The following is a 115,343-nucleotide window of genomic DNA, read 5'->3' as shown; positions in this document are numbered from 1 at the left end:
CAGCAGGGCCTGATAATCCGCCTGTTTTATTGGCAAGAATCGGTTTCCCCGTTTTTAAATCTAAACGCATACCGATTAACGTGTTAATCATCGTGAGTCCATCCGCTCCAGCAGATTCAATCGCTTGAGCAATCTCTACAATATTGGCTACGTTAGGAGACAGTTTGACATAGACAGGAACGGAGGAGACGTCCTTCACCGCTTTTGTCAATGCTGCTGCCATTTGAGGATCTGTACCAAAGCCAATTCCGCCTGTTTTGACATTCGGACATGAAATATTCAGTTCAAGGGCATGGACATTTTTTGCTTGGCTGATTTGCTTGGCTACTTCGACATAATCATCGACCTGTGAGCCAGCGACGTTTGCAATGATCGGCGTATCAAACTGCTCAAGCCAAGGCAATTCATTTTCCAGCACGCCTTTTAGGCCTGGATTTTGAAGACCGATGGCATTGAGCATACCGGCACCTGTCTCCGCTACCCTTGGTGTCGGGTTGCCAAATCTCGGTTCAAGGGTTGTGGCCTTGATCATGATACCGCCCAGCACTGATAAGTCATATAATGAAGCAAATTCCCTTCCGAATCCAAAGCAGCCTGATGCAGGGATAATCGGATTCTTTAAAGATAAGCCGGGTAACTCAACGTTTAGCATGACAATGCCACCTCCTCTGCTTTAAATACAGGTCCATCCAGACAGACTTTGACGTAAGGTTTTTCGTGCTGGTCGGTATGACAGACACATGCAAAGCAAGCACCAATCCCGCAGCCCATTCGTTCTTCCATTGAAATGTAGACAGGCTTATCGGGATAAAAGTCTTTTAGTGCTTTTAACATAGGTGTCGGTCCGCAGGAAAGCATGACATCAAAGCTCAAATCATTCTCTTCAATGACACCTGTCACGAAGCCCTTTGAACCATATGTCCCATCAACTGTCGCGATAAACGTATCTCCGAGTGCTTGGAATTTCTCCTCGTAAAATACATCCTTTTTCGATTGAAAGCCAAGGACATGCTTGACGATGACACCTTTTTTCGTTAAACGCTTGGACAGTTCATATAAAGGCGGTACACCAATTCCACCGCCGACTAGTAAGGCTGTCTGACCTGGCTGAACAACTGAAGGATCGTACCCGTTGCCAAGCGGTCCTAATACATCGATGGATTCCCCATCCCGCTTTTGGGAAAGGAGCTTTGTGCCCTCTCCCTCTGCGCGGTAGATGATGGTTGCTTCTTGTTTCTCGGCATGAATATTGGCAATACTGATCGGTCTTCTCAGCAGCGGTGTCATGGACTCGCTGACCTTGATATGAAGAAATTGTCCAGCCGTTTGAAAGGAGTCCACAAGGTCACCTTTTAATGTCATTTCGTAAATATGATCAGCGATCTCTCGGTTTGAGACGACCGTCAAGTATGCTTTTTTCATATCGTTACTGTCACCTCAGCATTCGTTTTCACTTCTGGCATTTCGTCCGCTCTAAATGTCATGCTTTCCAGCACTCTTAAAATGGCTTCTGCTGTATCTAGCGACGTTAAGCAAGCTACGCCATTTTCAACAGCTTCACGTCTGATTCTAAAGCCGTCTCTTGCCGGCTGTTTTCCTTTTGTCAGAGTGTTGATGACAAATTGGGCTTCCCCGTTTCGAATGACATCGAGAAGGTTTTTGCCTTCTTCTCCTATTTTGCCGACAACACTTGATGGGATGGAGGCTTGTTTTAAGTAATTCGCCGTTCCTTCTGTCGCTAAAATATGATAGCCGATCGAATGGAATCTTCTTGCAATCTCAAGTCCTTCTTCTTTATCCTTATCAGCAACTGTTAGAAGAACTGTTCCGTCTTTAGGAATTTGAATGCCTGATGCAATTAATCCTTTGTAGAGGGCTTTTTCAATTGTGACATCTTTCCCCATGACCTCACCTGTAGATTTCATTTCAGGCCCGAGTGTAATATCCACTCTTCTTAGTTTTGCAAAAGAGAAGACTGGAACTTTGACGTACACCCCTTCTTGCTCTGTGTGAAGTCCTTCTTCGTAGCCATAGTTTTTAAGCTTGTCACCTAAAATGACTTTTGTCGCTAGATTTGCCATCGGGATGCCCGTGATTTTACTTAAGAAAGGAACTGTCCGGCTTGAACGAGGATTCACTTCAAGTACGTACACTTCACCTTTCGAGAGAACAAATTGAATGTTTAGCAGCCCAATAATGTTGAGGCCTTTTGCAAGCTTGATCGTGTATTCTGCGATCTTCGCTTTGATCTCATCAGACAATGTTTGCGGCGGGTAAACCGCAATCGAGTCACCGGAGTGGACCCCGGCTCTTTCAATATGTTCCATAATGCCTGGGATCACGACAGTTTCCCCATCAGATACGGCATCTACTTCAATTTCTTTTCCCGTCAAATATTTGTCAATTAACACTGGGTGCTGCGGATTGACTCTCACCGCATTCTCCATGTAGTGAAGAAGCTCTTCTTCTTGATAAACGATTTCCATCGCACGACCGCCTAATACATAGGAAGGACGGACAAGGACTGGGTAGCCGATCTGATTTGCAATCGCTACAGCTTCAGGCACAGACGTAGCTGTTTTCCCTTTAGGCTGCGGCACGCCGAGTGCTTCTAATGTTTGTTCAAACTTGTCTCGGTTTTCGGCGCGGTCTAGGTCTTCAAGAGAAGTGCCGAGAATCTTCACCCCTCTATTTGATAATTCATCTGCTAGGTTGATCGCCGTTTGTCCGCCGAACTGGACGACGACTCCTTCAGGCTGCTCAAGATCAATGATGTGCATCACATCTTCTACAGTGAGTGGTTCAAAGTAGAGCTTATCTGAAATACTAAAGTCTGTTGAGACCGTTTCAGGGTTGTTGTTAATAATGATTGCTTCATAGCCTGCTTGTTTAATTGCCCACACAGAATGAACCGTCGCATAATCAAATTCAACTCCTTGACCGATTCTGATAGGACCTGAGCCTAATACGATGACGCTTTTCTTGTCTGTGCGTTCTGATTCATTTTCATCTTCATACGTGCTATAGAAATATGGCGTCTCGGATTCAAATTCAGCCGCACAAGTATCTACCATTTTGTAGACAGGTACGATGCCTGCTTCTTGTCTTAGCTTGTAGACATCCGCTTCATTCATATTCCACTCGCGGCTAATATAGATGTCTGAGAAGCCTTTATCTTTCGCTTCTTTTAATACGTCTGTATTGCCTTTGTTTTCTTTTAATGTCTTTTCAAATGCGATGATGCCTTCCAGCTTATGAAGGAAGAAGTAATCAATTTTTGAGAATTCATGTATTTGTTCAACCGTATAGCCTCTTCTAAGCGCCTCGGCGATATAGAATAATCGTTCGTCTCCCGCCTTGATAATCCGCTTTTCAAGTACTTCGTTTGTGATATCTGCTTCATCTTTTAATTCAATGTGATGCACATCAGCTTCAAGTGAACGGACAGCCTTTAGAAGAGACTCTTCTAATGTACGGCCGATCGCCATCACTTCACCAGTTGCTTTCATTTGCGTCCCAAGACGTCTGTTGGCAGATTCGAATTTATCAAACGGCCAGCGCGGGATTTTAGACACAATATAATCAAGTGCCGGCTCGAAGGCGGCATAGGTTTTACCTGTAACTGGGTTCATCATTTCATCAAGCGTTAAGCCGACAGCAATTTTCGCTGCAAGTTTGGCAATTGGATAACCAGTTGCTTTCGACGCAAGTGCAGAAGAACGACTCACGCGCGGGTTTACTTCGATGATATAGTATTGAAAGCTGTCTGGGTCAATCGCCAGCTGTACGTTACAGCCGCCTTCAATGCCAAGTGCCCGGATCAGCTTGAGCGACACATTGCGAAGCAGCTGATATTCACGGTCACTTAATGTTTGGCTTGGCGCCACAACGATACTGTCACCTGTGTGGATACCGACAGGATCAAAGTTTTCCATGTTACAAACAACGATCGCATGATCACCGCTATCACGCATGACTTCATATTCAATTTCTTTAAAACCTGCAATGCTTTTTTCAAGTAAGCATTGTGTGACTGGGCTTAACTTCAGTCCGTTTTCGACGATTTCCTTCAGCTCTTGCTCGTTTGTACAAATTCCGCCGCCTGTTCCGCCTAATGTATAAGCTGGTCTCACAATGACAGGGAAACCGATTTGATTCGTAAACGCCATCGCTTCTTCAAGGTTATGGATGATTTCACTTTCTGGTACAGGCTCATTTAGTTCATTCATCAGATTACGGAATAAATCTCTGTCCTCTGCTTTTTGAATAGCTGACAGCTTTGTTCCTAATACTTCAACACCGCATTCAGCTAATACGCCAAGGTCTGATAATTCAACAGCAAGGTTAAGTCCAGTTTGTCCGCCAAGTGTTGGCAAGATCGCATCAGGACGTTCTTTTCGAATGATTCGTGTTAAGAATTCTGGTGTCAGTGGTTCGATGTATACCTTATCGGCCATTTCTGTATCTGTCATGATGGTCGCTGGATTGGAATTCACAAGAACGACTTCATAGCCCTCTTCTTTCAGTGCTAAGCAAGCCTGTGTGCCTGCATAGTCAAACTCCGCTGCCTGTCCGATGATGATTGGACCTGAACCGATGACTAAAATCTTTTTGATGTCTACGCGTTTTGGCATACTTCTTCCCCTTCTTTCTCAGTTGTATGAATCATGTCCATGAACTGGTCGAATAAGTAGTTCGCATCTTCTGGACCTGGTGACGCTTCTGGGTGATACTGGACAGTGAATGCTTGTGCTTCTTTATGTTTTAACCCTTCAATCGTATTGTCGTTTAGGGCGATATGTGTGACTTCGAGCACGTCCTCGTTAATTGCACTAACTGTGTAGCCGTGATTTTGAGATGTCAGTGTCACCTTGCCGGTGGCTAGTTCTTTGACTGGGTGATTCGAGCCTCTGTGACCGAATTTCATTTTTTCAGTACTTGCGCCGCACGCAAGAGCGAATAATTGATGTCCAAGACAAATGCCAAAGAGCGGAACCTTTCCAATCAATTGCTGAATCATCTCGACTGCTTCTGGTACATCAACAGGGTCTCCAGGGCCGTTTGAAAGCATGATCCCATCAGGCTTTAACTGCAGCACTTCATCTGCCGTGATATTGTACGGCACCACGATGACATCACAGTCACGTTTATTGAGCTCGCGCAAAATGCCATGCTTCATGCCGAAATCGACAAGGACAATTCTTTTTCCTCTTCCCGGGCTTGGATACGCATTTTTCACAGATACTTGACTCACTTGATCAGTCGGCAGCTGCATTGTTTGAAGGCGGCGAACTACGTCTTCCACTTGTTCATCCGGTCCTGCAAACGCCCCTCTTAAAGTCCCTGCACTTCGAATCATTCTCGTCAGCTTCCGTGTATCGATTCCGCTAAGACCTGGAATGTTTTTCATTTTTAAGTATTCATCTAGTGAGTATGAAGAGCGCCAGTTTGAGGGCTTTTCACAAAGTTCCTTCACAATCAGCCCTTTTACAAACGGTGTGATCGATTCAAAATCATCACGGTTAATGCCATAGTTGCCGATGAGCGGATAAGTGAGTGTGACAATTTGTCCGCAGTATGATGGATCAGACAAAATTTCTTGATAGCCCGTCATCCCTGTATTAAAGACGACTTCTCCGACTGACGATTCTAAGCTGCCAAAGCCTGTTCCTTCGAATACTGTTCCGTTTTCTAGCACTAAGCGTCTCTTCATTTTACTAGTCTCCCCTCTTCATACACGACTTTCCCAGATGCAAGCGTCATGACCGGCCATCCTGATACAGTCAATTTGTCAAACGGTGTATTTTGCCCTTTTGATAAGAAGCTTTTTTTATCGATTGCCATTTCTTTGTTTAAATCAATGAGTGTGATATCAGCTGTTTGTCCTTCTTCCAGCTTTCCATATGGAAGAGAGAAGGCTTCTGCTGGCTTGATTGTCATATAATCAACGAGTTCTTTTAATGTCCATTCGCCAGTTTTGACAAATCGTGTATACAGAAGCGGGAACGCTGTTTCAAGCCCGACAATTCCAAAAGGTGCACGCTGCATCGTTTCGTTCTTTTCTTCTTCAGTATGCGGCGCATGGTCTGTTGCGATGAAATCAATCGTTCCATCTAAAAGTCCCTCGATCAGTGCCTCGCGATCCTCTTTTCCTCTGAGCGGCGGGTTCATTTTATAGTTTGTATCAAGACCAGGGATGTCCGCATCACATAACAGCAGGTGATGCGGTGACACCTCAGCTGTCACACGGATGCCTGCTTTTTTTGCATCGCGAACGACTCGCACAGATTCTTTCGTACTGATATGACATACATGATAATGGCAGTTCGCTGCTTCTGCTAAAAGAACATCTCTTGCAATATGCACCGATTCACAAATGGACGGTATACCGTTTAATTCATTTGCTTTTGAAAATTCTCCTTCATGAACGCATCCGCCGTAAATGAGCGAGTTATCTTCACAGTGTGCCACAATCGCTTGATCAAGACTTGCTGCCTTTTTCATGGCTTCGTACATCATGCCTGCTGTTTGGATGCCGACTCCGTCATCTGTAAAAGCGAAGGCGCCTGCTTCTTTTAGTGCTGCAAAGTCCGTCATTTCTTCCCCAATCTGTCTAGTTGTAATGGAGGCGTATGGCAGTACTCTGACAGAAGAGGTCTCTTCGATTCGATCCATGAGCCATTCCATTTGCTTTTTTGTATCCGGAACTGGACGTGTATTCGGCATAGCTGCAATCGTCGTATATCCGCCTCTTGCGGCTGCTTTAGAGCCTGTTTCAATCGTTTCCTTTTTCTCTCCACCTGGCTCTCTTAAATGTACATGCAGATCAATCAAGCCTGGTGAAACAAATAGCCCTTTAGCATCAATGACCTCTTCTCCGTCTTCTCTTTCTAAGTGACCAATCGCTTGAATCACTTCTCCTTCTACCCTAATATCCTGCTGCACTTTTTCGCCTGTGCTTGTTAAGATAAAACCGTTTTTAATGAGATATGACATAGACAGAATCTCTCCCTTTTTGATGTAGTCTGCTATTTTGAAAAGCTCTTTTTAATACGGCCATTCGGATATAGACTCCATTTTCCATTTGCTTAAAAATCCTTGACTGCTTTGACTCTACTAATGAATCATCTATTTCAACACCTCTGTTCACTGGTGCTGGATGCATAATAATGGCTCGTTCTTTCATGTTGTTTGCCCTGTTTACTGTTAATCCATAAGTCGATAAGTAATCTTCATTGCCCATTTTTTCAGCGTGCCGTTCATGCTGAATTCTGAGCAGCATCACCACATCAGATTGTGTGATGGCTTCATCTACTTGGACATACGTTCCGTGAGGGTTTTGCTCATCTTGGAAGGAAGCAGGCCCTGAAAAAAGGACTGTTGCTCCCAGCCTTGAAAGAACCTCAGCATTTGACCTTGCCACCCTGCTGTGTTTGATGTCTCCATGAATCGAAATCGTTAAGCCCTCAAAGCCGTCAAACTCTTCATAGATGGTCATTAGGTCAAGCAGTGATTGGGTCGGATGCTGCCCGCAGCCATCTCCAGCATTGATGATGGGAATCCCAACCTTCCCGATTAGCTCGTTGTAATATTCATCAGTGCTGTCTCTGATCACACAAGCTTTCACACCGATGGATTCAAGCGTTTTTACCGTATCGTATAGGGTTTCGCCTTTTTGAACGGAGGTGCTTGCCGCATCTAAGCTCAGTACATTCATCCCCAGTTTCTTTTCGGCGACTTCGAAGCTAAATCGTGTTCTTGTGCTTGGTTCAAAGAAGAGGTTTGCTACAAATTCTCCCGCTAAGCCAAGCTCTTGTTTCCCCTTTTTGAGAGCCGTTGCTTCTTCAATCAGCTGTAAAATCTCTTCTGTAGACAAGCTGCTCATTGTCGATAGATCATTCATTTTTTCTTCCCCCTCTAGTTTTTCATCACTTTCAGGTTCAAAAAAACCCTAAGCCTCGGCAGCTTAGGGTTCTCCAAAAGAAGCAGCGGCACTTTCGTGCATTCTGCTCATTTTAGAACCCTTGTCAGCCTCACTGGACTTCTTTTAAAAGGTTTTCTGTATTCGATTCATTTGACTCGTCATCCTCCGCTTTTTGCTGCGGCAGGATCAGGTTTAACAGGACACCCGTGATGGCAGCAAGTGCCATTCCAGATAGTGTGAGGTTGATTTGTTTCACCTCAATGAATGCCCCGCCAATTCCAATGACTAAGATGACTGATGCGATAATGAGATTACGCTTTTCTTCAAAATTTACTTTATGATCAATCAGGATTCTCAGACCGCTTGAGGCAATGATCCCAAAGAGCAGGAACGAAACGCCTCCCATGACCGCGGACGGCACTGTACTGATTAATGCTGAAATTTTTCCGACAAAGCCGAAGCAGATCGCAAAGACTGCTGCTCCGCCGATGACGAAGATACTGAACACTCTTGTGATGGCAAGGACCCCAATGTTCTCTCCATACGTTGTTGTTGGCGGTCCGCCAATGAGTGAAGCGAAGATCGTCGCTGCACTGTCTCCTAAAATGGAGCGGTGAAGACCAGGTTTTTTAATAAAATCTTGCCCTACAACTTTACTTAACACCACTTGGTGGCCGATGTGCTCAGACATTGTCACAAAGGCAACCGGCACCATCACTGTGAGAATGCTTAAAGTCACAGCAGGTGTGTAGTCGGCAAATGGTACGACGAAGTCTGGTACAGCAAACCAATTCGCGTCAATGACCGGCTGGAAGTTCACAATGCCTTGTGTTAAAGCAAAGAGATAGCCGCTAATAATTCCGATTAATACTGGGATCAAGCTTAGGAATCCTCTTAGGAAGATCATGCTGATAATCGTGACAGCCAGAGTAAAGCCGGCGACCATTAGGTGCTTAAGGCTGTAAACAAGCTCGGTTGCATTCGGATCAACATACATCGCCATGTTGACAGCTGTTCCAGCGAGTCCGAGTCCGATGACCATAATGACTGGCCCTACGACGACCGGCGGCAGAAGTTTCATCAGCCAGCCTGTGCCGAGCCATTTAATAAATAGTGCAATGAGTGCATAAGCGACACCCGCCATGAAGGCACCAACCATTGCGGCTCCAGGGCCGCCTGTTGCTTTGACATTCAGTATGGGGGCGATAAAGGCAAAGGACGATCCAAGATATGCCGGAATTTGTCCTCTTGTAATGATTAAGTAAACAATGGTTCCAACACCACTTGAGATGAGCGCGACGGCCGGACTCATATCAATGATTTTTGGTACAAGAATGGTCGCACCAAACATGGCAAACAAATGCTGAAGGCTAAGTGACAGCCATGTGAACGGTTTTGGGATATCTCGAATGCCTAAATTGGCTTTTTGCTGACTCATGATTTTCCTCCTAGATGTGTCCTTTTTCATTAAAAAAGCCTCTTTGCGAGTATGCGCAAAGAGGCCTAGAAAAACCGTACACGTCACTTAAGCCGTGTGCTCGGTGTCTCTGTTATTGCCCTCTTTGCAAACTCTCTGGAATGCATTTAAAAAGGTTATTTTTCATATATAGCGACAAGGTCGTTTTGATCTACTTCATTCAGTTGAACCATGACGGTCTCTGCTTTTGATGTCGGAATGTTCTTCCCGATATAATCCGCTCGAATCGGAAGCTCTCGGTGTCCCCGGTCGACGAGAACAGCAAGCTGAATGGAAGATGGTCTTCCTACATCCACAAGGGCATCCATGGCCGCTCTGACGGTTCTGCCTGTAAACAGGACATCGTCAACGACGATCAGTGTTTTGTCATTAATGTCAGCTGGGATGTCTGCACCCTTTACAAGCGGGTCTTGGTTGTCTGTCTTTTTTGTCAGGTCATCACGGTATAGCGTAATATCAAGTTCACCCACTGTGACTGGATTTCCTTCAATTTGCTCGATGCGCTCTGCAAGGCGCTTTGCAAGATGAATGCCTCTTGTCTTGATCCCCGCAAGGATGACATCTTTCATCCCTTTATTGCGCTCAATCATTTCATGTGCAATTCGGGTAAGCGCTCGTCTGATCGCTTGTTCATCAAGAATGACTGCTTTTTGTTCCATCTTTTACACCTCTTTTTGACAAATAAAAAGCCCCTTCTGCAAAGGGCAGAGAGGGGCGTTCATTTGTGCATACACGTGCACAAATTGATCCGTTATCCTTCTCAGCCTCTCTGGACTGTTTTAAAGAATCTTCATTTCTTCGTTTATTATTTCAAAAAAAGAACTGCCTGTCAATCGTTATTTCTTAATGAATCGATAAAAGCTTGCATATCAGCAGGAATCGGTGCTGTGAACTCGATATATTCTCCTGTTCTAGGATGATCAAATCCTAGAACACCTGCATGAAGCAGCTGTCCATTAAAATCGACTGTCTTTCTCGGTCCATATTTCGGATCTCCTGCAAGCGGATAGCCGATATATTTCATATGAACACGAATTTGGTGTGTTCTTCCTGTTTCAAGACGGCACTCCACAACCGTGAAGTCCTGAAAGCGTTCAATCACATCAAAGTGAGTGACTGCTTGTTTTGCACTTTCTTTTGTAACCGTCATGCTTTGGCGGTCTTTTTTGTCTCTGCCAATTGGGGCATCAATTGTGCCTGTATCATGCTGGATAATGCCATGGACAACGGCTGTATATTTTCTTGTGACGGTCTTAGCCACGAGCTGATTGACGAGTGATTCATGCGCCATATCGTTTTTCGCGACCATTAACAGTCCAGACGTGTCTTTATCAATTCGGTGGACAATTCCAGGACGCATCACACCATTAATGCCTGATAAGTCCGTGCAATGTGCCATCAGGCCATTTACAAGTGTTCCAGAGACGTGACCTGGCGCTGGATGAACAACCATTCCTCGTGGTTTATTCACCACTAGCACATCTGCATCCTCATAATAAATATCAAGATCCATTGGTTCTGCTTCTACATCTAGTACTTTTGGGTCTGGAATCTCGACTTTAATCTGATCTCCAGCTTGTACTTTGTAATTGGCTTTCACTTGTTTCCCGTTTACTTCGATCAGCCCATCCTTTACCCACTGCTGGACTTGGGTTCTTGACCATTCTGGTTCTGTCGTGCTTAGAAATTTATCAAGCCGTTCACTCGTTTGTTCTTCTGAAACGGCAATATTTACTTGATTCATGTAGTTGACTCCTTAGTTTTCTTTCCATCTAACAGCATTTGAATGAAGAGCAGAATAACCCCTACACATAGAGAAGAATCTGCAATATTAAAGATTGGGTAGTGATAATTCCCAAAGACGAAATGAGCAAAATCTACCACTTCCTGACGGAAAACGCGGTCGATAAAGTTTCCAATTGCTCCGCCAAGCATTAAGGCCAGTGCTACTCCAAGCAGCTTGTCCTTTTGCCCATGCTTTTGCAAATAATAAACAATTCCCGCAATAACAACGAGTGTGATCACATAGAAAAACCACATTTGTCCTTGGAGAATTCCCCATGCGGCTCCTGAATTTCGGTGAGACGTGATATAAAAGAAGCCATCAATCACTGGATAAGAATCTCCGAGCATCATATTTTTGACAATGAGCCATTTTGTTAATTGATCTAAACAAATCATCACGAATGCGATTATGTAATAGAACACACACGTTCCTCCATCTTCATACTTTGGTCTTTAAGCATTTTATCAAGAAAACAGGAAGGAGTAAAGAAACTTTAGTTGACAGACAAAAACCTCCCTACATGTGGAAGGCTTCAAAATGAGAATCATCTGATTCATGAGGATAAGGAGTGAATGCTTTTTTCTCGTATTGCTTATGATATAGAAAGTCGTCAGCCGTGCGGGCGGTAGGAAGAATACTCATTTGTTCAAGCGGAATGGCATCACCTGTCGCCTCACATATACCATAGGTTCCCTGCTCAATTTTTGCAATAGCGAGAGACACATCTTGCAGCTCTTCTTTGATGTGATAAAGAAGCGTGGTCGTTTGGACCTCGTTCATTGAGACATGCTCAGCGGGTGAACGAAATGATGCGTATTCAAACAGTTTAGATTGCAGCTCTTCTTTCATTTGAAGGAGTTCCGTGTAAATCGTCTCTAGATCGCCATTCATGTCGCTATTTCAACTCCTGCCCTGTCGTGATAATCATATTGTTGCCCCGGCTGCTCACTTTAAAGCCATAAGATTTTTCCTTTCGTTCTAAACGCTGTCATTTTCGCAAAAAAGAAAACGCCCCGCATATGGCGGGGCGCTAGTTGGTCATATCACCCTGTTAATTCTGGTAATATTTTTCCACGATTTCAGCATTTTTTAGTGACAATGTTGGGTATTTCGGATTTGCACCAACATCTTTTGAAATAATGCGGGAACGTTCGCACAGTTCTCCTTCTGCTTTTTGAACCAGAATCCGTCCTGATGTGTATCCAGGTGCTGATACGTCAGCATTTTGCTCATCTTCTACCGTTAATTCAGAGATGATAAAGAGCTGCTTCACATCTTCTTTAATGGATGCAAGAAGATTTTTCACTTCTTCTGTCGCATAAAGAGTCACATTTGCTTCAAGTGAACGTCCGATGACTTTCTCATTACGCGCAATTTCGAGCGCTTTTAGAACATCGTCACGCACTTCCATAAAGCGGTCAAACTTCACTTCTGTCGCTTCCGCTTGAGGAACAGTCACACCTTCTGGCATATCTGTTAACTGAACACTTGGCTCTTCAACAAAGCTTAAGTGGCTCCATAATTCATCTGCTGTATGCGGAAGAATTGGTGCAGTCAGCTTCACTAATGCCATTAATGTTTCGTAGAAGACCGTTTGCATGCTGCGGCGGTCTGGATGATCTGCATGCTCAATGTACACGACATCCTTTGCAAAATCGAGATAGAAAGAGCTTAGCTCAATCGTACAGAAATTGTGAATCGCATGATATACGATTGCAAATTCGTAATCATCATAGGCCTTTTTCACTTTATCAATCAATTTGTTTAATTTGATCAAGATATATTGATCCACTTCGCGAAGCTCTTCTACCGGCACCGCATTGACTGCTGGGTTAAAGTCAAATAGGTTTCCATGCAGGAATCGGAACGTGTTACGGATTTTACGATAGACCTCTGCTACTTGTTTCAAGATATCATCAGACACTGGGTGATCGGCTTGATAGTTGACAGAAGATACCCAAAGTCTAAGAATCTCCGCCCCAAGCTGCTTCGCTACCTTTGTTGGGTCAATCGTATTGCCTAATGATTTACTCATCTTGCGTCCTTCTTTATCAAGCGTAAAGCCGTGACTTAGAACACCTTTATACGGTGCTTTTCCAGTGACAGCAACTGCTGTTGATAAGGAAGAGTTAAACCAGCCGCGATATTGGTCAGAGCCTTCAAGGTAAAGGTCTGCCGGACGGACAAGGTCATCTCTTTCTTCTAAAACGGCCTGGTGAGAAGAACCTGAATCAAACCATACATCCATGATGTCCTGCTCTTTTGTGAATTCACCGTTCGGGCTTCCTGGATGTGTAAAGCCTTCTGGCAATAGTTCTTTCGCTTCTTTTTCAAACCAAATATTAGAGCCATGTTCTCTAAATAATTGAGAGACATGCTGAATCGTTTCATCTGTGATGATCGGCTCGCCATTTTCCGCATAAAAGACCGGAATTGGAACGCCCCATACACGCTGTCTTGAAATGCACCAGTCGCCTCTGTCTCGCACCATGTTGAATAGGCGTGTTTCGCCCCATGCTGGAACCCATTTCGTTTCTTTAATATTGTCTAATAGCGCTTCTCTGAAATCCTTAATCGATGCAAACCACTGAGCTGTCGCACGATAAATGGTTGGTTTTTTCGTTCTCCAGTCATGCGGGTAAGAGTGCGTGATAAAGTCGAGCTTTTTCAGTGCGCCTTTTGCTTCAAGCTGTTCTGTGATCGCTTTATTGGCATCCTCGTAGAATAATCCTTCAAAACCAGGCGCTTCTTCTGTCATCACACCTTTTTCGTCTACTGGACATAGCACATCAAGACCGTATTTCATACTGACAATAAAGTCATCTTCCCCGTGACCTGGAGCTGTGTGAACACAGCCTGTTCCTGCATCCGTTGTCACGTGGTCGCCAAGCATGACAAGAGAATCTCTGCCGTAGATCGGATGCTCTGCAACGATGGTATCTAATTCTTTTCCTTTTAATGTTTTCACGACTTCATACTCTTCAAAGCCAAGTGTTTTTGCCACTTGTTCAACTAGCTCAGATGCGACAACATATCGCTCAGCACCCACTTGAAGAACGCTGTACTCTAGGTTTGGATGAACACAAATCCCAAGGTTTGCAGGAAGTGTCCAAGGGGTTGTTGTCCAGATGATGAATTGTTCGCCGTTTTCAAGTACGCCTTTGCCATCTTTCACTTTAAATGAAACGTAAATGGATGGTGAACGTTTGTCTTTATATTCAATTTCCGCTTCAGCAAGTGCTGACTCACTTGAAGGAGACCAGTTAACAGGCTTTAGTCCTTTGTAAATATAGCCTCTCTTCGCCATTTCTCCAAAGACAAGAATTTGCTGCGCTTCGTACTCAGGCTTTAACGTGACATATGGATTATCCCAGTCTGCTCTTACGCCTAATCGCTTAAATTGATTGCGCTGACCCTCGATTTGCTTCCAAGCATACTCTTCACATAATTTACGGAATTCAGCTGTCGACATTTCTTTACGTTTGACTTTTTTATTTTTAGTGAGTGCTGTTTCAATTGGCAAGCCGTGTGTATCCCAGCCCGGTACGTACGGTGCGTGGAACCCATTCATTGATTTAAAACGGACAATAAAATCTTTTAGGATTTTATTGAGTGCGTGCCCCATATGAATGTCACCATTCGCATATGGAGGTCCATCATGCAAAATAAAGGTTGGGCGTCCTTTTGTACGCTCTAAAACCATTTGATAGATGTCTTTTTCTGCCCACTCCTCTTGGATTTCAGGCTCTTTGTTCGGCAAGTTCCCTCTCATTGGGAATTCTGTTTTCGGCATTAATAAGGTGTCTTTGTAGTTCATACCCATTCCTCCATATGCAAATTCTGATTAAAAAACAATAAAAAAAGCCCTCTCATCCCATAAGGGACGAGAAGGCTTGTCTCGCGGTACCACCCTTTTAGACAAGCGATATGAAACAGCCGCTTATCCACTCTAAAATCGTAACGTGATCAGACGCCTTTTCTTACTCATTCATTTCAGAAAAGGAACTAAAGGGGTGATCTCATTGCAGCGTCTCGTAATGTCAGGCTTCCACCATCCCTGATTCGCTTTATTACGCATATGACAACTGCGAGTGTCCCTTTCAAACGTTTATCTCTTGTTAATTTATGATGGTATTATATGCAACATGTGCACGCCATGTCAAGATGATGCGCTTATTCTTTTTCGTCAAAGACAGCGTCAACTTCATATTCCAGTAAATGATCCCAATCGTCATTTTTTAGAAGATCAAGCTGAGCTTCGATGAGCATTTGGAAGCGAGTTCTAAAGACCTTCGACTGTTTCTTCAGCTCTTCGATTTCCATCGCAATCTTTCTTGATTTTGATAGCGCTTCGTTGATAATACGATCTGCATTTTTCTCCGCTTCACGAATAATCAATTTCGCTTCTTTATCAGAATGACGTTTGACGTCTTCTGCTGCTTCCTGCGCCACAAGAATTGATTTGTTTAATGTCTCTTCAATTGTCGCAAAATGACCTAGTCTTTCGTCAAGCTCGTTTACTTTTTCTTCAAGTTCGTTCTTTTTGCGAAGCACGATTTCGTAATCTTTACGTACTTGGCTTAAAAACTCGTTTACTTCATCTTCATCATAGCCGCGAAAGCTTTTTGTGAACGTTTTATTATGAATATCATTAGGTGTTAATGGCAACCTCGCCACCTCCAGATTCAAGTTCGTTATGTCAGAAGCTCAAATGTTACTTTAAATTTATCTTTTTTGGTCTTCCCATCAATCGTTTTCAAGCTAAATCGGCCAAATCCCCGTACAGAGAGCTGATCGCCTTCGCCGATTGTAAAGGAAGGGTCCTCAGTGACTTTCCAGTTAACTTTGACAAGCCCATTTTTGACCAAAAGCTGTGCCTTTTGCCGAGACTGACGGCTGATTGCAGCACATACCGCATCAAGCCGCAGTGAAGAAATAGTATCTTCTTTGATGTCAGTCTTGCTCATAACCGGTTTTAAATCTGTCTGCGTGATTTCCTCTAATGAAACGGAGGCTCTGCCAACATGCGTCAGCTGCGCCCGCACAAAATCAGCGACATCACTTGTACAAATAAACTGCACATCTTCCTCTGAAAATAACAGATCTCCGAATTTTTGACGCTTCAAGCCTGTCCCAATCAGTGAGCCGAGAAGCTTCGGGTGTTCTAAGGAAATAAACTTTTTCGCATAATTCACCTGAAAATAAGACAGCTCAGCATCCTGAGTAGCCGGTTCTAAATATTCAGGATAAATGAGAGCTCTTTTGCGCTCCGCTCCTTCATACCCGCCAAAAAAAATGATCCCAAGCTCATCAGCATGCTGGATGACGGACTCGGTAATAAACTGCTCACGCGGATCAAGAAAGTCTGTTAATTTCATTCGATACTGGTCGAGTGCGATTTTTTTCCAGCCTAACACTTGGTCGACAAATGGCTGTTCGTCTTTTCTAAAATGTTGATAAATATCGCTCATTTTGTTCCCCTCTTATGTAAAAGAGCCTAGCAGTGCCAAGCCCGGCAGCCTGTCTACATGAAGCGTACAATCATATTGTAAAGACCAGTTAGTCCATATGATGATGCAAAACGAATCACAAGCAATGCCACAATTGGCGAGATGTCAATCATGCCAATTGGCGGAATAATTTTACGAAATGGTTCTAAATACGGTTCGCAAATATTTGTCAGAAAACGGCCAATCGATGTTTCTCTTGCAGATGGCACCCATGACATAAAGATGTAAATAATAATCGCGAATGAGTAAATCGTTAATACCGTTCCTAAAATATTAAAAATGAAATTTAGAATCACTATGATTTACCACCTCTGAGGTTCTTCCTCTGTCAAAAGTTCTGATATTGTGCCAGATACATCCACATTATCAGGTGTGCAGAGGAATATATTCGAGCCAATGCGCTGGATGTCTCCACCGATTGCATAAACAGTTCCGCTTAAGAAGTCAATGATTCGCTTTGCTTGATCGTGCTGAATGCGCTGCAAATTCACGACGACTGCACGTCTGTTTTTAATATGGTCTGCAATCTCTTGCGCTTCTGCATAAACACGCGGCTCACTTAACACCACTTTAGAGGATTTTTGCAAGCTTTGCAAGCTGACAACATTTTGTTTTCCAGTCTGCGGACGCTCTTGAAATGCCGCTTTGTCCTTCGTTCCTTTTTCTTCTTGGACTGGTTCTCTTTCTTCATCAATATATTCGTACTCATACTCTTCATCGTCGAGAGTGAAAAAGCTTTTAAACTTATTTTTTATGCTCATGTCACGCACCTCCTGTTTCATTTCCAACAAGTGAAGAGCCAATCCGAACGAATGTCGCACCTTCTTCAATTGCGATTTCAAAATCATTTGACATGCCCATCGATAAATGCTGACAAGGTGCATTTACTTGGTTAAGATGTTTTACTTCTTCTTGAAGATTTTTTAATGTTTGAAAGCAGTTTCGTATCACAGTGTGATCATCTGTAAATGGAGCCATCGTCATCAGTCCAGCAATTTCAATCTTTTTGAAATCAGCGAGCTGCTTCACAAATGGAATCACGTCTTCACTTTGTAAGCCGTGTTTTGACTCCTCCAGCGATGTGTTTACCTGTACAAAACAGCGAACCGTGTGATCCGCTCTTTTTTCAATTTCATTCGCAAGAGACATCCTGTCGAGCGAATGTAAGTAGTCAATTGTTTGAATGACAGATTTTACTTTTCGTGTTTGTAAACTGCCGATGAAGTGCCAGCTAATGCTTTCATCGGTTATGGCCGCTTGTTTTTCAAGTAACCCTTGGTCACGATTTTCTCCAAAGTGCAAAATTCCTGCTTCCTTGGCTTCTTGTGCTCGCTCAATCGAGACATACTTTGTGACAGCGACGACTGATACATCGTCTGGGTTCCGACCGGCTCTTTTACATGCTTCGTTTATTTGTTCATTTATTTGTCTGAGATTCTCTCGTACATTCAATTGCACTTATGCCTCCTTAAACCCGACAAAAGACATCATACGTCCTGTTTTCCCTTGATCACGCCGGTGCGAGAAGAAAAGCTGATCACAGCAGCTTGTGCACATCGAACTGACATGTATGTTTTCTTCTTTCATCCCTGCATGAAGCAATACGTTTTTGTTTAATGTTTTTAAGTCTAATTTATATTGTCCTTGTGAAATCTCGGAATACACATCCTCTGTTGAAAAGGGAAGCTGTTTCACTTGATCCATGACCACGTCATCGACTATGTAGCAGCAGCTGCCAATGGATGGTCCAATGACGACTTGTATTTGATCGATCTTGGCACCTTCTTGGTTGACCCATAGATCTACCATCTTTGCACCAATTTGCTTGACGGTTCCTTTCCATCCGGCATGGGCTGTTCCGATGAGTCCATTTTGCGGAGCTAGAAAATAAAGCGGAACGCAATCGGCGAAACAAAGAGCGAGCATCATGTTCGGTTCAGACGTATATAAGCCGTCTGTTCCAGGCAGTGCCTCATGATAATGAAGACTTCCTCTTCCTCTTTGCTCCTTGGTGACTTTCTTGATGCGGTCATCGTGTGTTTGGTCTGCAAACACCCAATCAGAGAGCGGCACAGCAGTAGCATCTGCTATGACTTGACGATTCATTTGGACACTAGAAGCATCATCTCCTACATGGAGTCCAGTGTTCAATGATTGATATGGAGAAAGGCTGAAGCCGCCATTTTTTGTCGTAAATCCGGCCAATACCTCTTTACCAGAACATGTCATGTTCGTCCAATCATGAATGGTCATTGCATAAGGTGATTTCTGCTGAAAGGGGTCATATTTGTGTGTCAAAGCTGCCCTCCCACCTTTCATTCATCTCTCTTTATTTCGCTCCTATTTTACCACAAGACATGCGTAGACAGTTAGTGGGATTCATTAAATATTACACTCAAATGTGCCCTTTCTACAGGTTTTTTTTCAAATTGATATGAAAACGTAATCTTTTTACCCGAAAAAGACATTGTTTGCTAAGAATGGAGAGCTTATTTTAAGGATCATTGAATGATTCATTGAGGAGTTATACGAATTTTAAGAAGACAATCGGACAAGAATCACATCTTCGCCAATTTTTACTATATTTCGCCACGGCACAATCATTTCCTCTTCTTTTCCGAAAAATCCCATCATTTTACCTGTACCGCCGATAATGATCGCTTGTATTTTACCGCTCGTGACATTAATATCAATGTCCCCAATGGTGCCTAGTTTTTTTCCGCTCGACACATCGACGACATCCTTGATTTGGAATTCAGAAATACTGATCATCCGTCCTTCCCCGCCTTTCGTTTTCTACTATAATATGTATGATGGAAAAGCAGGGATACAGACCAATAGTTTCTTTCATCTACAATTTACTTAAGTGAGGACGGCCATTTCTCCACATCACATCTACCGGACATTCAAAGAAGGAAGAAAGCAAATCGCTTGTCATCATCTCTTTTGTTTCTCCTTGATCAAAAACAGTCCCATCTTTTAATAACAAGGTGTGCTGAAAAACAGGCAAAATCTCTTCTGCATGATGGGTCGTATAAAGTAAAGTAGGCGCATCAGGCTTTGAAGCAATGAATGAGATGGTCTCCAGCACCTGTTCTCTTGCTAAAAAATCAAGACCCGTCACAGGCTCATCTAAAATCAGAAGCTTGGGATCATTCATTAAAGCCCTCGCAATCAGGACTTTTTGCTTTTCTCCTTGTGAGAGTGTTTCATATGTCCGGTTCGCATATTTGAATGAACCAAATGCTTTTAATAGATCAATGGCTTTCTCTCTTATCTCATCTGTCGGGGTTTCATAAAGCCCGATAGATGCAAATGCCCCGCTGAGAACAATTTCAAATGCATTGTCGTCTCTGTGCAGTTTCTTTTCAAGTCCCGCAGAAATGAGGCCAATTTTCTTCCTGAGCTTTTCGCCAAGCGCCTCCTTGCCAAAGACATGTCCCAGCACGGTCATCTCACCTGACGTGGGGAAGTAATATGAGCAGAGCATATTTAATAAAGCGGTTTTTCCCGCACCATTTAAACCGTAAAGCACCCAGTGCTCCTCTTTGTTCACCTGCCAGTCAACAGATTGCAGCAGCCATTTCCCATTTCGTTTTAAAGAAACATCCTTCAATTCAAGTGACACCATCATTTCCCCCTGAGTAAAAATTCTGAATAAACAAATAATGAATGTTTACAGCATATCGCAATTGCTCTTTCTGGTAAACCTCACATAAAAAAAGCTGCTCCTTTTACGGAACAGCTTTTCTTTATCGTTACGAAATTTCAATTCGTACGCCTTCTTTTATATCAGGAAACGTGTGCGGGGATGCAAAGACAGCTCCCGGTAATACATCATCAAACGGCTCTTGGAAGTAGATCGAAATATGGCCGAGTTCTTTAAAGTTGTCATTTGCTTTATTGCCGAGGGCTGTGATCGTGTACGTTTGATCGCCCACTTGAATGGTACCGCCCAGTTTCAACGGCTCTTCTTCTAAATGTTCGAACTCATGAATGACGGACATATCTCTTAATTCTTGCGGCGCTGCGGGTCCAAATAAAACAATCAGCTTATCTTCTTTAAATTGCGGGACTAAGATCCCAATTTCTTTTACGACAGATTGTGTTACCATGTATCTCGATTCCTCCTTTAATACGTTTAATACATACCGAAGCTGGCAACGTATGCGATCACAACAGATAGAACCCCTGTAATGAGACGGCTATACAAAACAGCTGGTACCCCATATTGTACCGTTTCCGGCTTCGCTTCACCAAGTGACAGCCCAACTGGAATGAAATCACACCCTACTTGACCGTTGATGGCAAATAGTGCAGGGAGTGCAAATTGAGGCGGGATATTCCCTAGTGCAATTTGACTACCAATCAGAACACCGATAACTTGTGCAATGACTGCTCCAGGTCCTAAGACAGGCGATAGGAACGGCAATGTACAGACCACGACGAGCAGTAAGAGCCCCCATATAGATCCTGCCAGTGGCGATAGAAAATGAGCAATCAAGTCACCAATTTTTGTATAATTGATAATTCCAATTAACATACTGACAAATGCCATGAATGGAATAATGTTTTTCAAAAGCATATCAACGGAATCACGGCCGGCCTGGTAGAACGTACCGGTGACTTTTCCGATTCCTCTTGAGAACCTCATCAGGAAATTACCTTTTTCCTGACGCTCGAGATTTTCCTCTTTCAGTTTTGAATAGGTTTCTTTGAAATTCTCCTTGTCAATCGGCTCACTGTTTTCTTGACCTTCTACTTTCGCCTCACCATCAGATGCTTCCGCAAAGGAAATATCCTTTTCTGTTACGCCTGATACGAAGATATCCTCTGTAATATGTTTTGCAAGCGGTCCAGAAGGAGAGGAAGCCAAAACGTCTACAGTTGGAATGCGCTTCATTGGATAAAGTCCGATTCGCGCGGTTCCACCGCAGTCAATGACAACACACATCATTTCATCTTCTGGTATCGAGTTTTTAAAGCCGTCACATGCTTCTGTCCCTGTCATTTCTGCAATTTTACGAGCAACTGGGTGAATACCTCCCCCTGTAATGGAAACAACCTTTCTTCTTTTACCAGTCGGTTCAAGCTCTAAGCCTTTTCCCCATCCGCCAGCACCTTTTGCAACAAATACTTTGTGGTTTGTCATGTCTAACCCTCCCCTATTGTGAATTCGCTTTCATTTTTCCTGCTAAGTATTTTGTAATCCATTCAGTAATAATACCGCGAAGTAAAATGACGACGATCCCGACTAAGAAGTAACGAACAGCAAGTTCTGACATTGAATATCCTGCTTCTTTAATCCCGTTTGCAATCCCTAAGTAGACAAACAGTTCTCCTGCGTTGGCATACGGGAACAGTGATGTCACCGGATGAACAAATGAAACAGCTGAATCATAGAATGCTGGTTTTTGTTTTTCAGGTAAGAAGCGGCCAAACGTATAAGCCATTGGGTTTGTCAAAATAAGAACAGATAAGATCGGCATTAACGTGTAGCGCAAAATCGTATATTTCGCTGCAAACTGGATCGCTCTATTCACTCGCTCTTCTCCAATAAACTTCATGACAGCATAAGTGAAAGTAAGTAACACAACAAGCGTTGGAACGATGCCTGTAACAAGACCCATGAACTGCTTTCCGCCGGCTTCAAACATTCCGATAAAGTGCTCTCCAAACCATTGAATCCATTCCATGTTTCATCTCCCCTTTCTTTAGTTCACATTTGTTATATTTTTTTTCGAAATCGAGACAAGTGCTTGTTCAGCCGCCATGGAAAGTGCGTGCATGACAGCTGGCCCCTTTTTGCGTTTTTTCAATGTCTGCTTCATCATATGGTGCTCGTCTAGCACTGCACCAACATGCTTTCCTTCATATGAAGGAACTTCTTTAAATTTAGATAAGATCGACACACCGCCAAGCACATGGCATTTTTGAATGATATAAGATTCATCCACAATGATGAGCGCAATGGCTCCAGGGCCAACTTTGCGCCGTTCCATTCCCGAAAACAAGTGATAGCCTTGCTTCCCTTTGTAGTCATCAATAAGTGAATCCATGCTCTTGCGGTAGTACTTGATTTGAATAAAAGATAACCCATACTGCACAATGAGAATGATACAAAGTACGATTGCTAATTTTTCCATAGCTTCACGCCCTTATGATTGAAATAAATGATCTTGTAATGAACGCAGCTTCCAGACCGTTGTGTTTGAATCAAGTTCTACATCATCATGAGTCAGGAATTGTCCTAATTTGATGTCTTTTTTCGCTACGACTTTTCCGCTGATTAAGCCAATTGGAATGTGGCCGTTCGTTTTCATGTCTTGATGTGTTTCAAGTACACCTCTTACGGAGTACCCGCCAATTCCGTCAAGTGATTCCCCTGCTTTAATCTCTCTTTTCGCAACAGCTACTGTTTCTGACACTGGTACACCAATTGGGTGGATGGATGAATCATGCTGTAAGACCGCTTTTGCGATGGTGACAGGTGTTTCAAGACTCGCTAAGTGGAAAGGACGGTAAAGTGTATAGTGCGGACCTTTTCCAACTTTTAAGTAGCGCAGTTCTTCATCCACTGGCTCAAGATCACTCTTGACGATGACAAATACGCCTGGTGCAAGTCCATTTACATATTCAACGACTCCGAAGTTATTCAGCACGCCGCCTTGCTGTTTTTGATTCAATTTATCTGCTACATTCTCTAAATTCGCTTCGACTCCGTGCATACCGACTTTATCAGGCAGAAGCCCTGTCGCATTACTTAATAAGTTCATTTCGGCCATTGTTTTTGTGCCGTCCTGGAATGCAGCCAGCATATGTGCACTCATATGTTTACTATCTGCTTCGGCTTTACACGTATCTGGATTTGCTTCTGGGAAGAATGGGTTGTTCTTTCCTTTCCCAGCAACGAGCACCTCAAGACCCATTGTTTTCGCAAATTCATATAATTCTAGTGTTGCTGCTGGTTCATCTCCAGCTGATCCTGAGTAAACAAGCCCTGCATTTGTGAATAACTTATGCATGACCAAACCGATAGTAATATCCACTTCTACATTTAAAAGAACGAGATGTTTTTTCGAATTAAGCGCTTCCAAAGAAATGTTTGCTCCGACCTCTGGGACACCTGTTGCATCTACTACAACTTCCACGAAATCTGATTGAATCACTTCTCTGTAATCATTTGTGACAACCATTTGATGCGGCTTCGCATGCTGCTTGTAGAAATTTGCTGCCTTCTCTGCTGCACTAAGGTGAATATCACAAACACCAGCGACAATCATGCCTGGAATATTAGAAATTTGTGAAATGAGTCCAAAGCCCATTTGGCCTGCTCCAATAATCCCTACTTTGATCGGATCTCCACTGCGTTCTCGAGCTAACAACTGTTGATAGATTGACATCTAAATCATCCTTTCAGGTTTTCTTGCTTCTCAATAGATTGCTAGAAATATAATCTGAAACTTTTAACAAATGTTATAAAAATTAACAAAAATCTTTTTCTTGTAACATTTGTTATTTTATTTATCATTTGTTATGAACTTAGTTTATATGATGTGTCAACTTTGTGTCAAGCTAAAATCGATAAAATTTTCAATCTTTTTGAGTCTTTAGACTCAAAAAAAAAAAAACTACCTAATGATATTAGGTAGTTACAGATTGTTGACAAAGGGCTAAAATGATCTTCATTTTAGCCTTTTGTCTTCTTTTCAGCGTGATAGAAAACCTTTGCAGTCTAGGAAGGACGAGTACCGGAGCGGAGCGAATTTGACATTCATGAGCACCGGCACGCAGGACTGACAACGAATGCGAGGGTTTGTCTACACGCTGAAACTACCTAATGATATTAGGTAGTTACTTTAATAAGGCATCTCCAGTTCGTTCATCGGTAATTAATACATGAATTAATCCACCTGCTAATGCCGCCCGGATCGCTTCAATTTTTTCTTCGCCTCCGGCGACACCTATGACCAGCGGAATTTCTTTCAGTTTTTGCGGGCTTATGCCCATCACCCGGTCGTTCCATGGGTGGGGATATACTTCCCCTTGATGATCAATAAAGTTATAGCAAATGTCACCTGCTACACCCTTCGCTTGAAGGATGTCCTCTTCGCCGCTTGTCATATAAGATTTCACCATCGTTGAATGCTGCGGAACACCGCCAATTCCGACAACCGCAATATTTGATGATTCTCCTAGTTCAATCACTTTTTTGATCGACGGCTGTCTAATCAGTACTTCCTTCGCTTCTTTCGTATCAAGCATGACGGGTACATGTAAAAACTCACATTTAGATTTGAGTGCCTCTGTGCATCTCGCAATAATATAGTTGGCATGGATATCGACGTCTTCATTTCCCACACCTCCGACAAGCGGAACAAATGTCACGGATGGATAGTACTGAACAGACGTAAGCGCTTTCGCCATTTCATGCAGCGTTGTCCCTGAGGAAAAGCCGATGACTTGACCATCTTTCATCACTTTTAATAAAAAGCTTGCTGCCGCGGCACCGATTCGGCTTTTGGTTGTGTCTTTGCTGAGTGTTTCCACACAGACGACTTCTCGCAGCCCATATTTACGCTCTATCTTTCTTTCTAACGATCCATACTGTTGATTGACTTCATCATGAATAATGATTTCCACGATTCCTGCTTCACGTGCTTTTGCCAAATATTTCGATATGAGCGAACGGCTAACCCCGACAGCTTCTGCAATGTTAGATTGAGTGGCGCCTTCTTCATAATACATATGCGCAACCTTAATGAGCAGCCTTCTTTCATCATGGAATGTCATAATAACCCTTCTTTCCGCTTAAGTGTTCCCTAACAAATGATATCTAAAATAACATTTGTTAAAAACAGATTAAATGAAAAAAATAACCGAGTCAATACTAGGGACATGTTCTCTCACAAGAATGAAAAAAGCCGCACATGAAGCGGCGGCTTTAAAAGATGTTTTTATTCATTTGTTTGATGGCTGCTTTTTCAAGCCTTGAGACTTGTGCTTGAGAAATCCCGATCTCTTCAGCGACTTCCATTTGCGTTTTGCCCTGGAAGAAGCGTTTGCGAAGAATCATTTTTTCCCTGTCGTTCAATCTGCGCATGCCCTCTTTTAAGGCCAATTCTTCCACCCATTGTGTGTCTTTGTTCCGTTCATCACTAATTTGATCCATCACATAAATCGGATCTCCTCCGTCATTATAGATCGGTTCAAACAAAGATACAGGATCTTGAATCGCATCTAGGGCAAAGACAATTTCCTCATGAGGCACTTCGAGCACTTTGGCAATGTCTTCTGCTGTTGGCTCCTTGCTTGTCTCACTAATCAGCCTCTCACGGACCTGAAGTGCCTTATAGGCAATATCTCTTAGTGAACGAGACACCCGAATCGGGTTGTTATCACGCAAGTATCGACGGATTTCTCCTATGATCATAGGAACCGCATAAGTTGAAAATCTGACATTGTGGCTTAAATCAAAATTATCAATTGATTTCATTAATCCGATACAGCCTACTTGGAAGAGATCATCGACATACTCGCCTCTGTTGTTAAAACGCTGAATCACACTTAAAACCAACCGTAAATTGCCATTGACTAGCTTTTCTCTTGCTGTATCGTCACCCTCATCTTGCAGCTGTCTGAACAATTTTCTCATCTCGTCGTTTTTCAGAACAGGCAGTTTGGAGGTGTCGACTCCGCAGATTTCCACTTTATTTCTGGACACTTTTTTCCCTCCCTACAGGAGCTGTTGTACAAAGTTCAGTATCTCCTTGGGATGGAAAAATATGCACGAGCGATGACGAGAATCATGTGAAAAAATGGTTATCCCTTTGGCAGTACAGGGATCGAGCTTTCAAAAAATTTTTTTAGACCATTTTATTAAATTCTTTTTGTAATCGTTTAATGATTCTTTTTTCAAGCCTCGAAATATACGACTGGGAAATCCCAAGCATGTCAGCGACATCTTTTTGGGTTTTTTCCTCACCGCCGACCAAGCCAAATCTCAGTTCCATGATCTGCTTTTCGCGGTCATTTAATTGCTCCAGCGCTTTTTTCAGCAGTTTTTTATCTACATTTGCTTCAATATCCCGCGTGATAATATCATCATCTGTTCCAAGTACGTCTGATAAAAGCAGTTCATTTCCGTCCCAATCAATGTTGAGCGGTTCATCAAACGAGACTTCTGAACGGATTTTATTATTTCGCCTCAAGTACATCAGAATCTCATTTTCAATACATCTCGAAGCATATGTTGCCAGCTTGATCTTTTTTTCAGGGTTAAATGTATTGACTGCTTTGATCAGGCCAATGGTTCCGATACTAATTAAATCCTCGATATTAATACCTGTGTTTTCAAATTTCCTTGCGATGTAAACGACTAAACGCAAATTTCTTTCGATCAGAATCGCCCTTGCGGTTTGATCACCTTTTGGTAATTTGACAAGCAGTTCCTGCTCTTCATCCTTTGATAATGGAGGCGGCAGCGCTTCACTTCCTCCAATATAATAAATTTCATCACTCTTTAGACCTAGCTTCATGAGGAGTTTATACCAGTAGTAAGTGAGTTTAAATTTTAATTTTTTCATCTTCTTCTCCCTTCTAAATGTCAAGTTGACCTCGTAAGATAAAAGACATCACCAAAAAACTACGACACCCCCTGGATGATTTTCCCGTCTAACATATCTGGATGAATGATGGATTGAAATTCCTGATCTGCTGATAAACCGCTCAGACTCAACCCTACAAAACACTTGGCCGGCTGAATCATATGCGTCTTTGAATAAATGACAACAGTATCTGGTTTTAGGCATAGTAGAAAACCGTGATCATGACCGACTGCTCGATATGGAACAAGTCTTAATCGATCAAGAAGGGGAAATTGATCATCGATCTTTTGCATCACTTCAACAGGATGAGACTGTTTCATGAGCTCTATAAATGGCTCTCCGCAAATGGCCGTTAGCTGATCGGCCTGGACGATCATGACAGGTGTTTTTGTCATAGGATCATACAGCTGATTGCCAGAATCGACGAGTCCATTTAAGCGGATGGTCTCCCCGTGAATGTGTATCTCTACAAGCACTTGTTCATCATACTGTCTTTTTTTCGCACCAACCTCTCCTAATCTTTTCTTTGAAAACAGCCATATTGCAGGAAAGCCGGTTAAAACAAAAAGCCAGCTAATGGGATCACCAAAGCCATCATTTTGTGAAATGAGCAGGCCATCTTGGATCACTGTGTTGGTTTGCAAAAACGAATGAACCCCGATCATGCCTCCTCCCATCAAAAATGTTACAAAGTAAAAAGCAAACAGATTTTGAAAAAAGGAACGAAATCTTTGAAAACCAAAGGTTGCAAGAACGATGAAGACAGAAAAAAATAGTTTGCCTAAAGGGTGTGACACAACCATTGCAAATGGTGTAAAGAGCAAGAGAACAATGCTCGATCCAATGAGAGCTCCTAACATATATCGCCTTTTTTTTACTTGTCGTTTGAGAATAAATGCAGTGAGTAAGAGAAGCAATAGATCAAAACAAAAGTTTAACAGCCAGATCACATCTAAATAAATGACCACCTTCTGCTCCTTTCATCTGAAACAAAGAATCAAAAGCAGTACTTGCACTTGTTTGTACCAGTATAAAACAGTCAAGAGATGGAAGTCTGTCAATTCTTGTTGGGGATGATAGAGAACTTTTGGTGGATTGTTATTGTTTTTGTCGAGGAATGAGAGCGCCAAGCAAGAGAGTGTTCTTCTGGACAAGCTTTCAAACAATTGCTCGAAAAAAAAGACACGCTCCTGGAAATCGTGTCTTTTGTTTAAGTTACTTTTCATTGATGTTTAATGTGCCTGAAGCCTTTTGTCTTGTGACATTTCCATAATCATCTCGCACAATTACTTCAATGACCGCACCTTTTGCTTTGGCGGTAGAAGTAGCTGTCCAGTAGCCTTCATATGTTCCGCTAGATACTTCGCGAAGCGGCAGCTCTGTTGTATTTTGAAGCTTTGATCTCGCGTTTGTCAGCGGCATGTGAATAACAAACGTTGCGTCTAGCTTTTCCCTGCTGTTAAATGAAATTTTAACAGACTCTCCTGATGATAGATGGACATTCTCTGCTGGAGTCAGCTTAGAAATTTCAGGTGCCTCGTATTGGACATCGATATCGACTTTTTTAGTCGTTTTGTTTCCTGCTGCATCTTTCGCTGTTACTTTTATTGTATTTTTCCCGTTCTCAAGCAGTATTCTTGCGGAATATTTTCCATCTTTTACGGTTGCCTTTTTTCCATTTACAGTGACTTGATCAAGATGATCATCTGTGACCTTTCCTTCTACAGTGAGTGATTCTTTATTAGACTTCCCCCCTTTTTTAGGTGTATCTATGGTGAGTGCTGGAGCTGTTTGATCAATGATGACCTTTACTGGTTTTGATCGTTTCGTTGCGCCTTTATCCGTAACAGTCGCAGCCGTGAATACATGCTCTCCACTTGAAACTGTGACCTTTTCTTTGAAAGCGCCTGACTGACCTGCTTTCACTTTGGTAATCTCTTCATCGTTTTGATAAATCGCTACATCAAGCCCAGGGGAGGCTTTACCTTCAATCTCCAGTTCACCTTTGTTCGAAATGGTTCCGGCCTTCGGAGATATAATCTCTGGCACATCTGCTTCATAGTCAACAAGCGCCCGAATCATATAATTCCCTTCTTCTTTTGGAGAAGGAGAAAAAGCACCGCTTGTCAGCTGCCAGCTTCTTTCAGCATTTGGACCATCTTCGTCCGTTGCAAGTCCTGGAGACTCCGTATTCTTTTTCGTTTGAATATAGACAAGATAGAAATCTCCATCCACCGTAATGGCTTGATCTTCTAAATCTACTTTTGTCCATTCACCATTACGCAGCGCATTCGCTTTTAGAGGTCCTGCAATTTTCTCCCCTGGAGCTCCATTCTTCCCAGAAGCATCATACACTTCAACCGCAAATTCATTCCCGCCAGGAGCTGGCCACTCTGATGACCAGAAACGGAAAAGCCCTCCTGTGAGTTGCGCTTGTTTCTTCCCCTTTTCTAACGAAAACTTCACAGCCCAGCCATTGCCAGGATCATAGAAGGCTCGCGCATTTTCAGCTGTTCCGTCATCGTAGCCAATTTCACCAGCAAAACCGATGAATGGCTCTAGCTGAATGGCTTTTTCAACCGGCTTTTCTGTCACATCTGCTGTAAAAGAATATCCTTTAAACCCTTTCACAAATACTTTGACGGTATAGACACCGCTCAATGCCTCTAGAGAAAATTCGCCATCTTCATCTGTTTTCACCGGCTTAATTTTCGCATCCTCTACAAGATAAACCGTGGCATCCTTTACTTTTTCACCCGTTGCTTCATTGACAATTGTACCGGATATCGTTCGTTTCTTTAGTGGCTGTAAGGCGAAATTTGCCTCAGCCGTTTCATTTGAAGAAATATTGACTGTTTGTTTGCGTGATTCAAACCCGTAAGCTTCCGCTTTCACCGTGAATTCCCCTGCACTGTGAGTAAGCTGATATCTCCCTGTCGCTTCATCTGTGTAAGTTGATTTTCCGCTTTCAAGAACACTGATTTCCGCTTTCATAGGAAGAGCTTTGATGGACGGAGCATCAAGATTTTTTTCCTTTTTCAATTCTTTTGTTTTTGCAGGCTTCTTATGTGGATGTACAGCCTTTTCTTTTTGAGTCAGGGCTTGATCTGTTATTTTCATATCACCTAAATTAACATCTTCGTTTGTCACCTGTCCTTCAATCGTGCCAATTCCATCTGTTAATGCCGTAATTGCCTCTTTTGCATCAACTAAACCTGCCCCATAGCCATTGTTAGGGGATTCCGGGAATTGCTGATCAGTCAACGGCTTTGCTGTATCAATGAGAATTTGTTCAATCTCTTCAACAGAAAGATCTGACTGTACTTGGCGAAGAAGAGCCACAACAGCTGAAACATGCGGACCAGCCATCGACGTCCCATTCCAGCCGTCCTCATACCCTTTCCCAGGAATAGATGAACGAATGTTTACCCCTGGGGCCGCAATATCTGGTTTCATGACGCCATATGGAGACGGACCTTGCAGCGAGAAAGACCCCAATTTGTTGTCTTGATCCGTTGCACCCGTTGCAAAGGCCTCCTGATAGTTCGCAGGATTTGCAATTGATCCCTCACCACCAGGGTTAAATAAATCGGTATTGCCAGCTGAAAACTCTGGGAAGATGTCCGCCGCTCTCCAAGCATTGACCACATCTTTATACCAATCATCAAGACCAGGCCCACCGCCCCAAGAATTATTGACGACATCTGGTGCCTTTTCTGGATGTGGGTTTCCGTCCTCATCTTTTGGTGCTAAAATCCACTCTCCTGCGTCAAGCAGATCAGCATCTGTACCACCATCTTCTGAGAAAGCTTTCACCGCAACCCATTTTGCGCCTGGTGCGACTCCGATTTGATTCTTTCCATCTGGCTCAGAGCCAACCATCGTTCCCGTCACATGTGTACCATGCTCTAAATCGTCGTATGGCGCTTCAGATCCTGTTGTAGCATCGTACCAATTGAATTCATGAGATGGATCATTCGGGTGTGCTGGATCAAATCCGCGGTATTTTTCCTTTAAAGCAGGATGATCCCATTCCACTCCTGTATCAATACTTGCCACAACAGTACCAGTACCGTCATAGCCTAAAGCCCACGCTTCTGGAGCATGAACCTGAGAAATGTTCCACTCGACTCCATCTACTGCTTTCATTTGTTTTTTCTGCTTAGACGTCTTCAAATCAACGGGGCGATGAATTTGACGGGTTTCATTCGGCAGCACTTGATCTACTTCTGGGAAGGAAGCCACCTTTTCCATGACTTCTTTCGTTCCCGTCACCGCTAGACCATTCACAATATAGTACGAATGAATCTCCTTCACTTGCTTTTTCTTTTGTTCCTTTTGTAAATACGTAAGCAGCGCTTGCTGCGTCTCCTCAGACGTTGCTCTTAATTCTGATACGACAGCTGATCTTTTTGTGTACTGCGTTTTAGCCGCTGTTAATTTCTGTTTTTTGGCTCTGGACACAGCTTCCTTCGCCACTTTTTGCGTATTTGTTTGCTCCTTCATTTTGATTAAAAAGGTCACCTTGTCATCCTGCTGAAACTGCTTCATTAATCTTGATGAGATCTTTGCTTTTGTTGTCTTAGAGGAAACAGCTTCCTCCTGATATGAGGTAGAAGTCGATTTTGCTTGAACCATCCCAAAGCTTGTCATCGTTAAAGTACCAATCACCATAAGACTCATCAAACGATAGCCGGCGGTCTTGCGAAACTTCAATTTCAATCAAATCCCTCCTCCTCAAATGGCCAAACAGAGTATATGTCTCACTCCTTTCCTTCTTTTGTTCATGACAAGATTCATGGTGTTCTTTTTAATGTAGTCAAATAAAGTTCATCATCTTGTCGTTTTTTGTAAGAGGGGTTAAAAATGATTCTTTTTTCTTAATCACCTTAAGTCAAATTACATATGAAAGATGAAGTGGCTCTCACACATTTAAGACTTTTTGATTAGAGTCCCCTTATACGTTGAGACATGAAAAAACCCCTTCCAATGGAAGGGGTTAAGCTATACTCGATTAGCGTTTATTGCGGTTGCGTAAGAACGTTGGAATGTCCAGCGTGTCATCACTTGATTGTGTATTTTGTCTCGGCTGAGATGATGGCTGCTGATGTTCCTCACGTTTTACTTCACGTTTTTGAGGAATGGATTGATTTTGCTTTAATCCTTGTCCTAGTGGATTTCTTTGTGGTTTTGTCACTTCTGGCTCTTGCTCAATAAATCCAGTTGCGATCACAGTCACCACAATTTCATCCTTCAAGTTATCATTGATGACAGACCCGAAAATCATGTTTACATCTTCATCAGATGCAGAAGCCACAATATCCGCTGCTTCTTGCACTTCATAAAGACTTAGGTTCGTGCCACCCGTAATGTTCATGATGACGCCTTGAGCACCATCGATCGCTGTTTCTAGAAGTGGTGAAGAAATGGCTTTCTTCGCTGCTTCAGCAGCACGGTTTTCACCTGTTGCAACACCAATACCCATAAGAGCCGAACCTTTATTGGACATGATTGTTTTCACGTCAGCAAAGTCAAGGTTAATCAGACCTGGTGTTGCAATTAAATCGGAAATCCCTTGAACACCTTGTCTAAGCACGTTATCTGCCGCGCGGAATGCTTCCAGCATTGGCGTGTTTTTATCAACAATTTCAAGCAAGCGATCGTTTGGAATCACGATTAATGTGTCAACTGCTTCTTTCATAGAAGCAATTCCTTCAACTGCTTGAAGCTGACGCTTTCTTCCTTCAAATGTGAAAGGACGAGTCACGACTCCAACTGTCAATGCACCAGAATCTTTAGCGATTTTTGCAATGACAGGTGCAGCACCCGTACCAGTTCCACCGCCCATACCAGCTGTAACGAAGACCATGTCTGCGCCTTTTAGTACTTCTTCAATCTGCTCTTTGCTTTCCTCAGCAGCCTTCTTACCGACCTCAGGATTCGCACCTGCTCCAAGCCCTCTTGTCAGCTTAGCACCGATTTGCATTTTAGTTTCTGCTTTTGATAGATTTAACGCCTGTGCATCTGTATTGACTGCAATAAAATCGACACCTTGTACGTCATTTTCGATCATTCGGTTGACAGCGTTATTCCCGCCGCCACCTACTCCGATTACTTTAATTGATGCTAGGCCGTCTATATTTGTTTCAAACTCCAACATGCTGAATCCTCCTAATCCGTCGAAAATCTAATTCTATTCCCAGAACATATTAAATAGTTTTTTCATTTTGCCCGGTTTTTTATTTGTCTCTTGTTGTGCTTTTTGTTTTACTTTCGGTCTTGGCTGCGCTTCTTTCACTTGTGGTGCAGAAGAAACCGGCTCCATGGATGCGCCTACTTCATGAAACGCCTCATCTGGCATTTGGAATCCAACCTGTCTGCCCTGAATCTTTGCATTGCGATAAGCAAAGTGGATCAGACCCACTCCTGTCATATATTGAGGCTCTCTCACCCCGATATAATTCGGACTTGCAATCCTGACATTGTTTTGCAAGACCGTTTGTGCAAGAGAAAGGATACCTGGTATGGCTGCCTGTCCACCTGTTAGAACGAATCCACCAGGCAAATCATGGACACCCATATTTCTTAATTCCTCTGCCACAAAGAGCAGGATTTCCTCCAGCCGCGCTTCAATAATGTTAGCCGCATCAAGTTGTGTATACGTTTGTTTTTGATCGGTACCGATCACAGAAACTTCAAATGTCTCCTCAGTCGATGCCTCATCATAAAACGCATGCCCAAATTGTTTTTTGATTCGTTCAGCTTCTTCAGTGGAAGTTCTAAGTCCTATAGACAAATCTTTTGTAATGTTCTCTCCGCCCAAAGGGATACTGTGAGTAGAATAGAGATGCCCGTTTTCAAATACGGAAATCGTTGTAGATCCGCCGCCAATATCGACAAGAGCTACCCCGAGATTTTTTTCATCTTTCGATAATGCTGCTGAGCCCGATGCGATTGGCTGCAAGCAAATATCCATAATTTCAATTCCAGCTCTTTCTACACATCGGAGCCAGTTATGTAGAATCGTTTTAGAACCTGTAATTAACGATCCTTCCACCTCTAGCCGAACACCAAGCATTTTTTTCGGATCTGTGATCTCATCTCTTCCGTCGACGATAAATTGTCTCGGAATCACGTCTACGACGAGATGTTCTTGAGGAATAGATACTACTTGTGCTGCATCTAAGACACGTCTCACATCTTCAGCATGTATTTCTTTGTTTTCACTAGATACTGCGACCACGCCGCTCGTATTCTGAATATGAATGTGGTTTCCGTTAATTCCGACAATAGCCTTTTGTAAAGGAAATCCTACCATTCTCTCAGCCTGTTCAAATGCTTGTCTAATAGAATGAACTGTCTCATCTATATCAACAATCGATCCTTTTTTTAACCCCTCTGAAGGGACATTTCCAACACCTATAATGTTAAGCGAATCATCCGCCATTTCTCCGACGATGACTTTTATATTGGATGTACCGATGTCAAGGCTGACGTAAATTTCATTGTTGTTCATTCTATGGCACCTCCTCACATATCAATACTTTCTATTCTATTATTTGCTGAACAACAATACAATGAATGTGTTTTTACAAGTGTGTAACAAAACTTAAAAAATCAACATTTTTTATTAGGATTACTGAAAATATTCGTTACATCATATGTATATCCTTTTTTATGACTCACTTTTTTTCTTTTTTTCTCTTGAAATTGTCCATTTTGTTAGTAGAATTCTTCTGATAACTGCTATATTTTGAAACAATCTAACGCCGAATGCAAACATTCCGACTAAGTACAAGTCTACACCAAGATGGACGCCCAGAAAAGCTAAACTTATTGCGAGTATAATATTAAAGAAGAAGCCTGATACAAACACTAGTTCATCGTATGCCCCTTGCAGATGTGCCCGGATTCCACCAATCAATGTATCAAGCGCAGCAAGTACAGCGAGGGAAAGATAATTAGAATACTCATTCGGTATCGTAAAATTTGTTAAGAAACCGATCGCAACTCCTATGATTAAGCCAAGTACAGGAAGCCACATTAAGATTTTCCCTCCTTTACATCTTCAAGAGGCTTCAATTCGTTTACTTGAATTGCACCGTCATATGCTTTTAAATGGATTTTTTTCTTCGGCTGGCTCATACTCAAGCTGAAGTTTTCCTGAGCAAACAAATCACCAATATCTGATACATTTAAACGGCTGTATAATTTGTCGGCCTGCTCACTAATCATTTTAATGGTGACTTCATCACTATCTAAGCTGTAACCATCTATTTTTGTCGTGCCATTAATATCTCGAATCACACTTGTATTAATTACACGGCGATCATTGATGGAAATATGTTTTGCCCCAAACATATTGGCTTCATTAATTAACTTTTTCAGAAGATCAGGCGGGATATTTTTCACTTCTTCTCCGGTAAGGTCCTTTGAAAAAAGCTGAGAAATTTCAATTTCAATCCCCTCCCCTTCCACTTCTGTAAAACCAGCCTTTTCTTTTAAATCTTTTAACGTTTTTGTTAATTGTGCTTCTTTTGATTGATCTCCTTGATGACCATATTTTTTTAGCATCTCGTCGTATTTATCAATTTCTTTGAGCAAATCCAATTCCTTACTTTTAGATGCAGATAAATCCTCTCTCAGTTCCCAAACATCACGAGTATCACGAACTTTGGGCTTTTGTAAAGAATTAAACTGGATGGAGACCATGATGCCAAATATGATCATTAAAGCTGTTAAACTAAGTAAAGGCTTCTTTTTCCTCAACACCACTCACCTTTTCACTTTTAATCTTTGTTTCTTAAAAGAGGGTTCATACGAATATCCGTTTTCTCAATCGTCATTGAAATGTGATCACTTGTCAGCTGATCGACCACTCCTCCTGCAATATTTAAAGCAGGTATTAACACAGCCGGATCTCCAATACCAGAAATGACAAATGGTGCTGGATGCTGAACACCATCAACTGTGACAACTGGACCGTTACAATGTATGTATGATTGGTGTGTGATTCTTTGCCCATTAATAGATACAGCAGAAGCCCCTGATATAAATAGTTCGTTTATCACATGAAAAATGTGGCTCTCATGCACAATGTAATTATTGACATTTTGTCCACTCGGGATATAAGATGCATCTTCAAGAGATACTTTGACCCCTTTTCCTTTTACACCAATCTCTCCTGTAAACATTCTGTATTTCTCAACATCTTCCAGTACATTAAAATACTGCTCTTTTTCATTTTTCAAATTGGACTCTGTCGCTTGAACCTTTGATTGAAGACTATATAATTCTTTTTCGAGTTTCTGATTCGCCTTTTCTTGCTTTGTGAGCTGACTTTTCAGAGAGTATTCTTTTTTCCATTGCTCGGTTCGAATGACATCTGCCTGATGCTGCTTTGTATATTGGTATGAAAAAGAAATCAGAAAACCAAGAACAAGCATGACAATTGAGAATATAACTGTTTTGCCTCTCAACGCTCATCTTCCTTTTTCTTAGATTTAAACGCTTCAAAATACGTAGCGACTTCCATATGGATTGTGCCTTTTTCAGAAGACGAAAGTTCTTTTACAATGGCTGGATAGGTTTTCATTTTATCACCGAATGTTTTAATTGATGCAATCACAGTGTTTCCGTCATTCATATAAAATTTAACTAGCCACTGGTTTGAATTTGTCGGCACATAATATACTTCTGAGATGAGTTCCTGAATAGAGGCTGGCAGCTGATTTAAAGATCTAACGGTTTGCTTCAGCTTCTCCTTATTGTCCCAATCGACAAAAATAGGTCCTGCATGACTCGGTGTAACTTCTTCTGGTAAAGCGGTCCCATTTTCAAGAAGCTCATAATATAGATTTCCCTTTTGAAGATACGCAATATTTGCATATTCTTTGACAGCAATACTGACCTTATTTGGGAAATGTTTTTTGATCCTAACGCTTTTAATCAGTTTATTTTGTTTAATATGATCTGCTGTTATATCTTTATTTAAATTCCAAAACTCTGTTTCGCCTTCTTTAATTTGTGAAAGTTTAACAAGCTGTTTTGTAGAGACATGCTCGTTACCTGTGATGGTTAAAGAAGAAATTTTGCTGATTGGTGTTTGCAAATAAATAATAATTAAAACCATGATAAAAAACAGTAGTATAAAAGAGATCAGTCTACGATTCGCTTTTTGCTTCCTTTGTTCTTTAATTTTAGGAATTCGCTCTTCTATATTGACGATCTTTTCATTTTCATGATCAGGCCGCATATATACTCTTCACCTCATTCAAAGCTGCTTGTCCACACCTTTGGGTCATCATTTTGATGAGAAAACAAACGGCATTCTTTCATGCCGTTTGTTTTCCTGTGATGCCATCATTCATAAAAACTAGCTGTTAATTTTCTTCACCGATAATTTCTACCTCTGTATGCATATCTACGTTGTAGTCTTCTTTAATTTTCTTTTGGATGTACTGAATTAAGTCCAGCACGTCTTGAGCAGTAGCTCCACCAGCGTTGACTATAAAGTTGCCGTGCATATCAGAAATTCTAGCTCCGCCGATTTGGTATCCTTTTAAATTCGCTTTTTCTACAAGCTGTCCTGCATATTCAGGCAGCGGATTTCGAAAAATACTGCCAGCACATGGCCGGTTATAAGGCTGGGTTTCTTTACGATAATCTTTATTTTGCTGCATTTTCTTTGTGAGTTTTTCGCGATCATCCTGTTTGAGCTTAAACACGGCTTCGAGAACAATGCCAGGTCGTTCCTTTTGAAGGACTGATGTTCGATAGCTGAAATTCATCTGTTCATTTGTGAGCCACTCGATGCTTCCATCTTCAAATAAGATTCTAGCTTTCACAAGAATCTTACTGATATCAGATCCATGTGCACCTGCGTTCATATAAACAGCGCCTCCAATAGACCCTGGAATACCAGCTGCGAATTCCAACCCTGAAAGACCCTGCTTACTAAGAGATGTCGCGAGCCTTACGACAGAATAGCCGCCGCCAACTGTAATTTCTTCATCATTTACAGTTAGGTGATCCAGTCCAGCACCTAGCTTTAGGACAACTCCACGAATTCCTTTATCAAGTACAAGTAAATTCGATCCTCTTCCAATGACCGTCCAATTCGTATGGTGTTTTTTCACCTGATCCATGATCGTTTTAACTGCATCGATATCTTTTGGGATGATCAAAAGATCTGCTGGTCCGCCTATTTTCATTGTTGTATGATTAGCAAGCGGCTCATTTTCAAGTACTTTACCAACTTGCGCTTCTAATAATTCATTCTTCAAGTTCTCCATATTACCCTCCGCCTTACCTAATATCATTCCATCATGTAGTCGTAATTTCTTTTAACACATTATATAAACGTGCAGCCGCATCTGGTACTCCGAGTTCTTTCGTTAGACGGCTCATTTGGTTGAGTTTTTCTTCATTACCGGCAATTTCATCAATTGCATGCAGCAGACGATCTCCTGAAAGCTCTGATTCTCTTAAAACAATCGCAGCCTCATGTTTTTCAAGTGATCTTGCATTGATTTCCTGATGATTTGCCGTCACGTATGGGCTCGGAATAAAAATGGTTGGGATTCCAAGAGCCGTTACTTCAGCAATTGTTGTAGCTCCCGCTCTTGCAACTATCACATCGATCGATTTCAGGTACTCCGGCATTTGATGCAAGAAAGGTTTTGTGATCATATTAGGTGCTGCACCTTTTTCCTTTAGCTCATTCAACACTTTTTCATAATGAACCTCACCTGTGATATATAAAAGCTGGTAGTTTTTATCCTTTAAATCATCTTGCATTTCGATCACTGCTCTATTGATAGGAGCAGCACCTCGGCTCCCGCCGAAAATAAGAACCGTTTTTTTCTGTTCATCGAGCCCAAATTCTTTAAGAGATTTCCCCTCTTTTATAGAGACGACTTCAGAGGCTCTAGGGTTTCCCGTAAATACAACCTTTTCAGAAGGAAAATGTGCCTTTGCTTCGTCAAAGCAGATGGCTACTTTATTAACATATCTCGCTAGGAACTTATTTGTAATACCAGGCAGGCTGTTTTGTTCGTGTATAATAGTCGGGATCTTCAGCTTAGAAGCCGCATAAACTACAGGCCCACACACATAACCGCCTGTTCCAATGACCGCATCAGGCTTGAATTCTTTTAAGTAAGATTTGCTTTTTTGAACGCCTTTCAAAAATCTCATCACCGTTTTGACGTTATCAAAGGAAAGCTTTCGTTTAAAACCTGAAATTTCTATCGCCTTGAAAGGGATATTTTCTCTTTCTACAATTTTCTTTTCAAGTCCATTTTCAGTACCGATATATAAAAATTCCACATCAGGATGCAGTCTTTTCACTTCTTTAATAAAGGCTAAGGCCGGATAAATATGTCCGCCTGTTCCGCCTCCACTGATTACTATACGCATTATACCATTTCCCCTCAATTTTTTTCTGCTCTGAACAAAGTATAAACCCTGTTTTAAACAACAGGGCTCCGTTAAAACCTGTAAAGAAGAGTCAAAAAACACGTTTTCGAAACAAAAACTGTCATTTTCACTCTTCAAATCATTTTTTTGTACTTTTGCAAAATAAACGTCAACATGGTTTCATGAGCTTCAGCACGTTAATATCTTGCGTACCTGCTTACATTCAAAAGTACGCCAATCGCCATCAGCATTAATGTCAGTGATGAGCCGCCATAACTAAGGAATGGGAGCGTGATACCTGTCACAGGAATAAGTCCAGTGACAACTGCGATGTTAATCATTACTTGAATGGCAACCATTGAAATAATACCAACTGCCAGGAAACTTCCATATAAATCTGGGGCTCCAAGTGCTATTCGTATGCCTCTCCATAATAGAACACTAAAGAGGAGTAAAATGAGTGATCCCCCTATAAAGCCAAGCTCTTCAGACAATATCGCAAAGATGAAGTCCGTTTGGGGCTCAGGTAAATAGAAGAATTTTTGTCTACTTTGACCAAGTCCCATTCCGAACAGACCACCTGGACCAACAGCGTATAAGGATTGAATAATTTGAAACCCACTGCCTAGCGGATCTTCCCAAGGATTTAAGTACGATGTAATTCGTTTTATTCGGTAGGGTGCTGATAAGACAAGTGCAGCAAACCCGCTGAGTCCTATAAGACCGAGAAATATAAAGTGAGCAATTCTCGCACCTGAAACAAATATCATAATAATACAGGTTCCAACCATCACCGTTCCTGTTCCCAGATCCGGCTGAAGCATAATGATGGCAAATGCAGAAAATACAATGCCTAAAGCTGGGGCAAAACCTTTGCGAAAGGATGTGATATTTTTTTGTTTTTCAGATAAGAATTTTGCAAGAAACGCAATCATCGCAAGCTTCATAAATTCAGAGGGCTGAATACTAAACGCACCGACACCGATCCAGCTTCTTGATCCATTTCTCTCCATACCGATACCAGGAATGAGTACAAGCAGCAAAAGGAGAAAACAAACAGCAATCAATATCTTTGACCAAGTCCGCCACGTCCAATAATCGACTCGCATAATGAAAAACATTGCGATAACTCCGATTCCGGCAAACAAAAGCTGTCTTTTTGCAAAATAAAACGAATCATCAAATTTATACGATGCCCACACAGCACTAGCGCTGTACACCATAATTAAACCAATCGTCAATAAAAGTAACGTAATGACAACAAGCAAAAAATCCGGAGAAGTTTTCTTATTCGTCAAGAGACCGACACCCCAAGCATAATTTCATTTGGGCTGTCAGTCATATGAGAGACAAGCCCTTATTTAAGCATATGCACGGCGTTTACAAACATGTCTCCACGTTCTTCAAATGTTTTATGTTGATCCCAGCTTGCACAAGCCGGAGATAATAAAATCACGTCTTCTTCTTCAGATATGTTAAACGCCGCAGGTACTGCTTGTTCAACATTATCGACATGTTTTACGTGATGTATTCCAAGCTCTTCACCAAGCTTCACAAACTTAGGTGCAGTCTCACCAAATGTGATAATTCCTTTTACATTTTTCATGAAAGGTTTCAATTCATCAAATTCATTGCCGCGATCAAGTCCACCTGCTAATAAAATGGTCGGTTGTTCGAAGGCTGACAATGCTTTACTTGTTGCCAAAATATTGGTTGCTTTACTATCGTTATAAAATTTCCGACTTTGAATTGTATCTACAAACTGCAGACGATGCTTCACTCCACTAAATGTCGTGAGAACGTGTACGATTGCTTCATTTGAGCAGCCTGCATTTTTCACAACACAAATAGCTGCCAGAATGTTTTCTTGGTTATGCTCACCAGGAAGGACAACATCCTTTACATCAATGATATGTTCATTCTTGTAGTAAATTGCACCATGTTGAATAAACGCACCATGTTCTACTGGCTCTTTCACTGAGAAAAACACTTTTTTTGCTTTTGAACCTTCTGCCAGTTTTACGACCGATGGATCATCTAGGTTAATTACTGCGATGTCATCTTCATGTTGATGTGCGAATACTTTCTGCTTTGCTTTTTCATATTCATCACGAGTGTGGTGATAGTCTAGATGTGCATCAAAAATATTTAATATTAAGCTGATTTTAGGTCTAAACTCAACTGTTCCCATTAACTGAAAAGAAGAGAGTTCCGTTACGATCCACTCATCGCCAGCTGCATTTGCAGCGACTTCGCTGGCAACTGTTCCAATATTACCCGCCACTAATGTTTTTTGGCTGTCTTTTTTCAGCATTTCATAAATCAAAGTCGTGGTAGTGGTTTTTCCATTCGATCCAGTAATCCCAATAAAAGGGGATGAGGTTAAATGATACGCTAATTCTATTTCCGTCCAAACTGGAATTTGGCGGCGAAGCGCTTCTTGAACCATCACATTTTCATATGGAATTCCTGGATTTTTAATTAAAATCGTAATTTCTTTATCTTCGAATATACGAAGAGGATGACTGCCACAAACGACATCAATCCCCTTTCCAGAAAGTAGCTGAGCAGGTTCGTTTTCTTCAAACGGTTTTTGATCATTTACCGTCACATTTACTCCATGTTCATGAAGAATTGAAGCTGCCGCATATCCGCTTTTTGCAAGACCTAATACTAGTACATGTTCGTTTTTTAACATTTGCATCTTATTCAATTATAACCACACCTCGATGTAAATTCCTAAAACAGCAAGTAATAAACCAGCTGTCCAGAAGGTGACAACTACTCTCCACTCTGACCAGCCAACTAACTCATAGTGGTGGTGAAGCGGACTCATCTTAAAGATTCTTTTGCCGGTTGTTTTAAAGGAGATCACTTGAAGAATAACGGATAGCGTCTCAACAACAAATACTCCACCAATAATGACAAGTAAAATTTCAAGCTTCGTTAAAATCGCAATTGCTACAATGGCTCCGCCTAATGCTAGAGAACCTGTATCACCCATAAATACTTTTGCAGGATGTGCGTTAAACACAAGGAAGCCAAGGACGGCTCCTGCAACAGCTACTGAAAAGATCGCTACATCATACTGGGATTGATTCCAAGCCAGTATGGCAAAAGCTCCGAAAGCAATAGCAGCGGTTCCAGATAAGAGACCATCCAGTCCATCCGTTAAGTTCACGGCATTAGAACCTCCGACAAGCATGAAAACGACAAGGATAAAGTAAGCCCATCCTAAATCAAAGCTGACGTCTGTTCCTGGAATGCGAATCGTCGTTGCAAACTGATAATAATGGAAAACTGCATAAAAGATCACTGCGATCACAATTTGACCGATTAATTTCTGTTTCGATGTTAATCCAAGATTTCGTTTCATCGCTACTTTAATATAATCATCTAAAAATCCTAATAGGCCGTAACCAAGTGTGACAAATAACAGTAAAAACATTTCTGGACTAATCTCAGAGAATTTGTTGATCATCACAATCGTTGTAATGGTGATAGAAAAGATAATCATAATTCCGCCCATTGTCGGAGTACCAGATTTCTTTTGGTGAGACTGCGGGCCTTCTTCTCTAATACTTTGACCAAATTTAAGTCTTCTTAAAAACGGTATAAAAATCGGGGATAAAAGAACACTGATTAAAAATCCCATTATGATTGTAAACAATATCACCTGTTCAAGCATCGTTCTTTACTCCTTCCGAATTTCCAAAGCCGTTTTCCATCAGAAAATTGCATTCATTATTATGGTATTCATTCGCGTTCTTCGTATGTTGTTTTTGTACAAAATGCTTCATTTCATTACACTCTTTTCATCATTTTAAGATTTGTTTAGATCTAAAATAGCGTCAACTGCAACCTTTGCATCATCAAAGTCATAGACTTGATCGCCAATGATTTGATATGTCTCATGGCCTTTACCTGCTATTAAGACTGTATCGCCTTTTTTCGCATTGGCAATGGCAAAGAAGATGGCTTGTTTCCGATTCACAAAGCTATGATAATATGCGTCTGGCACCCCATTTTCCATATCTTTTAAAATGGCTGAAGGATCTTCGCTTCTTGGGTTGTCTGATGTAAATACAGGTTCATCTGCATATTTCACAGCGATTTGGGCCATTTGAGGGCGCTTTGTTTTATCACGGTCGCCACCGCAGCCAATCACACAGAAAATTTTGCCCTCTGTTAATTCTCTACACGTTGTGAGGACATTTTCTAAACTGTCAGGTGTATGCGCGTAATCGACGATGACAGGGAAATCTTGATCGCAGTTTACAAGTTCAAATCTGCCTTTGACTCCCTCCAGCTCTTCAATCGCACTAACGATCGACTCAAACGTTAAGCCAGATACGATCCCGACTGATACAGCTGCCAGGATATTATACACATTGAACTTTCCGACGAGGGCAACCGTCACATTCTTGGTGCCAATTGGAGTGACCAAATCAAATTGAGTTCCCTTTGGCATAATTTGAATATTCTTTGCCATGACATCTGCTTTTTGCTCTAAGGCATACGTCATGACTTCAGCAGCTGTGACTTTTTCAAAATAACTCGAAGCCTCATCATCTGCATTTAAAATCGCATGCTTGGGTTTATTGTGATGAAAGGCGCTTCCGAGCTGAGAAAACAGCAAGCTTTTCGCATGTTTATATTCTTCCATTGTGTTGTGGTAGTCAAGATGGTCCTGCGTAAGGTTTGTGAAAACAGCAATATCATAATCACATCCATGCACCCTGCCAAGATGGAGGGCATGTGATGATACTTCCATGATGGCTGTGTCTACATCTTGATCAAGCATCTGTTTAAACGTTTTCTGAAGTGTGACACTTTCAGGTGTGGTGTTTTTCACGTCGAGAATGTCATCATTTACCTTCATATACATCGTACCGATTAAGCCTGTTTTCTTCTCGGCTTTTCTCATCATTTGTTCGATCATGTGTGTTGTTGAGGTTTTTCCGTTTGTGCCTGTGATCCCGATAAGATTCAGCTTATGAGTGGGCTGTTCGTAAAACGCATCAGCTATTCTTGCAAGTGCTCTTTGAGAGTGTTTCACAATAATGACTGGTACATCTGTTATGTTAAGAGGGTGTTCCGCTACAATTGCTGCAGCCCCGCTTTTCACCGCTTTTTCAGCATAATCGTGTCCATCTACTGTATAGCCTTTTATACAGACAAAAAGGCTTCCCTTTTTCACCTCTCTTGAATCCATTTCAATGGAAGTGATATCAGGATTTTCGTTTATCAATTCGTTGTTTTCACTTTTAAAGTATGTAAGCAGTTCTTGTAATTTCATTTTCATATCAAACCTCTCAAATTCGTTCACGTGCATGTCTTGTGAAAAAAACACACAGTCTATATTTTATCGTAAAAAAAAGGATACATCCAGCGTATTCCTTAAGTTTCTGTTGGAAAAAACACACTTTGGACTCTTTTTTTCAAACGGTCCTTCTCTTTCAACAAAAAGAGGCAGCCGAATGAGTGCGGCTACCCTCTGTTCATTCTTTATTATTCATCGTTTAAGTATAATCTGATCGTGGAGCCTTCTTTAACCTTTGTCCCAGCAGCAGGTGATTGCTTCACTACTTTACTGCCAGTTCCTGAGGCATCGATCTTAAGGTTGATCAAAAGGGATTCAAGATCTGAAACAGATCCCCCTACAAGATTCGGTACTTCAATGGTTTTTGTGTCCAGCCACTGATACTTCTTTTCAATTTGGCCTTTTCTTTTTTTCACACCCATCTCAGGCAGGCTGTCCCGCATAATATGACCAACAATTGGTGCGGCCACGGTACCACCAAATTGAATGGTGCCTTTTGGGTTATCCACAGCCACATAGACTACAATACTTGGGTCATCTGCAGGCGCAAATCCGATAAACGACACAATGTGGTTATTCTCCATATACTTTCCGTCCTTTACCTTCTGTGCTGTTCCTGTTTTTCCGCCGACCCGATACCCTTCAACAAATGCATTTCGGCCAGTTCCTTGGGCGACTACACTTTCAAGTGCAAACCTGATTTCTTTAGATGTCTCTGCTGAAATCACTTTCTTTTTGGCAATCGGTGATTGCTTTTTCACGACCTCTTTTGTGATTGGATCTATCCATTCTTTTGCAATATAAGGCGTGTAAAGTGTCCCGCCATTTACCGCAGCTGCTACTGCAGCTACTTGCTGAATAGGCGTAACAGATACACCTTGCCCAAAGGCCGTGGTCGCCTGCTCTACAGGACCTACACGATCAAGCGGGAACAAAATCCCCCGCCCTTCCCCTTGAAGGTCGATTCCTGTTTTTTGGCCAAATCCGAAATTTTTAATATAGGAAAATAATTTATCTTTCCCAAGACGGTCTCCTAGCTCTACAAAGCCGGGGTTACAGGAATTTTGAACCACTTCCAAGAATGACTGTGATCCGTGCCCGCCTTTTTTCCAGCACCTGAGTCTTGCACCATCAACTGTCACAGATCCGCTGTCAAAAAATGAATCTCGTTTTAAATTAACTTTCTTCTCTTCTAATGCTGCTGCAAGTGTAATAATTTTAAACGTCGAACCCGGCTCATATGTGCTCCACACCGGAAGATTTCGGTTAAACACTTTTGGGTCAACTGATTGATAGTCAGCTGGATCAAAATCTGGTCTGCTTGACATTCCCAGCACTTCACCATTTTTCGGATTCATCGCAATCGCAATCATACCATCTGGATTATACTTTGCCTGCGCATTGTCTAATTCCCGTTCTATAATGGTTTGTACTTTTGAATCGACTGTTAATTTCATATCAAGACCATCTTTAGGTGGTGTATAATCGTCTGCTTCATCTGGCATTTTCTGCCCTTTTGCATCGGAATAAAACTTTACAGAGCCTTTTTCGCCTTTTAAGTCATCGTCATAGTAGGCTTCCAGTCCAAGTAAACCTTGATTATCGATTCCAGCAAAGCCCAGTACATGTGAAAGAAAGCTGCCAAACGGATAATGTCTGATGCTGTCTTCTGCTACATACACACCTTCTAAATCAAGCTCTCTTACTTCTTTTGCTTTTTCATGAGATACCTTTCTGCCCTCAGGAGAAATTCGTTCAATTGATGTTTTCTTCGTGACATGCTTGTACGCTTTCTCTTCAGACATATTCAGTACTGCTGCCAATTTCTTGCTTGTTTCTGCGGGATCTTTAATTTGCCGAGGGACGACCAATATAGATGGGGCACTTTTGTTCGTCGCAAGCTCTACCCCATTCCGGTCCAAAATATCTCCCCTTTCCGGTTCGAATGGAAGGTTTCGGCTCCATGAATCTTTTGCTAAGCTTGTCAGCTTCTCGCCCATAATAAACTGCACATATCCTAATCTAGTATCTATGATGAAAAAAATGATCACCCCAAACAGCAGCACGAAAAGCAATCGTTTTCTCACTGTTACACTTGACACTCGCACGCCCGGTTCACTCCTTACATATGGCTTGTTTTCATCATATGCAGGCCCGTCCTTTTGTAGAACGCTACGTGATATTCAGCTGGAGCAAAAGAAAAAACCTAGCAAGCGGTTTGCTAGGTTTAAAGTTAATTTGGGCTTTTAAATGTCACAGTGACGACTTTGTCTGAAATCTCCGCTCCACTTTTGACACTTTGTTTTACAGCATATCCTTGTCCATTTGTTTCTATATGCACACCGGAAATCGAAGCATATTGAAGGACTTCCCTTCTGGACCAGCCTGTCATGTCAGGCATCTTAATGGTTTTCCCTGCTGTTTTCAAGAAGACTTTCTGGCTTTCAGAGAATTCAGAGCCCGCACTCGGCCACTGGCGTTTAATAGACAGGCCGTCGCCGATGACAACAGGCGCTAAGTGTTTATTTTTGGCTTCTGTTTCTGCCTGCTTCACTTCTAAATCAAGGAATGAAGGCATCGTTTCTTGTTTCACTTTTTGTTCGCCTGATTTTTTATCGTCTGTTTTTGTTGGTGCAATATTTAAATATAGCAGACTATTTTTCATCACAGGGTTAAAGATTTGAGAAACCGGGGCAGACCCTGTTTCTGTTTCAGACAGCTGCGGCTGCTGTACAGCTACATAAACAAGCAGCTTCGGATCATCTTTTGGCGCCATTCCCATAAATGAAAAGACGTAATCGTTTCTTCCTTGGAGGTAACCGCCGGCACCCCCAATTTGCCCCGTTCCTGTTTTTCCAGCAACGTCGAATCCTTTGATTTGGTAAGGCTGACCTGTTCCAATTTTTGAGGAAACAACCTCACCTAAAATGTCGCGAACTTGCTTCGCTGTATCAGATGAAATCGGTTTTCCTGCTGCTGTTGGTTCGTGCTGCAAAATCGTTTTGTTTGTATTCGGGTCTGTAATATGGTCAATGACATATGGCTTCATCATTGTTCCGCCGTTTGCTATCGCTGTGGCTGCTTCGATTTGTTGAATCGGTGTGATGGCTGACGCTTGACCATAAGCCGTCGATGCTTTGTCATATTCGTATCTATAATTGATTTTGCTAGACGCTTCGTTCGGCAAGTCAATCCCCGTTTTATCATAGAAATGGAACTTCTGCAAATATTGTTCGTATCGTGTGAAGCCTAGTTTTTCTTTCGCCAGCTTTGCAAAGGCCACGTTTGATGAACGGAGAACCCCTTGATGAAAGTCAATTTTCCCCCAGCCATTTCCGTTGTTGTGGTCTCTCACAAGGCCGCCGCCTACTTTATAAGTACCAGATTGATATTTGTCACTGCCTTGATAGACCCCTTCTTGGATCGCCGCAGCGAGGGTAAAGATCTTCATCGTCGAACCTGGTTCAAACGCATATGAAATGACATCATTGTTATAATTCGTAATGTTTAGTTCATTTAAATTAAAGCTTGGCCGCTGCCCCATCGCGAGAACCTTTCCAGTTTTCGGATCAACGACTGTGGCAATGATTTTCTCCGGCTTATACTTTTTGGCAACCTGCGTCATACTTTCTTCAAGAAACGCTTGAATTTTTTGATCGATGGTCAGCGTGACATTTTTCCCGTCTTTCGGGGCGACAATGTCTTCTTTACTATTCGGCAAGGCCCATCCGCTTCTGTCACTGTTATATGTCACATAGCCGTCTTTTTCTTTTAAATATTTGTTCAGTGCCTTCTCAAGTCCCATTGCACCTGACATGTCCTTTGTCGCCTCATCTAATCTGGCATAACCGATCAGGTTAGAAGCAAACATGCCGTTTGGATAATATCGCTTCGTGTCTTTTTCAAATGCGACCCCTGGAAGCTTTAGCTTTTCAATTTTTTCCTTCGTTGAAAAACTAATATCTTTCCCCGCTTTACCAAACTCAACTTGGAATGCATCTTTTGTATTGAGACGCTTTAAAATTTCGCTTTCACTCATATCGATGACTTTTGAGAGCTCTTTTGCCGTCTTTTCTTTATCGACGACATGCATTGGATGCTTAGGGTCTACTGTCATTTTCTTGCTCATGACCGCAATGAGCTTATACACCGATGTATCCTCAGCAATCACATTTCCATTCCGGTCTAAAATAGATCCTCTTTTGGCTTCAAGTGTTTTCTTCGATTGATATTGTTCATTAGCCTTGGCAGCTAACACTTGTCCATCAACCGTTCCTGTAATCTGAATATAAATAAAACGTGCTAGGATGATAAAGAAAAACAGGGCGAAGCAAATACTTGCAATTGCCGCGCCTCTGTTCATCATTTTATTCTTTTTAGGCATCGCCATGTTAATCGACCTTCTTAACATCTTTCGATATGCTTAAGCCTGCTTTTTTCGCGGCTTCGATGATTCTTTCTGGTTCACTCAGCAAGTCTTTTTCCTTTTGAAGCTCAGTGATCTTCTTCGATTCTAAAGATACTTGCTGTTCTAATTTCTGCACTTCAATATTGGCGTGATAGACAGCAAAGGCTTTAGAAATGATGAGAATGGAGCTGCACATAAGAGCCATGACAAACATGACAAGTAAGATTTTTTCACCAAGTGTGATAGAACCTCTTCTTTTAATGACAACCGATTGGCCTTGCTGCTCTGTTTGATGTTGCTTCACTTCTCTTTGATAAGCCAAATTACTCATAAGAAACCTCCTTTTTATCATCATCTATGGTGTCGTTTTACTTTTTTTCTGCAATTCGGAGCTTCGCTGAACGGGCACGGTTGTTATGTTCCAGCTCTTGTTCTGATGCAACGATCGGTTTTCTCGTGATCAGCTTCAGCTTTGGTTCAAGTCCTTCTGGAATCACTGGTAGTCCGTGCGGAAGTTCTGGAAGAGAAGACATTTCTCTAAATGTACTTTTACAAATCCGGTCTTCAAGTGAATGGAATGTAATGACAGAAATTCTCCCCTTCGGATTGAGTAACTCTATTGCTTGTTCTAGTGCTTCTTCAAATACTTTCAATTCATCATTTACGGCAATTCGGATCGCTTGAAACACTCTTTTCGCTGGATGTCCGCCAGTTCGTCTTGCAGGTGCCGGAATTCCTTCTTTGATAATGTCGACAAGCTCACCCGTTGTTTCAATTGGCGCTTTTTTTCTTGCTTCTTCAATTTTGCGTGCGATTTGCTTGCTGAATTTTTCTTCCCCATATTTGTAGAAAATCCGAACTAGATCTTCAAATGGCCATTCATTCACCACTTTTTTTGCCGACAATGCGGCTGATTGATCCATTCGCATGTCAAGAGGTGCATCATGGTGATAACTAAAGCCTCTCTCTGGTGTGTCGAGCTGAGGAGATGAAACCCCAAGGTCAAAAATCACACCGTCTACGCTTGTAATACCTTGTTCATTCAGACGTTCTTTTAAATATCGGAAGTTGCTTTTTATGAAAAGAATGTTCGCTTTAGCATCCGCGAGCTTCTCTCGTGCATGATCCAGTGCAGCATCGTCTTGGTCAAATCCAATCAATGTTCCTTTTTCTGATAATTGAGATAGTAAATATGAGCTATGACCTGCTCCGCCTAGCGTGCAGTCCACATATGTACCGTCTTCTTTTACGTTTAAACCGTCAACTGTTTCTTTTAATAATACTGTCTCATGTTGAAACATGATGTTATGGTCCCACCTTTTTCAAATAGAAATGAATGTGTAGAAAGCTTGCTGCACAAGGGATTATTATATATCAAATCCAATCATGTTTTCAGCAATTTCAGCAAAAGAATCTTCTTGCTCTTCTGTATATTGTTCCCAGATCGACTTACTCCACAACTCAATTCGATTTGAAACGCCGATGACCACACATTCTTTTTCGAGTTTTGCATATTGGAGTAGGTTTGATGCGATGTTTATACGCCCCTGCTTGTCCAGATCGCATTCGACTGCGCCAGAGAAGAAGAACCGGGTAAACGCACGTGCATCTTTTTTCGTTAGCGGTAGTGCTTTGAGTTTCTCTTCGATTAGTTTCCACTCACTCATAGGGTAGCCAAATAAACATTGATCAAGCCCTCTCGTCAGCACAAACTGTTCTCCGAGACCGTCTCTAAATTTAGCAGGGATGATCATGCGCCCTTTTGTATCAATCGTATGCTGGTATTCACCCATGAACATGATAATCAGAGCCCCACTTTCTCACCCTTACTCTCCACTATCCACCACTTCTCTCCACAAAACTTATTCTACACTGTTTCTACATAAAAAAAAACCCTGAACTAGTCAGGGTTCATTAAAACTTTATTTCAAAGTTTGACAATTTGTTGCTTGTTTTGAAATGAAAATGGCAGATTTTTGAACGTTTTGAAGAATTCTGGTCCATATTTGTTTAAAAAATACATGATATTCCAAATTCTTTCTTGCGGGGCGTCCAGTGGTTTTAAACTATTTTCAATCCGTTCAAAGTCTCGAAGGATATATCCTTCCTTCTCTTCCACACGCTGCGCCACCTTTTGATAAACAAATTGAAGCTGGTCTTCGATAAATTTGGCATTTTTATCTAGCAGCTGCTCGAAGTTTGGTTCAATCTCCAGTGCTTCTTGTCTCATCACACCATGAGCATTCGCTAATTCACGTTTAGCCTGTTGAACTGCTTGAACAAAGCTGTCCGGAAGACTTTGCTGAAAGTGCGCTTCTTTCTTTTCATTCACTCCGCTTGTCAGCACTTCTTCTACCGACAGTTCTCTAACCGGCAGTTTCTTGTTGATGTGCCTTTCAAGAATGGTCACATGCAGTCTTGGAAGAACAGGCGCCATCTTCAATTTAAAATGCTCAAAGATTCCTTTCAGTTCTCCCCAATAGTTAACCTCACCGTGTCCTGCCATAAAAGCAAGTGTTGGGAGAAGGGTTTCCTGCATCAAGGGACGCGTCACCACATTGTTGCTAAATCGTTCTGGGTGCTCCTCGACTTCCTGCAGAAGCTCTTCCTTTGTCCATGTAAGCCCCACTTCTGATATAGAAAACCGGCCGTTCTCTTTCTCAATTAGGAAACGTTCCTCATCATATTCGTAAAATAGGTTTGCCTGATTGTCACCAGCTTCAATGATCGGCTGATATCCTGCTCGTTTCATGGCGGCCTGCGTGTCTTTTAAGCGAGCAGTGACTGCATCATTTGTCTCGACAATGTGCTTGAATAACGCACGCTCAAGCGGTTTGACACCTAAGTCGCCTGAATTAAATAAAAGCAGCCCATCTTCTTCAAAGAGGTCACTTACAATCCATTCAAAGAAATCAGTAAAGGTTTGTGATTTGCGTAAACATCGAAGAAGCTGATCGAGCAAGTCATTGGTGTACTCAGATTCTTCATACGTTGAAAACACATCACGGAGCCATTTCTCGGTTTTTTCTTGATCAAGCGGGATTCTTTTCGCAGCCGCTTTTTTGACGTTATGTAATGGCAGCTTTTGTTTCACTGGTCCTTTTTCGCCAGATGTGTATACAAAATTAATTTCATCTACGTCATGATCCTCACCGGCTACCCAAAAGACCGGAATCACAGGGACCCCAAGCTCTGTTTCTTTTTCTTTTGCAAACTGAATGATGGATATGATTTTATGTATGGTATAAAGCGGTCCTGTTAATAGACCAGCCTGCTGTCCTCCAACCACCATGACACTCCGTTCATCACGGATCTTTTCAATGTTCTGACGCATCGCTGCCGATTCAAACTTTGCATGGTATGCGCTCATATAATCCGCTAAAGCCTCGCGCGGGAAGCTCATTTCCATGAGATCGTCGTATCTCTTTTTCCATGTGTGCTCAGAATGTATATCATAATCAAAAAAAGTCGTCATCTCTTTTTTTTCTTCTATATAATCACGTATGAATAAATTCTGACTTCGGATGGAAAGTTCAGTCAATTGCATGTTTAGAACTTCCTTTCTTCAATAAATAGTTAGTTTCCCGAAAAAAGTATAGCATGTAAATGATCTCACTCAAAAGATTTTGTTTGCTTTTTTTCCAATACTTCCAAGCTTCGATCAAAGAAAGTGAGATGTGGCGCCGCAACACCTTGAGCTTGAGCCTTTTTTAAAAGATAGCCAATGATGGCTTTTCTTTCGGTTTGGCGGCCTTTCACAATATCTTGAAGCATAGACGACTGATTAGCAGCCGTTTTCTCACAAATAGAGATAACATAAGGCCAGAGCCGCTCTTTTTCAGACAATCCCAAGATGGATACCGCTTCATCAAATGCACATTTCATCATGTATTCATATGAGGGGTTTGCGATCAATTCCCCGTTTCTCACATGCAGCAAAGCCGTCAGCGGATTAATACAGACATTGACAAGCAGTTTTTCCTTCAGCACCTTTTGCCATTCATCCGTATAGATCATCTGAAAATGAGATGATGTCTCATTCAATGCATTTTTTACATCAGATACTTCTTCATGCTGAAATGCTCCCCACTTGATGACACCGATACCTGTATGGTTCACTGCATGATCTGACATCTTCATAGCCCCGTGCTCTACCACACCTATATATAATGAATGTGCCGTTTTCCAATTCTCCAAATCTAATAAGTGAGCCATTCCGTTCTGTAAAAATAAGATACGCTGACGAGGTAATAACGATAATTCATCGAGCACATCTTGCAAATGATGATATTTCACCGTCACGATAAGTAAATCAAATACTCCTGTTATTCCTGTCTGCGCATGAACAGCCGCCTGACATGTTTCTCCTTTTACTGTTCGCTGAATGCCTGATGCTCGAATCTCTTCTGCCTGCTCTTTTCTTCTTGTAAAGACCGTGATGTCATGATGCTGTGATAAATAACTAGCACAAAGCAGACCAATCGCACCGCCGCCAATGATTCCAATGTTCAACTGCCGCACTTCCCTTTTTCTGTTTACTTCATTATATCAATTATTGTAACAGGTTCATGTCGTGATGCAAAAAGCAAATGGCGCGCTATGATTGAATTTTTTTAATTTAAAAACTATAATAATAAGTGTAAAAACTTTTCGAGGCGGATGGGATGAAAACGCCTTCAATGACATCACTGTCGACATTATGTGTGTAAGGGGGAAGATCATATGGCACAAGTAAAACGACTTCTAATTAATTACAAAACTTTAGAGGAATTTAAACAATTTAAGGAATACGGCATACAAGAGCTATCCATGCTTGAAGACCTTGAAAGCAATATGATTGAAAATGACAGCAACTCTCCATTTTACGGGATTTATTTTGGAGATAAGCTAGTGGCACGTATGAGCCTTTATCAAGTGGACGGCTCAACGACAACGTATTTTAACCACAATCATGATTATTTAGAGCTGTGGAAGCTGGAAGTGCTTCCTGGGTATCAGCGCAAAGGGTACGGCGAAGCACTTGTTGAATTCGCCAAATCGTTCGGATTGCCAATTCGGACCAATCCGCGCGTCAAATCAGCCGGTTTTTGGGATAAAATGGGCTTTGAAGCAGTAAAATATGATATGGAGCGTGATAAGGGTGAAAATCCACTCATCTGGGAGCCCGCTCATATTCAAAAAAATACAGGTGAATCTGCTTAAAGACTGATCACAAAACGCCCCTCCTTTCTCTGTGAGGGGCGTCTCTTTATTTAGCATATTCTTTTAAGCTGATATTCTGTTTGACTCTTTCAACAATACCAATGAGTGCCCGGTAATCTTCTTCTGTCATTTTTAATTGCCGCTTCAAGTGTTCATTTTCTTCTGTAAGTGACTTCAATTGATGCTGTGCATCTGCCAGTTCCTCGCGTAAATGAGCAGGTCCATCAGGTTCTTTTTCAAGCTGCTCTAAAAACTGAATCACTTCTCGAAGGGTCAATTCAGCCTGAATTGAAGATGTCTTCTCTTCTATGGTTAACGCATGCTGTGGTAAACCAGAGGAATGAATACCTATTTTTTTACGCAGTTCTTTCCGCTGTTTTTTCGCCAGCTCTATGCCTGCCTGATATTGTTTTCTAACGTATGAGTTCCACCTGAAACCACATGCTGCAGCTGTTCTTGACAATGCTTTCCCGACTTCCTCAAATGCGGAAAGCTGCGTTCCTCCATCTCGAATGTGCCTTAAGACGACTTCTGCTAAAAGTAAATCTTCATCTTGTGTCCATGCGTCCTGCCTTGTAATCGTCAATTGATCATCCCCCCTGAATCTGAATACCACATCATATGCGCCTACTAGAGTAGATAGACTATTTGCAGGAGAGAAACCTAAAAAATAGACAAATAAAAAAACGCAAGGGAAGATTCCCTCACGTTTTTTTATCAAGCATTAGTTGCTTTTTACGTCTTTGCCTTTGTATGTTCCGCAAGATTTGCAGACACGATGAGAAATTTTCATTTCACCGCATTCTGGGCAAGCTACCATACCAGGTACTTGTAGTTTGAAATGCGTACGACGCAATCTTTTTTTCATTTTAGAAGTTCTTCTAAAAGGTACAGCCATTATTCCCACCTCCTTAAAGAGTTAAGATTCATTATTTTCTTCTAAGAGCTTCTTCAAGCCTTCCAGACGCGGATCAATTCGGTTTTGATGTGCATCTTCCGAAATGACCGCCCAGTCATTCCCTTCTTGTGGTGCAGCACCTTTTACATCCGTTTGGTCGCAAAAGATTTGCATCGGCACTTCAAGAAGAATTTCTTCCTTGACTATAGGCGTTAAGTCGATGATGTCGTCTTCTACAATAGAAACGTCTTCATCTTCTATATCGTCTGTCTTATGAAGTACAAATAGTTCTTTCGTTGAAATCGCAAATGGATAATTTACATCAACAAGCGTTCTTGAACAAGGCAATGTCATTTCACCTGTGATGGTTAAATCAAATGCGACTTGCTTTGATTCGATCACTCCAGTCCCTTTCACCTCTACCGGTGAAATGCGACGTATATCTGAATGAAGGCTAGTAAGTTCATTTAAGTCAACCGTCTCATGAAAATCGAAGCTGTTTTTAGCTTTTTGATGTAACTGATAAACTGTCCATTTCAATTGTATCACCTCTAAGAGCAACAAACATGATTATAGCTTTCATCATGTTATTTGTCAATATTTTTTCTTTACAGTCCTTTGTGATGTCAGAGGGTTGTTTGACATCAGTTCGCGGAATGCCTACACTGAAAAAAATGGGCTTCATTTTTCCCTTATGCTACTGTAGCATAGACCATTTAACCATAGCAAGAAAGGCGGAACATCTATTGAAAGCAACAGGAGTCGTTGTCGAGTATAATCCATTTCATTATGGACATGCCTATCATGTTCGTCAGGCGAAAACACATACCTCCTCAGATGTTGCCATTGCCGTCATGAGCGGTTCCTTCCTCCAGCGCGGTGAGCCTGCCATCGTCTCAAAATGGGCGCGGACAAAAATGGCGCTGCAAAACGGTGTAGATATTGTGTGTGAGCTTCCATACATATACGCAGTGCAAAAGGCAGAAACCTTTGCAAACGGTGCTGTGGCGATTCTAGATGCTTTAAAATGCCGCTCCCTTTTTTTCGGCAGCGAGGATGGTGACATTAAAGCATTTGAGCGAACGGCTCATGCTTGGCATGAGAAAAAAGGAGAAATTGACCTTTTCACAAAAGAAAAGGTGAAAGAAGGCCTTAGTTATCCAGCAGCTGCAGCAGCTGCGTTTCAAGAGGTGATTGATCCTAAGCACTTACTGGATCTGTCCAAGCCAAATAACATTTTAGGTTTCCATTATGTCAAAGCCATCTTGGAGAGATCCCCTCACATGCAGCCCTTTACCTCTCAAAGGATTTCATCTGGTTATCATGATGAAGAACTTCCTAAAAATCAGAAAATCGCAAGCGCAACAAGTATACGAAAAGCCTTAAAAGATCACGGCACATTTGAAACAGTCGCCCCATATCTCCCAGAAGCTACGCTCAAGCAATTACATGACTATCATTCTTCTTATGGTCTTTTACATACGCAAGAAGCCTACTTTAGCTTCTTAAAACAAGTCTTTCACACAATGGATACAGCAGAACTAGAAGGCATCTATGAAATCGAAGAAGGCATCGAACACCGCATGCAAAAGGCGATTTCACATGCGTCCTCCTACGAGGAATATCTATCTCTTGTGAAAACAAAACGATATACGTGGACAAGGCTGCAGCGGATGAATACACATCTCTTAATGAGGGTGAAAAAAAGTGCCATGCATGAGCTGCTGAAAGAGAGAGAAGCGCCTTACATTCGTTTACTTGGTATGTCAAAGAAAGGGCAGCAATACTTATCTCTTGTGAAAAAAGAATTGGACGTGCCGCTCATAAGCAAGCTGTCTGCCTTTTCACATCCCGCACTTGATCTTGATATTCGCGCGTCCCGCGTCTTCAGTCTGCCCGTTAGTGAGCCAATGCAAACGGACTTAACGGAAGCGGAGTTTAAAACCTCACCGATCCGATATGATGAAGAGACTGGTCTCTTCCAGTCTTAACAAGAAGAGCAGCCTTGATGAAGGCTGCTCTTCTTTGATTAAGATGCTTTCTCTTTTAATTTGTTTAAATAGTTCAGGGCATCTTGCATCGTATCTACAGGCACAATTTTCATATCACTTTTAATATCTTTCGCTGTTTTGACAGCATTTCGGTAGTCTGAATTTGAATCACCTTTATCGTTTGGTGCAAAGAATATATCTTTTCCGGCTTTATCTGCCGCCACGACCTTTTGATCGATTCCGCCAATTGGACCGACCGTTCCATCGGCGTCAATCGTCCCCGTTCCCGCAATCGCATAGCCATGTGTTTCGTCTTCTTTTGTCAGCTGGTTATAAATTTCAAGTGACATCATGAGACCTGCTGATGGGCCGCCGATATTTTCAATATCCACCTTAATGGAAGGCGAGACTTTCACATTTCGGTCTGTAAATAATGATACACCAATTCCAACTCGATTCGGCTCTTCTTTAAATGGTTTTAACGTCACTTTCTCCGTGATGTCTTTGCCATTTCGTTCAAGGACAAAACGGACAGATGTACCTGCTTTTTTGCTGCTGATATACGAAACCATTTTATCAGCAGAATCATAGGTCTTGCCATCAACGCTTTTGATTCGGTCGCCCACTTCAATTTTGCCGTAAGCAGGCATTCCTTTCATCACGTAGCTTGCATATACCCCGTTAAACGTATAATCTACTTTTTTGCCTGCTTTTGTATACGCTGCAATCATGGCATTTTCTTGAGAGCTTTTCATCAGCTGAAGCTGCCTTTTCATATAATCTTCATCCGACTCCCCGTCCGCTTTAATATTTTCTTCCGGGACGATCTCGTCATATTTATTCATTTTCGCAAGCAAATACGTATACGGATTGGCTGGACCTACTTTTATCGTCATAAGTGAGAAGCTGCCCTTCTCGCCATATCCGCCGTCTACTTGAATGTGGGGAGCAATCTCGGTTGCATCACCCGGCTTTGTCACGTAATATGGCAGTTTGACAAAGGTTAAGCCAAATAATACAAGGATAACGACAAAAAAGCTGAGCCAGCGAATATTCAATTTTTTCATTCGATTAACACTCCCATTTATCAATGACATCTTTCAGTTTACCTGTTAGTTGATCTGCGGCGAGCTCACCTGCTTCAATCATCTCCTGCACCTGTGTAAATGCACTCGAGCTAAATGTTTCAAGCCTCGGCCGGATCATGACATCAGCGTGAATGGTTTGATGACGGACCAATTCATTTTGAAGGATGTCCAAACTTTGCATAATCACATCCGATAATCTCGTCGCCTTTTCTGTTTTTTTCACCCTTGATACATCAGAGGCGATAATGAGGTCCGCGCCCATTTCTTTTAAAACAGACACAGGAATGCGGTCAACAACCGCTCCATCGACTAGCTGTCTGCCGCCCATTTCATGAGGAACAAACACGCCCGGAATGCTGATGCTTGCTCTGACTGCTTGTGAAACAGACCCTTTTTTAAACACGACCTTCTCCCCTGTCTCGAGGTCACAGGCAACCACCGCAAGGGGCATTCTTAATTCTTCAAATTTCTTCCCATATGTAAACGTGTGAATCAGCTGCAACATTCGATTCCCTTTTAAAAGACCGATTTTTGGCAGTGTATAGTCAGCATAATACTTTCTTCTGAAGACAAGTGCAAGTTTTTTCATTTTTTCTACGTCTTGTCCTGCCGCATAAAAGCTCCCAACAAGTGCGCCAATACTGCTGCCAGCGATCATATCTACCTGAATTCCTTGTTTCTCAAGACTAGATAAAACTCCGATATGCGCCATTCCCCTCGCACCCCCGGAGCCTAACGCAAGTCCAATGACTGGTCGCCTCATGAAAATCCACCCTCCTCTTTTCTATGCATATATACGAATCTATTGGTCTAAACATGCCCCTTCTGCTCGTATAGTAATAGAAGACAGGCTCGGCTAGTGTCTTTCTTTTTTGATCACGAGCTCGCCAATAGATCATAACAGCAAGGGGCGAAATCTCCATGAAAAAATGGAACACTCTGTTCATCGCTGCTTTTTTTATCTTTTTAACAGCCACTGTGATTACACATCCACAAGCCTCTTTGCAAGCGTCTAAAAATGGACTTGCAATGTGGTGGGAGGTTGTATTTCCATCATTGCTTCCTTTTTTTATTTTGTCCGAGCTATTAATTAGTTTCGGGATTGTCAGATTTGTCGGGGTATTATTAGAGCCATTTATGCGCCCCATCTTTCGAGTGCCTGGTGTAGGGGGATTTGTCCTAGCAATGGGAATGGCATCAGGCTTCCCTTCTGGTGCAAAATTAACCACAAGACTCAGGCAGGAAGGACAACTGACACAAATCGAAGCAGAGCGCCTCGTTTCTTTTACAAATTCATCGAATCCATTGTTTATTTTCGGTGCGGTGGCTGTTGGTTTTTTTCATCACCCGGCTTTAGGGATTGTTTTGGCATGCGCACATTATTTAGGGAATCTCGCTGTTGGTGTGACGATGCGGGGATATAAAGCGCGGCATGATGCACATCTGAGAAGCCGTAAGCGATTTTTATTCCCACCGTTTCAAGAGGCATTCAGCGCTCTTCATACAGCAAGACTCGCAGAGAAAAGACCGCTCGGCCAAATTTTAAGTGATGCGGTGATGTCATCAGTCCAAACTCTCTTTATGATTGGCGGCTTTATTATCTTATTTTCTGTATTTAGTAAAATGCTGTCAGTTGTTCATGTGACGGACCTCTTATCCATAGGGATCGGATATATGCTGCAAACGATGCATCTTCCGCCAGAATTAGATCTTGCGATGATTGCCGGTTTATTTGAAATCACATTAGGAAGTCAGCTGACAGGGTCACAGGAAGTCACCCTTCTTGCTAAAACGATTGTCGTCAGCTTTATATTAGGATTCAGCGGGTTTTCTGTTCAAGCTCAGGTCGCCGGCATTCTGGCGGCAACAGATATACGCTTTAAACCGTTTTTCTTCGCTCGTTTGCTTCACGGAATTTATGCAGCTGTTTTTGCCTTTTTATTGTTCAAGCCTCTTTATGTCTCTCGTTCTGACATGGCTCTCCCAGCAGGTGCCTTTGAAGCAAGCCAGCAGGTCGTCATGTACAGCAGTGTGCTTTGGAATCAGCTTGTGACAGCTGGCCCATTGATCACGCTATGCAGCTTGATCTTGTATATCGCGCTATACTATCAGAAATTAAAAAAAGGATGAGTGCACGGTGCACTCATCCTTTAAATTTTTCTTTCAGCGCTGCTTCTACCTCTTTTGGGACAAGATCTTTGACTGATCCATGATATTTCGCTACTTCTTTGACAATGCTGGAGCTTAAGAAGGAATATTGATTGTTGGTCATCATGAAAAACGTTTCAATTTCATCGTTTAACACTTTATTCATTGATGTGCCTTGCATTTCATATTCAAAGTCCGTCACAGCTCTTAATCCGCGTAAAATGACTTTGGCTTCTTTTTGTTTCGCATAATCAATAAGCAGACCGTGAAAGGATTCAACTTTGATATTTGGCAGATCCTTCGTCGCCTGGCGAATGAGCTCACACCGTTCTTCAACGGTAAATAACGGTTGTTTGGATGAGTTATTTAGTACACATACATACACTTCATCAAAGATCTTTGCACCTCTTTTGATGATATCCAAATGGCCCAATGTGACTGGATCAAAGCTGCCCGGACAAACGGCTATGTTTCCCATGCTTTAATTTCCCCGCTTTCTATAGATCGTAATACCAGTCAACCCGTACAGTTCCTGTCTTGATATGTAAAGCTGTCCAGCTTCCTCTGGCAGTGTGACGTCCTTATCATGCTCACACACGATCACGCCGTCATCTGTTAATAAGGCATGCTCGTCAATCATTTCAAGAAGTGCTTTCAGCTGTTGATCTTTATAAGGCGGATCAAGAAAGATCGCTTGAAAGGATTCGTCACGTTTCACAACGGCTGAGAGTGCACGCTTTGCCTCGTTTCGAAACACTTCACTTTGATCGAGCAGCGACAATTGATTGAGGTTTCCTTTAATCGTCTGAATTGCCTTCATATCTCGATCAACGAAAATGCAATGATCGAATCCTCTGGAAAGCGCTTCAATTCCTAAACCACCGCTTCCCGCAAATAAATCAAGGGCCCATCCGCCATCAAAATAAGGGCCGATCATATTAAATATCGATTCTTTTACTTTATCTGTCGTCGGTCTTGTTGATTGACCTGGTACCGCTTTAAGTGTGCGGCCTTTTCTCGTTCCAGAGATGACTCTCATTTTCCCACCACTTTTTCTGCTTGCTTCTATTGGTTATTGTTTATGACAAAAAATTCAACATTATCTTACCACAACACTCCGCAGGGGACAATCAAGGATTTTCATTCATTTTCTATGTATAGATCAAGGAATGCGGGGTCATACTATTTATAACAGCATCTGATGTGGTGCTGTTGCCAACCGCGGAGAAGACTTACGTTTCCCCATAAGTTCTTCCTCCGGTTTCTCCTCTCCCTTTGCCTTCTCCTTAATGAATCATTAAGAATAGAAGGACCCCGCGGGTGATGCCGCGGGGATTTTTTTGTGTCTTTAAAAGCCCACTTTATAATCATACTCTTTTGCTTTGTCCAATTTGGATTCGTACTCTAATTTAATAAAAGGTTTATATGAAGGCTCAACACGCTTCACAAATGGCAATGAGCTGAGCTTAGCCATATGACGCTCGAGATCATTCTTATCACAATAGATCACTGCATACTTCATTTTCCTTGAAATATAGTGAACATTTCCAAATTTTCTTAGCGCCTTTGACTGCTTTAACGAATGCAGCCAAACGACCATCCCTTGACGTTTGGTTTCCATCTTTTCACCTGCCGCTTTTTCAATTCTTTTCAGTCATTATGTAAAAGACGAGACATTCAAGTCTCGTCAAGATACTTTACAGCCACAGCTGCCACCTGATCCACAGCCACCGCCGCATGATGATAGACCATCAAAATATGGGTTCCCTGTTGGAACTTTGATATATGCTGATACAGCTTGACCGATTTCAATACTAATCTCATCTAAGATGGATTGAATCGCTGTTTCTGCTTTTTTGAAATCAACCACTGTATCGTGAAGATCTAACTTTCTTTTGACCTCACGCATTTCCTTTGAGATCGTTCTATAGTCCGGATGGTATTTGCCGAACCGCTGCACATCCTCATATTGCTCTTTTACTTTTGTAAAATGGGCAATAATTTGTTGGGCTTCTTCGTCTTGCTGGAGACGCTTAAAGCAGTTGCGGTAATGTTCAGCCTCCTCCGACTGAAGAATCATGGCAGCCAATTGATTCGCTTCCTCTTGGAGCTCCACAGATTCGATTGTCGCATACATAAATGTTGCACCTCCAATTCATAGTTTACCACGAAACCTATGGATCAGAAAATGCTTTTACGTGACAAATACATCCCATGTTTCTCTTTTATGCTTATATTCTGGATGACGGGAATTGAGCACAACGGTCATTTTATGCTTTCCTTTTGAAAGATGCTTGACCACAAATGCAGCAGTATACTCATTGCCTGCACGTTTTCCGTCTACATACACTGTAAAATATCCCGTCTTCTCATTCTTTTTTAGACGCGAAGGTTCAAGATGAAAATCTTGTAGTGTACTTTCTATATAGACAGAAGACCCCTGCACTTTGTATTTTAAAAAGCCTTGCTGCTTCATTTCGCTTTCGGCTTGCTGCATCACTGGTACAGCTGGATCTTGCTTCATGACTTGCTTCTCTCCATGTTGACTTTGACACCCGGTGACAAGAAAAAGCAATGCGCATATTGACAGCATCCATTTCATCTTCTGATTCTCCTTTCATCTACTTTTATAGGATGCTCAGGAAATAGACATCTTAATCAACTCAAAAAAGCCTCACCCGGCTCCATTTTGATTGCGCATTGCTTGGAACATTTGAATCATCATTTCAGCCATTTGAACACTGTTGCTCAACTGACTCACACGATGAGGAATGGTTTTTTCGTAAAAATTCATTTTATCTAATTCAAAGGACGATAGCTTTTCAGGATGTCGAGTCAGCTGTCTGTACCAGAGTGGACGCTGTCTGATGAATTTGATTCGATCCTCTTCGGCCATGACAAACTCCTGTACTTCTTTCCGCACCAAAAGCATCCCCTTTCAATTAATCTTTCCTGAAGGAGAATGGGTGCTGACTGCCTCCAGATGAACCTTTTTTTGAGCCATTTGATGAAAATTGTCCGAGTAAGCTTTGTAAAGAGGAAATAGACTGGCTCATTTTGTTGATTTGTTCATTCATTTGATCAGCGTCCATTTTTTTCACAGCAGAAACCATTTTAGACATAAAATCTGCTTTTCCCAATTCACTTGGCTTAGAGGCTTTTTCTTCTTTACCGCCTTTAGATTGCGTTTGCCGGTAAGGAGACCACATCTCGTCTTCTTCACCAAACATGATCCAATTTTCGTATACACTTTGCCAGCTTTTTTCTTGCGTTTGCACATCTTGAATTAACTTCGGATGGCGTCTGACGAATTGTTTAAATTCATCAATGGATGTTTGTTTTTGTTTGTTTGTCATATCCTCACCCCCCATACAAATGCCTACTATACTATATACACCAGCAGCTATTTTGGTGAGCCTCTTTTTCAATCAAAAAAACAGCTGCGATTGTGCAGCTGCTTTCGTTTAAGATGTTTTCTTGATGAAGTTTTGGGTGTAATATTTTTCTTTCACACCTACGCCAAGGTGTGTGTAATCTTTATTTAATAACGCCTTCCTGTGACCTTCACTATTGAGCCAGCCTTCTACCGCTGCAGGTCCATCTACATAATTATAGGCAATGTTTTCACCTGCGAGCTGAAATGCCACCTCGCCTCTTTCTAACCGGTCTTTCAGCGTACCGTATTTTTTAGATTCATGGGAGAAATAATGACTCTCTTTCATGTCCTCACTATGCATGAATGCCACTTCAGAGGTTTCATCATCCCACCTTAAGGTCGGCAGTTTGTACTTATGACGGATAATATTGGTCATATCAAAAATTTGTTTTTGACTGGAAGCTTCGATCTCTTTCCATTTTTCACCTGATATTGCCTCAGGTTCTATCAATTGACCACGATAGACGACCTCATATGGCTTTTGTTTCACAAATGTATCTGCGTTAAACGCCCTGATACTTGAAAGAGTGCTTTCAAACTTATCCATGTAAAGCTGAACATACACATCATCTGCCACTTTCACAGTGGGTCTTGTATTCATATCATCTTCTGAGAATTCAAAGCGGTATGAATTTTGTTCATCCTCTACATGAATGTAAGGTGCAATTTGTGTTTTTTTAAATACTTCACTTGTGGCTTGACCGATTTTAAACGGTTCGACATTGAGCCCGTCTCCTGTTGCAAACAGGGTCACCACTTTACTATCCTTTACCCCTACTTGAATATAGTGCTTCTTCGATTGGTTGTATATCCACCAGTCATAATCATATGCGGAAGGATCAATGCGATCTGGTTCTCCCAGCTGTTTAAGCACTTCGTTTGAAGATTTCCCCATAAAGGACATGAGCCCCTTTTTCGGGATGTTGATCGGCTTATCGCTAGATGTTTCTTCATTAGACACCTTCGGTTCATTGCTGTTTTCTTTTTCTGGTGAAGATCCATATTGAATAAACAGAACGTACGTTCCAGATATAATCAGGAGGATGAGGAGTGTTTTGAGCACAGTTTTCAAATAAACACCTCCGTTAAATTGGCAAGGTACAAAAAGTACCTTCTACTGTCATTTAAACAAAACTCGCTTCATTTATCAACGACAATACAGCCTATTTAACACGAATTTAAAATATGCCCCTCTTAATGAAGAAATCCTTGCCCGTGATCTTGATCCTGTTGAGAGATTTCTGTCAGTGCATCTCCCGCGCGATCATTTGATAAATCTTCGACTGATAAATCTCCAAGAGCGACAATCCCTGTTAATGCGCCATTTTTCACAACAGGAATGCGGCGGAGCTGGTGCTCTGACATCAGCCGGACAATTTCTTCAAGCGTTGCATCTTCTTCAGCTGTCAGTACTTCCTTCGTCATCAGCGAGCCCACTTCCTGTGAGTTTGGCTTTTTTTCTGCAATGCCTCTGAGTACAAGGTCACGGTCTGTCACTATGCCAACGAGCTGATCTCCGTCAACCACCGGAATGGCCCCAATGTCCGCGTCTCTCATTTTGACTGCCGCTTCATACGTATTGTCGTCTTGCTGGCATGTCACTACTTTTTTTGTCATAATATCTTTGATTTTTTTCGTTTTCACATCGATTCCTCCATCTGTTATTTTCTTTATTACTGTAACCAGGTTATAAAAGAACATACCTTTCACAGTTGAAAGTTTAACGCTTTCATACTATGATTGTCAGTAAAGGGAATTTTTATAAGGAGGGGTTTTGGGTGAAGTTTGAAGGTACGGGGATTGAAAAGGTAGCAGCTGACTTAAATAAATTAGATTTCATCATGGAAAGTGAAGGATTTGTACGAGCCGATCAATGGGATTATGAGCGTGTGACGTACGACAGAAAGTATAACATGGTAGAGGGAACCTTTTATTTACGGATTTCCGGCTACGCCACCGAAGGAGATGTTGGTTCCAAAAGAGCACACATACAGCTTCTAACACCTTTACTTGGAAAACATTATTATCCGCACGGTGTTGAATACGGCGAAGGCGAAGATTTCCCTAAATCTCTCATCCAATCAAGCAAGAAAACGCTTGAACAGCTGAAAGATAAACTAGAAGCAATGACTGCTGAAGCATAAAAAAAGACAAAGGGCTAAAATCAAGATCATTTTAGCCCTTTGTCAACAATCTGAGCACAGCCATACGGCTGTGCTTTTTTCATTCATATTTCGGAATCAGCGCATCTGGTACGGCATCTTTCGCTCTTTCTTTTCTTGCCCAGTCAAAGAACACAACAGCAAGGATCGAGCCGTACACAATCTCCTGAATAATTTTCATCAAAATCGCGCCTAGCTGCTGGTCCTCTAGCAGCGGCAAGGTATGGAACATTTCAGGACCTGTGAGCGCAAGGCCTGCCAGCATATCACTTGGCACGCATAAGTGCAGTGCCTGTATCCAAGCGCCAGCATCAGAATAGGTTGCATAGATCGGTGCCTCACTAAACATGATGAGAGCACACGCAGGAGTCATCAATATTCCGTCTGCCATGATATAACCAAGCTTTAAAATGCCTGTAATCTGCGGCTGACTTTGGACTTTATGAACGAGCGGCCACCACATGAAAAAGGCAGCGATAAAAATGACCACCGTCATCAACGCATGATAAAACGGATCTGTTTTCACAAAATCAAACACAAGCGGAATGTGATACATCGAAAACAAGCCGTTAAATCCAAGCAATGCAATTAAAGGCTTGGAAAACAAACGAAAAATTTGCTGAATGCCTGGTGTTTGTATGATCCGCTCCCAAATGGCCGCAGGTAATCCTGTAATAAGGAGAGGCGGAATGACTAAATAGAGCACCGCCATTTGCGCCATATGTGCACTAAACATAATATGCCCCATTAAATCAATTGGGCTTCCTTTCACGGCGTATAACAGGACAAGCCCCGTCAGAAACAACGTTTTCTCTTTCACCGTCGCACGGTGCTTTCCCTTTGTCACAAGAAGCAGATAAAGAGCAGCTGCTATGACAATACTAGTCAAATAGTAAGGGCTCCATAATGCCCGAAATCCGAATATTTCTAAGTTCTCCATTGCTGCGCCTCCTTCAAGGGCAAAGCGGGCTTACCACCAAATAATGGTCAAAAAGGCTAATACGGTAATAAACGCGACAAACACACCTGAGTAAAGAAACAATGCGGGTGTTTCATGCCCTTTTTGGTTCATGTGCATAAAATAATAAAGCTGAAAAGCCACCTGAATAACTGCAAGCAGTAAAATAAATGGTACTGCGAACCAGTTCCCAACGTCTTCAGAAGCGATTGTTAAAAAGGCAACAAAGGTTAATCCAATCATCAAGCCGAAAGAAATGAGCTGATGCTTCATTTCTTCGGCATTTTTCTTTTTACGGTATACAAGATCGACTTTAGACTGATTTGTGTTTTTATTTCCCATTCTTATCCCACCATTCCCATTAAATATACAACGGTAAAGATGAAGACCCACACAACATCAATGAAGTGCCAATACAGACTTGCCACATAATATTTCGGCGCATTGTATAAATCGAGTCCGCGTCTCATATTTCGAATCATAAGAGCGGTAATCCAGCAAAGTCCGAAGGCGACGTGAGCCCCGTGAGTTCCGACAAGTGTATAGAAGGAAGAACCAAGAGCTGAGCTGGTAATTGTAAATTCATACGCATGCACATAATGATAGAACTCATAAATCTCAACCCCTAGAAATGAAGCACCTAATAGCACAGTCACGCCAAGCCAAAGCTGCATCTTTTTAAAGGCAAAGTTTTTCATATGATACATTGCATACACACTCGTTAAACTGCTCGTCAGCAGAAGCATCGTGGCAATAAAGACAAGTGTGAGATCAAACATATCGGTTGTTTTTGCTCCGCCTGCATTAGAGTTTTTCAGCGCCAAATAAGTGGCAAAGAGCGATGCAAACAGAACGGTTTCTCCCCCAAGAAACAACCAGAACCCGACGAACTTATTCTTTCCTTCTAACGTGGCTTTCTCAGGAGAAGCCGGAAAGGTTTCTGCTGTCATTTTTTGTGGTTCCATTATGCTTTCACCCCTTTATCATCGTCATCGGTCAAATCTTCTTTGTGAATATGGTACCCATGATCATCTTTAAGAGAGCGAACCAGCATGGTCGCAAATGTAATGCCAAGACCAATGAAAATCACTGGAAGTCCCCAGCTGTGCTCTTGACGATACATGAAGCCAAACGCTGAAACAAATAGACCGAATGAGATAATGACAGGTAAGATGGAATTATTCGGCATGTGAATATCATCAAGCGGTTCAGATGCTGTCATTCCTGTTTTACCATCCATTTTTTCAATCCATAAAGGATCTAGTCCTCTGACAAGCGGAAGCTGTTTAAAGTTGTATTCTGGCGGAGGTGAAGACACTGCCCATTCAAGCGTTCTTCCGTCTCCCCAAGGATCGCTCGATACACGCTCTCCTTTTGCTGTAGTCCAGATGATGTTAATCAGCATGATGACAACAGCTACAAACATAAACAGTGCCCCAATCGTACTGATCAAGTTCCCAAGGTCTAGCCCCTGACCTGGCAGGAATGTAAAGACTCGGCGCGGCATGCCCCAAAGCCCGAGAAAATGCTGGATAAAGAAGGTTAAATGGAAACCGATGAAAAACAGCACAAAGCCAATTTTCCCAAGCTTCTCATTCAGTATTTTTCCAAACATCTTCGGCCACCAGTAATGCACACCAGCTAAAATACCGAATACGACCCCGCCAATAATGACGTAGTGGAAATGCGCCACGACAAAGTACGTATCATGGAACTGATAATCTGCTGCAGCTGCTGCAAGCATGACTCCGGTTACCCCGCCAAGTAAAAACGACGGTATAAAGGCAACGGAATACAGCATCGGCGTTGTAAACTTCACATTACCGCCCCATATGGTGAGCAGCCAGTTGAATACTTTAATTCCTGTAGGCACCGCAATCGCCATTGTGGCTACAGCAAAGATCGCATTGGCAATCGGACCAAGTCCTGTTGTGAACATGTGATGCGCCCATACCATGAATCCAAGGAAACCAATCAATACAGTAGCGAACACCATGGACGAATACCCAAACAACCTTTTTCTTGCAAACACTGGAATGATTTCAGAGAATATTCCGAATGCTGGCAGGATTAAGATATATACTTCTGGGTGTCCGAAAATCCAGAACAAATGCTCCCAGATGATTGTATTTCCGCCGAGCTCTGGATTGAAAAAGCTCGTATCAAACATTCTATCAAGCATCAGCATCGCAAGCCCTGCTGTAAGTGGCGGGAATGCGAATAAAATCAGTGCTGAGGCGACAAATGTCGTCCATGTAAAGAGCGGCATTCTCATATACGTCATACCAGGCGTTCTCATATTAATAATCGTTGCAAGAAAGTTGATCCCGGCAATCAGCGTACCAATACCCGCTATCTGCAAACCTAAAATATAGAAATCCATGCCGTGCCCTTCTGAATTCAGCGTGAGCGAGGCGTATGCAGTCCAGCCTGCATCAGGTGATCCACCCATAAACCATCCAAGGTTTAAGAAAATTCCTCCGAAAAAGAACAGCCAAAAACCAAGTGAATTCACAAACGGAAACGCTACGTCACGTGCACCAATTTGAATGGGTACAACCGCATTCATTAATGCAAATAAAAGCGGCATTGCTGCAAGGAAAATCATCGTTGTTCCATGCATCGTCATGACTTCATTGTAAAACCCTGCACTTACAAAATCATTTTCAGGGATGGCTAGCTGAATACGGATAATCATCGCTTCCAGGCCGCCAATTAAAAAGAAAAATCCCCCTGCCACTAAATATAGTACGGCAATTTTTTTGTGGTCAACCGTCGTTAAGTAATCCCATAAGACAGCGCCAAACCCCCGCTTTTTAGCTATTGTACTCACCATGAAATCCCCCTCTTATCTCCCATTTGCCCCTTTTCATATAGATGTCTATCTTAACTTTACACAGACTGTGTCTGACAGATGGCTACTCTCGGTTGTAGAGACATATTCGGGAGCTCTTAACAAAAACTTCACATCGATCACATACCCTCTTGCACATTCGCATTAGAAATTACTCGATTTTAAGTCCTTTTAAATACTCATAAAGTGCATCTGCTTCTGAGTCATTTAATTTAGGGTACGTCCCTGTCATTTTATTCCCTGGTTTAAAGCTCTCTGGATCTTTCAGCCATGCTTTCACATTTTCTTTGTTCATATCTTTGATTCCAGCTACTTTCGTTCGGTCTCCGAAGGTCGCAAGGTTTGGTGCCGTCCTTGCCGCTTCCGGCCGTTCGTCACCAGGCTCTACTGCATGACAGCTCAAGCAGTTTTTCTCTTTAAATAATTTTTCACCTTCAAGAGCGAGATCTTTTGTGGATGTAGGCTTCTTGTAATCAGCCATTTTTTTCGTCCATCCTAAAAACTCATCTTGAGAAAGCGTTTTAACTTTAAAGTCCATTAAAGCATGCGAGGGACCGCAAAGCTCTGCACATTTCCCGTAGAAATATTCTCCTGCATCTTTCGTTCGTTTTGAATCAAAGGTTAAATAAAACTTGTTTTCATTTTCTGTGTTTGTATCAATTTTACCGCCAGCCGATGGAACCCAGAAAGAGTGTTTCACATCGGATGCTTTCAGCTTAAAGTACACCTTTTGATCTGTCGGTACAATCAATTCCTGACTTGTGACAATCCCATAATCAGGGTATTCGAATTCCCACCAATATAAACTGGCTCTTACATTGACAACAAGTGTCTTTTCAGGATCTCGTTTTTTCTTATCCATAGCGCTTGTATCCCCAAGCTCAAGCGTGTATGCCACAACAGGCACAACGAGAATAATGAGGAGAAGAATCGGAATCGCTGTCCACGTAATTTCTAGGTTACGGTTCCCTTCCACCTGCTTTGGAATCGTATCTTCTCCCACTTTAGAACGTTTGAATTTAATGATGACGTAAAAGAAAATGATCGATACAACAATGACGACAAGAACCATAATGAGTGTACTCAGTACCGTTAGGAAAAACTGTTTATCTGCTACTTCCCCAACTGGTTTGAGTGTTGATAAGTATGGTTCACCACAGCCCGCCAAAACGAGCGTCAGTAAGAGAAACAGTGAATAAACACGCCATTTTCTTATCATAATTTGTCCCAACCCCTTTTGCTTGATCTCCTTTGCCTTTCGCTTTTTACCTCTTATTTATAAAATCACTTTTCACCCATTCATAACCCCCGCCTCTTATAAAAGCACTTACATTTCCTCTTTTCATAAAAAAATGATGTTTTTACTCAAAATACCATCTATGTATAAACAGAAAGCCGCCTAAATAGAACTGAATATCAGGCGGCTTTCATAGTTGTTAGAAAATGTTGTGTTATAAGATATAGCCATTGTTTTGATGTGTTCAAAGTGTATTTTACTCTAGAATAGTGTAATGATAATCATCGCGACGAAAAAGATGGTTAAGTAGTTTAATGAATAAACGAACATGAGCGTTGACCACTTCATGACGTCTTTCATTTTAAAGCCCATAAGGCCAATGACGAGCCATCCAATATTCAGCAATGTGCCAAGTGCGACAATCGGCCATCCTAATCCACCTAAGAAAAATGGAAGTGGAAGAAGACATGCTGTCCAAATGATGATTTGGCGTTTCGTGACTTCAAAGCCATAAACGACTGGCAGCATTGGAATACCTGCCTTACGGTAATCTTCCGTTTTCTTAATCGCAAGTGACAGGAAGTGCGGGATTTGCCAAATGAACATAATCATAAACAAAACCCAAGCCGTTGTGTCAATTGTACCTGTGACAGCTGTCCAGCCGATTAATGGCGGCACCGCACCAGATACACTTCCAATAACGGTATTGATGGTGTAATGACGTTTAGACCACATGGTGTAAAGAACTGCATAAGTAAAGACTCCGATAAAACCAATCACTGCTGATGTTATGGTTGTCATCAGAAGCATGATGAGTCCAAGTACAACAAGCAAAATACCAAATGCATACGCTTGCCCCGGCTGAATCTTACCTGTAACCGTCGGTCTTGTTTTTGTTCTTTCCATTAATATATCAATATCACGGTCAAACGCATTATTAATGGCGCATGAACCGGCAATAATAAGAGAAGAACCAATCATTGTTAACAGCACAATATCAAGATTCCCAAGGAAACTCATACCTGTAAAATAAAAAGCAAGCCACATTCCAGTAAATGTTGTAATGAAGTTGGAATTGACGATGCCCATTTTAATCAGAGCAAGAAAATCTTTCCAAGCTGTTGTTTCTTCTATTTGTCCATGAATAGCTGCTTCCGCGGCTGTTTTGGAATTTGCCAATGTGTATAACCTCCCTTGCCCAAACCTTCAAACGAACAAATGAAACGTAAATTCGTTACAACTCTATCATACAAGATAAACAGCTGTAAAAAAACATCCTATTAAATAATAAACGACAATCTTGAAGTTATTTGTGAACTTTTCGTGAATTTATAAGGATTTATGTGTGTTTCAGAAGGCGGTGCAAAATGAAATATTCTCTCCTCTATTTCTATCAGACTGTCAAAGAAAGATCAAGCACTCTAAATCTGTAAACTTTGTGAACTAACATATCATTTTTTTGTGAACTTTGGTCATTATGAATTGCAACAGAACACGCATTTGGCTTAAACTTGAGAGCATATGAGGTTTTTCATTTAGATCAGAAGTTTTTTAGAGAAGGTGAAATAATTTGATGAAATTTGCTTTAAGGTTATTGAGCGTGATCACAACGTTTGTGATGCTGATCGTTTTGATTGGCGGTGCGCTTGTGACGAAAACCGGCTCAGGTCTTGGCTGCGGCCGGCAGTGGCCCCTTTGCCACGGACGTTTCTTCCCTGAAATGAACCCTGCTTCCATCATCGAATGGAGTCACCGCATGTCAACAGGGGTTTCCACCATTCTTGTTCTGGCACTGGCGGTCTTATGCTGGAAAAAGATTAGTCCAGTATTCCGTGAAACCAAATTTTTGGTCATCATGTCGATTATATTCTTACTGCTTCAAGCGCTTTTAGGAGCTCTAGCCGTCGTGTTTGGTTCTAACGCCCTTGTGATGGCACTGCACTTCGGTATTTCACTCATTTCTTTTGCTTCAGTGTTACTGCTTGCGCTTCTTGTATTTGAAGCAACCAGATCTGAAACAAAGCTTGTGAAGCCGCTTCATATCGGCAAAAAAATGCAGTTCCATATTTATGGTTTGATCACCTATACGTATATCGTGGTGTATACGGGTGCTTATGTGAGGCATACAAAGTCAAGCCTTGCTTGTTCTGTCTTCCCGTTTTGTTCAAAAGACGGTGCACTTCCAGCGTACTTTAATCAGTGGGTGCAAATGTCTCACCGAGCAGCAGCACTTCTTTTATTCGTCTGGATATTTGTTGCGATGTTCCATGCCATGAAACATTATAAAGAACAGAAGCAGCTGTATTATGGATGGATTATTTCAGCCATTCTGATTACACTTCAAGCCATTTCAGGTGTGATGTCTGTGTATTCTCAGCTCGCACTTGGTTATGCGCTGGCTCATTCATTCTTTATTTCCGGTTTGTTTGGAGTACTCTGTTACTTCTGCTTACTCATTGCCCGGTTTAAATATGAAAGCAAAGAGCCATTCAAATAAGAATTTGTATCCCCCTTTCATGCGGAATGGGGGATTTGTTTTATTGTTGTTTTGCTTCTTCAAATAGCTAAATGGCTTTTTTGCGTCTTTCCTGATGATCAACTGTCGGCAGCGGGTATGTATCACCTAGCACACATTCCGATTTCAGTTGTTCATCTAATGGCATTTTAATTGGTTCATGTATCCACTTTTCATCGACATGCTCTAGCTCTGGTACATATCTTCTAATATATTCCCCGCTCGGATCAAATCGCTTCGACTGGGTCGTTGGGTTAAAAATACGGAAGTACGGCACGGCATCTGTCCCGACAGAGGCAGCCCACTGAAATCCTCCGATATTTGACGCCTCATCATAATCCACAAGTTTTTTTGCAAAATACGCTTCGCCCTTTCTCCAATCAATCAAATAATCCTTTGTTAAAAATGAGGCTGTGACCATTCGCAAGCGGTTATGCATCCAGCCCACCTCATTTAACTGTCTCATCCCTGCATCAACGAGCGGAAAGCCTGTTTCCCCTTTACACCAAGCTTCAAACAGCGCCTCATCTTCATTCCATTTCATTCCTTGAAACGCCGAATTGATTTCTTTTTCTTTCATCTCTGGATAATGTGCATAAATCATATGGTAAAAATCGCGCCATGCCAGCTCTTTGATAAAGGTCTCTCTGCCCTCGTCTTCAAATAGTGCTTCTTCATACATCGCATGAAAAATCGTTCGGATCGAAATAGTGCCTGTTTTTAAGAAACGCGACAGCTTGCTCGTTCCAAAAAGAGACGGAATATCTCGTTTCTCATGGTAACGCGTTAATCTTTTTTGGATAAAGTGATGCAGCGTGTTCATCGCTTTGTCAGAGCCGATTTGATCAAACTTCCTTGAGCAGCCCTTTAACAAGTCTCGCAGTTTGTCATTTCCTTTTTGCGAAAGTGACTCATCACAAATCGTATGCTCACTGCTGAAAAATGATTTGTCAACTTTTATCACAGGCTGCTTCTCTTGCTTCCGCCATGATTGATAGTATGGGGTAAACACTTGATAATGTGAGCCATCTGCTTTTAAAATATCTCGTGCCCCGTGAAGTTGTGTATCTTGCCACGTTGACACATGAATGGCCTTCTTTTCTAAAAAATCGGTTACTTGCTGGTCACGCCTTTGGCCGATACCCACTTCATCTTCATTAAAAAAGACGGCTTTGATGTCATACACATCCATGACCTGCTGAAAGGCGCGCAGGACATCCTCATGGAGAAGGTGAACATAAATTTGAGATTCTCTCGCTTCCTTGACGAAATGCGCCAAGTTTTGAAAGAAATGTTCGTTGTTTATATCCAGTTCCATTTCAGTAAAAAATGGATCTAGATGATAAAGAGCCAATAATTTGTACTCGTGTTTTTTTGCATATGTGATCGCTTTTGATAAGGCGATATGATCATCCAATCGCATATCTCGGCGAAACCAAATCACAACAATTTCCAACTTTCTTCACCTCACTCTATAGTGTAATTACTCTCGCAGGCTGCTGCACATTTTAATGCGCTCAAAAAAAGACACATCACGATGGATGTGTCTCACTTATTATTCAGGCTTTAACACAATCAGCAGATCACCGGTTTGAATCGGTTCTCCATTTGTCACATGTATTTCATCTACGACCGCAGTGAATGGCGCTTGTACAGTCGTTTCCATTTTCATGGCTTCATTGATCATCAAATGCTCACCTTGCGAGATTTTCTGTCCTTTTTCCACGAGCACTTTGATAACAGTGCCTGGCATTGATGCGGCAATGTGATTTGGATTTGAACGGTCCGCCTTCATCTTTTCTTGAACGGATGATTTGATGCTTTCATCCTTAATCACGACTTCACGCGGCTGTCCATTTAGCTCAAAGTAAAGAACTCTTGTGGCATCTGGATTCGGTTCTCCAATTGACACGAGTTTAACAATGAGGGTTTTTCCTTTTTCAATTTCTACCTCAATCTCTTCACCAAGCCTCATCCCATAGAAGAACGTTGGAGTGTCAAGAACAGAGATGTCCCCATAGCTTTCTGCTGTTTGGACAAATTCAGAAAAGACTTTTGGATATAAGGCATACGCAATCGCGTCTTGCTCTGTCAGCGTCAGGTCATGAGATTCTTTGAACTGCTGCTTAATGTCTTCAAAGTCCACTGGCTTCAGCTTCTCACCAGGTCTGACAGTGAGCGGTTCTTCTCCTTTTAAAATCAGCTTTTGTAATTTTTCAGGGAATCCGCCATGCGGCTGGCCTAAATAGCCTTTAAATAATTCCACAACAGAATCCGGGAAGTCTAATGTTGCTCCTTTTTCATAGACATCTTCCTCTGTTAAATCATTTTGCACCATATAAAGTGCCATGTCTCCAACTACTTTAGAGGAAGGTGTGACCTTCACAATATCACCAAACATGTCGTTCACACGTCTGTACATTTCTTTTACTTCGTTCCAGCGGTCGCCAAGTCCGACACCTTTCGCCTGCTGCTGCAAGTTACTATACTGACCGCCAGGCATTTCATGCTCATAAATTTCTGTATGAGGTGAGTTCATGCCGCTTTCGAACTCACGATAGTATTTTCTGACAGAATCCCAGTATTGAGAAAGGTGTTCGACAGATTGGACGTTCATGTCTGGCTTTCTTTCATGTCCATCTAAAGCATAATACAGTGAGCTTGCACTTGGCTGCGATGTGAGTCCTGCCATAGAGCTGACGGCCACATCCACAATATCAACGCCTGCATCAATCGCTCTTGCATAGGTGAACAGTCCATTTCCACTCGTATCATGCGTATGAAGATGGATAGGGATCGTGAGCTCATCTTTTAAAGCAGAGACTAACTCATAAGCTGCCTGCGGCTTTAATAATCCCGCCATATCTTTAATACCTAAAATATGTGCACCGGCAGATTCAAGCTCTTTCGCAAGAGATACATAATACTCAAGATCATATTTCGGACGAGATGGATCAAGAATGTCCCCCGTATAACAAATGGCTGCCTCTGCCACTTTGCCTGATTCACGAACAGAATCAATGGCAAGCGTCATGCCTTTTACCCAGTTTAAGCTATCGAAAATACGGAACACGTCAATGCCTGCTTCGGCCGACTCCTTTACAAATGCTTTAATCACATTATCCGCATAGTTTGTATATCCGACAGCGTTTGATGATCTTAAAAGCATTTGGAACAACGTGTTTGGCACTTCTTGGCGTAGCTCTTTTAATCGTTCCCAAGGATCTTCTTTTAAGAAACGGTACGCAACATCAAATGTAGCGCCGCCCCACATTTCCATACTAAACAGCTCTGGCCATAAACCTGCTGTTGGCTGGGCAACTTTCTTTAAATCATGTGTTCTGAAGCGTGTCGCAAGCAGAGACTGATGTGCATCCCTAAAGGTTGTATCTGTTAAAAGGACGCTATTTTGTTCTTTCACCCAATTGGCAAGGCCCTCAGGTCCATGTGTGTCTAACAATTGTTTTGTCCCAGACGGAATCTCTTGATGTAGAGGAAGCTTCGGTACAATTGGCTTGTCAAAATGAGGCTTCTTTTTCTCCGCTATACCAGGGAACCCATTAATGGTCACGTTACCAATATAAGTCAACATCTTCGTTCCACGGTCTTTTTGCTTAGGGAAATTAAATAGTTCTGGCGTTGAATCGATAAACGACGTATCGTATTCCCCTTTTAGAAACTTCTCATGCTTTGCCACGTTTTCAAGAAACGGAATGTTTGTTTTAATCCCGCGAATCCTGAATTCCTGTAAGTTTCGAACCATTTTAGCAGCCGCTTGGTCAAATGTGAGCGCCCATGTGGACAGCTTGACCAATAGTGAATCGTAATAAGGTGTAATGACTGCACCTTGAAAGCTGTTCCCTGTATCAAGTCGTACACCAAATCCCCCACCTGAACGGTAGGCCATAATTTTTCCTGTGTCTGGCATAAAATCATTTAAAGGATCTTCTGTTGTGACCCTTGATTGAATGGCAAAGCCATGTGTAAAAATATCTTCTTGCTTTGGTATACCGACTTCCTTGCTGTGAAGGTCATGACCCTTTGCGACAAGAATTTGGGTTTGGACGATATCGACACCTGTGATCATTTCAGTGATCGTGTGTTCTACCTGTACCCTTGGATTGACTTCAATAAAGTAAAACTCTCCATTTGCGACAAGGAATTCTACAGTCCCTGCATTGATATACGATACATTCTGGGCCAGCTGAACAGCCGCTTCGCAAATATCTTCACGCAGTTGATCTGTAAGAGACACACTTGGCGCCACTTCAATGACCTTTTGATGCCGCCTTTGAACAGAGCAGTCACGCTCATATAAATGAATGATATTGCCGTGATTGTCACCAATCACCTGCACCTCAATATGTTTCGGATTTTCAATCAGTTTTTCAACGTATACTTCGTCATTTCCAAAAGCAGCTTTTGCCTCTGACTTCGCACGGTCATAGGCTTCCTTCAGCTCCTCTTTCGTTCTGACAATCCGCATACCTCGGCCGCCGCCGCCTAGTGAAGCTTTAATAATAAACGGGTAACCGTATTCTTCACCGAATTTTTCGACTTCTTTGACCGAATCAACTGGTCCGTCACTTCCTGGAATGACTGGAATTCCAGCTTTTTTCGCTTCATCTCTTGCCTTTACTTTATCTCCAAACATATCTAAATGCTGAGAAGTTGGACCGATAAATTGAATGCCTTCCTCTTCGCATCGTCTTGCAAAATGAATATTTTCAGATAAAAATCCGTAACCTGGATGGATCGCATCCACGTCATTTCGTTTTGCAATTTCGATGATCCCCTCGATATCAAGGTAGGCATCAATCGGTTTTTTCCCTTCTCCAACTAGATATGCTTCATCTGCTTTATAGCGATGATAAGAGCCCGAGTCTTCTTTGGAATAAATGGCCACTGTACGTAAATTGAGCTCCGTACAGGCCCTGAAGACTCTGATAGCAATTTCCCCTCTGTTTGCAACTAGAACCTTTTGAATTGTTCTCTGTGACATTTCTCACTCCTCCATATCCCTTAAAATTTTATATGTACTCTATAATAAAGGAAGAAATGAAAACTGTACACTTTTGTTTTCTAAAGATTCAAAGTTTTCTGCAATCCATTTTTTTGAACTGATGGCTTGCTCATTGATTTTTTCTTTTTGTAACGCTCTTTATATTCAGTAAACATGCTGATATTCAGCAATATTCCCATACAGCCGCTAAGTAAAATGATGGACGATCCCCCGTAGCTGATAAATGGAAGTGTGACCCCTGTAATCGGAATCAGACCTGAAACACCGCCTAAATTAATGCATGTTTGGATCGCAATCATGGAGGAAATTCCTATTGCAAGCAAACTTCCAAATGGATCTTCACACTTTCTTGCAATATAAAAACCTTTCACGACGATGAAGCCAAGGAGAGCGAGAACAAAAAATACACCGAAAAAGCCAAGCTCTTCTGAAATGATCGCCATGATAAAATCTGTATGCGGCTCTGGAAGATATCCGTACTTTTGAACGCTTTCTCCTAGACCCAGTCCAAAAAAGCCGCCTGATCCAATAGCGTAATAGGAATTAATCAATTGATGTCCAGTCGCCCCTGCATCTTTAAATGGATCTTGGAAACTCTCAAAACGCCCGAGACGATTTTGCGTGAAAATTTTATCCCAAAAAAGAATAATAAATGGGGTCACGACGACCATCACGGCACTAAATAGCGCCAGCAGCTTCGCAAGTGTTTTCCCGCTAAACCCTGAGCATAAAATCATCGCGAGAGCAATCATGCCAATGATAAAGGCTGTCCCATAGTCTGGCTGCAAAATGATAAATCCGCATAAGATCGAGACAATCACGATGGGAGGTGTGACTCCTCTTAAAATATGATCAATATAATGCTGCTTTTTTGCATACACAGCAGCAAGATAGATAATGACGACAATCTTCACAAATTCCGCTGGCTGAAGACTAAATGGGCCTATTTTGATCCAGCTTCTTGCGTTCCCTGCAATATGACCGCCAAAGTACACATAGATGAGTGAAAACACTGATAGCAGCAGCATACCGATCTGGAATTTCTTATTTGAAAACAGCTGATATGGAACTAGTGCTGTAAAGAACAAGATGACCGCTCCAACGATCATAAATAAAAGCTGTTTCTTAAAAAAATTATCTGGTGCGGCATCGTATCTGATCACAGATGTAATCATACTTGAGCTATACACCATGACCAAACCGAATGCGCTAATTAAGATAATGGCGAACAATAATGAGTAGTCATACGATTTTAGCATTCTCTTTAACATATAATCCTCTTCCTAACGTCTGTTTCTACTGCTTGATATCCTCTTAGCTGTTTTTATTCTACTACATTTTCTCCGTTTGATCTCGTTTTACCTCTTTTATATTGTTCGTCATTCATGAAAGAATCAAGTCCGTTTGACATCAATCAATGAAAAGAAAATAGAGGACAAAAAAACTCAAACTTATGTTGAGGAAGTTTGAGTTTTCAATCATTATTTTTTTGTGAACGCATCATGAAGTGCGGAAAGCTCTCTCTCAAGTTTATCGAGTAGTTTCTTACCTTCATGTTGATCAACTAATCCAAGCCGGACAGCAAAATCAATTTCTCTCGATAATCCGAACATTTGAGTATCTAAAACCTCTTCATAAAGAGGACATTGCGGCATCGTTAAGTTGTCCATTTGCACTTGGATCAATTTTAAAATTTTATCTGCATCCAATTTTAATAAAGCCAGTGCTTTTTGCCGATGATCGACTAAAATTTCTGACGCCAAAAGTATCCCTCCGTTCCCCAGGCGAGTACCTAATTCTTCTATTTATCATAAAGCGAAACGCCCAAAATTGCAAGCAGATTTGTACAGTTCGCTTTGTAAAAATAAAAAGAAGCCTTCCTTCATTAAAAGATACTCATCTCATATTTTTCACTCATCAGCTCAAGCAGCTTAATCCCAGCAATACTATTCCCTTTTTCATCCAGAGCTGGACCGAAGATACCGATCCCGAAATCATATGGTGCCGCCCCCATAATCCCGCCTGAGACACCGCTTTTAGCAGGAATTCCGATGTTAATGGCAAATTCTCCGCTCGCATTGTACATGCCGCACGTCACCATAAAGGTTTTACAAATTCTAGCGACATCTTTCGAAAGAATCTGCTTACCCGTCTCTGGATGTCTGCCGTCTAATGAAAAAACACAAGCAATTTTCGCCAAATCCAAGCTGTTCATCATGATGGCACATTGTTTCGTATAGACGTCCATGACTTCTTCTACGTTCCCTCTAATAATATGATATTGCTTCATATAATAGCACATCGCCCGGTTAATCATGGATGTCTCAAATTCGGAGGCAGCTGTTTCTTTGCAGTATGTAATGCTTTTGTCATTTGCAAGCTCTCTAATGAAGCCAAGCAAACGGCTCAGCTGATCTTGCGGAGTCGCTCCTCTGATTAAACTCGTGACTGCGAGCGCCCCTGCATTAATCATTGGATTCAGCGGTTTATTCGGGCTCGCTGTTTCCAGTTTGATCATCGAATTAAACGGGTCACCTGTTGGTTCTTGTCCAACAAATTGAAATACTTTTTTTGGTCCTTCTTCTGAGAGCACGAGCGCAAGTGCTAATACTTTTGAAATGCTTTGAAGAGTAAACCGTTTATCTACATCTCCTGCCGAGTGGCACGTATTACTCACATGATACACAGCCACAGATAAATCCGTCTGATCCGCTTTGCCGAGTGCGGGAATATAGGATGCTACTTGACCATCTTTGGCCACTTTTTTTGCTTCTTCTACAAATCGCTGAAGCTCTTCATTGTCGCGACATGCCATGCCTAATATCCTCCCTATCCTTCATGTAAGATTAGTGTGTACAAGGAGACGCATGTTTATGAAAGTGACAAAGCGGGGGAAAACTTCTATAATTTATGTTGGAAAGGGGTTGTCTTGAACATGAGCATCATTCAAATCAAGGGGAACGTACAGTACAAGATCACCATTGATCCAAGTGTATGGATTTTTGATGACCGTAAATTTTTAATGGATTCATTCTTTGAAAAAAGTGCAGAAAGTGAAGAGAATCAGCTAGATCAGGAGCTTGACCAAGAGCGGGTCATAAGAGAAGGTCAGACACTTCCACCCACGTTAAAAACAGAGAAGAAGTATGAAAAGGAAAGACTCGTCACAGGCAGCTTCGGGATGAAGCTTGGCGATATGCTAAAAAATGCTGAGCCGCTTGAACATGCGGATACATGCGAATTTGTCACAGAAACAGGTACAATTGCTGTGCCGCTTTCTCAGGCAATGGAGAGCATTGCTCATTTCAGTCAAAATGGTAAGCCAATCACAGAAGAAGGACCAATCCACGTCTATTTCGCGGATCAGTCCAACCTCACTCAGCCGATAAAAGGTGTCAAAGAGCTGATGATTACATAAGTCAGAGGGTCTGGACTATAGCAAATCAGCGGCAAGCTGTGCAAGTCCAGACCTTTCTCCTTTGACAAGCTTGACATGTCCAGAGATTTGCTGTCCTTTGAACCGCTCGATCACATACGTAAGCCCATTATTTAAGCTGTCTAAATAAGGATGATCAATCTGCTCTGGATCTCCCATCAGCACAATTTTACTTCCTTCTCCGACTCGCGTTAATAATGTTTTCACCTCGTGCTTTGTTAAATTCTGCGCCTCATCAATGATAATAAATTGATCAGGTATACTTCTTCCCCGGATATACGTTAATGCTTCGACTTGAATAGATCCAATTCCCGCCAAAATCGCATCAAGCTCTCCAGGCTTTTTTGTATTAAATAAAAACTCTAGGTTGTCATAGATCGGCTGCATCCATGGTCTGAGCTTTTCTTCCTTTTCTCCTGGCAAGTAGCCTAAGTCTTTCCCAACAGGTACGATTGAGCGCGCCACGATCAATTTTTTAAACATACCGAGGTCCTCTGTCTGCATTAATCCGGCAGCAAGTGCAAGCAATGTTTTACCAGTCCCCGCTTTTCCGATCAGCGTCACGAGCGGAATATCACGGCGCAAAAGCAGCTCGAGTGCCATCGTCTGCTGGACATTTTTTGGACGGATTCCCCAAATATACTCTTGATCATAAACGAGACGTTTCACATGCTCTGCCTTTTGATCAAGCATTCCTAAAGCAGAACCGCCTTCATTTCCCTTCATGATGACAAATTGATGAGGGTTGAATGGTGCACTTGTGACCTCTTTTATTGGTAATTGATTTTGCTTATAAAATGTATTCAATTGCTCAGTCGGAATGTAGAGCTCATGATAGCCATTATCGATGTCTTCATTTTGCAGAACACGGTCACTTAAGAAGTCTTCTGCTTGAAGCCCTATAGCATCCGCCTTTACCCGCACTAAGACATCCTTGCTGACCAAAATGACAGGCCGGCCATGAGGTTTTGTTTCTTCCTCTAAGCTCAAATTTTTCGCGACTGCCAAAATCCGATTATCGTTCGTTTTTTCAATAAAAATTTCTTGAAGCTCATGGAAGGAGCGGTGATTCAGTTCAATGCGCAGCGTCCCTTTTGATTCTAGTGTAATTTTTTCATGCAGTTTCCCTTTCGATCTTAAACCGTCGATTAAGCGTGAGACACGCCGGGCATTTTGCCCAACCTCGTCCATATATCTCTTTTTCGAGTCTACTTCTTCTAACACAACGGCTGGTATGACGACCTCGTTGTCTTCAAATGAAAAGATTGAATTCGGATCCTGTAATAACACATTTGTGTCTAATACATAAATTTTACTCAGGTCCTTCGCCTCCTGATCGGGGTTTCATTCATCCTTGTCTTTCCCAAAACGATTGTTAAAATATATGTTTTCATGAATAAAGTTAGAAGGTTAATTCAACAATAAAATAAATCATGCAGTTTGTGAAGGAGGGAATATAGATGCGACTATTTATGACATTATTCATGATTCAAGCCATCATTCTGTTGGGCGCTTGCCAGCAGCAGGAAAAGCCAGAAGCACTGGACAAGCAAGATGGACGCCAGCACGTAGTACGGGTGTCAGACTCAACAAAGAAAAAGACCAATCAAGCCCGGTCATCCACAGATGTTGCGCAGCATCTTGTCAAAGTGACAGAGAACGTAGCAGATGTCAATGATGCAACGGCGATCGTCATCGGCCGCTATGCTGTTGTTGGTATTGATGTAAAAGATGATTTAGATAGAAGCAAAGTAGAAACCATTAAATATTCAGTTGCAAAAGCGCTGAAAAATGACCCAGAAGGTGCGAATGCTGTTGTAGTCGCTGATCCGGATACAGTCAGCCGGTTAAAAGAAATGGGCAAAGAAATACAAGCAGGCCGTCCTGTAAGTGGTATTATGGATGAACTAGCTGCCATTGTCGGCCGCGTGATGCCAGAGATGCCGAGAAATGAAATCGATCGTCACGAAAAAGACCCGACGAATGAGCCAAATGATCAGCTCAAACAAAACGATCAAAAGCAGTTAGACAAACATCAAAATGATCAATCAAACCATCATATGAATCAGAAGAAATAAAGAGAACGGCTTATATCTCCTGTGATATAAGCCTTTTTCTACGCTGATTTCAAGTGCTTAGAAAACATGCTATAATAAATGCAATAAGTGAGGTGAAAATGATGAGAGTGAAGTGCTCATTATGTGAGAAGCTTGAAACCATTGATGATGATACACTCGTTGCTAAGCGGTTAAGAAATCGACCGATTCATACATATATGTGCGATGACTGTCAGGAACGCATTAAAGTAAAGACAGAAGCACGCATCAAAACTGGCAGATTCTCTCTTTATCAAGATCCTGCGACGAAAGAGAAAAAGAAGAAAAAAGGAAAAAAAGAACAAAAGACATAAAAAAGACCTGACACATGTTCAGGTCTTTTTTTACGTATTCACTGTTCCTTCTTTTTTTGCACGATGCAGCCGTATTTTATAAATAATCAAAATGGCAGCTGCCACGACTAGGCCTTCCGCTACTGGCAGAAAGATTCCTAGAAATGTGAGAAACGTGCAGCCAAAAATCAAAAACAAGTAAATCACGAGTGCTTTTAAAATCGGTAAACGTCTAGCAAAGCCGAGCTTAAAAACAATAATCGCTAAAACAAGGATGGTACCATATAGGAGCCACATCCCTGTATGCGGATTTTCATCGACACGAAACAGCATCGCGAAAAAGGATAGATTTTCACTTACTTCCTGATCATTCAAAAAGATTCCCTCCCCTTATCTTTCAGGGTTCTATCTTTTTAATTCTTCATGGAATTACGATAATCCTGCTAGCTTTTTCTTCTTCGCTGCTTTCTCACGTTCGTTTTTATCTAAAATTTTCTTTCTTAAACGAATCGATTCAGGTGTAACCTCACAGTATTCGTCTTCATTCAAGTACTCAAGAGACTCCTCAAGTGACATAATACGTGGTTTCTTCATGCTCACCGTTTGATCTTTCGTCGCTGAACGTACGTTTGTTTGTTGTTTCATACGGCTCACGTTGACAACAAGATCGTTCTCACGGTTATGCTCACCAACAATCATTCCTTGGTATACTTCAGTACCCGGCTCAACGAAGATCACACCGCGCTCTTCAACGCCTTGGATTCCGTAAGCAGTCGCTTTACCTGTTTCCATTGAAACAAGTACACCTTGACGGCGTCCGCCAACTTGGCCAGACTGCATTGGCTGGTAGCTGTCAAACGTATGGTTTAAAATACCAAAACCACGAGTTAATGAAAGAAATTCAGTTGTATATCCGATTAAACCACGTGATGGCACTGTAAAGATCAGGCGAACTTGACCGTTACCATTATTGATCATGTCAATCATTTCACCTTTTCTTGCGCCCATTGATTCCATGATAGAGCCAGTGTGCTCTTCTGGTACATCAATTTGAACGCGTTCAACAGGCTCACATCGAACACCATCAACTTCTTTTACAATAACTTCTGGCTTCGATACTTGTAATTCAAATCCTTCACGTCTCATATTCTCAATAAGAATGGATAAGTGAAGCTCTCCGCGTCCAGATACAACCCAAGCATCAGGTGAATCAGTTGGATCCACACGAAGACTGACGTCTGTTTGAAGCTGCTGCTCTAAGCGCTCCTCAATTTTACGTGATGTCACGTATTTTCCTTCACGGCCTGCAAATGGGCTGTTGTTTACAACAAACGTCATTTGAAGTGTCGGCTCATCAATACGAAGGATTGGCAGGGCCTCTTGGTGTTCTACCGGACAAACCGTTTCACCTACGTTGATGTCTTCCATTCCCGATACAGCAACAAGATCTCCTGCTTTCGCTTCGTTGATTTCCACTCGTTTTAACCCTTGGAAACCAAAAATCTTTGTCACACGGAATTGTTTCACACTGCCGTCAACTTTCATTAAGGCCACTTGCTGTCCTACTTGCATTGTTCCTCTGAAGACACGGCCGATCCCGATTCTTCCAACATAATCATTGTAATCAAGTAGTGCCACTTGGAATTGAAGCGGCTCTTCATGGTTATCAACTGGGCAAGGGATATGGTTAACAATGGCTTCAAACAAAGATTCCATGTTTTCATCTTGCTTGCTCGCATCGTTACTTGCTGTACCATTGATTGCTGATGCATAGACAACTGGGAATTCAAGCTGTTCTTCAGTTGCATCCAATTCAATGAACAGGTCAATTACTTCATCGACTACTTCAGCCGGACGAGCAAAGTCGCGGTCAATTTTGTTGACAACAACGATTGGTGTTAAGTTTTGCTCAAGTGCTTTTTTCAGCACAAAGCGTGTTTGAGGCATACAGCCTTCATAAGCATCCACAACGAGAAGTACACCATCTACCATTTTCATGATACGCTCAACTTCACCACCGAAATCGGCGTGTCCTGGTGTATCTAAAATATTAATGCGTGTATCTTTATAATGGATCGCAGTATTTTTAGCTAAAATCGTAATACCGCGCTCTCGCTCTAAATCATTTGAATCCATGGCTCTCTCAGCGATATTTTCATTCGCACGGAAAGTACCAGCTTGATGGAGCAATTGGTCAACAAGCGTCGTTTTACCATGGTCAACGTGGGCAATAATTGCGATGTTGCGAAGATCTTTTCGAAGTTTCACATTTTCATCTCCTAAAATAATTAGATAACTTTCATATTATATCACAATCCCCTTTAAATGCCGATCGTTTTTCTGTAAACTTATATTAACTCTAAAAAAAGGGATGGAGACAAATGAAACAAATCAAATGGCTTCTATTATTATGTGCATTACTTGCAGTTGTCAGTATGGCGTTTATTGGGGTATCTCTTGCAGAAAAAAACGTGCTGGGTATTTGTCTAAGTATTATGTTCGCCATGATTTTCATGGGCACAGGATTTACATTAAAAAGAAAATTAAACGTGCAATCATAAAATTCCTCAAAAGCCTTTTACATTCTACATGTAGAAGGCTTTTTATTTTGAGTAAAAATAAGACCAACCACCTATGAAAGCTCGAGTGTAGAGACAAAACATATCATATAGAATTGGCAAAAGTAAGCAATCTGAACCTCTTCATTTTTCGACAATAACGTTTATAGTTCTCCAAAACCAAACATAAAGTTACAATTTTCCTATTCTTCCACAAAGTTTCTCATGGTATGCTGTTCTTGCAACAAAATTTAACAGAAAAGGGAGAGAAAAGAAGCATGAAGAAGTTTTTGAGCAAATCGCTCAGCTCTGTTGTATTTTTCGCTTTAGCTATTATCCTTACTTTCACAACAGTAGCTCCTGGGCAAGCAAGTGCTGCAACTTTCAAAGGGATTCCTTTTGAACAGCAGCAAATCATTAAAGAATTATTGGAGAAAAACGAGCGCGTCATCAACATTCTCATCAATTCATTTGTTGAAGAAGACAACAGCTACACATTTGATGTGAAAAAAGCTGTTGAGCTCGGACTAACTGAAGAAGAAGCGGCGACTGCTGAGAAATTCTTAGATCGCGCAGCTGTTCTTACAATCGTTTTCAGTGAAAGCATCACTAAAAACGAAAAAGGGAAATTGATCTTTGATGCAGCAAAAGCTGTTGAACTTGGTCTTACGAAAGAAGAAGCAGCTAAATTCGAAAAACTTTTCAAATCAGTGATCAGACTTGCTGATCTTGCTGGTGATGCACTTGTTTTAGACAAAAAAGGAAACGTTGTAATTGATTCAAAAATTGCAAAAGGTCTTGGATTCAGCTCTACTGAATTACTTGTTTTCAACCAAATGCTTAAGAAAATTCCTCAAGAGCAATTAAAAACGTTCTATGATGCAGTTCAAATGGCAAAAGAAAAATTAAGCTAAGCAAAAAACCCCCATCTGGTTCGCCCAGATGGGGGTTTTTTATTTCAGCCAATAAAGAATGATCACTTGACTTTTTCTTATCGACAACTAGTCATTTGTTACCAAAAAGTTTCATCAAACACAAAAAATCACTTCATTCTCATGAAGTGATTTGGTTTATTTTTTTTTATTTCCACTGCCTTTTATGTAATCGTGTAAAATCTTTTCACAAACGGATCGATTTCCGGCGACGATACTGTTTTTCTCTAGAAAAGTTAGGCGTTCTCCATGTATATTTGAGTAGACAGCCCCTACTTCATCTAGAAGCAAACACCCTGCTGCATAATCCCACGGCGCAAGCCTTAACGTAACGTATGCGTCACTTCTGCCGCTTGCGATATAAGCGAGCTCAAGGGCAGCTGATCCAATCGTTCTCGTCCCTCTCACATCACGCACGAGACGGGCAAACGGTTTAGCATCAAAATAAGGGCTTTCGATCGCCCAGGTCGGGTTAATGCCGACAATGGCTTTTTCAATCGCTACATCTTTTAATGGCGGAAGCAGGGTATCATTCATATAGGCCCCTTCCCCTTTGACCGCATGGTAAAGCTCGTCATGAATGACGTCATAAATGAGACCGATTTTCCCTATGCCATTTTCAAATATCCCGATGGAAATGGCAAAGTTGCGTTTTTGATGGACAAAGTTCATTGTGCCATCGATTGGATCAATGATCCACACAATCCCATCCAGCGAGGTCACCTCTTCCCCTTGTCCCTCTTCTCCTAAAATGTGATGATCTGAAAATGTCGATTGTATCTTTTCAATGAAAAAACGTTCTGTTTCTTTATCGATATTTGTGACAAGATCATTTGGATTTGATTTTGTTTCAATTGATAGACCTTCCTGCATGGACGCTTTAATACGGCTTCCTGCTTCTTTTACCCAAAGCTTTGCAAGACGGTCAATTTCCACCCAGTTTGTCATCAGACTGTAAACCTCTTTTCTATGTAATACCTATTTGTTTTAGCATACTGATATTATGTACGTAAAAGCAAGAAAAAAGCAGCTTCATACAAAAACGAACCGATGAATTGGTTCGTTTTTACCTCACCTTGTTTTACCCTTTAAGCTGCTCCCATTCTTTTCTTAGGCGCTCAAGCTTTCGTTTGCTGCGTTCGATTTGGATGTCATCTTTTTGCTCGATGGCTTCATGAAGCGTAGAAAGCTCATAATCCACCTCTAATCTCCACACAGCGATGCGATTCTTCTTCTCCTGTCTATACCCCTGCTTCACGATTTGCTTCATTTGGTCAACGCCCCTTCCAGAGAATGATTCATTCCTTGTCAGTTTTCATTGATAAAAAATTCAATCGATAAGAGAATTGGTTCTTGCTTATATCGTATGAAGCGATCGCATAACCGCAACGACATTCTAAAAATTGTGTCTTTACCTATTTGTTATGTACCACAAAATCGTTGTTTTTAAACGCTGCCCTATTTCCTCTACAATCTTTGATCTGTTGGTGCATCTTTTTTTGAGCTTAACCCAAGCTATGATAAAATATGATCAGCGAAAGAATACAGGAGGCATAATATGAGTGAAATGCGTTTTAGAGATGAAGATTTTGAGACATTTACAGTTGACGGTTTAGATGAACGAATGACCGTATTAAAAGAAAGAGTCCGTCCAAAGCTTGAGGCACTTGGTGAACACTTTGCACCACTTCTTTCTTCTATTACAGGAGACGAAATGTTTGTACACGTCGCAAAGCATGCTAGAAGATCAGTCAATCCGCCAAATGATACGTGGGTTGCTTTTGCAAACAGCAAGCGTGGGTATAAAAAACTCCCTCATTTTCAAATTGGGCTTTGGAAAACTCATGTCTTTGTATGGTTTGCGCTCATTTATGAATCTCCTGTGAAAGGCGAGTATGGTCAGCTATTCGAAAAAGAACTAGACACCATTCAGAAGAAAATACCGCAAGATTTTGTTTGGTCTAAAGACCATATGAAACCAGATGTCATGCGTCACAGCGAGCTCGATGCAGAACAGCTGAAAACGCTGTTTGAACGTGTCCAAACGGTGAAAAAAGCCGAACTCCTTTGCGGCATTCAGCTGCCTAGAGAAGAAGTCGTTCAAATGAATAATGAAGAATTCTTATCAAAAATTGAAGATGCCTTCCGCACGTTGACTTATCTATACCGCTTTACACAAAAAGAATCTGTATAAAAAAAACGAGCCCCATGCAGGCTCGTTTTTTCTTACATACGTATAACGGCTGTCTCTTCTGCCTCTCTTGCAGATTTCACTGTACGATAAGGAGAATACCCGCTTTCCTTTTCAAACGCTGCACAATGCGTCTTTTCTTCTGCTTTTGATGGCACAACCTCTTTAAATCGTTTATAAGTATCTAATAACTCCTGCTTCGCAATTCCTTTTTCATAGGCTTTTTCAACAGCTTGAAAAAACGAAATAACGGCAATCTTTTCCTCTGTCGTCCAGTCGACATCCATTGGATATTGATATTCCATTTACTTGTCCCTCACTTTAACACTCATTTCTTATTTGAACTTTTATTATAGCATCTGTTCGATCAGAAACCGATTGATTTTATGCTTTACATTCCGATCAGTTCATAATATAATTCTTTTGTTTTATGCAATGAAATCTGCCGTTATTGGCACAATAATAGCAGGTATTTCGATGAAGGTGGGAAAGCAATTGTCACAACATGATACACCCTTATACACTGGACTAAAAAAGCATGCAGCAACCAATCCAGTCCAATTTCACATTCCAGGCCATAAAAAAGGAGCCGGAATGGACCCTGAATTTAGAGCATTCATTGGCGACAATGCATTAAGCATTGATCTCATTAATATAGAACCTCTCGATGATTTACATTCACCTCGAGGGATGATAAAAGAAGCACAGGAGCTCGCTGCTGAAGCATTCGGTGCTGACCATACATTTTTCTCCATTCAAGGAACAAGCGGCGCCATCATGACAATGGTGATGACCGTATGCGGACCTGGAGATAAAATCATCATTCCGCGCAATGTCCATAAATCGATTATGTCCGCCATTGTATTTTCTGGCGCAGTTCCTGTTTTTATTCACCCAGAAATAGACAAAGAGCTTGGCATCTCTCACGGCATTACACCAGAATCAGCGAAAAAGGCGCTCAAGGAGCACCCAGATGCAAAAGGTCTGCTTGTGATTAATCCGACGTATTTTGGGGTTTCAGCAGACTTAAAATCGATTGTAGACATTGCCCATTCATTTCATGTGCCTGTCCTTGTCGATGAAGCACACGGCGTGCATATTCATTTTCACGATGAGCTTCCACTATCTGCGATGCAGGCAGGTGCCGACATGGCAGCAACGAGTGTCCATAAACTCGGCGGTTCCCTTACCCAGAGCTCTATTTTAAATATGAAGGAAGGGCTTGTCTCAAAAGATCGCGTACAATCGATTTTGAGCATGCTGACGACAACGTCTACTTCTTATTTGCTCTTGGCGTCACTTGATGTCGCTCGAAAGCGATTAGCCACTGAAGGAAAGGCACTTGCAGATGAAGCCATCCGTTTGGCTGAATCAGCGAGAAACCGTTTGAACCAAATTGATGGCATTACGTGTATTGGCAAGGAAATACTCGGTTCAGCTTCTACGTACGATTATGACCCAACGAAATTAATTATCTCAATTAAAGACCTTGGGCTAAATGGCCATGATGTCGAAAAATGGCTGAGAGAAAGCTACCGGATTGAAGTGGAGCTCTCTGACCTTTACAACATTTTATGTATTGTGACCCCTGGTGATTCTGATGAAACAATCGATACGCTTATAACGGCTATGAAGGAAATTGCCGCAACCTCTACAAGTGAGAGCGGCACACAAGCGGTCACAGAAGTCCTGCTGCCTGAGATTCCATCGCTTGCCATGACGCCGCGTGACGCCTTTTACGCCACAACAAAAGTGGTTCCGTTTAAAGAAGCAGCGGGCCGCATCATCGCAGAGTTTGTTATGGTGTACCCGCCAGGCATTCCTATTTTTATACCAGGAGAAATTATCACAGAAGAAAATATCTCATATATCTTTAAAAACATAGAAATTGGTCTCCCTGTCCAAGGACCAGAAGATTCAACGCTTGAAATGATCCGTGTGATTAAAGAACAAAAACCAATTTTATAAAAAAGAAACATGCAGCTCCATTTGGGGCTGCATGCTTTTTTATTTATTCAGAGGCTTCATCACAGCAATGACAGTGACCACACGTTCCGTATAGCGTTGTCACTTTTTCATTTTCAAATTGATCAATGGTTTCATTGCAATCTTGACAAATAATTGTACCCACGTACATTCCCCTTTTCTTCATTCATAATTTGAAAGCGTTTAATCTATTTCATATCTCTATAATATGATGTCACATTTAAGTTGTCAACGGTTAATTGTATGACACATTTAAATATTTTTTATGATTATGTGCTTTTTTCTCATCATATTGAGGGAACGTTTCAATTGTATTTTGCTTCATATCAATTCTGTAACAATTGAGTAACAATCGAAAATTGTCAAAAAGGACATGATACACTAGAGTGACTAACAGGTAACCAGCTCCTAAAAATGTTGGGACAACCCCAAAGGATTTTGAGGTGAATAGATTGAATTTTATGAGGTCACTTCTCATTATATTCCCCATGCTCTTTGTACTTAGTTCATGCTCATTTGCGTATATCATACCGAATCAGACCGACCAAGTCAGTCATATTCAGAAACCAAGAATTCTCTTTTTTACAGATGCAGAAAATCTTGATAAAGAAAGTCCTTATTATGATGCAGTCCTCGATTTAAAGAATGAATATCCGAAGGAAATGTCAAAGATGATTGTGAAAGAAGATCGTAAAGGCTGGAAAAATGAAGTAGACGAATTGCCGGCTATTTTACTTGTAAATAATGAAAAAGTCATTGTGAAGGTTGAAGGAAATGTCAGCAGCAAAGAGGATATTTTATCGCCCTTATGCCACGCTTTAGACCGCGTGAATACAAATTAATGGCCTAACCTTGCACTTATATATCCATATGAAAAAGCCCCTCATCTCATGAGGGGTTTTTCATATGGGAGCGCTCAAAAAAACCCTCTCCATCAAGGAGAGGGTTTTAATAGGTTCATTATTTTACGATATGAATTGGGCTTCCAATTGCTACTTCAGCCGTTTCCATTGTAATTTCACCTAAAGTTGGATGAGCATGAATTGTCATTGCGATATCTTCAGCAGTCACTCCAGCTTCGATTGCAAGGCTAAGCTCTGAAATCATATCAGAAGCGCCAACACCTGCGATTTGTGCACCGATAACAAGACCATCCTCTTTACGAGTGATCATTTTCATGAAGCCATCAGTTGCATCAAGAGAAAGTGCACGTCCGTTCGCTGCGAATGGGAATTTCGCTGCAACGATTTCGATTCCTTCTTCTTTTGCTTCTGCTTCTGTGTACCCAACAGTTGCAAGTTCTGGCTCAGAGAATACAACAGCAGGAATACCAAGGTAATCAATTTCAGCTGGCTCTCCAGCGATTGCTTCAGCTGCAATTTTACCTTCGTAAGAAGCTTTGTGTGCAAGTGGTGGTCCATCAACGATGTCACCAATTGCATAGATGTTAGATACGCTTGTACGGCATTGTTTGTCTGTTTTGACAACTCCACGGTCAGTCAATTCAACACCAACTTGCTCAAGACCAAGCTCATCCGTGTTTGGACGACGACCAACTGTAACAAGTACGTAATCAGCATCAACTGTTTTTTCTTCACCTTTTACTTCGAAAGTAACAGTGACACCATCAGATTTTTCTTCAACGCCTTTTGCAAGAGCGTTTGTATGGATTTCAACGTTTCCTTTTTTCTTCAGGTTACGTTTAACCAATGAGCTCATTTGCTTTTCGAAACCTGGAAGGATTTCGTCTCCACCTTCAAGGATGACAACTTCTGTTCCAAAGTTTGCATAAGCAGTTCCAAGCTCAGTACCGATATATCCACCACCGATGACAACTAACTTTTTAGGTACTTCTTTAAGCGCCAAAGCACCAGTTGAGTTGATCACGCGGTCTGTGTATTTAAAAGTAGGCAATTCAATTGGACGAGATCCAGTTGCAAGAATTGCATTTTTGAAAGTGTAAGTCTGTGCTGAATTTTCATCCATTACACGTACAGAGTTGCTGTCTACGAAATAAGCTTCACCTTTAACGATGTCTACTTTATTTCCTTTAAGAAGACCTTGAACTCCACCTGTTAATTTGTTAACAACAGAAGCTTTCCACTCTTGAACTTTTGTGAAATCAACTGTTACGTTTTCAGCTTTGATACCCATGTCTTCAGAATGCTTAGCATTTTCGAAACGATGGCCAGCATTGATTAATGCTTTTGAAGGAATACAGCCAACGTTTAGACATACACCGCCAAGTGTTCCTTTTTCAACGATTGTTACTTTTTGTCCAAGCTGTGCAGCACGAATAGCAGCTACATATCCACCAGGACCTGCACCGATGACAAGAGTATCTGTTTCGATTGGGAAATCTCCTACTACCATGACATTACGCCTCCATTAAAATTAATTGTGGATCATTCAATAAACGCTTGATGTGGTTAAGGGCATTTTGCGCAGTAGCTCCGTCGATCATACGGTGGTCAAAGCTAAGGGAAAGAGCTAAGACTGGAGCTGCAACGATTTCGCCATCACGAACAACCGCTTTTTCAGCGATACGGCCAATACCAAGGATCGCTACTTCTGGGTGGTTGATGACTGGAGTAAACCATTGTCCACCAGCAGAACCGATGTTTGTGATTGTGCAAGATGCACCTTTCATTTCAGCTGGAGCCAGTTTACCATCACGTGCTTTTGTTGCAAGCTCATTGATTTCGTTAGACACTTCGAAAATTGCTTTGCGATCTGCATTTTTCACAACTGGAACGAGCAGGCCTTTTTCAGTGTCAGCTGCAATTCCGATGTTGTAGTAATGCTTTTGAACAACTTCATCTGTTTTATCATCGATAGAAGTGTTAAGTACTGGGTACTTTTTCAAAGCAGAAGTTAGAGCTTTTACAACGTAAGGCAAGTAAGTTAACTTGATTCCTTGATCAGCTGCAACTTGTTTGAATTGTTTACGATGTGCAACAAGGTTCGTTACATCAACTTCATCCATTAATGTTACGTGAGGAGCTGTATGCTTAGAGTTCACCATTGCTTTCGCGATCGCTTTGCGGATGCCGCTCATTTTCTCGCGAGTTTCTGGGAATTCTCCTTCAAGAACTGGAGCTGCTGCCGCTTTTGGAGCTGCTTCTTCTTTCGCACTTTCAGCTGCTTGAGGTGCTGCTTCTTGAGCTGCAGAACCACCATTAACGAAGCTGTCGATATCTTCTTTTAACACACGGCCGTTTTTACCAGAACCTGCAACTTTGTAAATTTCAACGCCTTTTTCGCGAGCATATTTACGTACAGATGGCATAGCGATGACGCGTTTGTTTGGATCAGCATCTACTTGCTCTTGTGCGCCTGCACCAGTTGCTGCTGCCGCTTCTTCTTGTGCCACTTCTTTCTTCTCTGGCTCGTTACCAGCTTCAGCAGTACCTTGTACTTGAGCTTCAGTTTTTGCTTCGCCTTCTTCTTCGCTGCCTTTAAATTGAAGATTTTCGTAACCAGGTGCATCAAACGTAATGATTGTTTGTCCTACTGTTGCAACTGTTCCCTCTTCAACTTTTAATTCTAATACTTTTCCTTTAACAGGTGAAGGAATTTCTACAACTGCTTTATCGTTTTGTACCTCTGCTAAAACGTCATCTTCATTGATTTCGTCGTTTGGTTTTACAAACCACTTAACGATCTCACCTTCGTGGATACCTTCTCCGATGTCCGGAAGTTTAAATTCAAATGCCACTGTTTTTCGCCTCCTAGATTTTGTTGAATCCTTGTTGTGTATATTTACACGGTCATGTAATTGATAAAGGGGAAGAGAAATAAATTCTTTTCCCCTCTGTCATTTAATTAAAATTCAAGAACTTTCTTAGCTGTTTCAAGCACGTCTTTATGGTTTGGAAGCCATACGCTCTCAGCTTGAGAGAAAGCAAATACAGTATCAGGTGCAGCTACACGAAGTACTGGTGCTTCTAGGCTAAGGATTGCTCTGTCATTGATTTCAGCTACTACGTTTGCAGCAATACCAGCTTGTTTTTGTGCTTCTTGAACAACGATCGCACGACCTGTTTTTTCAACAGAAGCGATGATTGTTTCAATATCAAGCGGGCTTACTGTACGAAGGTCGATCACTTCAGCAGAAACGCCTTCTTTTTCAAGTTCTTCAGCAGCTTTAAGTGATTCGTGAACCATTGCACCATAAGTGATGATTGAAAGGTCAGAACCTTCACGTTTCACGTCAGCTTTACCGATTTCAATTGTGTACTCTTCTTCAGGAACTTCCTGACGGAAAGAGCGATAAAGTTTCATATGCTCAAGGAACACAACCGGATCGTTGTCGCGGATTGCAGAAATTAATAGTCCTTTTGCATCGTAAGGTGTTGAAGGAATGACAACCTTGATACCAGGCTGTTGTGCGATAAGACCTTCTAAGCTGTCAGCATGAAGCTCAGGAGTATGAACCCCTCCACCGAATGGAGAACGGATTGTCACTGGAGAATGCCAGCGTCCGCCAGAACGGTAACGCATACGAGCCATTTGTCCAGAAACAGAATCTAATACTTCGTAAACGAATCCGAAGAATTGAATTTCCATTACTGGGCGGAATTCTTGTAGTCCAAGGCCAATTGCAAGACCGCCAATACCAGATTCAGCAAGTGGAGTATCGAATACACGATCCTCACCAAACTCTTTTTGCAATCCTTCAGTCGCACGGAATACGCCGCCGTTTTTACCAACGTCTTCTCCGAAAACGAGAACGTTTTCGTCATTTTTCAGTTCTGTGCGTAACGCATCAGTGATCGCTTGAATCATTGTCATTTGCGCCATGGCTTACTTCGACTCCTTCTGTTTGTAAATTTCAAGCTGTTCAACTAAGTTGAATGGTTTCACATCGTACATGTTTTCAATCAAGTCAGTGACTTTTTGCTTAGGCTGTTCGTCAGCTTCTTTGATCGCTTGTTTGATTTGTTCTTTTGCATCTTCGATGACTTTATTCTCTTCTTCTTCAGACCATAGGCCTTTGTTTTCCAAGAATCTGCGGTAGCGTACCAATGGATCTTTTTGCTCCCACTCATTTTCATCTTCTTTTGTACGATATCTTGTTGGATCGTCACCAGCCATTGTATGTGGACCGTAACGGAATGTAAGAGTTTCGATTAATGTTGGACCTTCGCCATTTACAGCACGCTCACGAGCTTCAGCAGTTGCTGCATATACAGCTAATGCATCCATACCGTCAACTTGTACGCCTACGATACCAGCTGCAGCTGCTTTTTGTGCAATTGTTTGTGCAGCAGATTGCTTCTCAACAGGTGTAGAGATCGCATATCTGTTGTTTTGGACAACAAAAATCGCTGGCGCTTTGTAAGCCCCTGCAAAGTTGATACCTTCGTAGAAATCACCTTGTGAAGCTCCGCCATCACCAGTGTAAGTGATTGCAACAGCATTTTTACCGCGCTTTTTCAAACCAAGAGCTACACCAGCAGCTTGAATGATTTGTGCACCGATAATGATTTGTGGAGAAAGTGCATTCACATCTTCAGGCATTTGGTTACCAACAAAGTGTCCACGAGAGAACAAGAACGCTTTTGTTAATGGAAGGCCATGCCAGATTAATTGTGGTACATCACGATATCCTGGAAGAATGAAATCTTCTTTCTCAAGTGCAAAGTGAGTTGCAAGCTGAGAAGCCTCTTGTCCAGCTGTAGGCGCATAGAAGCCAAGACGTCCTTGACGGTTCAATGAAATTGAACGTTGATCTAATACACGTGTAAACACCATACGGCGCATTAATTCTTTTAATTGGTCATCTGAGAGATCCGGCATTGCCGCTTCGTTTACGACTTCGCCTTTTTCGTTTAAAATTTGAAACGTTTCAAACTGCTTTTTGATGGCATCAAATTGCTTTTTGCTATCAACAATTGCTTTTTTTGTTTTTGCAGCCATTCTAAAGTCACCTCTTCCTTTCTTTTAACAGTCAATTTGTCGTGAATCCATTTATACATACAGATATAGGATAACCCAAAATACTCATATGACTCCTGTATTTAATAGCCACTAGGATCGTTGTCGAAACATTGAATGATCGCTCGTTTTTGAGTTCTTCTAACTGTATTAACGATAGTTCACAAAAAACTAATACAACTTCTGTTAACAAGGACTAGTTTACAACAAGAAAAATAGTCCGTCAATTGATTTAACGGCTTTATTTAAATAAATGTATTCGCTTTACTTTTTATGGTGAGCTGTATCAATCTGTTTAACAAACACCTCAAACTGTACTAGTATAGAGTATACTACTGTACTACAATAGAAAATGTTTGTTTTTGTCGAAAAATAAAAAAAGAGCTGTTTTTTCAGCTCTTTTGGGGCTCTTGATCTGCCGCTTTATACAAAGCCTGTTTATGCTCATTCAATTGCTTTGTATATTGATTGAACTTCTTACCTTCTTTTCTGACTTTGCTATAAGAACGGTTCACCGTCTTCAGCTTGGATTTCAACTCTTCATATCCTAAGTCCTTCTTCTTTATAGATTGATACAAATGCTGATCTTGTTTCAGCGCCTTTTGATATTCCTTGTAAAGCTGGTCATACGACGCATATCTTTTCTCAAGCGATTTGACCGTTTCATCTGCTTTTTCTTTTAAATCCGTATCTTTTATACGTCCGGCAGATTCCTTTACCGTTTTCAATTCTTTTTTCGATTCATCCATGCTGTCTTTTTCTGTTTTTAAATGTTCTTTTCGTTTCGCTGCAGATGCTAACGCCTGATCAGAAAGGCTTGACACTGTTTTTGTATGATCTTTTGTGGTTTGAATCATTTTTGTATAGAGCTGCTGCTCTTTTTTCTCATAGCTTTGCAGTGTACCTTGCTCTTTTTCAAAGGATGCCTCTTTTTCGCTCATTTTCGTCATCGCATCTTGCATGTCATGAAATGGACTTTGACCTCCGCATCCCGCCAGCAAAAGGGTACATATCCCCGCTAAAGCAGCACATGCTTTCATGCTTCTTCTCATCTGTCTCATCACAAGGTTCCCCCTTTACATCTCCACATACCACTATAATTTTTATAGGCGCTTGTGACAAGGAAAGAGGTCATCCTGATGAGCCGGAGAAGATTTTTTTCAAGTGATAGGCGCATGACTATACAAATAGTGCATTCATACATAGTTTATATTACACGCTTCGCCTTCACTTCTGAGAGGCCGAGTGTATTTCCAAAGGAGGTCAAAAGTATGTCTAATTATAGTCATGGAAGTATGTATGGTGGATACGGCGGTCACGGGTATGGATACGGTGGTGGATATGGCGGTGGCTGTTGTTACCCAAGTTATGGCGGTGGCTACGGATACGGCGGAGGACGGACATTCGCTTTAATCGTTGTCCTTTTCATCCTATTAATCATCGTTGGCGCAGCATTCTTAGGCGGCGGCGGTGGCGGCTGCTGCTAATGGCTGTTTAAGCCTCTGACCGGTCTCATAGGACCGGTCTTCTTTATTTCATTGCATATGTTGTGTATCATTTTATATACTTTACATACAAAGGAAATAGGAGTGAAGATTTGTGATTACCATGGAAGATATCGTACGGGACGGACATCCCGTCTTAAGACAAACAGCTGAAGCGGTCGAGCTCCCGCCGACAGAAGAGGAAAAACAGCAATTAGCTAACATGATTGAATTCGTCAAAAATAGTCAGGATGCTGACATGGCTGAAAAGTATGGACTCAGACCCGGCGTTGGACTAGCAGCTCCGCAAATTAATATCAGTAAACGGATGATCGCTGTTCACTGTGAGGACGAAGATGGAGAGGAATACAGCTATGCCCTTTTCAACCCGCGCATTGTCAGTCACTCGGTCAAAAGAGCTTATTTAGCTACTGGTGAAGGCTGCTTATCTGTTGATGAAGCCATTCCTGGATTTGTCCCTCGATATCAAAAGATCAGGGTGAAGGCCACAACGCTTGAAGGAGAAGACATTGATATTCGCCTAAAAGGGTTCCCGGCCATTGTTTTTCAGCATGAAATCGACCATTTAAACGGCATTATGTTTTATGATCATATTCAAAAGGATCAGCCCTTCGCTGAGCCAGACAACTCTGTTGAGATCGGCAGATCATAAAATAAAAAGAAGACCCATTAGCCTAAGGGTCTTCTTTTTTTACTCTTCAATAAGGCCTAGATGAGTCACTGCATGGAATATGCCGTCTTCATCTACTGGCTTTGTCACAAAATCAGCCAAATCTTTTAATTCATTCACAGCATTACCCATGGCAACGCCAGTTCCAGCAAATGAAATCATCTCTCGATCGTTCAGACCGTCTCCAAAGGCAACGGTATCCTTTTGATCATAAGGCAGCCTTTCGATGACTCGTTTAATGCCTTCAGCCTTCGACCCGCCTTTTGGCAGGACATCTGTTGACAGCTCGTGCCATCTGACAAGATCAATTTCTTCGCGGAACGCCTCGTATTGGACTTCCTCTTCAGCCTTACAGAATAACAGCATTTGAAAAATCTCGTTTTCTTTAAAGTAAGACAAATCATGCTCAGGATGCTCTGTTTTTAAAGTCCCAATCCCCTCATGGATAAACGGATGATTTGGCACAGAAGCCTTCATCGTTTTTTCCCCCATGAATACAAGCGGATGATCATGACGATCCGCCGTTTCATAAATTTGCTCCATCAGTTCCAGTTTCAGCGGATTGCCGTAAATGACCTCTCCCTCATACATGACATACTGACCGTTATAAGCAATAAAGGAGTCAAGCCCTAATTCCTCTAAAATAGGCTGAATCAAAAAAGGCGAACGCCCAGATGCAATAAAGAGATGATGGCCTTTTTCTTTTAATAAGCGAACCGCTCGCTTCGTTGATTCAGGTATTTTTTTATCATGATCATATAAAGTACCGTCGATATCAAAGAAGATGACTTTTTTATTCATATCCCGTCTCCTGTCTCTTGTTATGTATACCCACTCCCTTTCATCATACAGAAAGATTTCCGCTTTCGAAACCACTTCCTATGAAAACGCCTATTTCCCACATATAACCATGTAACATTCAATGGAATCGTCATATAATACAAGTATAAAGAGAGAACGGAATACATGGTCTAATCTGACTTCAAACCGAAAGGAGGCGACCTGTGATGCTTCGTCGTCTGCGCAAGAAAATTAGAAGACAATGGAAGGACATGCTTCGTAAAAAATCGATCGCTTAAAAGGATCTTCCGCACATTTGCCGAAGGTCCTTTTTTCTCAGAGACTTTTCTTATGCGCGTTTTTTTAATATAATAGAATTAGCGAGTGTAACATACGGTATTTAAGGAGAGATTTGGATGATATATAAGGTATTTTTTCAGGCAAGTACTACTGAGGTACCTGTAAGAGAACACACAGATTCACTATACGTTGAAGCGGTTTCTGAAAGAGACGTACGCGATAAGTTGAAAAAACATAGCTACAACATTGAATTCATTCAGCCTGTAGACGGTGCTTTTTTAGACTATGAACGAGAAAGTGAAAATTTTAAAGTATTGGAGCTATGAGAGGAATGAAATTTGTTAAAAACGATCAGGCGGCAGTTTTTGCGCTCGGCGGTTTAGGCGAGATCGGTAAAAACACGTATGGCGTTCAATTTCAAGATGAAATCATTTTAATTGATGCTGGTATTAAGTTCCCTGAAGATGAGCTTCTTGGAATTGACTACGTCATCCCTGACTATACGTACTTAGTTAAAAACGAAGATAAAATCAAAGGTCTTTTCATCACTCACGGACATGAAGACCACATCGGCGGTATCCCTTACCTTCTCAAGCAAGTGAATATTCCAGTTTACGGCGGCAAACTCGCAATCGGCCTACTTCGTAATAAATTGGAAGAGCACGGCCTCTTGAGACAAACAAAACTTCACATTTTTGAAGAAGAAGATACCATTAAATTTAGAAAAACAGCTGTGTCTTTCTTTAGAACAACACACAGTATTCCAGATTCTTATGGAATTGTCGTGAAGACGCCTCCTGGTAACATCGTACATACAGGTGATTTCAAGTTTGACTTTACGCCTGTTGGCGAGCCTGCCAACTTAACAAAAATGGCTGAAATCGGGAAAGAAGGCGTTCTATGTCTTTTATCCGATAGTACAAACAGTGAAATTCCAGAATTTACGATGTCTGAAAGACGCGTAGGCGAAAGCATTGATGACATCTTTAGAAAAGTCGACGGACGTATCATCTTTGCTACGTTTGCTTCAAACATTCACAGACTTCAGCAAGTCATTGAGTCCGCTGTTGCCAACGGCCGAAAAGTTGCTGTGTTTGGACGCAGTATGGAGTCTGCCATTGATATTGGACAAGATCTTGGCTACATTAAATGTCCGAAAAACACGTTTATTGAACATAATGAAATCAACCGTCTACCAGCAAACAAAGTGACCATTCTTTGTACTGGGAGCCAAGGTGAACCGATGGCTGCTCTTTCACGTATTGCAAACGGCACTCACCGCCAGATTTCGATTAATCCTGGAGACACTGTTGTCTTCTCATCTTCACCGATTCCGGGTAACAATATTAGCGTAAGCCGCACCATTAACCAGCTTTATCGTGCTGGCGCTGAGGTCATTCATGGCTCACTCAATAATATTCATACATCTGGTCACGGAGGACAAGAAGAACAAAAGCTGATGCTCCGTTTAATTAAACCAAAATTCTTTATGCCGATTCACGGTGAATACCGCATGCAAAAAACGCATATTAAACTTGCGAATGATTGCGGAATTCCTGAGGAAAACTGCTTTATCATGGATAACGGTGAAGTTCTTGCACTAAAAGGTGACGAAGCAAGTGTCGCTGGCAAAATTCCATCAGGTAACGTGTATATCGACGGAAGCGGAATTGGCGATATCGGGAATATCGTCTTAAGAGACCGCCGCATTCTTTCAGAAGAAGGTCTTGTCATTGTGGTCGTCAGCATGGACATGAAAGAATTCAAAATCTCTGCTGGTCCTGATCTCATCTCAAGAGGCTTTGTCTACATGAGAGAATCTGGAGACCTCATCAACGACGCACAAGATTTGATTTCAAAGCATCTTGAAAAAGTAATGGAACGTAAGACAACTCAGTGGTCAGAAATTAAGAACGAAATTACGGACACACTTGCACCTTTCCTTTATGAAAAAACAAGACGCCGCCCAATGATCTTACCGATTATTATGGAAGTGTAATAACAAAAAGAGACACGAGCCGACTGGCTGTGTCTCTTTTTTTCATCAAGCATTGAAAAAAACCGCACATATACAAGGTATACATGCAGTTTCTCATTCTTTTATGATTGAATTGGGAGGTGCTGAAAGCTTCTGACATCAAACAAGCCCTTTGTTGTCATTTTCACATCAGGAATGACTGGAAGTGCCAAGAAGGACAGCGTCAAAAACGGATTAAAGTCTAAGGAAAAACCAGTTTCTTTTAGTGCTTCATGGAGTTCATGGAGGCTTTCATTGACGAGATGTGCCGGCTGATCTGACAATAAACCGGAGATCGGTAATGGCAGCGTATGAAGAGACTGGCCTTCTTTGACAACGGTCAAACCGCCGCCTGCTTCTTTTAACGCTTCAATCGCTTTAATAATATCGGCATCATTTGTGCCAACTGCAATTAAGTTATGTGAATCATGTGCAACCGTTGTTGCAATCGCGCCCTGTTTGATGCCGAAGCCGCTGACAATCCCTACCCCCATTTCAGATAAACCTTGATGACGTTCGACAAGCACCATTTTTAATACATCTCTCTCTGTATCACTTGTAAATTGTCCGTTCGTTTCTGAAGGAGTGACTTGTTCTAACTTTGTTTCAAGCTGATTCGGAATAATACGGATGACATTCATTTTTTGATCGTCTGTGATAGGCAGTGCAATATCTTGCTCTTGAACGTCTACTGCATGAACAGATTGTAATAATGCTGGGCTCGGTGCAATCTTTTCGACACTCGGTTTGTACTCTCCATGCTGCGCAACCAATTCTCCCGCAATAAATACGCTTGAGATGTCTACATGATGAAGGTCTGAGACGAGCATAAAATCAGCATCATAGCCTGGTGCAATGGCTCCCTTTGTTTTAAGACCAAAACACTCTGCGGCATTTAAGCTTCCCATTTGATAGGCTAAAAATGGATCTAAGCCTGCTTTTATGGACATCCGTACTTGCTCATCAATACTTCCCTGCGCCATTAAATCATCTAAATGTTTATCATCTGTACAAAAGAAAAAACGTCTCGCATTCTTCTCATTCACAGCAGGTAAAACATTTTTCACGTTTTTGGCAACAGATCCCTCTCTCAACATGACATACATGCCCCTTTTCACACGTTCAAGGGCTTCCTCTGCTGTTGTCACCTCATGGTCTGTTTGGACATTGGCCGTCCGGTAGACGTTTATTAATCGGTCTGTTAAGCCTGCTAGATGGCCATCAATTAATTTATTCTCGTTTTGAGCATCAAGCAGCTTTTGAAGCATATCTTCTTCTGCCTGCTCCACACCGACATAGTCCATCACCTCAGCAAGACCAAGCACTTCCTTCTCTTGATAAAGGGGCTTTAAATCTTTCGCTTTTAATATAGCACCTGATCGTTCAAAACTGACTGCTGGTACACAGGATGGCAGCATGAAATAAATATGTAAGGCAGCTTTTCTCGCTTCTTCCAGCATAAAACGGATGCCTGTTATACCTGACACATTGGCGATTTCATGCGGGTCTGTTACGACAGTTGTCACACCGTGCGGAACGACAGCTTTGGAGAATTCAGCAGGGGTGACCATAGAGGACTCGATATGAACGTGGCCATCAATAAAACCAGGTACAAGCATTTGACCTGCTGCATCCAGCTCCTGTTCTCCCTCGTACTCCCCTATCCCGACTATTTGTCCATTTTCAACAGCGACATCAGCGTCTATCCATTCCTGGTTAAACACATCCATGACTTTCGCATGTTTAATCACGAGGGCTGCTTTTTTTCTCTTTGCTGCTACCTCAATTTGATGTCTGAAAAGCTCCTTATCCAACGACACTGCCTCCTCCAAGTAAACAATATAATGTTTCTTATCGTAAACGAATCTGTTTGCCCAGTCAATGACATTTAGAGAAAATCAACCATCTCAAAACACTGTTTTTTATTTCTGAATAGTGATAATTGCACGAAAAATATGATGACTCATTTTTGAGGTTATACATGAACAAAGCAACCCTTTTCAGTGTCTATTTCCGTCTCAATGTCCACCTGTCATGTACATATTCATATAAAAAAACACCCCGTCATCGGAGTGTTTAATAATCGTTCTGCATTTCTCGTTTTTCAAAGCGTCCTATATCGGCTACTGCCCCTATGACAATGAGGATATCTTCTTTTTGAATCATTTCATCTGCCAGAGGGGAAACGATGACTTCTTTTCCGCGCTTAATCGCCACAATGTTGATGCCGTATCTTGCCCGAATATCAAGATCTAAAAGAGAATGCCCCGCAAGCCTGTTGTTTGCAACAATCTCAATCAGGCTGTACTCATCTGACAGCTCGAGGTAATCGAGCACGTTATTTGAAATAATTTTATGTGCAATTCGTCTGCCCATATCTCGCTCTGGATGAACGATGCGATCCGCTCCAATTTTGTTGAGCACCTTTTCATGGTAGTCATTTTGCGCTTTCACGGTGACCATTTTGACGCCAAGCTCTTTCAGCATAATCGTTGTTAAAATACTTGCCTGAATGTTTTCGCCAATTGCAACGATGACATGATCAAAATTACGAATACCAAGATTTTTTAAAACGGATTCGTCGGTCGAATCGCCAATGACCGCGTGTGAGGCAATTTTCGCGTATTCGTTCACTCGATCTTCATTCATATCCATGGCCATGACTTCAAGTCCTTCTTCGCTCAGCGCCTTGCAAATACTTCCGCCAAAGCGTCCAAGACCAATGACTGCATATTCCTTTTTCATGTTCAGACTCCTTTTATCTCACTTAACATGCATTTTACTACGGTTTGATTAATGAATCCATATGCGAACGAATTTTTTTACGGAACGCTTCACTTAAGTAAAGGTCTGCTCCTTTTTCAATTTCACTGCGATAATGAGCTGGCGGAGCGATTTCTTCGCTCTTTTGAAGCACAAGAAAGGTTAAACAGTTCTCATAAATTTGATCACCTATTTTGACATCGACAAAAGCTGGACGATATGTACCTTCATATACTCCTTCTCGTTTATACAAATAACGAATGGCATCAAAAGGAACTTCATATAAAACACCCTCTGTTTCGCCGCCGTCTTCTACCATATCAGCTCTTGATCCATCTGGCCTCACCAATGTAAATCTCGTGGTAAAACCGCTTAGTACTCCTCCGCCGATGATTTGTTTGAAGTGATGATCGACTTCTGCCAGCTTAAATCTTGCATCATCCATACAGGAGCCATAGGCAAAATAATAGAAGGATGACGGCTTCTGCTGCCACAGTCTATAAGCTTTCCAGCTCCCTCTCTTTATTGCTTTCAGCGCTGATGCCTTCTGCTCTGGCAAAGTGTATGTCATGGCTGCTACCTGACCTTGATCCGTCATGACATTGATTTCCTGCTTGTCATACCCTTCCTCTAGTACGTCTATCTTATTCAACGTGTCAACAGTCACCTCGTACAATTCCCCGTATACAGTGCCTTTTTCTGAGTGGACGCACGCTGGATATCCTTGACCTGTATCGTAGATCCTTCCACTCATCCAAGCTGATTTAGCTAATAGCCTGCTTTCCTTCATGTACGCTTCGTGGTGCTCTTCATGCTGCAATAGCGTCCCATATACAAATAAAGCTTTCATCGTCATGACTTCACGTCCTCTCAACTTGCTGCTGTCTGCTTTTTTGACACACAGGCAAATAGATTTGAAAAGCTGTGCCTTTTCCAAGCTCACTGGATACGTCCATTCTTCCTTGATGATCTTTTAAAATCGTCGCACAGATGGTCAAACCAAGCCCTGTCCCTTCTTTTTTCGTTGAAAAGAAAGGATCATATATTTTTTGAATATCCTCTTCAGACATCCCATTTCCTTCATCTTGAATGGTAATCTTCCATTCATTCAATACTTTTTCTGTAGATATGTATATGCTGCCACCTTCTGGCATTGCCTCAATCGCATTTTTAATTAAATTAATGAACAGCTGCTTCATTTGGTTAGCGTCTGCTAGGATTGCACCGGCATCCTGCTTTTTAAATGGCTGTTTGAGATCAATATTTGAAAGAACGGCATTTGTTTTTAATAAGGTAATCACCTGTTCTAGTAGCTCATGAAGCTGGACTTCTTGAAAATGGACCGCTTGAGGCTTAGCCAATACAAGCAGCTCACTTAAAACAAAATCAATCCGTTTAATTTCGGAAAAGATAATGTCAAAATAATCGGTTCTTTCAGGATATTGTGTCTTCATCAGCTGCAAAAAGCCATTTACTGATGTCAGTGGATTTCTGACTTCATGCGCGATTCCAGCGGCTATTTGTCCTGCAACAGCCAGCTTTTGCGCCTGCATTTGCAATTGCTGGTTGGATCTTTCAAGCTCAAGCTTTGCCTGCTTTTGTTTCGTAATATCAGCAACCGTTCCAATCCCTCCAGTAAACTGGTGATGCTCATCAAAATAGAGCTTGTAATGAACGTCTCCCCATACCTTCTTTCCCTCTTTATGGAGAAGCTGCAGTTCTACCCGCCCCGCATCCTTATGCTCCTTGATCACAGATAACAAATGCTGGACCACGCGCTCCTCTTGATCAAAGTACTGATTGTACATCGTGCCTAGACATTCCTCTATGTCATAGCCTGTCATTTGTGTCCATGCTTGATTTAAGAAAATAATTTCACCTTTTTCGTTTGTTTCAAAGACGATTTCTTGCAAGTTATCTGTGATTCGATTCAGCCGCTCTGTCAGTTCGTGTGCTTCTTTCTCTCTCGTATTTAAGTCTGACACAAGTAGGTTTAAGCGGTCTACATAGCCTGAGACAACCCAGATCCCTGTTAAAACCAAGACTGTAAAGGCTAGATCGAGCGGCCAATTAATTTGATAGCCGCCTAGATAATAAAAGAAATCCCAGCTTAAAATTAAAATAAATGCAAGAACAGATAACACGATCCGCACTTGATATGTTTTGTTCAAATGATTCCACCTGCCGCCCTGAGATTCTTTGTCAATTGTACCATTTTCCACTTATTTTTTGAGGGTGATGGGGCATTTTTAAGGAACTTTTCCAGAAAAAAATAGCCTGTTCTCAGCACAAAGGAAGAGAGCAGGCTATTTTAATTACTGCTGAAGAGCTTCTTGCAGCTCTTTTAACAGTAGTTCTGCGCCTTCAGCGCTTAATGTAATTTGACCATTTCCATAATCATGGTTCTCCGATGTAATCTCACCAGTCATGAGGCAAACGCCCTCTGGCTGGTATTTTTTCAAGACGATTTTCTCCCCATCTATAAAAAATTCCATACTGTCTTTAATAGCAATATCAAGTGCTCTTCTTAATTCGATTGGCATCACAATACGCCCTAGTTCGTCTACTTTTCTTACGACTCCGATAGATTTCAATTTCGTTCCCTCTTTCTTTCATTAGCTCAAGATCAATCTGTTTTGCACCAATTGATATATCGTAGACGTAAGAGATTCTCAAAAGGTTTCTCCTCTATAAAAATTTTTTCATAAAAGAAAAAACAAAGGGAAAATTTATTGTGATTGTCAAAATGATACTTGAATTTTACAAGTTCATTTCAAGGTCATCACAAACCCCCACAAATGACATCAACCCTCTGAACTTTTAAATGTAAAATTGTTTAAAACAGCAAAAATAGAGATTGGGTGAAAACATGTTTCAAAATGCCGAAATTGGAATTGATTTAGGAACAGCTAACATATTGGTTTATAGTAAAAATAAGGGAATTATTTTAAATGAACCGTCCGTCGTGGCAGTCGATACAGAAACAAAAACTGTACTTGCAGTCGGAGCAGAAGCAAAAGAAATGATTGGGAAAACACCTGGTAAAATTGTGGCGATCCGTCCGATGAAAGACGGTGTCATCGCTGATTATGATATGACAACAGATTTACTCAAACAAATCATGAAAAAAGCAGGGAAAAATATCGGGTTTACCTTCAGAAAACCAACGGTCGTAGTATGTACACCTTCTGGTTCAACAGCTGTTGAACGCCGTGCCATCAGTGATGCTGTGAAAAATTGCGGTGCAAAGCACGTGCATTTAATTGAAGAACCTGTTGCAGCTGCAATCGGCGCTGATCTCCCGGTAGATGAGCCTGTTGCAAACGTCGTGGTCGATATTGGCGGAGGAACAACGGAAGTTGCCATCATTTCGTTTGGCGGCGTTGTCTCTTGTCATTCCATTCGAATTGGCGGAGATCAACTAGATGAAGATATCATTACGTTTGTCCGAAAGAAATATAATCTATTAATCGGCGAGCGGACAGCCGAGCAGGTTAAAATGGAAATTGGTTATGGTCTCATTGAGCATGAGCCGGAATCATTAGAAGTACGTGGACGTGATCTGGTGACAGGTCTTCCAAAAACGATCACACTTGAATCTCATGAAATTCAAGGTGCCATGCGAGAATCACTTCTTCATATTTTAGAGGCGATTCGTGCCACATTAGAGGACAGCCCTCCAGAGCTTAGTGGTGACATTGTAGACCGCGGCGTGATCTTAACTGGCGGCGGCGCTTTGTTAAATGGGATTCAAGAATGGCTCTCACAGGAGATTGTCGTTCCAGTTCATATTGCAGCAAATCCACTTGAATCTGTCGCAATCGGAACAGGTCGTTCACTAGAAGTCATTCATAAATTGCAAAAAACATTAAAATAATCTTCTTGTTCTACTTCTTTTTTTATCATTTCGATCATATCGTGAGAAATGGATAAACATGAAGGAGGAAGAACATGTTGCTTGATTTAGGTAAACGGGTCGTTGTCACAGTTATTTTAACGGGTATTATTTTAGGAGGAATGAGCCTGTCGTTTTCACATATGCCCCCTTCTAATGCACAGCCTGTGAAACAACTGAACCGCTAAAAAAGCCGCACGAAAGCGGCTTTTTTATTTTGGCTTGAAACGTGCTCCCCATTTTCCTTTTCGGTCTTAAATCTGATATGATGAACATGACTAAAGGAGGGTTTTTTATGAGTACATTTGAAAAACAACTAGATCAATATGCGAAGACGATCGTTGAAGTCGGTGTGAATGTTCAAAAAGAACAGGAAGTCGTCGTATCAGCATCTACTGAATCTGCAGACCTTGTTCGTCTTGTGGCAAAACATGCGTATGAGCGCGGGGCGAAAAACGTACATATCCGCTGGAGTGATGGTATTCTTGCCCGTTTAAAATATGAACATGCACCGCAGGATGTGTTTGAGCAATTCCCAGAATGGGAAGCACAGATGATGGAAACCATCGCAAAACGCGGTGGCGCTTTTATCACGATCTTGTCAGAAAGCCCTGACCTTCTGCGAGGCATTGACTCGAAAAAAATCGCTGCACAGCAAAAGGCCGCTGGATCAGCCCTTCATACATATCGCCAATACGTTCAATCAGACAAAGTTGCTTGGACGGTCGTAGGCGCCGCATCAAAAGAATGGGCGAAAAAGATTTTCCCTGACCAGACAGATGAAGAAGCTGTCGCTTTATTATGGGATCAAATCTTTAGAGTCGCACGCGCTGATCAAGCAGATCCTGTTGAAGCTTGGAAAAAGCACGATGAGTCACTAAATGAAAAGGTCAAAATACTAAATGAGCGCCACTACCACAAGCTGCATTATGATGCCCCTGGCACAGATTTAACGATTGAGCTCCCAGAGCAGCACATTTGGGTAGGTGCCGGCAGCGTGAGTGAGCGCGGCGTCTCTTTCATGGCCAACATGCCGACAGAAGAAGTCTTTACCGTACCTAAAAAAGACGGTGTAAATGGGACTGTCTCAAGCACAAAACCGCTCAGCTATGCAGGAAATATCATTGATGAATTTACATTAACGTTTGAAAATGGCCGAATTGTCAATGTGAAAGCGAAGGAAGGCGAAGACATTTTAACTTCGCTCGTTGAAACAGATGAAGGCTCCCATTATCTAGGTGAGGTTGCTCTCGTACCAGATGATTCACCAATCTCAAACTCGAATATTCTCTATTACAATACCCTTTATGATGAAAATGCATCGAATCACCTTGCCATCGGCAGCGGGTATGCGTTCAATATCGAAGGCGGAAAAGAGATGAATCGTGAAGAATTGGAAGCAGCTGGTGTGAACAACAGTATTACACACGTCGATTTCATGATTGGTTCAAAGGAAATGAATATTGATGGCATTACAAAAGACGGAAAACGCGAACCGATCTTCCGTAATGGAAACTGGGCGATTTAATCAAAAAAAGACATCCGCTTTTGGATGTCTCAGATTGTTGACAAAGTGCTAAAATGATTTTTATTTTAGCACTTTGTCTTCTTTTCAGCGTGATAGAAAACCTTTGAAGTCTAGGAAGGGCGAGCACTGGCGCGGAGCGAATTTAACATTCGTGAGCACCAGCGCGCAGACCTGACAACGAATGCGAGGGTTTGTCTACACGCTGAGACATCCACTTTTGGATGTCTTTTCTTATTTACGCATAAAGCTCATCGAGTCTCTTTTGAATGTCTTGATCTGATAAGAACTCATCATATGTTGTTTGTTTATCGACGATGCCATTTGGCGTCAACTCGATGATACGGTTTGCCACTGTTTCAACAAACTGATGGTCATGAGATGAGAAGAGCATAGCTCCTTTAAAGCTCATTAAACCGTTATTCAGCGCTGTAATGGATTCTAGGTCTAAGTGGTTCGTCGGCTCATCCAGCAGCAGTACATTCGCTCCTGACAGCATCATTTTCGATAACATACAACGAACCTTTTCTCCACCTGATAAGACGCTTGCTTTTTTCTTTACTTCTTCCCCAGAGAAAAGCATACGTCCTAAGAACCCGCGTAAGAAGCTTTCGCTTTGATCATTAGGAGAATATTGACGTAGCCAATCCACTAGATCAACATCGTTTCCTTCAAAGTATTCACTATTGTCTTTCGGGAAAAAGGCTTGAGATGTTGTAACGCCCCATTTATATGTCCCGCTGTCTGGCTCCATCTCACCAGCAAGAATTTTAAATAAAGTGGATACAGCAAGCTCATTACGGCTTAAGAACGCAATTTTATCCTCGCGATTCATGATAAAGCTGACGTTATCAAGTACTTTCACACCGTCAATTGTTTTCGATAAACCTTCTACTTGAAGGACATCATTTCCGATTTCGCGCTCTGGCGCAAAATGAACGTACGGATATTTACGTGAAGATGGCTTAATGTCGTCTAAAGAGATTTTATCAAGCAATTTCTTTCTTGAGGTCGCTTGCTTCGATTTAGAAGCGTTCGCACTGAACCGGGCAACGAACTCTTGAAGCTGCTTAATTTGTTCTTCTTTTTTCTTATTCGCATCTTGGCTGAGCTTCAGCGCTAGCTGGCTGGACTCATACCAGAAATCATAGTTACCGACATATACTTGAATTTTTCCGAAGTCTAGGTCCGCAATATGTGTACATACTTTGTTTAAGAAGTGACGGTCATGCGAAACGACAATCACGGTATTTTCAAAATTAATGAGGAACTCTTCCAGCCACTGGATTGCTTGTAAGTCCAAGTGGTTCGTTGGCTCATCAAGAAGAAGAACGTCAGGCTTACCAAATAAAGCTTGGGCTAGTAGTACTTTTACCTTTTCAGAACCACCAAGCTCAGACATTTTCTTCGATTGAAGGCTCTCTGGAATGCCAAGACCTTTTAATAAGATCGCTGCTTCACTTTCTGCTTCCCAGCCGTTTAACTCAGCGAACTCACCTTCAAGCTCTGCTGCACGAATCCCGTCTTCATCTGAGAAATCAGGTTTCATATAGATCGCATCTTTCTCCTGCATCACATCATATAGACGTTTGTGACCCATCATGACGACTTTTAATACTTCAAATTCTTCGTATTCAAAATGGTTCTGTTTTAAAATCGCTAAACGCTCACCAGGGCTCATATGAACATCGCCCGTCTGAGCTTCAATTTCACCTGAAAGAATCTTTAGAAACGTTGATTTACCAGCTCCATTGGCACCAATTAGACCGTAGCAGTTGCCAGGAGTGAATTTAATATTTACTTCTTCAAATAGTTTACGATCAGCAAAACGCAAACTAACATTATTTACTGCAATCATTTATTAATCCTCCATCACTCATTCATCATTATGAAGTATAACATGAATAACGTTTGATAGAAACGTCTCTAGCTAAGAACGAAGGCAATTTGTCCATTATGGTATAATAATTGGGAATGATTTATTGAAGGAGTTCGTGCGATTTGAGATTACTTACACTTATGGAATACTGTTTATTGATTTTCTTTATGGGTATTTATTTATCTGCAACAGGCTTTAATGCGAGGGATTTGGGCCTTTATATTGGGCTTGTGCTTATTTACACACTGGTACACATCTTTTCGAAACGCTTTTTACAAAAGCGAGGGAAAGAAAATCAAAAGGTCGGATTATTTCGGTCCGTTTTAGCCATTACTGGGTCTGTCTTCGCTTCTGTGTTGGCGATTGTGATCATTGTTACGGTGCTCACGCCAAATTAAAACGACCCTTCTTTTAAAGGGTCGTCCACAAGCACTTTTCTCACACACCTGAGAAGGGTGCTTTTATTTTGTTTGCCGAATGTCGCCAAATGGGAAGAAAACAAATTCTGATGTCCCGACAACCCGATCCTTTTCAATGAGTCCAAGTCCATTTCTGCTGTCCATGGAATTGAGTCTGTTGTCCCCCATCACAAAGTAATCGTTTTTCGGTACTTTCACTGGACCAAAATCCCCTGTTAAATGCACTTCATACTCTTTCGCATGTGCCTTGTTCTCTTTTAAATAAGGCTCATCAACTTTTTTACCATTAATGTAAAGCGTATCATCCTTCATTTCAATCGTGTCTCCCGGAAGGCCGATCAATCGTTTTACATAATGAATCTTCTGGCCATCTTTTCCATTAATAATCACGATGTCACCTCGTTTGACACCACCTAGATAGTTAATGGTTTTGTTGACAAACAGCTTTTCCCCATCATGAAGAGTCGGTTCCATTGACTCTCCTTCCACCACATACGGCTCAAATATAAACGTACGGATGAGCAGGACGAGCGCAAGTGCAATTAAAATGGCTTTGATCCATTCAAACAGTGAACTTTTCTTCTCTGTTTTGTCTTGCTTTGCATCAGATTGAATATCATTTTCGTTTTGTTTGTTTTCTTCGTTCAAAATACTGCTTCCTCCTAAGACTTTCTGCTAAAAGACTTGAAACGTGAATTGAATAACTTTACTTTATCACATGTCATTTAAAAATTCACAAGACAACCATTCAATTAGATATTTTTTCCTAATTTGTTCATGATTAAACAAAAAGAAGCACCGCTCTTCACGATGCTTCTCTTCTGAATTACGCTTCTAGTTTGACTGGTTTTTTCAAAATACCCAGTAAAATCGCTGTTACAACGGCACCGATTAAGATGCTGATGATATAAAGAACCGGATGATTTGTTACCCAGAAAACGAATAGTCCGCCGTGCGGCGCAGGAAGCGTGACTCTAAAGAATTCCGTTAATCCGCCAGCCACTGCTGCTCCAATGACAGCTGAAGGAATTACGCGCAGAGGGTCTGCCGCTGCAAACGGGATCGCCCCTTCAGTGATGAAGGCAGCTCCCATGAAGTAGCATGTAATCCCTGCTTCTCGGTCACGTTTTGAGAATTTATTTCTAAAGATTGTTGTAGCAAGTGCAATACCTAATGGTGGTACCATTCCGC

General features: G+C 41.7%; 116 protein-coding genes and 1 other annotated feature (2 of these 117 running past the window's edge). Of the genes, 21 read left to right on the top strand and 95 right to left on the bottom strand.

Features of this window, described 5'->3' with window-relative positions:
* The 49 genes from MHH26_RS05290 to MHH26_RS05050 all read right to left on the bottom strand — a co-directional run.
* Positions 1 to 652, bottom strand: partial view of a dihydroorotate dehydrogenase gene (locus MHH26_RS05290; protein ID WP_307499590.1) — the 5' portion only. It extends 281 nt beyond the left edge of the window; only the first 652 of its 933 coding nucleotides appear in the window; it begins with the start codon at positions 650 to 652; its stop codon lies beyond the left edge, outside the window.
* Positions 646 to 1,422, bottom strand: a complete 777-nt coding sequence (locus tag MHH26_RS05285) for a dihydroorotate dehydrogenase electron transfer subunit (RefSeq protein WP_340972669.1) — start codon at positions 1,420 to 1,422, stop codon at positions 646 to 648. The genes MHH26_RS05290 and MHH26_RS05285 overlap by 7 nt, the downstream gene beginning before the upstream one ends.
* Entirely contained in the window at positions 1,419 to 4,634 is a 3,216-nt protein-coding gene (carB, locus tag MHH26_RS05280) for a carbamoyl-phosphate synthase (glutamine-hydrolyzing) large subunit (RefSeq protein WP_106061516.1), read from the bottom strand. Before carB ends, MHH26_RS05285 begins: the two co-directional genes overlap by 4 nt.
* On the bottom strand, positions 4,619 to 5,713 hold the full coding sequence (locus tag MHH26_RS05275) for a carbamoyl phosphate synthase small subunit (RefSeq protein WP_095285152.1): 1,095 nt from the start codon (positions 5,711 to 5,713) through the stop codon (positions 4,619 to 4,621). The genes carB and MHH26_RS05275 overlap by 16 nt, the downstream gene beginning before the upstream one ends.
* The gene (locus MHH26_RS05270; protein ID WP_340972667.1) at positions 5,710 to 6,996 is read right to left on the bottom strand and encodes a dihydroorotase; all 1,287 of its coding nucleotides are present in this window, start codon (positions 6,994 to 6,996) and stop codon (positions 5,710 to 5,712) included. Before MHH26_RS05270 ends, MHH26_RS05275 begins: the two co-directional genes overlap by 4 nt.
* Positions 6,980 to 7,903 (bottom strand): aspartate carbamoyltransferase catalytic subunit, encoded by a 924-nt coding sequence (locus MHH26_RS05265; protein WP_340972665.1) that lies wholly within the window; start codon positions 7,901 to 7,903, stop codon positions 6,980 to 6,982. Before MHH26_RS05265 ends, MHH26_RS05270 begins: the two co-directional genes overlap by 17 nt.
* Before the next feature lie 130 nt (positions 7,904 to 8,033).
* Positions 8,034 to 9,362 (bottom strand): solute carrier family 23 protein, encoded by a 1,329-nt coding sequence (locus tag MHH26_RS05260; protein WP_340972663.1) that lies wholly within the window; start codon positions 9,360 to 9,362, stop codon positions 8,034 to 8,036.
* Between the two features lie 155 nt (positions 9,363 to 9,517).
* Positions 9,518 to 10,060: a bifunctional pyr operon transcriptional regulator/uracil phosphoribosyltransferase PyrR gene (gene pyrR, locus MHH26_RS05255; RefSeq protein WP_024424234.1), complete on the bottom strand. Its 543-nt coding sequence runs from the start codon at positions 10,058 to 10,060 to the stop codon at positions 9,518 to 9,520.
* A gap of 170 nt (positions 10,061 to 10,230) precedes the next feature.
* Positions 10,231 to 11,145, bottom strand: coding sequence for an RluA family pseudouridine synthase (locus MHH26_RS05250; protein WP_340972662.1), 915 nt, complete (start codon positions 11,143 to 11,145; stop codon positions 10,231 to 10,233).
* Entirely contained in the window at positions 11,142 to 11,609 is a 468-nt protein-coding gene (gene lspA / locus MHH26_RS05245; RefSeq protein ID WP_012009890.1) for a signal peptidase II, read from the bottom strand. The genes MHH26_RS05250 and lspA overlap by 4 nt, the downstream gene beginning before the upstream one ends.
* A 94-nt stretch (positions 11,610 to 11,703) precedes the next feature.
* On the bottom strand, positions 11,704 to 12,078 hold the full coding sequence (locus MHH26_RS05240; protein ID WP_034662509.1) for a TraR/DksA family transcriptional regulator: 375 nt from the start codon (positions 12,076 to 12,078) through the stop codon (positions 11,704 to 11,706).
* A 160-nt stretch (positions 12,079 to 12,238) separates the two neighbouring features.
* Complete coding sequence (gene ileS, locus MHH26_RS05235; protein WP_340972659.1) at positions 12,239 to 15,004, bottom strand: isoleucine--tRNA ligase; 2,766 nt, start codon at positions 15,002 to 15,004, stop codon at positions 12,239 to 12,241.
* 59 nt (positions 15,005 to 15,063) lie between these two features.
* Positions 15,064 to 15,301: a binding site (T-box leader), on the bottom strand.
* Positions 15,302 to 15,360: 59 nt separating this feature from the next.
* The gene (locus tag MHH26_RS05230; protein WP_003211323.1) at positions 15,361 to 15,855 is read right to left on the bottom strand and encodes a DivIVA domain-containing protein; all 495 of its coding nucleotides are present in this window, start codon (positions 15,853 to 15,855) and stop codon (positions 15,361 to 15,363) included.
* A 26-nt stretch (positions 15,856 to 15,881) separates the two neighbouring features.
* The gene (locus MHH26_RS05225) at positions 15,882 to 16,658 is read right to left on the bottom strand and encodes a YlmH family RNA-binding protein (protein ID WP_340972657.1); all 777 of its coding nucleotides are present in this window, start codon (positions 16,656 to 16,658) and stop codon (positions 15,882 to 15,884) included.
* A 53-nt stretch (positions 16,659 to 16,711) separates the two neighbouring features.
* Positions 16,712 to 16,993: a YggT family protein gene (locus MHH26_RS05220; protein WP_060596198.1), complete on the bottom strand. Its 282-nt coding sequence runs from the start codon at positions 16,991 to 16,993 to the stop codon at positions 16,712 to 16,714.
* Positions 16,994 to 16,999: 6 nt separating this feature from the next.
* Complete coding sequence (locus MHH26_RS05215) at positions 17,000 to 17,458, bottom strand: cell division protein SepF (RefSeq protein WP_034662521.1); 459 nt, start codon at positions 17,456 to 17,458, stop codon at positions 17,000 to 17,002.
* A gap of 1 nt (position 17,459) precedes the next feature.
* On the bottom strand, positions 17,460 to 18,149 hold the full coding sequence (locus MHH26_RS05210) for a YggS family pyridoxal phosphate-dependent enzyme (protein WP_307500659.1): 690 nt from the start codon (positions 18,147 to 18,149) through the stop codon (positions 17,460 to 17,462).
* Between the two features lie 6 nt (positions 18,150 to 18,155).
* Complete coding sequence (gene pgeF / locus MHH26_RS05205) at positions 18,156 to 18,995, bottom strand: peptidoglycan editing factor PgeF (RefSeq protein ID WP_340972655.1); 840 nt, start codon at positions 18,993 to 18,995, stop codon at positions 18,156 to 18,158.
* A 237-nt stretch (positions 18,996 to 19,232) separates the two neighbouring features.
* A complete protein-coding gene (locus MHH26_RS05200; RefSeq protein ID WP_008344958.1) occupies positions 19,233 to 19,469 on the bottom strand; it encodes a YlmC/YmxH family sporulation protein in 237 nt (78 codons plus the stop codon).
* Between the two features lie 79 nt (positions 19,470 to 19,548).
* Positions 19,549 to 20,328 (bottom strand): ABC transporter ATP-binding protein, encoded by a 780-nt coding sequence (locus MHH26_RS05195; RefSeq protein ID WP_106036777.1) that lies wholly within the window; start codon positions 20,326 to 20,328, stop codon positions 19,549 to 19,551.
* Positions 20,329 to 20,455: 127 nt separating this feature from the next.
* Positions 20,456 to 20,812, bottom strand: coding sequence for a PTS glucitol/sorbitol transporter subunit IIA (locus tag MHH26_RS05190; protein WP_007499733.1), 357 nt, complete (start codon positions 20,810 to 20,812; stop codon positions 20,456 to 20,458).
* Between the two features lie 26 nt (positions 20,813 to 20,838).
* Positions 20,839 to 21,849, bottom strand: a complete 1,011-nt coding sequence (gene srlE / locus MHH26_RS05185) for a PTS glucitol/sorbitol transporter subunit IIB (RefSeq protein ID WP_307499579.1) — start codon at positions 21,847 to 21,849, stop codon at positions 20,839 to 20,841.
* Between the two features lie 13 nt (positions 21,850 to 21,862).
* On the bottom strand, positions 21,863 to 22,393 hold the full coding sequence (gene srlA, locus MHH26_RS05180; RefSeq protein WP_003210918.1) for a PTS glucitol/sorbitol transporter subunit IIC: 531 nt from the start codon (positions 22,391 to 22,393) through the stop codon (positions 21,863 to 21,865).
* A gap of 18 nt (positions 22,394 to 22,411) precedes the next feature.
* Positions 22,412 to 22,843 (bottom strand): transcriptional regulator GutM, encoded by a 432-nt coding sequence (locus MHH26_RS05175; protein WP_034662530.1) that lies wholly within the window; start codon positions 22,841 to 22,843, stop codon positions 22,412 to 22,414.
* A 12-nt stretch (positions 22,844 to 22,855) separates the two neighbouring features.
* On the bottom strand, positions 22,856 to 24,100 hold the full coding sequence (locus tag MHH26_RS05170; RefSeq protein WP_340972650.1) for an NAD(P)H-dependent oxidoreductase: 1,245 nt from the start codon (positions 24,098 to 24,100) through the stop codon (positions 22,856 to 22,858).
* Positions 24,101 to 24,551: 451 nt separating this feature from the next.
* On the bottom strand, positions 24,552 to 25,490 hold the full coding sequence (locus MHH26_RS05165) for a sugar-binding transcriptional regulator (RefSeq protein ID WP_106072247.1): 939 nt from the start codon (positions 25,488 to 25,490) through the stop codon (positions 24,552 to 24,554).
* A gap of 151 nt (positions 25,491 to 25,641) precedes the next feature.
* Positions 25,642 to 26,421: an RNA polymerase sporulation sigma factor SigG gene (sigG, locus tag MHH26_RS05160; protein WP_003211879.1), complete on the bottom strand. Its 780-nt coding sequence runs from the start codon at positions 26,419 to 26,421 to the stop codon at positions 25,642 to 25,644.
* A gap of 142 nt (positions 26,422 to 26,563) precedes the next feature.
* The gene (gene sigE / locus MHH26_RS05155) at positions 26,564 to 27,283 is read right to left on the bottom strand and encodes an RNA polymerase sporulation sigma factor SigE (RefSeq protein ID WP_007499746.1); all 720 of its coding nucleotides are present in this window, start codon (positions 27,281 to 27,283) and stop codon (positions 26,564 to 26,566) included.
* A gap of 59 nt (positions 27,284 to 27,342) precedes the next feature.
* Positions 27,343 to 28,272 (bottom strand): sigma-E processing peptidase SpoIIGA, encoded by a 930-nt coding sequence (spoIIGA, locus tag MHH26_RS05150; protein ID WP_034662538.1) that lies wholly within the window; start codon positions 28,270 to 28,272, stop codon positions 27,343 to 27,345.
* Between the two features lie 247 nt (positions 28,273 to 28,519).
* Positions 28,520 to 32,026 (bottom strand): S8 family serine peptidase, encoded by a 3,507-nt coding sequence (locus MHH26_RS05145; protein WP_340972647.1) that lies wholly within the window; start codon positions 32,024 to 32,026, stop codon positions 28,520 to 28,522.
* 292 nt (positions 32,027 to 32,318) lie between these two features.
* Positions 32,319 to 33,464: a cell division protein FtsZ gene (ftsZ, locus tag MHH26_RS05140; protein ID WP_024424252.1), complete on the bottom strand. Its 1,146-nt coding sequence runs from the start codon at positions 33,462 to 33,464 to the stop codon at positions 32,319 to 32,321.
* Positions 33,465 to 33,497: 33 nt separating this feature from the next.
* Positions 33,498 to 34,820, bottom strand: coding sequence for a cell division protein FtsA (gene ftsA, locus MHH26_RS05135; RefSeq protein ID WP_034662541.1), 1,323 nt, complete (start codon positions 34,818 to 34,820; stop codon positions 33,498 to 33,500).
* A gap of 159 nt (positions 34,821 to 34,979) precedes the next feature.
* The gene (locus MHH26_RS05130) at positions 34,980 to 35,348 is read right to left on the bottom strand and encodes a small basic family protein (protein ID WP_003210988.1); all 369 of its coding nucleotides are present in this window, start codon (positions 35,346 to 35,348) and stop codon (positions 34,980 to 34,982) included.
* Positions 35,348 to 36,073, bottom strand: coding sequence for a DUF881 domain-containing protein (locus tag MHH26_RS05125; protein ID WP_034662544.1), 726 nt, complete (start codon positions 36,071 to 36,073; stop codon positions 35,348 to 35,350). Before MHH26_RS05125 ends, MHH26_RS05130 begins: the two co-directional genes overlap by 1 nt.
* Positions 36,074 to 36,093: 20 nt before the next feature.
* Positions 36,094 to 36,783, bottom strand: coding sequence for a DUF881 domain-containing protein (locus MHH26_RS05120; protein ID WP_060596192.1), 690 nt, complete (start codon positions 36,781 to 36,783; stop codon positions 36,094 to 36,096).
* Entirely contained in the window at positions 36,780 to 37,559 is a 780-nt protein-coding gene (locus MHH26_RS05115; protein ID WP_060596191.1) for a cell division protein FtsQ/DivIB, read from the bottom strand. Before MHH26_RS05115 ends, MHH26_RS05120 begins: the two co-directional genes overlap by 4 nt.
* A 127-nt stretch (positions 37,560 to 37,686) precedes the next feature.
* Positions 37,687 to 38,598 (bottom strand): UDP-N-acetylmuramate dehydrogenase, encoded by a 912-nt coding sequence (gene murB / locus MHH26_RS05110; RefSeq protein ID WP_340972645.1) that lies wholly within the window; start codon positions 38,596 to 38,598, stop codon positions 37,687 to 37,689.
* Positions 38,599 to 38,629: 31 nt separating this feature from the next.
* Positions 38,630 to 39,724 (bottom strand): undecaprenyldiphospho-muramoylpentapeptide beta-N-acetylglucosaminyltransferase, encoded by a 1,095-nt coding sequence (gene murG / locus MHH26_RS05105; RefSeq protein ID WP_307499577.1) that lies wholly within the window; start codon positions 39,722 to 39,724, stop codon positions 38,630 to 38,632.
* A gap of 197 nt (positions 39,725 to 39,921) precedes the next feature.
* Positions 39,922 to 41,022: a stage V sporulation protein E gene (gene spoVE, locus MHH26_RS05100; RefSeq protein ID WP_003212197.1), complete on the bottom strand. Its 1,101-nt coding sequence runs from the start codon at positions 41,020 to 41,022 to the stop codon at positions 39,922 to 39,924.
* 59 nt (positions 41,023 to 41,081) lie between these two features.
* Positions 41,082 to 42,428, bottom strand: coding sequence for a UDP-N-acetylmuramoyl-L-alanine--D-glutamate ligase (gene murD, locus MHH26_RS05095; protein ID WP_370876308.1), 1,347 nt, complete (start codon positions 42,426 to 42,428; stop codon positions 41,082 to 41,084).
* A 9-nt stretch (positions 42,429 to 42,437) separates the two neighbouring features.
* Complete coding sequence (gene mraY / locus MHH26_RS05090; RefSeq protein WP_003211854.1) at positions 42,438 to 43,412, bottom strand: phospho-N-acetylmuramoyl-pentapeptide-transferase; 975 nt, start codon at positions 43,410 to 43,412, stop codon at positions 42,438 to 42,440.
* A 135-nt stretch (positions 43,413 to 43,547) separates the two neighbouring features.
* Complete coding sequence (locus tag MHH26_RS05085; protein WP_060596403.1) at positions 43,548 to 45,023, bottom strand: UDP-N-acetylmuramoyl-L-alanyl-D-glutamate--2,6-diaminopimelate ligase; 1,476 nt, start codon at positions 45,021 to 45,023, stop codon at positions 43,548 to 43,550.
* A 212-nt stretch (positions 45,024 to 45,235) separates the two neighbouring features.
* Positions 45,236 to 47,155: a stage V sporulation protein D gene (locus MHH26_RS05080; RefSeq protein ID WP_106036772.1), complete on the bottom strand. Its 1,920-nt coding sequence runs from the start codon at positions 47,153 to 47,155 to the stop codon at positions 45,236 to 45,238.
* A 125-nt stretch (positions 47,156 to 47,280) separates the two neighbouring features.
* On the bottom strand, positions 47,281 to 49,431 hold the full coding sequence (locus tag MHH26_RS05075) for a penicillin-binding protein (protein ID WP_340973789.1): 2,151 nt from the start codon (positions 49,429 to 49,431) through the stop codon (positions 47,281 to 47,283).
* A 7-nt stretch (positions 49,432 to 49,438) separates the two neighbouring features.
* Complete coding sequence (gene ftsL / locus MHH26_RS05070; protein ID WP_012009864.1) at positions 49,439 to 49,786, bottom strand: cell division protein FtsL; 348 nt, start codon at positions 49,784 to 49,786, stop codon at positions 49,439 to 49,441.
* 37 nt (positions 49,787 to 49,823) lie between these two features.
* Positions 49,824 to 50,756 (bottom strand): 16S rRNA (cytosine(1402)-N(4))-methyltransferase RsmH, encoded by a 933-nt coding sequence (gene rsmH / locus MHH26_RS05065; RefSeq protein ID WP_034662564.1) that lies wholly within the window; start codon positions 50,754 to 50,756, stop codon positions 49,824 to 49,826.
* Positions 50,757 to 50,822: 66 nt separating this feature from the next.
* The gene (gene mraZ, locus MHH26_RS05060) at positions 50,823 to 51,254 is read right to left on the bottom strand and encodes a division/cell wall cluster transcriptional repressor MraZ (RefSeq protein WP_003211163.1); all 432 of its coding nucleotides are present in this window, start codon (positions 51,252 to 51,254) and stop codon (positions 50,823 to 50,825) included.
* 128 nt (positions 51,255 to 51,382) lie between these two features.
* The gene (gene bshC / locus MHH26_RS05055; protein ID WP_307499575.1) at positions 51,383 to 53,002 is read right to left on the bottom strand and encodes a bacillithiol biosynthesis cysteine-adding enzyme BshC; all 1,620 of its coding nucleotides are present in this window, start codon (positions 53,000 to 53,002) and stop codon (positions 51,383 to 51,385) included.
* Between the two features lie 65 nt (positions 53,003 to 53,067).
* Positions 53,068 to 53,967 carry a 2-dehydropantoate 2-reductase gene (locus MHH26_RS05050; protein ID WP_307499573.1) on the bottom strand — a complete coding sequence of 300 codons (900 nt, stop codon included), beginning with the start codon at positions 53,965 to 53,967 and terminating at the stop codon, positions 53,068 to 53,070.
* Positions 53,968 to 54,177: 210 nt separating this feature from the next.
* Here MHH26_RS05050 and MHH26_RS05045 point away from each other — a divergent pair, with 210 nt between their 5' ends.
* Positions 54,178 to 54,657 (top strand): N-acetyltransferase, encoded by a 480-nt coding sequence (locus MHH26_RS05045; protein ID WP_003211702.1) that lies wholly within the window; start codon positions 54,178 to 54,180, stop codon positions 54,655 to 54,657.
* Between the two features lie 46 nt (positions 54,658 to 54,703).
* Here MHH26_RS05045 and gerR read toward each other — a convergent pair whose 3' ends face one another.
* The 3 genes from gerR to MHH26_RS05030 all read right to left on the bottom strand — a co-directional run bounded on the left by gerR (position 54,704) and on the right by MHH26_RS05030 (position 56,095).
* Positions 54,704 to 55,243, bottom strand: coding sequence for a sporulation-specific transcriptional regulator GerR (gene gerR, locus MHH26_RS05040; protein WP_060596186.1), 540 nt, complete (start codon positions 55,241 to 55,243; stop codon positions 54,704 to 54,706).
* A gap of 138 nt (positions 55,244 to 55,381) precedes the next feature.
* Complete coding sequence (gene rpmF, locus MHH26_RS05035) at positions 55,382 to 55,555, bottom strand: 50S ribosomal protein L32 (RefSeq protein WP_008354700.1); 174 nt, start codon at positions 55,553 to 55,555, stop codon at positions 55,382 to 55,384.
* A gap of 21 nt (positions 55,556 to 55,576) precedes the next feature.
* Positions 55,577 to 56,095 (bottom strand): YceD family protein, encoded by a 519-nt coding sequence (locus tag MHH26_RS05030; protein ID WP_034662575.1) that lies wholly within the window; start codon positions 56,093 to 56,095, stop codon positions 55,577 to 55,579.
* A 206-nt stretch (positions 56,096 to 56,301) separates the two neighbouring features.
* On the opposite strand from MHH26_RS05030, the gene MHH26_RS05025 reads away from it, so the two are divergent.
* A complete protein-coding gene (locus MHH26_RS05025; protein WP_307499572.1) occupies positions 56,302 to 57,546 on the top strand; it encodes a nucleotidyltransferase in 1,245 nt (414 codons plus the stop codon).
* A 38-nt stretch (positions 57,547 to 57,584) separates the two neighbouring features.
* Here MHH26_RS05025 and MHH26_RS05020 read toward each other — a convergent pair whose 3' ends face one another.
* Together MHH26_RS05020 and MHH26_RS05015 are read right to left on the bottom strand one after the other, a co-directional pair.
* Positions 57,585 to 58,613 carry a SepM family pheromone-processing serine protease gene (locus tag MHH26_RS05020; protein ID WP_034662581.1) on the bottom strand — a complete coding sequence of 343 codons (1,029 nt, stop codon included), beginning with the start codon at positions 58,611 to 58,613 and terminating at the stop codon, positions 57,585 to 57,587.
* Positions 58,614 to 58,617: 4 nt separating this feature from the next.
* On the bottom strand, positions 58,618 to 59,397 hold the full coding sequence (locus MHH26_RS05015) for a patatin-like phospholipase family protein (protein ID WP_034662583.1): 780 nt from the start codon (positions 59,395 to 59,397) through the stop codon (positions 58,618 to 58,620).
* A gap of 158 nt (positions 59,398 to 59,555) precedes the next feature.
* On the opposite strand from MHH26_RS05015, the gene ylbJ reads away from it, so the two are divergent.
* Positions 59,556 to 60,764, top strand: coding sequence for a sporulation integral membrane protein YlbJ (ylbJ, locus tag MHH26_RS05010; RefSeq protein WP_307499570.1), 1,209 nt, complete (start codon positions 59,556 to 59,558; stop codon positions 60,762 to 60,764).
* A 13-nt stretch (positions 60,765 to 60,777) separates the two neighbouring features.
* On the opposite strand, the gene coaD is transcribed toward ylbJ, so the two are convergent.
* The 9 genes from coaD to MHH26_RS04965 form a co-directional block, all read right to left on the bottom strand.
* Complete coding sequence (gene coaD, locus MHH26_RS05005) at positions 60,778 to 61,260, bottom strand: pantetheine-phosphate adenylyltransferase (RefSeq protein ID WP_034662590.1); 483 nt, start codon at positions 61,258 to 61,260, stop codon at positions 60,778 to 60,780.
* Between the two features lie 3 nt (positions 61,261 to 61,263).
* Positions 61,264 to 61,851 (bottom strand): 16S rRNA (guanine(966)-N(2))-methyltransferase RsmD, encoded by a 588-nt coding sequence (gene rsmD, locus MHH26_RS05000; RefSeq protein ID WP_307500658.1) that lies wholly within the window; start codon positions 61,849 to 61,851, stop codon positions 61,264 to 61,266.
* Positions 61,852 to 62,130: 279 nt separating this feature from the next.
* A complete protein-coding gene (locus MHH26_RS04995) occupies positions 62,131 to 62,403 on the bottom strand; it encodes a YlbG family protein (protein ID WP_340972635.1) in 273 nt (90 codons plus the stop codon).
* A 66-nt stretch (positions 62,404 to 62,469) separates the two neighbouring features.
* Positions 62,470 to 62,919 (bottom strand): YlbF family regulator, encoded by a 450-nt coding sequence (locus MHH26_RS04990; protein WP_007499807.1) that lies wholly within the window; start codon positions 62,917 to 62,919, stop codon positions 62,470 to 62,472.
* 57 nt (positions 62,920 to 62,976) lie between these two features.
* Complete coding sequence (locus tag MHH26_RS04985) at positions 62,977 to 63,384, bottom strand: hypothetical protein (protein WP_307499569.1); 408 nt, start codon at positions 63,382 to 63,384, stop codon at positions 62,977 to 62,979.
* Between the two features lie 72 nt (positions 63,385 to 63,456).
* Complete coding sequence (locus MHH26_RS04980; RefSeq protein WP_034318044.1) at positions 63,457 to 63,705, bottom strand: YlbE-like family protein; 249 nt, start codon at positions 63,703 to 63,705, stop codon at positions 63,457 to 63,459.
* A 19-nt stretch (positions 63,706 to 63,724) separates the two neighbouring features.
* The gene (locus MHH26_RS04975; protein WP_340972633.1) at positions 63,725 to 64,138 is read right to left on the bottom strand and encodes a YlbD family protein; all 414 of its coding nucleotides are present in this window, start codon (positions 64,136 to 64,138) and stop codon (positions 63,725 to 63,727) included.
* Positions 64,139 to 64,246: 108 nt separating this feature from the next.
* A complete protein-coding gene (locus MHH26_RS04970) occupies positions 64,247 to 65,290 on the bottom strand; it encodes a CAP domain-containing protein (protein WP_095285115.1) in 1,044 nt (347 codons plus the stop codon).
* Positions 65,291 to 65,412: 122 nt separating this feature from the next.
* On the bottom strand, positions 65,413 to 65,835 hold the full coding sequence (locus MHH26_RS04965; RefSeq protein ID WP_034663862.1) for a CBS domain-containing protein: 423 nt from the start codon (positions 65,833 to 65,835) through the stop codon (positions 65,413 to 65,415).
* Between the two features lie 161 nt (positions 65,836 to 65,996).
* Between MHH26_RS04965 and MHH26_RS04960 the strand changes: the two genes are divergently transcribed.
* A complete protein-coding gene (locus MHH26_RS04960) occupies positions 65,997 to 66,362 on the top strand; it encodes a YugN family protein (protein WP_060596179.1) in 366 nt (121 codons plus the stop codon).
* A 79-nt stretch (positions 66,363 to 66,441) separates the two neighbouring features.
* Here the strand turns inward: MHH26_RS04960 and ctaG are convergent, their stop codons facing one another.
* The 6 genes from ctaG to cyoE form a co-directional block, all read right to left on the bottom strand.
* Positions 66,442 to 67,320, bottom strand: a complete 879-nt coding sequence (ctaG, locus tag MHH26_RS04955; protein WP_060596178.1) for a cytochrome c oxidase assembly factor CtaG — start codon at positions 67,318 to 67,320, stop codon at positions 66,442 to 66,444.
* A gap of 30 nt (positions 67,321 to 67,350) precedes the next feature.
* On the bottom strand, positions 67,351 to 67,680 hold the full coding sequence (gene ctaF / locus MHH26_RS04950; RefSeq protein ID WP_003211520.1) for a cytochrome c oxidase subunit IVB: 330 nt from the start codon (positions 67,678 to 67,680) through the stop codon (positions 67,351 to 67,353).
* Between the two features lie 2 nt (positions 67,681 to 67,682).
* Positions 67,683 to 68,303: a cytochrome c oxidase subunit III gene (gene ctaE, locus MHH26_RS04945; RefSeq protein WP_034662610.1), complete on the bottom strand. Its 621-nt coding sequence runs from the start codon at positions 68,301 to 68,303 to the stop codon at positions 67,683 to 67,685.
* Positions 68,303 to 70,174: a cytochrome c oxidase subunit I gene (ctaD, locus tag MHH26_RS04940; protein ID WP_034662613.1), complete on the bottom strand. Its 1,872-nt coding sequence runs from the start codon at positions 70,172 to 70,174 to the stop codon at positions 68,303 to 68,305. The genes ctaE and ctaD overlap by 1 nt, the downstream gene beginning before the upstream one ends.
* A 169-nt stretch (positions 70,175 to 70,343) precedes the next feature.
* Positions 70,344 to 71,411 (bottom strand): cytochrome c oxidase subunit II, encoded by a 1,068-nt coding sequence (gene coxB, locus MHH26_RS04935; RefSeq protein WP_034662616.1) that lies wholly within the window; start codon positions 71,409 to 71,411, stop codon positions 70,344 to 70,346.
* 279 nt (positions 71,412 to 71,690) lie between these two features.
* On the bottom strand, positions 71,691 to 72,608 hold the full coding sequence (gene cyoE / locus MHH26_RS04930; protein WP_003211774.1) for a heme o synthase: 918 nt from the start codon (positions 72,606 to 72,608) through the stop codon (positions 71,691 to 71,693).
* Between the two features lie 394 nt (positions 72,609 to 73,002).
* Here cyoE and MHH26_RS04925 point away from each other — a divergent pair, with 394 nt between their 5' ends.
* Positions 73,003 to 73,926 (top strand): COX15/CtaA family protein, encoded by a 924-nt coding sequence (locus tag MHH26_RS04925; RefSeq protein ID WP_106049221.1) that lies wholly within the window; start codon positions 73,003 to 73,005, stop codon positions 73,924 to 73,926.
* A gap of 67 nt (positions 73,927 to 73,993) precedes the next feature.
* On the opposite strand, the gene MHH26_RS04920 is transcribed toward MHH26_RS04925, so the two are convergent.
* The 5 genes from MHH26_RS04920 to glsA all read right to left on the bottom strand — a co-directional run bounded on the left by MHH26_RS04920 (position 73,994) and on the right by glsA (position 81,782).
* The gene (locus tag MHH26_RS04920) at positions 73,994 to 75,400 is read right to left on the bottom strand and encodes a cryptochrome/photolyase family protein (protein WP_340972630.1); all 1,407 of its coding nucleotides are present in this window, start codon (positions 75,398 to 75,400) and stop codon (positions 73,994 to 73,996) included.
* 99 nt (positions 75,401 to 75,499) lie between these two features.
* The gene (gene pyc, locus MHH26_RS04915) at positions 75,500 to 78,946 is read right to left on the bottom strand and encodes a pyruvate carboxylase (RefSeq protein WP_095285105.1); all 3,447 of its coding nucleotides are present in this window, start codon (positions 78,944 to 78,946) and stop codon (positions 75,500 to 75,502) included.
* 80 nt (positions 78,947 to 79,026) lie between these two features.
* Positions 79,027 to 80,238, bottom strand: coding sequence for a putative lipid II flippase FtsW (gene ftsW, locus MHH26_RS04910; protein ID WP_034662626.1), 1,212 nt, complete (start codon positions 80,236 to 80,238; stop codon positions 79,027 to 79,029).
* Between the two features lie 210 nt (positions 80,239 to 80,448).
* Entirely contained in the window at positions 80,449 to 80,730 is a 282-nt protein-coding gene (locus tag MHH26_RS04905) for a YlaN family protein (RefSeq protein ID WP_003212509.1), read from the bottom strand.
* A gap of 122 nt (positions 80,731 to 80,852) precedes the next feature.
* The gene (gene glsA / locus MHH26_RS04900) at positions 80,853 to 81,782 is read right to left on the bottom strand and encodes a glutaminase A (protein WP_034662630.1); all 930 of its coding nucleotides are present in this window, start codon (positions 81,780 to 81,782) and stop codon (positions 80,853 to 80,855) included.
* A 120-nt stretch (positions 81,783 to 81,902) separates the two neighbouring features.
* Between glsA and MHH26_RS04895 the strand changes: the two genes are divergently transcribed.
* Entirely contained in the window at positions 81,903 to 82,385 is a 483-nt protein-coding gene (locus MHH26_RS04895; protein WP_034662633.1) for a hypothetical protein, read from the top strand.
* A gap of 15 nt (positions 82,386 to 82,400) precedes the next feature.
* Here the strand turns inward: MHH26_RS04895 and MHH26_RS04890 are convergent, their stop codons facing one another.
* Positions 82,401 to 83,723 carry a PhoH family protein gene (locus MHH26_RS04890; protein WP_106072252.1) on the bottom strand — a complete coding sequence of 441 codons (1,323 nt, stop codon included), beginning with the start codon at positions 83,721 to 83,723 and terminating at the stop codon, positions 82,401 to 82,403.
* Between the two features lie 140 nt (positions 83,724 to 83,863).
* On the opposite strand from MHH26_RS04890, the gene MHH26_RS04885 reads away from it, so the two are divergent.
* Together MHH26_RS04885 and MHH26_RS04880 are read left to right on the top strand one after the other, a co-directional pair.
* Positions 83,864 to 84,481, top strand: coding sequence for a YhcN/YlaJ family sporulation lipoprotein (locus tag MHH26_RS04885; protein WP_034662638.1), 618 nt, complete (start codon positions 83,864 to 83,866; stop codon positions 84,479 to 84,481).
* Positions 84,482 to 84,582: 101 nt separating this feature from the next.
* On the top strand, positions 84,583 to 84,813 hold the full coding sequence (locus tag MHH26_RS04880) for a YlaI family protein (protein ID WP_012009835.1): 231 nt from the start codon (positions 84,583 to 84,585) through the stop codon (positions 84,811 to 84,813).
* A gap of 30 nt (positions 84,814 to 84,843) precedes the next feature.
* Here MHH26_RS04880 and MHH26_RS04875 read toward each other — a convergent pair whose 3' ends face one another.
* Entirely contained in the window at positions 84,844 to 85,125 is a 282-nt protein-coding gene (locus MHH26_RS04875; RefSeq protein ID WP_400559233.1) for a YlaH-like family protein, read from the bottom strand.
* A gap of 96 nt (positions 85,126 to 85,221) precedes the next feature.
* Complete coding sequence (gene typA, locus MHH26_RS04870) at positions 85,222 to 87,060, bottom strand: translational GTPase TypA (protein WP_034662645.1); 1,839 nt, start codon at positions 87,058 to 87,060, stop codon at positions 85,222 to 85,224.
* 113 nt (positions 87,061 to 87,173) lie between these two features.
* Here typA and MHH26_RS04865 point away from each other — a divergent pair, with 113 nt between their 5' ends.
* Positions 87,174 to 87,353: a DUF5325 family protein gene (locus tag MHH26_RS04865; protein ID WP_034662648.1), complete on the top strand. Its 180-nt coding sequence runs from the start codon at positions 87,174 to 87,176 to the stop codon at positions 87,351 to 87,353.
* Positions 87,354 to 87,628: 275 nt separating this feature from the next.
* Positions 87,629 to 88,264, top strand: coding sequence for a hypothetical protein (locus MHH26_RS04860; protein ID WP_106071528.1), 636 nt, complete (start codon positions 87,629 to 87,631; stop codon positions 88,262 to 88,264).
* 156 nt (positions 88,265 to 88,420) lie between these two features.
* Here MHH26_RS04860 and MHH26_RS04855 read toward each other — a convergent pair whose 3' ends face one another.
* Together MHH26_RS04855 and MHH26_RS04850 are read right to left on the bottom strand one after the other, a co-directional pair.
* Positions 88,421 to 89,230, bottom strand: coding sequence for an inositol monophosphatase family protein (locus tag MHH26_RS04855; protein ID WP_340972626.1), 810 nt, complete (start codon positions 89,228 to 89,230; stop codon positions 88,421 to 88,423).
* 133 nt (positions 89,231 to 89,363) lie between these two features.
* Complete coding sequence (locus MHH26_RS04850; RefSeq protein WP_003211901.1) at positions 89,364 to 89,552, bottom strand: hypothetical protein; 189 nt, start codon at positions 89,550 to 89,552, stop codon at positions 89,364 to 89,366.
* Positions 89,553 to 89,840: 288 nt separating this feature from the next.
* On the opposite strand from MHH26_RS04850, the gene MHH26_RS04845 reads away from it, so the two are divergent.
* On the top strand, positions 89,841 to 90,476 hold the full coding sequence (locus tag MHH26_RS04845) for a DUF1054 domain-containing protein (RefSeq protein WP_095285103.1): 636 nt from the start codon (positions 89,841 to 89,843) through the stop codon (positions 90,474 to 90,476).
* Positions 90,477 to 90,508: 32 nt separating this feature from the next.
* Here MHH26_RS04845 and MHH26_RS04840 read toward each other — a convergent pair whose 3' ends face one another.
* Positions 90,509 to 90,778, bottom strand: coding sequence for a UPF0223 family protein (locus tag MHH26_RS04840; protein WP_060596166.1), 270 nt, complete (start codon positions 90,776 to 90,778; stop codon positions 90,509 to 90,511).
* Between the two features lie 190 nt (positions 90,779 to 90,968).
* On the opposite strand from MHH26_RS04840, the gene MHH26_RS04835 reads away from it, so the two are divergent.
* On the top strand, positions 90,969 to 92,441 hold the full coding sequence (locus tag MHH26_RS04835) for an aminotransferase class I/II-fold pyridoxal phosphate-dependent enzyme (RefSeq protein ID WP_340972623.1): 1,473 nt from the start codon (positions 90,969 to 90,971) through the stop codon (positions 92,439 to 92,441).
* Between the two features lie 43 nt (positions 92,442 to 92,484).
* Here the strand turns inward: MHH26_RS04835 and MHH26_RS04830 are convergent, their stop codons facing one another.
* Positions 92,485 to 92,604, bottom strand: a complete 120-nt coding sequence (locus MHH26_RS04830; RefSeq protein WP_003212464.1) for a GapA-binding peptide SR1P — start codon at positions 92,602 to 92,604, stop codon at positions 92,485 to 92,487.
* 316 nt (positions 92,605 to 92,920) lie between these two features.
* Here MHH26_RS04830 and MHH26_RS04825 point away from each other — a divergent pair, with 316 nt between their 5' ends.
* Complete coding sequence (locus MHH26_RS04825) at positions 92,921 to 93,301, top strand: hypothetical protein (RefSeq protein ID WP_223251442.1); 381 nt, start codon at positions 92,921 to 92,923, stop codon at positions 93,299 to 93,301.
* A 118-nt stretch (positions 93,302 to 93,419) separates the two neighbouring features.
* On the opposite strand, the gene lpdA is transcribed toward MHH26_RS04825, so the two are convergent.
* The 5 genes from lpdA to MHH26_RS04800 all read right to left on the bottom strand — a co-directional run bounded on the left by lpdA (position 93,420) and on the right by MHH26_RS04800 (position 99,460).
* Positions 93,420 to 94,832, bottom strand: coding sequence for a dihydrolipoyl dehydrogenase (gene lpdA, locus MHH26_RS04820; RefSeq protein WP_034662665.1), 1,413 nt, complete (start codon positions 94,830 to 94,832; stop codon positions 93,420 to 93,422).
* Between the two features lie 4 nt (positions 94,833 to 94,836).
* Positions 94,837 to 96,177, bottom strand: a complete 1,341-nt coding sequence (locus MHH26_RS04815) for a dihydrolipoamide acetyltransferase family protein (RefSeq protein ID WP_024426891.1) — start codon at positions 96,175 to 96,177, stop codon at positions 94,837 to 94,839.
* 107 nt (positions 96,178 to 96,284) lie between these two features.
* On the bottom strand, positions 96,285 to 97,262 hold the full coding sequence (gene pdhB, locus MHH26_RS04810; protein ID WP_012009824.1) for a pyruvate dehydrogenase complex E1 component subunit beta: 978 nt from the start codon (positions 97,260 to 97,262) through the stop codon (positions 96,285 to 96,287).
* Between the two features lie 3 nt (positions 97,263 to 97,265).
* Entirely contained in the window at positions 97,266 to 98,381 is a 1,116-nt protein-coding gene (pdhA, locus tag MHH26_RS04805; RefSeq protein WP_060596162.1) for a pyruvate dehydrogenase (acetyl-transferring) E1 component subunit alpha, read from the bottom strand.
* Positions 98,382 to 98,791: 410 nt separating this feature from the next.
* Complete coding sequence (locus MHH26_RS04800) at positions 98,792 to 99,460, bottom strand: YkyA family protein (protein ID WP_307499563.1); 669 nt, start codon at positions 99,458 to 99,460, stop codon at positions 98,792 to 98,794.
* A gap of 234 nt (positions 99,461 to 99,694) precedes the next feature.
* On the opposite strand from MHH26_RS04800, the gene MHH26_RS04795 reads away from it, so the two are divergent.
* Together MHH26_RS04795 and def are read left to right on the top strand one after the other, a co-directional pair.
* A complete protein-coding gene (locus MHH26_RS04795) occupies positions 99,695 to 99,886 on the top strand; it encodes a YjcZ family sporulation protein (protein ID WP_106030973.1) in 192 nt (63 codons plus the stop codon).
* 112 nt (positions 99,887 to 99,998) lie between these two features.
* A complete protein-coding gene (def, locus tag MHH26_RS04790; RefSeq protein WP_340972619.1) occupies positions 99,999 to 100,556 on the top strand; it encodes a peptide deformylase in 558 nt (185 codons plus the stop codon).
* A gap of 39 nt (positions 100,557 to 100,595) precedes the next feature.
* Here def and MHH26_RS04785 read toward each other — a convergent pair whose 3' ends face one another.
* On the bottom strand, positions 100,596 to 101,375 hold the full coding sequence (locus tag MHH26_RS04785) for a Cof-type HAD-IIB family hydrolase (RefSeq protein WP_034662673.1): 780 nt from the start codon (positions 101,373 to 101,375) through the stop codon (positions 100,596 to 100,598).
* Positions 101,376 to 101,770: 395 nt separating this feature from the next.
* Between MHH26_RS04785 and MHH26_RS04780 the strand changes: the two genes are divergently transcribed.
* The gene (locus MHH26_RS04780) at positions 101,771 to 101,980 is read left to right on the top strand and encodes a DNA-dependent RNA polymerase subunit epsilon (RefSeq protein ID WP_003211882.1); all 210 of its coding nucleotides are present in this window, start codon (positions 101,771 to 101,773) and stop codon (positions 101,978 to 101,980) included.
* Positions 101,981 to 101,985: 5 nt separating this feature from the next.
* Positions 101,986 to 103,653, top strand: a complete 1,668-nt coding sequence (gene rnjA / locus MHH26_RS04775) for a ribonuclease J1 (RefSeq protein WP_012009818.1) — start codon at positions 101,986 to 101,988, stop codon at positions 103,651 to 103,653.
* Positions 103,654 to 103,754: 101 nt separating this feature from the next.
* Here rnjA and ade read toward each other — a convergent pair whose 3' ends face one another.
* The 5 genes from ade to MHH26_RS04750 all read right to left on the bottom strand — a co-directional run bounded on the left by ade (position 103,755) and on the right by MHH26_RS04750 (position 109,028).
* Positions 103,755 to 105,485, bottom strand: coding sequence for an adenine deaminase (ade, locus tag MHH26_RS04770; RefSeq protein WP_034662678.1), 1,731 nt, complete (start codon positions 105,483 to 105,485; stop codon positions 103,755 to 103,757).
* Between the two features lie 262 nt (positions 105,486 to 105,747).
* Complete coding sequence (locus MHH26_RS04765; protein WP_034662681.1) at positions 105,748 to 106,416, bottom strand: potassium channel family protein; 669 nt, start codon at positions 106,414 to 106,416, stop codon at positions 105,748 to 105,750.
* Between the two features lie 37 nt (positions 106,417 to 106,453).
* Positions 106,454 to 107,290 (bottom strand): gamma-glutamylcyclotransferase, encoded by an 837-nt coding sequence (locus tag MHH26_RS04760; RefSeq protein WP_340972615.1) that lies wholly within the window; start codon positions 107,288 to 107,290, stop codon positions 106,454 to 106,456.
* Positions 107,291 to 107,294: 4 nt separating this feature from the next.
* Positions 107,295 to 108,605 carry an ATP-binding protein gene (locus MHH26_RS04755; RefSeq protein WP_106030784.1) on the bottom strand — a complete coding sequence of 437 codons (1,311 nt, stop codon included), beginning with the start codon at positions 108,603 to 108,605 and terminating at the stop codon, positions 107,295 to 107,297.
* A gap of 144 nt (positions 108,606 to 108,749) precedes the next feature.
* Positions 108,750 to 109,028: an AbrB/MazE/SpoVT family DNA-binding domain-containing protein gene (locus MHH26_RS04750; RefSeq protein WP_034662686.1), complete on the bottom strand. Its 279-nt coding sequence runs from the start codon at positions 109,026 to 109,028 to the stop codon at positions 108,750 to 108,752.
* A gap of 275 nt (positions 109,029 to 109,303) precedes the next feature.
* On the opposite strand from MHH26_RS04750, the gene mreBH reads away from it, so the two are divergent.
* The 3 genes from mreBH to MHH26_RS04735 all read left to right on the top strand — a co-directional run bounded on the left by mreBH (position 109,304) and on the right by MHH26_RS04735 (position 111,857).
* Positions 109,304 to 110,311: a rod-share determining protein MreBH gene (gene mreBH / locus MHH26_RS04745; RefSeq protein WP_060596160.1), complete on the top strand. Its 1,008-nt coding sequence runs from the start codon at positions 109,304 to 109,306 to the stop codon at positions 110,309 to 110,311.
* A 74-nt stretch (positions 110,312 to 110,385) separates the two neighbouring features.
* On the top strand, positions 110,386 to 110,517 hold the full coding sequence (locus tag MHH26_RS04740) for a protein YkpC (protein ID WP_003210922.1): 132 nt from the start codon (positions 110,386 to 110,388) through the stop codon (positions 110,515 to 110,517).
* 107 nt (positions 110,518 to 110,624) lie between these two features.
* Entirely contained in the window at positions 110,625 to 111,857 is a 1,233-nt protein-coding gene (locus MHH26_RS04735; protein ID WP_340972609.1) for an aminopeptidase, read from the top strand.
* A 235-nt stretch (positions 111,858 to 112,092) separates the two neighbouring features.
* Here the strand turns inward: MHH26_RS04735 and MHH26_RS04730 are convergent, their stop codons facing one another.
* The gene (locus tag MHH26_RS04730) at positions 112,093 to 113,712 is read right to left on the bottom strand and encodes an ABC-F family ATP-binding cassette domain-containing protein (protein WP_340972607.1); all 1,620 of its coding nucleotides are present in this window, start codon (positions 113,710 to 113,712) and stop codon (positions 112,093 to 112,095) included.
* A 143-nt stretch (positions 113,713 to 113,855) separates the two neighbouring features.
* Between MHH26_RS04730 and MHH26_RS04725 the strand changes: the two genes are divergently transcribed.
* Positions 113,856 to 114,131: a hypothetical protein gene (locus MHH26_RS04725; protein WP_334748888.1), complete on the top strand. Its 276-nt coding sequence runs from the start codon at positions 113,856 to 113,858 to the stop codon at positions 114,129 to 114,131.
* A 63-nt stretch (positions 114,132 to 114,194) separates the two neighbouring features.
* Here MHH26_RS04725 and lepB read toward each other — a convergent pair whose 3' ends face one another.
* Together lepB and MHH26_RS04715 are read right to left on the bottom strand one after the other, a co-directional pair.
* A complete protein-coding gene (gene lepB / locus MHH26_RS04720) occupies positions 114,195 to 114,767 on the bottom strand; it encodes a signal peptidase I (RefSeq protein ID WP_034663870.1) in 573 nt (190 codons plus the stop codon).
* Between the two features lie 211 nt (positions 114,768 to 114,978).
* A protein-coding gene (locus MHH26_RS04715; protein ID WP_307499557.1) for a PTS fructose transporter subunit IIABC crosses the window boundary here: on the bottom strand, positions 114,979 to 115,343 show its 3' portion. 1,531 nt of this gene lie beyond the right edge of the window; only the last 365 of its 1,896 coding nucleotides appear in the window; the start codon falls outside the window, past its right edge; it ends in the stop codon at positions 114,979 to 114,981.

Origin of the sequence: Bacillus sp. FSL K6-2839 (assembly GCF_038003365.1) — a bacterium.
GTDB lineage: Bacteria > Bacillota > Bacilli > Bacillales > Bacillaceae > Bacillus.
The sequence above is the reverse complement of the archived record's forward strand: the minus strand, read 5'-3'. Positions and strand labels throughout refer to the sequence as shown.

What these genes read in the sequence shown, in the direction of transcription:
- MHH26_RS05285 (WP_340972669.1), bottom strand. Translation starts at nt 1,422, where the DNA reads ATGAAAAAAGCATACTTGACGGTCGTCTCAAACCGAGAGATCGCTGAT.
- carB (WP_106061516.1), bottom strand. Translation starts at nt 4,634, where the DNA reads ATGCCAAAACGCGTAGACATCAAAAAGATTTTAGTCATCGGTTCAGGT.
- MHH26_RS05275 (WP_095285152.1), bottom strand. Translation starts at nt 5,713, where the DNA reads ATGAAGAGACGCTTAGTGCTAGAAAACGGAACAGTATTCGAAGGAACA.
- MHH26_RS05270 (WP_340972667.1), bottom strand. Translation starts at nt 6,996, where the DNA reads ATGTCATATCTCATTAAAAACGGTTTTATCTTAACAAGCACAGGCGAA.
- MHH26_RS05265 (WP_340972665.1), bottom strand. Translation starts at nt 7,903, where the DNA reads ATGAATGATCTATCGACAATGAGCAGCTTGTCTACAGAAGAGATTTTA.
- MHH26_RS05260 (WP_340972663.1), bottom strand. Translation starts at nt 9,362, where the DNA reads ATGAGTCAGCAAAAAGCCAATTTAGGCATTCGAGATATCCCAAAACCG.
- pyrR (WP_024424234.1), bottom strand. Translation starts at nt 10,060, where the DNA reads ATGGAACAAAAAGCAGTCATTCTTGATGAACAAGCGATCAGACGAGCG.
- MHH26_RS05250 (WP_340972662.1), bottom strand. Translation starts at nt 11,145, where the DNA reads ATGAATCAAGTAAATATTGCCGTTTCAGAAGAACAAACGAGTGAACGG.
- MHH26_RS05240 (WP_034662509.1), bottom strand. Translation starts at nt 12,078, where the DNA reads ATGAATGGCGATCTAGAGACGATTTACACGGAACTCCTTCAAATGAAA.
- ileS (WP_340972659.1), bottom strand. Translation starts at nt 15,004, where the DNA reads ATGAACTACAAAGACACCTTATTAATGCCGAAAACAGAATTCCCAATG.
- MHH26_RS05225 (WP_340972657.1), bottom strand. Translation starts at nt 16,658, where the DNA reads ATGAGCGATATTTATCAACATTTTAGAAAAGACGAACAGCCATTTGTC.
- MHH26_RS05215 (WP_034662521.1), bottom strand. Translation starts at nt 17,458, where the DNA reads ATGAGCATAAAAAATAAGTTTAAAAGCTTTTTCACTCTCGACGATGAA.
- MHH26_RS05200 (WP_008344958.1), bottom strand. Translation starts at nt 19,469, where the DNA reads ATGATCAGTATTTCTGAATTCCAAATCAAGGATGTCGTCGATGTGTCG.
- MHH26_RS05195 (WP_106036777.1), bottom strand. Translation starts at nt 20,328, where the DNA reads ATGGTGTCACTTGAATTGAAGGATGTTTCTTTAAAACGAAATGGGAAA.
- MHH26_RS05190 (WP_007499733.1), bottom strand. Translation starts at nt 20,812, where the DNA reads ATGGTAACACAATCTGTCGTAAAAGAAATTGGGATCTTAGTCCCGCAA.
- srlE (WP_307499579.1), bottom strand. Translation starts at nt 21,849, where the DNA reads ATGACAAACCACAAAGTATTTGTTGCAAAAGGTGCTGGCGGATGGGGA.
- srlA (WP_003210918.1), bottom strand. Translation starts at nt 22,393, where the DNA reads ATGGAATGGATTCAATGGTTTGGAGAGCACTTTATCGGAATGTTTGAA.
- MHH26_RS05175 (WP_034662530.1), bottom strand. Translation starts at nt 22,843, where the DNA reads ATGGAAAAATTAGCAATCGTACTTTGTATCATTCTCATTGTGCAGTAT.
- MHH26_RS05170 (WP_340972650.1), bottom strand. Translation starts at nt 24,100, where the DNA reads ATGTCAATCTATCAACAGTTGTTAGCTCGAGAACGCAGTGGAGATCCG.
- MHH26_RS05165 (WP_106072247.1), bottom strand. Translation starts at nt 25,490, where the DNA reads ATGACATTCCATGATGAAAGAAGGCTGCTCATTAAGGTTGCGCATATG.
- sigE (WP_007499746.1), bottom strand. Translation starts at nt 27,283, where the DNA reads ATGAAAAAATTAAAATTTAAACTCACTTACTACTGGTATAAACTCCTC.
- ftsZ (WP_024424252.1), bottom strand. Translation starts at nt 33,464, where the DNA reads ATGTTGGAGTTTGAAACAAATATAGACGGCCTAGCATCAATTAAAGTA.
- ftsA (WP_034662541.1), bottom strand. Translation starts at nt 34,820, where the DNA reads ATGAACAACAATGAAATTTACGTCAGCCTTGACATCGGTACATCCAAT.
- MHH26_RS05130 (WP_003210988.1), bottom strand. Translation starts at nt 35,348, where the DNA reads ATGTGGCTTCCTGTACTTGGCTTAATCATAGGAGTTGCGATCGGTTTC.
- MHH26_RS05115 (WP_060596191.1), bottom strand. Translation starts at nt 37,559, where the DNA reads ATGCGGCCTGATCATGAAAATGAAAAGATCGTCAATATAGAAGAGCGA.
- murB (WP_340972645.1), bottom strand. Translation starts at nt 38,598, where the DNA reads ATGGAGAACTTGAAGAATGAATTATTAGAAGCGCAAGTTGGTAAAGTA.
- murG (WP_307499577.1), bottom strand. Translation starts at nt 39,724, where the DNA reads ATGCGTATAGTAATCAGTGGAGGCGGAACAGGCGGACATATTTATCCG.
- murD (WP_370876308.1), bottom strand. Translation starts at nt 42,428, where the DNA reads ATGCAAATGTTAAAAAACGAACATGTACTAGTATTAGGTCTTGCAAAA.
- mraY (WP_003211854.1), bottom strand. Translation starts at nt 43,412, where the DNA reads ATGCTTGAACAGGTGATATTGTTTACAATCATAATGGGATTTTTAATC.
- MHH26_RS05085 (WP_060596403.1), bottom strand. Translation starts at nt 45,023, where the DNA reads ATGAAATTACAAGAACTGCTTACATACTTTAAAAGTGAAAACAACGAA.
- MHH26_RS05075 (WP_340973789.1), bottom strand. Translation starts at nt 49,431, where the DNA reads ATGCCTAAAAAGAATAAAATGATGAACAGAGGCGCGGCAATTGCAAGT.
- ftsL (WP_012009864.1), bottom strand. Translation starts at nt 49,786, where the DNA reads ATGAGTAATTTGGCTTATCAAAGAGAAGTGAAGCAACATCAAACAGAG.
- rsmH (WP_034662564.1), bottom strand. Translation starts at nt 50,756, where the DNA reads ATGTTTCAACATGAGACAGTATTATTAAAAGAAACAGTTGACGGTTTA.
- mraZ (WP_003211163.1), bottom strand. Translation starts at nt 51,254, where the DNA reads ATGTTCATGGGTGAATACCAGCATACGATTGATACAAAAGGGCGCATG.
- bshC (WP_307499575.1), bottom strand. Translation starts at nt 53,002, where the DNA reads ATGCAATTGACTGAACTTTCCATCCGAAGTCAGAATTTATTCATACGT.
- MHH26_RS05045 (WP_003211702.1), top strand. Translation starts at nt 54,178, where the DNA reads ATGGCACAAGTAAAACGACTTCTAATTAATTACAAAACTTTAGAGGAA.
- rpmF (WP_008354700.1), bottom strand. Translation starts at nt 55,555, where the DNA reads ATGGCTGTACCTTTTAGAAGAACTTCTAAAATGAAAAAAAGATTGCGT.
- MHH26_RS05020 (WP_034662581.1), bottom strand. Translation starts at nt 58,613, where the DNA reads ATGAAAAAATTGAATATTCGCTGGCTCAGCTTTTTTGTCGTTATCCTT.
- MHH26_RS05015 (WP_034662583.1), bottom strand. Translation starts at nt 59,397, where the DNA reads ATGAGGCGACCAGTCATTGGACTTGCGTTAGGCTCCGGGGGTGCGAGG.
- ylbJ (WP_307499570.1), top strand. Translation starts at nt 59,556, where the DNA reads ATGAAAAAATGGAACACTCTGTTCATCGCTGCTTTTTTTATCTTTTTA.
- coaD (WP_034662590.1), bottom strand. Translation starts at nt 61,260, where the DNA reads ATGGGAAACATAGCCGTTTGTCCGGGCAGCTTTGATCCAGTCACATTG.
- MHH26_RS04995 (WP_340972635.1), bottom strand. Translation starts at nt 62,403, where the DNA reads ATGGAAACCAAACGTCAAGGGATGGTCGTTTGGCTGCATTCGTTAAAG.
- MHH26_RS04990 (WP_007499807.1), bottom strand. Translation starts at nt 62,919, where the DNA reads ATGTATGCGACAATCGAATCTGTGGAGCTCCAAGAGGAAGCGAATCAA.
- MHH26_RS04985 (WP_307499569.1), bottom strand. Translation starts at nt 63,384, where the DNA reads ATGAAATGGATGCTGTCAATATGCGCATTGCTTTTTCTTGTCACCGGG.
- MHH26_RS04975 (WP_340972633.1), bottom strand. Translation starts at nt 64,138, where the DNA reads ATGACAAACAAACAAAAACAAACATCCATTGATGAATTTAAACAATTC.
- MHH26_RS04965 (WP_034663862.1), bottom strand. Translation starts at nt 65,835, where the DNA reads ATGACAAAAAAAGTAGTGACATGCCAGCAAGACGACAATACGTATGAA.
- ctaG (WP_060596178.1), bottom strand. Translation starts at nt 67,320, where the DNA reads ATGGAGAACTTAGAAATATTCGGATTTCGGGCATTATGGAGCCCTTAC.
- ctaF (WP_003211520.1), bottom strand. Translation starts at nt 67,680, where the DNA reads ATGGGAAATAAAAACACAAATCAGTCTAAAGTCGATCTTGTATACCGT.
- ctaE (WP_034662610.1), bottom strand. Translation starts at nt 68,303, where the DNA reads ATGGAACCACAAAAAATGACAGCAGAAACCTTTCCGGCTTCTCCTGAG.
- ctaD (WP_034662613.1), bottom strand. Translation starts at nt 70,174, where the DNA reads ATGGTGAGTACAATAGCTAAAAAGCGGGGGTTTGGCGCTGTCTTATGG.
- coxB (WP_034662616.1), bottom strand. Translation starts at nt 71,411, where the DNA reads ATGATAAGAAAATGGCGTGTTTATTCACTGTTTCTCTTACTGACGCTC.
- MHH26_RS04925 (WP_106049221.1), top strand. Translation starts at nt 73,003, where the DNA reads ATGAAATTTGCTTTAAGGTTATTGAGCGTGATCACAACGTTTGTGATG.
- pyc (WP_095285105.1), bottom strand. Translation starts at nt 78,946, where the DNA reads ATGTCACAGAGAACAATTCAAAAGGTTCTAGTTGCAAACAGAGGGGAA.
- ftsW (WP_034662626.1), bottom strand. Translation starts at nt 80,238, where the DNA reads ATGTTAAAGAGAATGCTAAAATCGTATGACTACTCATTATTGTTCGCC.
- glsA (WP_034662630.1), bottom strand. Translation starts at nt 81,782, where the DNA reads ATGGCATGTCGCGACAATGAAGAGCTTCAGCGATTTGTAGAAGAAGCA.
- MHH26_RS04895 (WP_034662633.1), top strand. Translation starts at nt 81,903, where the DNA reads ATGAGCATCATTCAAATCAAGGGGAACGTACAGTACAAGATCACCATT.
- MHH26_RS04885 (WP_034662638.1), top strand. Translation starts at nt 83,864, where the DNA reads ATGCGACTATTTATGACATTATTCATGATTCAAGCCATCATTCTGTTG.
- MHH26_RS04880 (WP_012009835.1), top strand. Translation starts at nt 84,583, where the DNA reads ATGAGAGTGAAGTGCTCATTATGTGAGAAGCTTGAAACCATTGATGAT.
- MHH26_RS04875 (WP_400559233.1), bottom strand. Translation starts at nt 85,125, where the DNA reads ATGCTGTTTCGTGTCGATGAAAATCCGCATACAGGGATGTGGCTCCTA.
- MHH26_RS04865 (WP_034662648.1), top strand. Translation starts at nt 87,174, where the DNA reads ATGAAACAAATCAAATGGCTTCTATTATTATGTGCATTACTTGCAGTT.
- MHH26_RS04860 (WP_106071528.1), top strand. Translation starts at nt 87,629, where the DNA reads ATGAAGAAGTTTTTGAGCAAATCGCTCAGCTCTGTTGTATTTTTCGCT.
- MHH26_RS04855 (WP_340972626.1), bottom strand. Translation starts at nt 89,230, where the DNA reads ATGACAAACTGGGTGGAAATTGACCGTCTTGCAAAGCTTTGGGTAAAA.
- MHH26_RS04850 (WP_003211901.1), bottom strand. Translation starts at nt 89,552, where the DNA reads ATGAAGCAAATCGTGAAGCAGGGGTATAGACAGGAGAAGAAGAATCGC.
- MHH26_RS04845 (WP_095285103.1), top strand. Translation starts at nt 89,841, where the DNA reads ATGAGTGAAATGCGTTTTAGAGATGAAGATTTTGAGACATTTACAGTT.
- MHH26_RS04840 (WP_060596166.1), bottom strand. Translation starts at nt 90,778, where the DNA reads ATGGAATATCAATATCCAATGGATGTCGACTGGACGACAGAGGAAAAG.
- MHH26_RS04825 (WP_223251442.1), top strand. Translation starts at nt 92,921, where the DNA reads ATGAGGTCACTTCTCATTATATTCCCCATGCTCTTTGTACTTAGTTCA.
- lpdA (WP_034662665.1), bottom strand. Translation starts at nt 94,832, where the DNA reads ATGGTAGTAGGAGATTTCCCAATCGAAACAGATACTCTTGTCATCGGT.
- pdhB (WP_012009824.1), bottom strand. Translation starts at nt 97,262, where the DNA reads ATGGCGCAAATGACAATGATTCAAGCGATCACTGATGCGTTACGCACA.
- pdhA (WP_060596162.1), bottom strand. Translation starts at nt 98,381, where the DNA reads ATGGCTGCAAAAACAAAAAAAGCAATTGTTGATAGCAAAAAGCAATTT.
- MHH26_RS04800 (WP_307499563.1), bottom strand. Translation starts at nt 99,460, where the DNA reads ATGAGACAGATGAGAAGAAGCATGAAAGCATGTGCTGCTTTAGCGGGG.
- MHH26_RS04795 (WP_106030973.1), top strand. Translation starts at nt 99,695, where the DNA reads ATGTATGGTGGATACGGCGGTCACGGGTATGGATACGGTGGTGGATAT.
- MHH26_RS04785 (WP_034662673.1), bottom strand. Translation starts at nt 101,375, where the DNA reads ATGAATAAAAAAGTCATCTTCTTTGATATCGACGGTACTTTATATGAT.
- MHH26_RS04780 (WP_003211882.1), top strand. Translation starts at nt 101,771, where the DNA reads ATGATATATAAGGTATTTTTTCAGGCAAGTACTACTGAGGTACCTGTA.
- rnjA (WP_012009818.1), top strand. Translation starts at nt 101,986, where the DNA reads ATGAAATTTGTTAAAAACGATCAGGCGGCAGTTTTTGCGCTCGGCGGT.
- MHH26_RS04765 (WP_034662681.1), bottom strand. Translation starts at nt 106,416, where the DNA reads ATGAAAAAGGAATATGCAGTCATTGGTCTTGGACGCTTTGGCGGAAGT.
- MHH26_RS04760 (WP_340972615.1), bottom strand. Translation starts at nt 107,290, where the DNA reads ATGACGATGAAAGCTTTATTTGTATATGGGACGCTATTGCAGCATGAA.
- mreBH (WP_060596160.1), top strand. Translation starts at nt 109,304, where the DNA reads ATGTTTCAAAATGCCGAAATTGGAATTGATTTAGGAACAGCTAACATA.
- MHH26_RS04740 (WP_003210922.1), top strand. Translation starts at nt 110,386, where the DNA reads ATGTTGCTTGATTTAGGTAAACGGGTCGTTGTCACAGTTATTTTAACG.
- MHH26_RS04735 (WP_340972609.1), top strand. Translation starts at nt 110,625, where the DNA reads ATGAGTACATTTGAAAAACAACTAGATCAATATGCGAAGACGATCGTT.
- MHH26_RS04730 (WP_340972607.1), bottom strand. Translation starts at nt 113,712, where the DNA reads ATGATTGCAGTAAATAATGTTAGTTTGCGTTTTGCTGATCGTAAACTA.